This is a genomic window from Leptospira montravelensis (genome assembly GCF_004770045.1).
GTDB lineage: Bacteria > Spirochaetota > Leptospiria > Leptospirales > Leptospiraceae > Leptospira_A > Leptospira_A montravelensis.
The window spans coordinates 230,687-346,029 of record NZ_RQFO01000017.1; the positions used below are offsets into that span (position 1 = coordinate 230,687).

A 115,343-nucleotide genomic window follows, 5' to 3' on the forward strand; every position below is an offset into this window, starting at 1 on the left:
CCCTTCCCATAGGATGTGAGGATTCAGGCGGAGTGACAAAATCAAAACTTAGCTTGTAACTCAGGTTTTCGCCCGGTATTTGACTTCGCATCTTTAACAATTGTTTGTATTTTTGTTTTGCTGATTCTGGGAACTCAATCCCACGATTTTTTTGATATCGATACGTTTCTAATGTTGCATCCAACACTAAGTCCGATCGAATCTTAGGAAAATTTCTTATTAAACTATCTGTATCCAAATGATTATTAGTGAAGTCCGTTAACTTCCAAAACAATTCTTTTTCTTCCCCATTCATTTCTATTAGTTTAGATTTGATTTCTGAATACAGTGAAGGTCGAATTTGTTTATCAAAGATTAATTCATTTTTACTCAATAAGAGTTTAATGGTTTCGACTGGCGAGATGACAACTCCCAAATTTGATTTTAAATCTAAATTTGGTTTTGCGATTTCTAACCAATCCAAAAGCTGATATGAACAATTTTTATTTAAAAAGTAGTAATTGAATTCTGCTCTAGACAATTCCCATAAATGAGAAATCAAAATATTAGTTTCTTCTTCACTCAATCCAATTTTGTATTCCCAGAGGTCGCGATTTTCCAAATCATTGTATTCATTTACCTTTAAAAAATATGGGAAAAGGTAAAACCTACCTTGATAACCACCAGTTAACCCTAAATAGGCGTAACTAATAGGATTATAATTACGTGCGTCGGCTGCATAGTTTACGCCATAATCCAATAACTCTGTTTGTGAATTGGCATTTTTGTTTTGGTTTAGTTTTAATAAAGTATGTCCAAAAAAAGAAGCTGGTGACTGTAAATAATGAGATGCGAAAACAAGAGTCACCGAATTTACGTTTAAAGAGTTTTTCCAATTTTCATATCGTTCGCACCTAACTTTAGATATATCAAAAAATTCAAAATGTAAATGTTTTTTAAGAAACAGATAACGTGCCGGATAAGAACATAGTGGATGTATTAATTCAACAGGAATCTCTTCTGTTACAAAAAAACTCCGAATCGTCGCCTGGAGTTCCGCCCGAGGATTTACTTTTCCTTTGGGATCAAAAAAGAAACGTTCCGATTTGACAGCACTTTTGTATTCTCCCGCTCCTGTTTTTTCATAATGAAGCAACTGTATCCAAGCAAAATCTTCATATAATCGAAGTTCATCTGATAGTAATAAAAGTTCAGTCAATCGATTTAAATTTGTAGAAGAATTCGGTTGGAACTGACCCCATTCCCTCGCCTTTTGGAGATCAAGTGCATAAAGGGTCAGAGGGTCTGCGTTTAGATCGTGTAGTTTTCCCGCAGCTATGGACAGAAGGATACAAACCAAAAATCGATTAAGTTTTGACCCAAACACAAAGACGAGATTCCTTTTGGGCCAAAATGAAAAAATGCTTTTTTCTTAGGTCTCAGTATCTTTCAGTAGGTGAAATGCAGACTTTACTAATTCCGATTCTCTTTTTATTCTTATCCTTTTTTGCCTCATGTTCTTCTGGAAGTTCAGCCCTCTCTCGTTTGCCCGCACTTGGCCAATCCGAACTGTTTGTGTCAGAAGAAATTTTCCTTTTAAAAGAACTTATCCCTGTAACCAACAAAAAAGAAATCTACAAAAAAAACCTGTTTGTGGGTGATATCAATTTTTCAGGTGGGATCAGCAGAGAAAAAACCATCTGGGGAGAACAAGTTGTCACCAAACAAATTGAGTTCCTCAACGAAACAGGGGTTAAGGAAGAATCCCTAAACACTGTCCAAGCTATCGTGACAAAAAGTTTCAAATCCTATCAAAAATTTTCCATTGCCCAACCGACCAAACTCTTCCAAGTCCGATTCCAAAAGGACTTCACAAAAGTGCCCGATGAAGGTGTCGATAATATCAATATCCCTAACGAAATACCCGAATTTAAGTTACAAACAGGTTACGATTTTAAAGGGAAACGTGGTGTTTTATTGATTCCAATAGTGCAATATTCTTATTCGCATAATGCTGGTTGGTTCAACGGTCAAGATTGGGGTTGTATGGCTGGTGTTAGGGCAAAACTGATCCTCGTTTGGATCCAGATGGAAACAAAGACCGTATTACATGTAGAAGGCTTAGAATCAAAACAAAAAGAATTTCAGAATACACGCTATAATTATTTAGATCGGTCAAGAAATTTCCAAAAGATCTGGAAAGAAATTGAATCGCTGATTTAATAATTTGATTTGACTGATTCAAATCAACCTATCTAATTTGGACTTTCGGAGGAACTTAACTTGAAAAAAAGTCTACTTTTTTTAATCGTTGCAGTAGCGTTTGTTGCTAACTGCTCCACAACTACAAAAACAATTCCTGGTCTTTACACAGATAACGTGACACTTGCACCTGCAGATTACACAATCAGTGGCGACACAACTGGAAAATCTTGTGGTGGAAGAATCTTAATTTTCCCTACAGGTATTACTAACAAAAATGGTTTTGTCTCTACTGTTTTCACAACTGATTATCTCGAAGCACAAGCGATCTTTGATGCGCTTTCAAAAGTGGAAGGTGCTAACTATCTAGTGAACCCAAGATTTGAATACGAAACAACAAACTACTTGTTGCTTTCTAACACTTGTATCACCGTTAAGGCAAAAGCAGTCACTTTAAAAACTGGCCCTGTAAAATAAGGGAGAATAACTATGAATAAAATCATCGTTTTATTGCTCTCGGTTGCAATTTTTCTGGTTAACTGTAAAACGGGTAGCTCTGCGATTCATTCGTCAAGAGTAGCTCATCTTCCATTGGCTGAAGCTGCCTATGATATAGGACAAGAGACATCGGCAAAAGCTTGTAACTATGAATTAGGTTTCTTAAGGCTCAACTATGAAGGAACAGAACGAGAAGGAGTAACATTAAATCCCATTGAGTGGTATCTCTCTGGAATAACTCTTGGTATATATTACTATGCTAAAACATCTCCAGATTATTCTGTTACAGGAGCGGCAATCTACCGTGCGTTAAAGAAAACTGACGGTGACATTCTACTCGATGTAAAAACAACAACACAAGTGGATGGATTCTTCTTTCCAGATGTTTGTGTGACTGTTTCTGGTAAAGCTGCAAGTTTAACTGGTCCTTCTGGACATACAGGAAGACTAAAAAAATAACAAATCTTTACGGTTCGTTAGATTCACCTGACGATGAGTCAAATCTTTGTTTGGTGGGAAAAAGCGGAGAATCTTCTCCGCTTTTTTTTTACCTTTTAGAAAGTAAGGGAATATTCCCGAACAAATTCATTCTATGACAGTCTGTTCCCCTAATCTCCCAAAAACTGAATCCCGGAATACACGAGAACTGGTCTCCCATTCACTTTTTTTAGATCCACCCTCTCCCCTAAATTGCGACCAAAACCTAAAATCCTAAGTGTGGATTCTGATTCTAATTGGCAAGGGAATTGGTTAGAATTCTCCATTCCACCTAACGAATAGTAAACAGTGGCGTTCAAAAATCCACGTTTGTCTTCTTTCAGTTCCACTCTGGAAATGAGTGAATACGGATCCTTAGTTTTATAAGTGGTTAAAAAAGATTTTTCTGGCAACCGGTAATCAGGGCGTACCAAAACTCCAAAACCCCAACTTCCTTTGGCAGCATTCAAGGAATACATGGTAAATATGGGAGTTTCTTCCCAAGTTTCAAATTCGATCCGCATCGATTCTAAATTTTTTTGTTTTATTGGAATTAAACCAAAAAACAAACGTAAGTTGGTTCCAAATCGATTGTCTTTTTCTACTAAATCAAAGTCAAAACCCATCATTTCGAGTTTTGGTGGATTTCCTTGTTTCACTTCATGAACACCCAGAGGAGAAACATAGAGGCCATAAAAACCATCTAACTGATTTTGGTTTTTTCGCTCTGATAATGGCGGGTCTTCCCATTTTAATCCCGTTTTGTATTCGTAACATATATCCAAAATATCTTTGTTAGCTGGCCGAATTGAAGCTGTAGAAAAACTCAAAGTGTTTCCCACAAGAAAACTAGCGGTTTCTGATTCTGGATCATAAATCAAATCTGCAAAAAAGGGAGGTAGTGATCCAGAATGCCCCGAAATCCAAATACTTTTATCACCAATCTTCTTTTCTTCCATTAAAACAGGAAGACCCAACTTCATTTGAAAATTGGAACTAGGCCCTTTTTGTTTACTGTGAAATTCTAAAAAACTGGATGGGGAAAGAAGGCCATTCCCTCTTTTACTTTGAAACAATGCCTTCATAAAAAGCCCCATGTCTTCTCCCGTTGTTGATAGAGACCCAGCAGTTAAGTCACGGATCACAGGCCTTACCGTTTTTGTTTTCCAAAACAATCCAGAATATCCAGAAACCAATTCTGATCCTTCACTTAACTCTAACAAGGTGGAATGTTTCATTCCCGCCTTAGAAAATATAAATTTTTGAAAGTATTCTTCAATGCCAATACCAGAAGTTCGTTCTATGACGATTCCAAGTAACCCAAACCCAAAATTGGAATACGAATGGGCCTTGCCTGGTTCGTTTCTTTCCATCTGCGAAAGTGTTTGGGGAAGGGAACGAAAAGCGTCCAAAATCTCAGGATCCTTAGTTTCAGGAGATAGGAAAAAACCAGAGGCCCTGTCGGAAGGAAATCCTGATTGATGGGTTAAAATATCTCGAATGGTAACTTCGCGGTATTTATTTCCTCGAGAAGGCATTACATTTACTTCCGGCAAATATTTGGAAACAGGATCATCTAACTGTAGTTTGCCATTCTCTTGTAATTGCAAAAGGGCAATCCCAGTAAATAGTTTGGTGATACTTCCTATCTTAAATCGTTTGATTTGTTCTTTGTTGTCCACACCAAGTGAACCAGAATGTACAACGCCATCACCTAACAAATACATATATGAAAGTGATTTAATTCCTGAGTCTCTAACTTCTTCAATTTTGGATAAAACCACTTTTTCCGTTTTGGCAATATCCTTATGGTAAACTTCCTTTGGTTTTTCTTGGAAGGAGGAACATTGCAGGAAAATAAAAATGTTTAATATTAGAAAAAAGGATTTTGATTTACGATTTAAGGAAACAGGAAGAGGAAAAAATAATGGAAGTGGATGAAACGGAAGAAGAGATTCTTCTTTTTCCTTGGTTTGCTTTTTAACGGAGGATTTAACCGAAGACTTAGTGTTTTTAGGAGAACTAGGTTTCATTCCCCTAAAAATTGCGAATCACTCTTCTACCGCAAGTCCATAAAAAACAAATCTCCCCAAACCTATGGAATGGGGAGTGATCGCTATGCCAAACGGAAAGAACTACAAAACTTACTTTTGTTTGGACTTTGTTTGTTGGTAAAAGTTTGGTCTTTTCGTAAAATACCTTAGTCTTCGATCACACTCATCGAATATTCAGAAATCGCTTCACGACGTTTTTCTGCATAGTCTTTGTGAAACCATAAGTCTTGGGTATTTTTAGCGGTTTTTTTATTTCCCACAGTGATTGTGGTCATACAATGATCGACAGCATATTTCATTGCTTCTTTTCCTGTTTCCCCAAGTCCCTTATTCCGTTTTTTACGAGTGATTTCGCCACCTTGTTTGTTCACTTTCGCAACTAACTTGTCGTAGTCGGAATCATCGATACAAAATACAGTTTCTTTTTTTGCATCCTTCCACTTCACATCTACCTCATAAAGTGGTGCCGCAGAAATATTGATAAAACCTAAATCAAAAAGTTCAGGCCAATACTCATAGAAAAAAGACAACATTAAAGACCTGATGGCATATCCATCAAAATCCGCATCTGTGATGATACTGATGCGATCGTAATGAAGTTCATCGATAGACTTAACTTTTTGGTCGAGAGGAAGACCGACGATGGCAACTATGTTTTTCATCTCTTCGTTCTGTAAGGCTTTGGCAAGTGACATTCCCTTACAGTTGAGTGGTTTCCCTCGCAAAGGAAAAAGCCCATGCAACTTTGGATTTCTTGCCGGACGTAAACCCGCAATCGCCGAGTCCCCTTCCGCCACAAATAGAATTCGGCCAGGATCGTTCGGTTTGCCTGTCGGAGGCATAAGCTTAGGGATATTGTTCCGAGACGCCTTACGGAGGCCTTTCTGAGCGTCCTCGAGCTGTTTCATCTGGGTTCTGCGTTCCATCACCATCTTAATTTCTTCGATGAGGCCCGTTTTTTTCAAAAGTTTGTCTAGGTGTTTGTCCACAGACTTACGAATGTCTTCATTCAAATCATTAATGAGATAAGATTTGTCTTGTGACTTAAACCGAGGATTGAGGATACGAAGGTTTACATACATATGAAAACAACTTCTTACATCGTTTCTTGTACATTGAGTGTTTAGTTTTTTTTCTAAACTGACAATTTGTGATTTTTTACGAATCTCATCACAAAGCCTATTTTCTAAATACTCTATCGCAGATCCACCTTGAGGGCAGAAAATGGAATTCACCCATGTGAGGGTTTTGTTTTGTCCCACAACTACATAAGTATCCATATGGATTTGTGAGGAGGAAGCTTTATCCGCATAATCTAACTTATAGTAAACCATCTCGGAGTTACTAAAAATCTCATCAAAACCTTTTTTGAATTTATACTTTTCTTTTCCAGTTTTGTGAATGAATACTACTTCTAAACCAGGGTTAGACATAGCAATATCTTGAAGGTATTGTTTCACCAAATTAATGTTAAAAGAAGTATCTAGGTTGTTAAAATAAGCAGGGTTTAATTCAAACTCAACTGTTGTTCCGTGGTCTTCTTTTTTAGCAGTTTCGATCACGGCCGTCATCCCTGTTTTATCACAAGGTGCTTTTAGTTGTTTAATTTGGTCAGCGGATAATAACGGACAATCTACAAAGGTTCCATGTTCATCATAGTATAAATGAACACGCTCAGTATCTTCTTTTGAAAGTTTAAATCCACGAATGGTTTTTTTCACATCATCATGGATGCTAAACATTTTTTTGTAAGCTTTTCCACCATTGATGGTCTTCACTCTAAAAAAGGAAGAGACCATACGTACAAGAGAAATCCCCACACCGTTCTGTCCGGCAACATGGTCTTCTTTGACTTTATCATCAAAGTTTTCTCCATACATTAAGTGGAGGTAAACTCCTTCCGCGTTGTCAGCCGGAATCCCACGTCCATTGTCTTGGATGGTGACTCGTTTGCGGTCCGTTGACAATTGGATGATGAGTTTGTTCATCTTGTCTTTTTCGGGAATGGATTTGTCGTTTAAGTTCTTTCTATACTCATCCACACAGTTCATACATGCTTCGTCCAAACATTTTAGTTTGGCCGGAATGTCTGAAAGTTCTTCGTGAACGATGTCATACTTACCAGCGTTATCTTTGGTAAAAAAATGTTGTTCAAAAGTGGAAAGGGAGTTTTGCCCAAGCCACATTCCTGTCCGCATACGAACGTGTTCTACGTTCGATAATTTCTTAAAATTTCGCGAATTTCCTGAGGTTTTTTCAGTTTTTTGAGCCATAATTATCTATTTCGGATCCCATTTTTTCTTCAGTTCATCAAGTTCATCGGTCATAAAACCGGTGAGTTTTTTATCATCTTTTTGTAATGTTGTATACTCAGTGTATTTAGTTTTAGCTTCTACAATGGCATCTTCACATTTACGAACTTCTTCCAAAGTCATTCGATAGACTGGAATCGAACTCAACCATTCGAAATAAACGAATTTAGCTGCTTTTAATTTGTCTTCAAAGTCTTTTTTGGACTTAATGCCTGTTACTTTTTCGTTCCACTTTTCTTTGATGAATCGAATGAGTTCTGAGTTACGATCGATCTTTTCTTTTTCGAGTCCAGCGAGTCGTTTGAAACGACGGATGAGATGGGTTTTTCTAAAATCACAGAATCGTTTGATGATTTCTTCTGGGTTGAAGTTACGAAGTTTTCCTTCATGAGTGATTACGTTGATTGTAAGCACTTCATTGTTCTCTTTGGAAAAAAGTTCTTTGATTTCTTTTTCTGAAGGTTCTTCGCCTTTTTTAGCAATGAGTTCAATTTTGAAGGTTTGGCTAGAATGATCCACATAGTCCTTCAACCAATTGTCTTTTTTCTCAATCAAATCATCTAGGTGGTTAACTACTTTTTCCCGGTTCCAGTTCATTGGTGCATCAACTAGAAACAATTTCCCATCTTCTTTTTTGAAACCAAACGTAGTGGACATCACTGTGCTACCGTTGTCGTTTTTGGACAACTTCACTTCTCCACCGTACCCTTTGTACCAAGGTGTGATCTTTTTTGGTTTCCCAGTTTTTAAATAAGTCACCTGAGATTCGATGACATCGCTGAGTTTATGTGCAGGAATAAAACAACGGAAACCCGTCGCAATCCCTTGGATGTTATTTAAGAGTACAACCGGAACTTTTCCCACAAAATGAATGGGTTCATCTTCGGTTTCATCATAGTTTTTGACATAATCAATATCAGGTAAACTTTCAAAGAATCCTAAATCTTTCGCAAAGTCGGAAAGTTTGACTTCTGTATAACGGGGGGAAGCAATCGCGTTCGGATCGAGAACGTCACCAAAAGTTCCTTCTCCATGTACTAGCGGATAATTATTGGCAAAAGCAAAGTCTTGGGCCATTTGAGAAAGGGCATCTTGAATGGAACGATCTCCATGTGGATGGTATCCCATCGCAAGGCCTGCCACTTTTACAGTTTTGGTATGGCGGTTACGAGCGTCCGAGTTCCACATCGCCCATAAAATCCGTCGTTGAACAGGCTTTAGACCATCAATTTCTTGCGGAATGGCTCTCGAATCGCATACATAGCGAGAGTATTTCCTTTGGTCATCATTCACTTGGTCTTCAAAGGGGCGTTTCGGATACTGTTCTTCGTTCTTCATGGTTCCAAATGACACAGGGATGGGGTGAATTGACTTGTCAAGCGGTTTTCCCTTTTTAGACTGGCGATACGCACCGGTCTATGTCCCCAGAAACTCAAGAATACTCCCGATTCTATTGGCTTTTATGTACCTTGATTTTTTTTTCTGGATCCAACTGCCAGAACCTGAAATCACTCATCACCAGAGATCCAATTTCAGAAATTCCCGCTTCCGTTTTATACATTAAATCTCCTCGAAAAATGACTCAATCCTTCTTCAAAGAGGGTTCTTCACACTTCCGATTTATCGAATGGGAACCTGGGAAAACTACAGGATATGCAGAGAAAATTGAGCTCAGTTTCCTTGCTTACGACAATGTTTTTTTATCAAAAGTGAAATCAGAATTTGGTAACGATCCTTTTGATTCTTACAAAATCATTTGGAACAAAAAGATAGGAAAATTCAGAAAAGATGAATCCGAAAAACGAATTCTTTTTGTTTATACCGAATCCTATGCTTCGGAAACCAAAGGTTCTACGCTTACTGAGCTTTTAGAAAACAAAACCAATTCTACTGAAATTAAATCTTCCATCGAAGAGTTCGATTTATTTGAATTAGGTGGTGATACGGGATTACTTGTAGAAGAAGGAATTCACTCTGCTGTAAGTGGAGAAAATCGTTGGTCCCATAGTTTGGGAACTATGGAGTTTTTTTCCAACTCCACCGTGTTTACCAAACAAGAAGCAGGAACCATCAAATCGGAACATGTTTCCAATCATTATGACTACCTTCAACTTCGTTATGAATTAAACGAAACAGAAACCGACAAATTATATTCCAAACTTATTTATAAAGAAAATAATACACAACTATACTTTGTTCCGCCGTATACCAATGGACTCACTACTAAAACAAAGGAACCATTTGGTTACAAACGGATCGGAGATTTTTTACTCAAAGAGGAAATCAAATGACAGAAGTTCGCACCCGTTTTGCCCCGTCCCCTTCCGGATTTCTCCACGTAGGAGGAGCAAGAACTGCTTTATTTAATTATTTGTATGCGAAAGCCAAAAAAGGAAAGTTCTTACTACGTATCGAAGACACAGACCAAGATCGTTCCACAGAAGCCTCTTTTAAAATTATTTTAGAATCTTTAAAGTGGCTAGGAATGGAATGGGACGAAGGTCCGGGAGTGGGTGGTCCAAACGGTCCATACACTCAGTCCGAAAGAATTCATATTTATAAAGAATACACAGACAAACTGATCTCTGAAAAAAAAGCTTATCGTTGTTTTTGTTCCGCAGAAGAACTCGAAGGCAAAAAAAAACAAGCGGATGCAATGGGAATACCCTACATCTATGATGGAAAATGTTCTGACCTTTCTGATGCAGAAATCCAATCCCAAATAGAGAAAAAAATCCCTTACACAGTAAGATTCAAAACTCCCCATAAAATTGTGATCGTAGACGATATGATCCAAGGAAAAGTAAAGTTTGAATCCAAACTCATAGGTGACTTTATTATCGTGAAGTCCGATGGATTCCCTTCGTATAACTATGCTGTGGTGATTGATGATGCACTTATGAAAATCACACATGTGATTCGCGGAGTGGGACATCTTTCCAACACACCACGCCAAATTTTAATTTTTGAAGCTTTTGGATTTCCCCTTCCGAGATTTGCTCATGCCAGTGAAATTGTAGGAACCGATGGAAAAAAACTTTCCAAACGTGCGGGAGCTACCTCTGTTCTTGCCTTCCGCGACTTAGGTTACTCGAGTGATACCATGAGAAACTATATGGCTCTCCTTGGTTGGACTTCTCCTGATGGGAAAGAATATATGAGTGACGAAGAGCTCTGTTCTGTCTTCGATGTGGAACGTTGCTCTAAATCACCCGCTACCTTTGATGTATTCAAAAAACTCAAAGAAGAAGAAAAGGAAACTGTTGATTTTAATAAGTTATCACTTCTCGGACTTGCGGAATATTTAAATCCAAAATCAAAACTCAATTGGATGTCGAATAAATACATTCGTGATGTAAAAATTGAAACTTTAGGAAAAGATCTCGAACCATTTCTCAAAGATTGCCAAATTCCAGAAGAGTTTAAAAAAGGAACTAACCCACAATTACTTTCCATTTTGGATTCTGTTCGTGTGTATTTGGATAGGCTCATCCAAGCCCCACCTTACATTGAAGAATTCTTTTTAGAAAATCTCCAATTTGAAAACGAAGAAGCAAAACAACTGATTTTGGATGGAAATGGAAAGGCCGTTGTTTCCGCATTTTACCAATTCGTGAAGTCACAAAGTTTGGTAACTCCAGATGATTACAAAGAAGCGATGGCAAAGACTGGAGAAACCACCGGAGAAAAAGGAAGAACCCTTTTTATGCCAATCCGAGCCATCACAACTGGAAAATCTCACGGATTAGAGCTTCCCATCCTCTTTAGCCTTCTTGGCCAAGAGAAACTGATCAAACGGATGGAACACTTGGCCGAGGCGATTCGCCTCACCATTTAGGAAATTTTTTCCTTCGCCGTTTGCTTTTGAGGGATTTTTGACTTTTTTTATCCTTCTCCTTCGTGTAATATGAGTAGAGAGGGGAGGGAAAAACGGCCGTTGACTGCATCTGAAGTTTTACCTTATTTGTTAACCCCTTCTTTAGGATCATACGCCATGTTCCTACCTCCCGATATGTCTTCTGTCAGACATTTCCGAACAGAACTCAAACGTACCTTGGAAGACAACGGGTTTAGTGCTGACAATATCATGCAAATTGAACTCGCCGCTGACGAAGCTCTTACCAATGCAGTGGCTGCAAACGTATCTTGTCACTGTGATGAAACCATTATCTGCCGTTGGCGCATTGATTCTGCCAAATTCACATTATACATTTTAGATTACGGATCGGGACTTTCCGAAAATGGTTCACTTCCCGATAACGACAAAGAACTCCTTAGATCCAACCAAAACCAATGTTTTAGTACCTTCCTCGATCATATCAAAAATCACCAAAGTAGAAAACCGGATACCCTACCTTATAATGGCTCTGGCCAAAAACATAAGAACATGGGAAAAGGATTGAAAATTATCAATGCCATGATGGACTCCGTTAAAGTAATGTTTCACGGAGAAGGAATGGTAGACGAAGCACCGGCGGGATTCAAAGTAATGGGTTCCATCATCGCTCTCGAATACGACCGTTCCAAACACTTATAATTTGATCCTTCATGTAAATACTTCCCGCGAATGGCGCGGCGGAGAACAGCAGCTTTTTTATTTAGTCCAAGGACTTTCCAATTTCAAAATCCCTCAAATTGTTGTAGGCCAACCTGGTTCTCCTTTAGAAACAAAATGTAAAGAAAACGGTTACGAGTTTATTCCCATCGAAATGCGCGGTGAATGGGATAGAAAAGCATATAAGAATATTCGATCTCTCTGTATTTCTAAAAATGTCAAACTGATTCACACTCATACGGCACATGCCCATACACTCGCATTATTTGCGAAAAGAAAACATTTAAACATTCCATTAATCGTTTCAAGAAGAGTAGACTTTAAACCAAAATCTAGTTTTTTCTCAAAATGGAAATACCAACATCCAGCTAACGATTACTATCTGCCAGTTTCTCAAAAAATCAAAGAAGTGATGATATCAAGTAAAATTGCGCCAGAAAGAATCATCACTGTATACTCTGGGATTGATTTAAAACGATTTTCGAAATCGGCTCCACACGAATATCTAAAGGAAGAATTTCATATTCCCAAAAAATGTATTATCATCGGAAATGTGGCAGCACTTGTCGATCACAAAGACCAAGAAACACTCCTGAATGCAATCTCAAAAATGAGAACGAATACTGACTTTCGCCTAATGATCGTTGGTGATGGAAAATTGGAAAACAAACTAAAATCACAAGCCGAACAATTGGGAATTAAGGACAAAGTGATTTTTACGGGATACAGAAAAGATATCCCCGCCCTCCTTTCTTTATTCGATATTTTTACACTTACATCAAAAGAAGAAGGGCTTGGAACTTCTGTTTTGGATGCAATGGCATCAGCACTTCCCATTGTTGCTACAAACGGTGGTGGAATAGGTGAAATGTTAGATCATAACGAAGGAGCTTACGTCTGTTCGGTGGGAGATTCCGATAGTATTGCCCAAGGTTTAGACAAATTAGTTGGATCTGAAGAATTAAGAACTAAGTTCGGAACTTTCAACAAATCTTCTGTAAAACGATTTTCTGTTTCCAAAACGGTTGAAAAAACAAAACTAATTTATTATTCCTTTTTAGGAGATGCTTTGTACGGAGAAGGAATATGAGTGGAAGACTTTTAATCATTGATGGCCATGCTTTGGCTTTCCGAGCCTATTTTGCTTTTGCAGCTTCCAACCTAACCAATTCTAAAACAGGTCTCCCTAGTGGTGCCGTATTTGGATTTTGGAGGATGTTATTCAAACTCCTTCAAGATGAAAAAGTCACACATATTGCTTTTACTTTTGATCCAGGCACAAGACTCGAAAGAAACGATTTGTATGAGGACTACAAAGCACATAGAAAACCAATGCCAGAGGATTTAAAACCTCAACTTCATACAATATACGAAATGTTAAAGGCTTTGGAATTCCCAATGTATAAAATGGATGGGATCGAAGCTGACGATATCATAGGTTCACTTTGCAAAAAATTTGCAAAAGATTTTGAAGAAATAGTCATTTTATCAAGTGATAAAGATTTATACCAAGTCCTCGACAAAAACATACACATGTTACGTGGGAAACGTGGAGTTTCCGAATTCGAAAAGATCGATCCTAAATGGGTAGAAACCAATATTGGAATTACCAAAGAACAAGTTCCTGATTATATGGGACTACTCGGTGATGCTTCCGATAACATTCCTGGAGTAAAAGGTGTAGGAGAAAAAGGGGCCGCCAAACTCATCCAAGAATTTGGAAACTTAGAAACCATATACAAAAAACTGGACCAGGTAAAAAACAAATCACTGATTGATAAGTTAGCGGCAGACAAAGAAAATGCATTTTTATCTAGAAAATTGGCAACCATTGTCACCAACCTCAAACTCGATATTAAAAAAAATGATCTAAAAATACCGAACTATCATGAACCTGCCAAAGTTCAGTACTTCAAAGACGAAGGATACAATGTTCTCCACCGTGATCTTGCCAAACAAGCAGGAATTCCCATTGCCAGCGACGGAGATACAAAAGAAAAAGTTTCAGAATCAGAACCAAACAAAAAAAACAAAAAATCATCAAAAGAAACTTCAGGTTCGGATTCTGATCAAAAACTTAACAAGAGTTCTGCGGACAATAAAAAGAATTACAAACGAATCCAAACCTTAGAGGAATTGAAAAAAATTGTAACAAAACTTGATCCTAAAAAACCTATTTCCGTAGATACAGAAACTACTTCCCAAGACCCTATGCTTGCAGAGTTACTTGGAGTTTCTTTTTCCCAGGAACCAGGATGCGCCTATTATATTGCCTTCTCTCATCCGGAGTCCATCTATAGCCACCTTCTCCCATCTCCCGAAGAAGGACTCGCCGTCTTAAAACCAATGTTAACCGACCCAAAGTGGAAAAAAATTGGGCAAAACATTAAATATGATCTATTAGTGTTTCGAAATTATGGAGTGGAGCTTTCAGGAATTCATTTTGATACCATGCTTGCTTCTTATCTCTTAAACCCTGGAGAACGCCGCCATAATATGGATGATATGGCCGTTAACTATTTGAATTATAAAACCATCACTTACGAAGAGTTAGTTGGAACAGGAAAGAAAAAACAAAACCTATACGATATTGATCCGGAACGTGTTTCCGAATATGCCTGTGAAGATGCAGACATTACGTTACAACTTTTTAATGTTCTTTCACCCAAAATGGAAGAAGGAATTCACAAAAAACTTTTTTTCGATATTGAAATGCCCGTATTACAAGCGCTTGCTGATATGGAATTTGAAGGGATCGCTGTAGAACCTGGATACTTTGAATCACTTTCTAAAATTTTCGAAACAAAAATCAAAGAACACGAAAAAAATATCCATTTTTTTGCGGGAAGGCCATTCAACATCAATTCAACCAAAGAATTGCAAACCGTTTTATTCGAAGATTTAAGACTTCCTGCAGAGAAAAAAACACAAACTGGTTATTCTACAGATCATTCAGTTTTGGAATCTTTACAAGGCACTCATCCTATCATTGATCATCTGTTAGAAATTCGAAAATTTTCAAAACTCAAATCCACTTATACAGATACATTACCTACACTCATCAATCCCAAAACGGGACGAATACACACAAGTTATAATCAAACCATTGCGGCCACAGGTAGGTTATCTTCAACGAATCCAAACTTACAAAACATCCCCATTAAAGATGAAGAAGGTAGATTATTACGTAAGGGTTTTGTTGCCAAAAAAGGATTCGAAATTCTTTCCCTTGACTATAGCCAAATCGAACTTCGCATTATGGCCCATTTTTCCAATGATCCGCAAATGATAAACGCTTACAAATCAGGAGCGGATATCCACAAACGTACGGCCGCCGGAATTTTTGGAGTTCCCGAAGACCAAGTAACTTCAGATATGCGGAACAAAGCGAAAGTGGTCAACTTTTCTGTAATTTACGGAGTCACATCTTTCGGCCTTTCCAATAACTTACGAATCAGCCGAAAAGAAGCAAAAGAATTTATAGAAAAATATTTTGCCACATATACTGGTGTGGGCACTTATATGGAAGAAATCGTAGAGTTCTGTAAAGAACACGGGTATGTGGAAACATTACTAGGACGCAGACGTTACCTGCCCGACATACATTCCAAACACAAAATGGCAAGCGAAGCTGCAAAACGAGTCGCCATCAATTCTCCTATCCAAGGAACTTCTGCGGACATGATCAAACTTGCAATGATTCAAATTGATAAAAAAATCAAAAAAGAATCTTTTCGTTCCAAACTACTTTTACAAGTACATGACGAACTAGTGTTTGAAGTGGATCCAAAGGAAAAAAAAGAATTTTACCAAATGGCAAAAGAAGAAATGGAATCTGCAATGAAACTCAAAGTCCCCATTGTTGCCCAAGGAAAGTTTGGTGGGAATTGGGATGAAGCTCATTAGGCTGTTATTTTTTCGTTCATAAGTTTATCACCATGTGTAACTTGCTTTCCTGGAGATTGATCTTAGAAGAAGAAAAAAAAGCCGATTGGTTTCACAGGTTACCAAAAGAAACAATCAACCAATTTCTAAAATTCAATTCACCGCTATTTGAAATCAAACATCCCAAAAGTTTGGTGCAATCCTTTCAACTAGATGGTGAATCGGTTGTATCCGAAACGAATGCCTGGGGTACAAAACCTTCCTGGTGTCCCGACTTTTTAACCAATACAAAATCAGAAAAATTAATTTCTTCTCCGTATTGGAGTCAGTATCTACAGAATCGGATTCTTGTTCCTATACATTCTTTTTTTGAATGGCAAATACAAAGGACAGGCAAAAAACATAAATACGAAATCACATTCAAAAATCCTAATTCTTTTTTTGCAGGTTTATGGGGAGAAGAAAATGGAACCAAGTGGATTACGATTCTCACTGGTGAAGCAAATGAAAAAATGAAAACCATCCATAACTGCGGGGAAAATAAACATCGTCAACCAATCGTAATGCCATTACAAAATCAAAATCATTGGCTTAACCCTACTGTCAAAAATCCAAAAGACATTACAGATCTATTGTATCAATTTACTCCGGACGAAACAATAGAAGAAGATTTGAACAAAGAACCAACGCTATTCGACGAATCTTAAACATTAAATTATTTGGTGATTCGGGAAAATTACTTAGTGTCATCAATTTGTAATAATGCAACAATTGATCCCAACAAATGATTTTCACCTTATTGTCACATTGTCGTAACCGATCCATTTTACCTTATCAGTAGATAAACAAGAGGATAAATTCCGATGAAACCAAATACTATTAATAAAACAGAACGAATTTTAGAGGTTCGTTTAGCGGAAAACCAACTAGAAATTGAAAGAGCACTCGCACTACGATATGAAGTGTTCAACTTAGAAATGGGAGAAGGTCTGCCACAATCTTCTGCTACAAGAAAAGACCGTGATGAATACGATTTGTACTGCCACCACCTAATCGTGATCGATAAATCTACTGATGACAAAAAAATTGTAGGAACCTACCGCATATTAACACGCCAAAATGCAAAAAACGGAATTGGTTTTTATAGCGAAAACGAATTTGATATTACATCTATTTACAACCTTCCTGATGAAATTGCAGAAGTAGGACGTTCTTGCGTTCACCCTGATTACCGTGATGGTTCGGTGATCTCTTTACTCTGGCAAGGACTTGCTGAGTTCATGAACAAACATAACGTTCGTTATTTGATGGGTTGCGGATCAATTCACTCTACCGATGCTGGAGTTGCTTCCCAATCTTATGGATTTTTGAAAGCGAAAGATGCGATTGCCCCAGAAGAATTTCGGGTATATCCAAACCCTGACTATGTCCTTCCTGGTTTTGATGCCAATTTTCATGTAGAAGATCCAAAATTAATTTCCAAAAATATCCCTCCACTTTTGAAAGGATACCTCCGAGTGGGTGCTAAAATCTGTGGAATTCCTGCACTGGATTCTGTTTTTGGTACTACAGATGTGTTTATTCTTTTCGACCGCAAGGAAATCACGGAGAGATATGCGAAACACTATATGAATGCATGAGCTCTAACCAGGAAATAGATTACCAGCACCCTACAAAAAAGGACCAAGTTCGATTCTTTGTATTTACCCTTTTTTTAGTTTTTACGATTTGTGCAGGTTATTTCCTGGGGTTTCCTCGGTATTATCTTGGATGGTTTTCTTTTGCGATTGCATCGTTCTCTGTGGCTGGAAACGATGCAGTCCAAACCATCGGAACCTTTATCGAGAGTAAAAAATCAGTTCATTGGCTACAAAAGATTCTCGTTTTCGGTGGTCTTTTATTTTTCGTTCATTTAGGCGCATGGTTTTTACATGGAGGTGAAATTCATTTTCATCGACTTGATTCCATCCCTGAAACCAAAGATTTCAATCTCCTCCAACTTTTAGCTCCAGTAATTCTAGTAGTCATCACAAGACTAAGAGCTCCCGTTTCTACGACTTTTCTCGTCTTAGGATTGTTTGGTGGAAAGAGCATAGACCAAATGTTAACAAAATCCTTTTTTGGATATGGTCTCGCATTCCTTGTTGCGATTGTTGTTTGGGCGATCCTTGTCAAAGTAGACCCACATGAATACCATGAGGTTCACACTCCCGATCCAGTAACGGAGAGAAGATGGTCTCAGTTACAATGGCTTTCCACAATGTATTTATGGGTGGCTTGGTTATTTCAAGACACAGCAAACATTGCCGTATTTTTACCTAGGCAGTTGGGAATCATCGAATTTTTGACCGCTGTATTTATTCTCATCGTCGCTTTACTTGTCATCATTCGCACTAACGGTGGCACCATCCAACGTGTGGTATCCGAAAAATCAGACATCCAATGGGCCAAAGCCGCCACCATTGTCGATTTAGTGTATGGAAGTCTCTTATTCTTTTTCCAATACATTAGTAATGTCCCCATGTCTACCACTTGGGCATTTTTAGGACTCCTTGCGGGCCGCGAAATCATTCTAAATGTCATCACATACAAAGACCTACCTTATTTAGATACTTTCCGGAAAGTGGGTAAGGATGTTGTTCTTGCCACCATCGGGATCCTTGTCTCCATTTTGGTTTTCTTTCTCTCCTACTTCCTCTACCCCGAACAAAGGGCGAACACCCCACTCGAATTTTGGAAATCCCCCACCCAGGAAGATTCCCTATAATTTTCTTTGACACGAACTGCAATTGTCAGGGTAGTGTCATATATGAGATTGATTCTCATAAAAAGAAACGAGGAGTCATTATGTCTATAGCAATGATGTTACGAGAAGGAACCGCAGAAAAACACCAGGAAACCGAAAAGGTCCCGTATCTCCGCGCCATTTTTCGCGGGGGTCTAGATGCCCAAACCTATACTTACCAATTAGAAAGTTTACTCGCAGTTTATACGGTAATGGAAGAACTCTACCGCCAAAACAAAGACAACCCCATTCTTGCCAAACTTTACTTTCCGACTCTCTTTCGCGAAAAAGCACTCAAAGAAGATATTGCCAGTTTCCAAAAGAAATTTGGAACCAAACTTCGTGGATCTATATCGAAAGCGACACAAGGTTACATCGATCATATCAAAAATACGGCAAAAACCAAACCAGAACTTCTAGTAGCACAGGCTTACGTACGTTACTTGGGAGATCTATCAGGGGGCCAAGCAATCAAAAAAGTAGTAGCTAAAACTTTTGAACTAGAAGGAAATGAAGGAACTGCTTTTTATGAATTCCCTGAAATCGAAGACCTTATGGCTTTCAAAGGAATTTATCGTCAAAATTTGGACACTCTCCCATTGGACGAATCACAAAAGGCAGAACTATTAGAAGAAGCGAAGGTTACGTTCGATTTAAACAAGTTTTTGTTTATTGAACTCGATTCCGATCTTAAAGAAAATATCGGAATGGACCGTTACCAAACTCTTTTACCAGCAGGTTAATTTTTGGGATTCCCGTATACATTAGTCACTTTAGTTTTTTTATCTATGTTACCGGTTACGATGATTGTGCCGGTAGTCAAGGATGTAGTAAAAGATCGCTTACTCGGATCGAACTGGGAAGTTGCTTATTTCACAAGTATTCCCATGCTCGGTTCCTTTCTTTTTGCACCAGTTGCGGGAATCATCTCTGACCGTTTTAAAAACAGAAAATACTTCATTAGTTTTTTCTGTTTTTTAGATGCAGGGCTTTTTTATTTACTCACTATTGTCACCGACATGGGACTCTTTCTTTTTTTAAGATTCCTCGAAGGTGCCGCCCATATTTTTATCATCGGACTTTTACTTAGTTCGGCTGCCGATCGTGAAAACGATCCAGAGAACAAACGTTATTATGGCAAAGGCATTCTTATGGGCATCACGGGGATGTTTTTATCTCTTGGTGGTGCCTTTGGTATGCCGCTCGGTATCCTTGGAAGACAAAATCCCCTTTTGCCCTTTTATGTAGGTTCAGGAATTCTTATCTTTGTAGGATTAATGAGTTTACTGATGTTAAAGGACAAAGGGATTCATAAAGTAAAAGATTTTAAGTTAAACGACTTAAAAGTTGCCATTTTTGAAAATCCATTTTTGTTTGTTCCGTTTTTATTCAACTTCATCGACCGCTTTACTGTCGGTTTTATTATATCTTCTTTTAACATTCACTTACGTGAAACACTCGCCTTCCATCCCGGAATGCTCGGTGTGTTTTTAGGACTTGTTCTTTTTCCTATGAGTTTACTTTCCTACCCTTCGGCACTTCTCTCTCGCAAAACAGGCGTTTTGCCCCTAGTGCTTGTAGGTTCTACAATCTACGGAATTTTTCTTGGTCTCTCTGGGACAACTAACGATTATTGGTATCTTTTTACCTTTTTACTGGTCTGTGGTGTTGGAGCCGGAGTGATGTTTGTACCTTCCATGATGCTTGCCAGTAAAATGTCAAAACCTGGCCTGACTGCTACGACAATGTCTGCTTTTACCGGTGTGGGTTCGCTTGGCTTTATGTTAGGTCCGGTTGTTTCTGTACAAATGCAAATGGTTTTCGAATCAGTATTACCTCCTGCTTATAGTTTTTCTGCTCTCTCTTTCTTTTTTGGATTTTTGGAGATTGGACTTGTGTTTTTAACCATTCCCTTTTTCAAAAAGATTTTGGAAAAAATGGGTAGAATCGATGCAGAAAGAGAAAAGATAACACTTGCCAACCCCGATCCAATCCTGTAGAATCTTGGGTAATCCATCTAAAGGTAAGGGATTTATGTTCAAAAAACTTTTGATACTCAGCACGTTTGCCTCCGTTCTTTTCCTTGTTTCTTGTTCCTCTGGAAACAAAGTACAAGCAGGAAGCACTAAAGTTTATCCGCACACGGCACTTCGCAAATTAGAAATCGATATGATCAAAGTGGGGGATGGTTTAGTAAAAACAGAAGCTGTTCTTGGCAAATCGACAGAAAAATCATCTGACCCAAGTGGAACAGTCATGGTATGGTATTTTGCTGAAGACCGCGATGTTCCAGAACAATACTACACTTTGAAAGAAAAACCTGATACAATTGAAAAGTTTTTAAAACTTACTTTTGACGCAAAAAATAAAATTACAGCAAAAGACTTCAAACTATAAAATCATTCTTCCGATGTGGATTCCAATTCCGCATCGGTGGGTGCAGGGAAAGGATATCCGGGGAAACTTGGTTTTACCTTTCCTTCTAAGTCATCATCTAACAAATCGATGGTGGTAAATCCAAGTAAAAAATCAAAGGCTTCTGCAACATTAAATCCAAGTCTGGCCCCGCCATAAACCCCTGCTACAAACTCTACATTCCAAGAATAACCTGGCGGATAACCAAATGGTTTTAAGTCTTCTGCGGGAAGATACACCAAAAATTCTTTTTGTCCAGTGGCAGCCACCAAGTCGTTTGTAAGTTCCCGACGGAAGTGCTCTTTTTTTCTCCTCTTTCGATCCTTTACAGGATCATAAAGATAAGAATAATATCGCATCTTATAACTTTTTACATTGGCTCTTTCTTCTTTGGTAAGAGGGATCCCTTTTTTATCGACAAGCCAATTTCCTTTGGCATCCAAAATGGGAAGACCTGAATGAAAACTCTCACCACCTAATATACCAAAGACGAGTTGTTGGGAATGGTAAGTACCTAATTCTCCACCCCTAAGACCCACACCTCGGCCCAAATCCTTTTTTCCTAACCCGGACTCACCACCTTGGAAAAGAACACCAATAGGAAGTGGACCTACTTTCAGGGCAGCTCCGTACATTGGTGTTTCAGCACCAACGGTTACTATGTCTTGGAAATCATTTTTACGATTTTTCCAATACGTTGCACACTGTAGAAAAAAGGAAAGGCTTAGAATAAGACCAATGATTCGCATTCTTTTCCAGTTTTTTTCATTTTCTACTTTTCGGAATCAAAAAAACAAACAATTTGGGAAGATATGACTTCTTTTGAAGACTTTCCGATGATTGAAGTGAAAAAAATGAATGAGACGGAAGTCCGCCTCTTTGCCTTACTTTTTAATCTGCTCCGCGAACCAAAAGGAATCAGTTTCCAAAAATTTCGTAATATCATGCCTCGGTTCTACAAAAATGAAGATATAGAATCCGATCGCAAAAAGCTCTACAGAGACTTAAACCAACTCAAAAGCCTTGGATTCAATATCAAAGTGGCTCAGTTTGGTTACCAATCAGAAGACTACTTCCCTTATTATTTAGAAAAAGAATCAATCAATAAGTCTCTCCAACTCAACAAAGAAGAGTTAGAATATCTCTCACAAGTATTATATAGCCAAGAACCTTCGGCCGAAGGTTTTAGTCTTTCACAGAAACTTTTTTCAAACCATCTTGATCTCCTTCCGAAATTTGCCAAACAACCAAAACTGGATTCCAAATCAGAAGAAGAACCGGACTCGTCTCATACAGAAAAAATCCTTCAAGCCATCAAAGACAAACGAGCACTCACCATCCAATATGGATATGAATCCAATGAAAGAATCATCGAACCCTATCGATTGGTTCGCAAAAACACCACTGACTTCTATTTGTTAGCTTATGATCGCGGAAAAAAATCCTTACGAAAATTCATTTTACCAAAAATCTCAGTTAAAAAAGAATCCAAAGAAGAATTTTTATCTAATTTAAAAATCACAAAAGAAGATTTGAACTTTCACCCTTTACTGATCGCCAAACACCCAGAGATGGAAATCTCTTTTCAAATAAATCCTGATTATGAAGATCGTTGGAGATTATTTTTAGAAGGTGCCAATTTCGAAAAAACAGGGTCCGAATACAAAGTCAAAACAACAAATCAAAATGCACTTTTTCAATTTTTGATTTTATCTCCAGAGGCTCTTGTTTCGACTTCAGAAGTTTGGAAAGAATCATTCCAAACCTATACACAATATTGGGAAAATTTGTATCAACTTGTTTGATCAAAAAGTTAATATAATCACCAAATCTCAGTATTTACAATACTTGAGGTGTAAGAATGCATTTCATTTAATCAGAGAGGGAGTAGTACAAAAGCCTTCCACATCGTCTTATGGTGGTTATCTGGAATGGGGAGATTTCCTCCAACTTTGTAGAAACCAGTTTCCTGATGGAACCTCATTAGACAAAACGCTAGAAAAAGAGGAAAGTTTCAAAAAAACAGAAACCTTAATCCTAGAAAAGAAATCTATCTTTCACGCCCATCTTCGTTTTAATGAATTTGTTTCCACAGTAGAATATTTAGAATACGATAGCGAACGGGAAGGTTGGATTCTCTGGGATTTTCGGCCAATTGGTTCGATCAAACAAGACATCCTGCGTTCATTTTATTTTTACAAACAAGTGGCAGAAGGTATGTCACTTAAAATTCTTGGATACAAACTCATTCGCATTCAAACAAAATTTGTTTATCCAGGTGGTCCCATCAATCCAGAAGATTACCTACTCGTGGAAGATATCACTTCACGAATGGAATCAGAGATGGGGACTAGAGAAGAAGAATGGAACTCATTCCAAGAAGAACTAAAAAGCACAATAGGACAATCTGTACGGTATTCTTTTTTTGAGGCCAAACCGAGTTGTCGTTCCCTAAAAACCTGTCTATCTCCAAGTCATTGTGCAAAAGGGAAAGAAACTGCCAAAGAGATCTTTGATTTTCGTGACAGTTCCGAATTAGCCAAACAATGGTTTGCCTCTGGGTACAATTCGTACGAATCTGTTCCCGATTCAGAGCTATCTCCCATCCAAAAAATTCAAAAAGAAGCTCATATCACAGGAAATATTTACTTTGATCGAAAACCATTCGAAACTTATTTATCTAATGCGACAAAATCCGTTGCTTTTTTAGATTTTGAATCCATCAACCCTTACATTCCTCTTTATCCACAAACAAGACCCTTCCAACACATTCCATATTTGTATTCCTTACATATTTGGGATTCTGAAAAGAATACTTTAACACATAAAACCTATTTACATGAAGATATAGGCTCTGACCCCCGTATTCCTGTTATGTCCCAATTACAAAAGGATTTACCACCAGGGATCACCATATTTTCGTTTAACGATTTCTTTGAAAAACTCATCATCCAGGAGTCAGCCGAAGCATTTCCAGAGTTTTTAGAGTTTTGGGAGAGAGTCAAATCGATGTTTATCGACTTGGCATTGCCATTTAAAAAACTTTGGATCTACCATCCCGGTCAAAATGGCAAAGCATCTTTAAAGGAAATCCTTCCCTGCTTTAGTACAGAAAGTCACGGAGGCCTCTCCATTCGTGAAGGACAAGATGCTAACTACCAATATTTAAGATTAATAAAAAAGCAGGTGACAGCCGAAGAAAAAAAACGTGTTCTGGAGGATTTGAAAGCTTACTGCAAATTAGACAGTTACGGTTTGTTTTTAATCTATAGAATGTTACAAGAAAGATTATCGGTTATTTAATGTTAGGTATCAAAAAATCAGTCGCGCAACTAGTCTTTTCGTTACCAGAACATTGGATTTCTACCTTGGTTCGAAAGTCAGACCAACCGGAAACAAATGAATTGGATCCGCACTGTGCTTTAGCATGTAACATTGCAAGATTTCTGCCTAAAATGGAACAAATGAGTCCTGAAAAGGCACGCCGGCACTACCGCGATCAAATGCGGATCTTCGAGGAACCGGAATTTCCCATTGCTCATATCGAAGACAAACTGATTCCCACTCCTAGCGCCTCTTTCATTCCCATCCGAGTCTACAACGCCAACCCACAAAAAAGAAATCTTCCTTCTGTACTCTTCTTTCACGGCGGAGGTCTCACCATTGGTAATTTAGAGACACATGATAATTTTTGTCGTAAAATGTCTCATTATACAAAAAGCATAGTCATAGCTGTGGACTATCGTTTGGCACCCGAACATCCCTATCCTGCCGCTCACGATGATGTTTGGCTTGCTTACCAATATGTGCGAAACACAGTGTATCTCTTTGGCGGATCACCCAATGCCATAGCCGTTTGCGGTGACAGTGCGGGAGCGTTACTGGCAACCTCTCTTTGCCTTCGAGCCAAAAAAGACAAGGTTCCTGTTCCTGTTTACCAGGCATTACTATATCCGATGCTTGATACTTCCAAAGAATCAGAAACCTATGAGCTTTTTGCGGAACGTTATGTCCTCACACGTTCTCTGATGCGTTGGTTCATCCAAAACTACCTTCCTAACAAAAAAGATAGGTCACTTCATTATAATTCCCCGGTTTTAGCAGATGCCAAAGAATTGAAAGGGCTTCCTCCCACATATTTAGGAATCGCAGGATATGATCCGTTACGCGAAGAGGGAGAAACTTATGCCAAACTCCTGCAAACAGCTGGTGTCAAAGTCGAAGAAAGGTTATTTTCCTCTCTCATCCACGGTTACATCCAACTCACAGGACTCATTCCCAAGGCCAAAGAAGCGGAAATGGACCTTTTCCAATCCCTCAACCGTTTTTTTTCTACGAGAAAAATCTGACTAAGTCCATTCAAGAATCGACAAGGAAGGATTCGATACTATAAAAGACAGAAATCTCTGAGGTACGTCATGATTCTACGATTCTCCATCACTCTCTTTTTCCTAATTGGGATTTCGGCTATATATGCTGAAAAACCGGCTTCTGCTACTTTGAAGGAACGTGAAACCCAAAAACAAATTGATCTTCAAAGAAAAAACGGGTTTGGTGATAACGAAATTGATACCTTACATGCAAACATCATTGGGAACTTACGCAAAATGAAAAAACTCCAAGATTTAGGAGTGGATAAAACAGCTGCGCAATACCTAGCTCATACACCAGACGAACATAAAGAATTATATAAAAAAGATAAAGATGGTAAACCTTATATGGAAATTAAACTTCCACAAGGGCAGTCTTACATTGATTATCCGACAGTATTCTTATACGATGGTGTTGCTTATATATTTCCAAAAGAGGATTTTAGCGATTTAGACAAAATCATTTTAACATTTCGCAGGGTGAACGCAGATGGAACCATCCATGTAAAAGAAATGAGAAGACTTGTAAATCCATCCCCAAAATCAGAAGGATCCGAAAAAGATGAAAAAGGGGAAGCGAAGTTAGATACAAACTCGGATATCCGTTTGGAATATTATAGATCTCTTACTTCTGATACGATTTGGCCAAATGATCCAGTACAACCAGCAGAACCGGACATTGCTATGGTTTTAAATGATGAAAAAGATCCACTTCCTTACGAAAAACAAAAACATATCATGCGATCTTACAAAAAAATGTTACGAAAAATTTCCAAACAAACTGCATTCAAACTCAGAAACATCGAGTTAGATCAAAAACAAATGATTACTAAAATTTTGGATTATAACACGAACTAAAAAATTTAAAACAACAAACTAAAATTCAAGTTTGATGTTTTTCTCTTCGACTGATTAGGAGTTGTGAAATCGTTTGTTCCTCAGTCACATATTTCCTTTTTAAATAAGAAAGTGCATTGTTGATAAAACGAGGCACTTTTTTTTCTGCATCTAACAAATCCATCTTAGTTAACATTAATTCATCGATGGTTGCGAGAGCCAAATTTCTTTGGCTCTGGTGTAATTCAAAATCATCCTCGTCTTCAACTATCATGTTTTTTCTTGGAAACGGTTGGCCGCCTCGACTCCTCTTTCTTCGTTTACAAACAAGTTAATAAGTAGTGATAAAAAGTAAAAGAAAGCAACAACCAAGAAGGCATTTCTGAGAGTTACAAGTGTTTGGATGTATGCAAAAAGAAATAGTCCAGCAGCACCTGCAATTTTTCCAGAAAGTCCCCACATTCCAAAAAATTCTCCTGACTTGGATTCTGGACTAAAGATACCAACTAGTGCTCTTGACGCTGACTGAGTAGAACCAAGCCCCATTCCTGCAAGGGAAGATATAAAAACAAACACCCACTGCACAGACCAATTTTTCCCAAGAACCATATTGATAAGGTTTGTAACATCATGAACAAAATAAATCAATCCACAGGTTAATAGCCAGAGAACCAGTGTCAGGTTGAATGTTTTCTTTGCGCCAATACTATCCTGAATGACACCAAACGCAAGAGCACCAACAGCAGCAAAAATTTGGATAAAGATAAACATGGCTTGTTTATGTTCTGTTTCGATATGAATTTCATGAGAACCATATATGAAGGCAAAGGAAATGACAATCGCTAAGGCCGCCATTGTAAAAAACAAAGAAACTAGATAAATCATCAAATCCTTAAAGTGACTTGCATCTTTGAGTGTTTGTATCACTCGGTCTTTACCAATTTTAAAGTAATTTACCTTATGAGAAATCCCAAGTGGCAGGTGCGGTTCTTTTAAGAATAGAAAGGTAGGAATCGCAGCGATTAAGAAAAAAATTGCAGTATAAGGACCAACTAATTTTAAATTTTCGAAATTATCTAAAGAAATGGCACCGAGCTTCGTGGCAATGTAGACAGAACCAATTCCTCCGAAGTATCCGATTCCCCAGGCGTAGCCCGATATTTTTCCTAAATCATCTTTGGATCCTAGGAAGGGTAAAAAGCTAGAGGCAAAGTTTTCGCCGGATGCAAAGAAAAAATTAGAAATTGCAACTAAAACAAAACCTAACCAAATCATACCAGGTTCAACATAATATAACAAGAAAGTGGCGACGATACAGCCTATATAACTTAGAAAAAGAAAAAATTTCTTTTTAGAACTGTAATCAGAAATGGCACCAAAGATTGGCCCAGTCAACACGACTAAAACATAAGAGGCTGCCAAAGCCCATGCCCAAACCGACCTACCATATTGAAAGGGATCACTGGAATTGGGATCAGAAGGAACGATTAAATTAGTGAAAATTTCACAATAAACGACACTGATAATGACTGTGGTATAAGATGAGTTCGCAAAATCGAACATACACCATCCGAATATTTCACGGTTTTTTTTCTTTTTGGCTTCCGGGTTTTTGTCTAGGGACATAGAGGGTGATTGAATTTTCCTTGGTTGAAAGTAATTAAAGAGTTTCCCTCCCTTTCGTAAATCTGTCAAATGATTAGTTCAGGTATGGATCCTTTCGATTTAAATTCCCTTATGAGACCCAAACGGGTCTGTTTATGTCGAATGGTGACGGAAGATGATTTAGTCCGTGCCATCCATGCGGGCGCCGTGACAATGGAACAAATCAGAGAAACCACAAGGGCCTCTACCGGCTGCGGCACCTGCTCCATGCAGGTCTACCACATCCTCCAGCGCGAATTGCAGAATCTCTCTCGGAGGAAAATTTCATGAAATTATCGATTAATATGGCGATGACCTTGGATGGAAAGGTAGTTCGCCCGGACGGCCGTTGGTATGGCCTGACTTCTTCGGAAGACAAAACTCAAATGGACGTCTACCGGTCCCAATCCGATGCTGTCCTCATCGGAAAAAACTCCATCATCAATGACAATCCCATTGTAAAAATCCGTGCGGTTCCCAATGCACTGAATCCGAGGCCAGTCATCCTTGTCAGAAAGGGCTCCCTCCCCCCAGACAAACATGTATTTGAAGAGTCTGACCACATTCCCCTCATTATCTGTACAAAATCAAACCTCAAAGAAATCAAAACAAGCCTAGAGAACAAAGCCGAGATTTTTGCTTTAGATTCGGATGATATAGATCCAAAAAAAGTCACAGGGATCCTCAAACGTAAAGGTTACAAAAATGTCCTACTGGAAGGTGGGCCAAAACTCAATTTTTCCTTTTTGGAAGCCGACTTAGTCGATCGGATTTATCTTACGATTGTTCCTTATATTATTGGAAAAACAGGACTGGCAGGGATTGCCGATCGAAATTCGGAACTTCCCAACTTTGATAAGAATGGTTGGACCCTCAAAGACCATTTTACCAAAAGAAACGAAATCTTTCTCGTTTACGAAAAATCTTAAAAAAAATTCTAAATTTTTTCGTTGACCAATTTTCCCAGCATTAAGTAGTTTGATATTAAACTATTTAGCAATAAGAGGTTATATGTTTTACAAACTACTCGCAACCAACAAAGACATCACACTCACGATCCTACGTGTAGTACTTGGTCTCGCCATTTTCCCACACGGAGCACAAAAAGTTCTAGGAGCTTTCGGTGGATACGGATTCGAAGGAACTATGGGTTTTTTCTCTAGTTTAGGAATCCCTTATATCTTTGGAGTTCTCGCAATCATTGCAGAATTTTTTGGAGCGATTGGACTTATCCTAGGACTCTTTACACGCCTTGCCGCATTTGGAATTGCGGTAACTATGGTTGTGGCAGCTGTGCTTGTACACCTACCAAATGGTTTTTTTGTTAACAATAACGGTTATGGTTACGAATACCACATCCTTGCTGTAGGCATTGCACTTCCATTAATCATCAAAGGCGCTGGTTCGTTCTCTTTAGATGATATCATTGCACATAAAATCGAAGGATAATAAAAAATCATGACTAAGACTATCTAATAGTGTTAGCCAAACTTTAACCTCTCTGATTCCTTGTCTTAAATCCATTGATAAGGAATCGGAGATGACTCAAATCAATTTCACTACACTCCAATCATTACTCCCAGAAGCAAAGTTTCAAAATACAGAAAGTATAGTTTCTCTTTCTTTTACTGGACTCACATCCCTTTCTTTGGCGACAGCAAATGACATTGCCTTTGTAGCATCTAAAACCTTTGTGAACGAAGCCAAAACTTCCAAAGCTTCCGTACTCATTGTATCTTCTGATATCGCCGATTCACTCACGGGAAAAGCTCTCATCATTGTACCTAAAGTAGAACTTGCGACAGCAAAAATCATACGCCAATTTTTTCCCGAAAAACAACCCACAGGGAAACATAGCACACAAGTTGTTATCGATCCTTCGGCAAAAATTGGTTCTAATACCGATATAGGACATTTTGTAACTATAGGCAAAAACTCTGTGATTGGAAATGACTGCATCATCGAAGACGGTGTCAAAATTGGCGACAATGTCCATATTGGTGATGGGGCAAGGATTGGAAAAAACTGTGTATTCTTCGACGATACCATCATCGGAAAACGTTTCATCGTATTTGGAAATTCTAGTTTTGGCGGTGACGGATTTGGATTTGTTTTTGCTGGCGGCAAACACAATAAAATTCCACAAGTGGGTAGAGTTATCATTGGAGATGATGTGGAAGTCGGAAGTAACTGTACCATCGATAGAGGTGCATTAGCAGATACCACGATTGGAAACGGATGTAAATTCGATAATATGGTTCATATTGCTCACAACTGTAAGGTGGGTGATCATGTAATTATTGCTGGTCAATCTGGTCTTGCGGGAAGTGTCACATTGGAAAATAATGTGATCATAGGTGGAGCTTGTGCCATTAGTGACCACATAACTCTTGTCGAAGGAACGATCATCGCTGGTGGATCAAGCTTGCGGACTTCACCAAAAACAAAAGATGTTTATGTGGGTTGGGATTTGGGACTCACTTTCCCTGAATTCCAAAAGTATCGAGTAAACATCAAAAACATTGTGAATCTGAACAAATGGTTAAAACGAATTGAAAACATCGAAAAGAAAGTGGGGATCGAATCTAAAGAATCCTAAACCACTCGTTTCAATAGGAAACATGAATATCACAGCTTACATCTGTAGGCTGTGAACTTCAAACTCCTGAATGGTTTTCATTGAGTCCCAAGAGGTTTCTTGTAAAATTTAGCCTTCCCATAATACACCTCTGGTAATTTACTATCAGATAATTTATAAGAGTAACCATCAATGAAAACTTCCGTAATATGTAGGTAACTTTTTGAACTATATAACTTTTTCACGAAATCTGCATTAAAAAATTCGTCTTTAACTTCTAATACTTTATACTCTGCAACACAAGAAGAAATCCACCTTATAGACGACTTGATGAATTTATTAGGATACACTCGATAACTCACCTCTTCCAATTCATTTCTCACAATAATCAATTCGCCTATTTCGACACTGTAAGAGAAAATACCCTTGTGAAAAACATCACATTCTTTTTTACTAATCGATGCGTATATATCACTAGGAATGTCTGATTGCATTATAATCAAAAAGAAAATTATCAATTTTTTTATTTGGCATTTAAACATAAATAACTACACTTGATTTCCTAGATTTACGAGACTGAATCCAAATACAACTGCACACGTGTTTTTACATCGTTTACAATCGTAGGATCAGGGAACGATACAAAATTCCCGTCGGGATCGGCCCAATGGAAATCCACTCTCTCTTTTTTCCTAAGACTTAAATAAAAAATGGGGGCTGGATTCCTTCGGTTACCTTCCAAACCACCTAACCTAAGCGTGATGGATCCCATATCAGAGACAACCCATTCAAAGATCTCACCTTCAATTTTGGTTTTCCACCGAATGGGGAATAAAAGTTCAGAACTTGGATCAAAATTTTCTTGGTGATCCGAATTTGGATATTGCTCAGATAACCACCTATAGGCGATGATCGAAAATTCTTTTAAAATCGGTAAATCGTTTAGACCAATGGAATTCATACTACTCTCATTTTACGAAATTGGCGTTTATATAAAAAATTTCACTTTATTTTAGATAAAGTGATCCCAATTAATTTGGTTCAATGTTTCTCTTTTAACTGCAACTTTGCTTTGTCCCAAAACTGATCTAGTTCTGCAAGGGAATGATCTTTTAAGGTTTTCCCGGTTTGTTCAACAAGACCTTCTACATGACGAAATCGACTTTCAAATTTTTCATTGGCACGACGCAAACAAGTTTCTGGATCAATTGAAAGTTTGCGAGATAAATTGACGAGCAAAAAGAAAAGATCACCTAACTCATCTTCAATGCGTTCGTCATAAGGTAATTTTTTTAAATTTAAGGAACCTTTGGTTTTTAGCTCTTTGTCTAGTTCGCCTATTTCTTCTTGGAACTTTTCAAAAACTCCCGAAACAGTTGGCCAATCAAATCCCTGTTTTGTGACCTTACTTTGGATTTTTTCAGATCGTTGGATGGCGGGTAGGGCTTTTGGAATTCCTGATAAAATACTTTTGTCTGAATCTGTTTTCCCTTTCGATTCTTTTTCTTTTTGTTTTAGTTGGTCCCACTGCGTAAGAACCTGCTCACCCGAATTAATTCCCGATTGATCTCCATAAACATGTGGGTGGCGATAAACCAATTTTTGGAAAACATCGTTTGCCACATCTTGAAATGAGAAGGCTCCCCTCTCTCGTGCCAGCTGGCTATGGAAGGTAATCTGAAAGAGTAAATCACCTAGTTCTTCTTTTAAATGATTATCGTCTCCCCTTTCGATCGTATCTACAACTTCATACGTTTCTTCGAGTAAATGGGGGATGACGGAAAGATGGGTCTGTTCTTTATCCCAAGGACAACCTTCTGGACTTCGCAAGTCGGCCGTAAGAGCCAGCAGATTTTCCAAGGGTGAATCAAAATTAGGAGGGTTCACTGATTGTATTTTTCCCGAACCATGCGGGAAGCAAACGGAAATTTTATCTTGCGAAAGGCCCCCCCCTTTACGAGTCTATCCCTATGTTCCAATCTCGTGTCTCCGTTGCCATCCTTATGGTGATCGCTACTGTCATCAGCCGTATCCTACCACACCCACCGAATTTTACGCCCATTTTGGCCGTTTCTTTGTTTTCGGGTGCTTATTTGACAGACAGACGAATTGCTCTTTTTGTTCCCATTCTAGCAATGTTGGTTTCCGATTATTTCATCGGGTTTCATAACCTAATGCCAGTAGTTTATGGATTTATGATCCTTGCGGTTCTCTTTGGCAAACAAATTGGATCTTCTTTTACAAAATCCTTGGGATTCACAGTGGTCGGATCGGTAGTTTTCTTTATTCTGACAAACCTTGCAGTTTGGGCAACAAGTGGGATGTATACATTAGATGCACCTGGACTTACCGCTTGTTTTACACTCGCTATTCCTTTTTTCCAAAACTCAATTGTTGGTGATTTAGTATATTCTGGAATCCTATTTGGTTCAATGGCTTTCCTCAATCGTACAGTATTTGTTACCGCAAAACAAAACGCTTAAAGTTAAGTATCTATTTACAACTCTTGAAACATTCGGTGGACTCGTGTCTTAGGACCATCCGCCGAATCCTTTACCTTCTCCACTAACTGCAAACGATCTCTTAAACCCATACGGTTCGCAATCTGGATTCCAAGACCTGGTCTTGCATTCATTTCGAGTAACAACGGCCCTCGCGTTTCATCGAGAACAATATCCACACCTAGGTATCCGAGACCGGACATATCGTAACAACGTGAAGCCATTTCTAAAATTGTTTCCCAATGAGGAATCACCCTTCCACTTAATTCCTGTTTTGTGTCCGGATGTTGGTATATATTTTTATCGTTACAAACGGAATGAGTGAGAGTTCCTGTCCTAAGATCTACGCCAACTCCGAGTGCCCCTTGGTGGAGATTGGCCCTACCACCAGATTCTTTTGTTGGCAAACGTAACATAGCCATTACAGGATATCCTAAAAATACAATCACACGAATGTCTGGGATCCCACGATAAGAGATCTCGCGAAAGAAGGAATGGCATTCCAACCTTTCTTGTAATATACAAGAATCAGAGTTGCCATCCAAAGAATAAAGTCCGGATAAAATTCCTGAGACATGATGGTATAATTCCTTTTCGGTAATTTTTTTACCATCTACTTTATGATATAACATAGATCCATTGATTGATTCCGATTCACCAGTTATAACAAGAATTCCATTCCCCATACCACCGTTAGCTGGTTTGACAACAAATCCAGGTTTTCCATGAATCAGTTCTTTGGTTCCTCGAATTCCACCAAAAGTATCGACAACACCATAATGGTAGGGCATAGGAACATGAAACTGCCTGGCAAGTTCTGATGTTTTCCATTTATCATCCACTAAAGGGTAATATTCTCTAGGGTTGTAAGGTAAAATATACTCCCCGATCCTTCGATTGATTCCGAGGATTCCCTCCTCTTCAAATTTTTTGAAAAGAGAGATCATGATTTAAAGATTTCCTTAAACCTAAAAAGTTCTGAAATTCGATAACCTTTGTATTGGCCTAAAAGAATTTGAACGGCAATTACAATGAACAACAGTTCTGGATGAGTGAAAAAAAGAATTTGTAATGATCCAAAAAAGAAAATCATATAACTGATCAGTGCAATGAGTAAAGTTCCTGCAAGTGTCACAAAGGTATGAAAAATCCCTTCTTCGATGATCATAATCGAAAAACGTTCCACAAAAATCGTAGTGATGACAATTGGAAATAAAGTCACACTCATTTGATTGAAAAAAGAAATTTCCTCATTTAGAACAGAAAACAAAATTAAGGTGATAACAGTGATTGTGAGTAAAATAGAGAGTCTTGGGACAGCTAATAAATAATATTTATCCAAAGCATACCTTTCAAAAAAACCAAGTCCGATCATCAATAGGAAAAAACATATTCCAAAAAGAAGATTGGTCTCATAAAAAAACACCGCAAGTAAAATCGGGGTAAATATTCCAAAAGTAGGGATACCGATCATATTCCGTGCTACAGATAAGACCAAGGCACCTATTGGAATCAATATGACCAAACGAAACAAATTCTGTAACGGAGTTGGCAAACTATACAAGGAATAATATCTGAGGAAACTATTACTTGAGGCCACTTCCTCACTATATTCCTTAAAATTATAACGATTTACGTTTGATTTTGTAATATATGCCGTATAACGAAACGTTGCCGGATCTTCCCCGAGAGATCTTTTTTCTTCTACCGATTTCCATAACGGAAGATACCCATTTACGCTTCCGGCAAATATATTTTTATAAGTCGAAACAAAATACCATTTACCATGAATACGAATTTCATTCCAAAAACCAAGTTTTACTTTGTTGTCTTTGGTATTTAGTTTCGATAAATCAAATCCGGCAACAGTTCTGGCTTGTATTCCCTTCATCCGACAAAGCAAAGAAAATAACATAGCTTGTGTATAAGCACTTCCATTATTTAAACGTATCGTATCAGAAAGTGTGATATCTTTGGATGTATTTAAAACCTCTTCTGATATAAAATAATAAATCTGTTTGGCTGCAGCTACGTTATCCTTATCATAAGGATGGATCTGTTCAAACAGTTTTTTCCCTAACCGAATTTCTTCTGGTGAAAAGTTTTTTAGAGAAAGATAATAAGGTTCTTTACCCAATTGTTTTTCATTTGTCTGCTGAATTTCTGGTTCTGGGTTTGCATGTGTATAAGGTAAAATTTTAATCTTTGCATAATACCCGACTGATGAATTCCAATCTTCACCTTCCCAAATTCCTAAGTGGCCATATTGTTTTTTTTGCAGACGAAAATCTAAATCTTCCACCTTGGTATTGGATTTCAGAACTCTGGATTGGATAAATTGTTTGGGTATAGGAAAAGTCACTTCAGAAACAGCGACATTTTCTTTAGGAAGAATCACTACTTGTAAATTAACAGTGTCGTCTACTTCCACTGGAAGTAAGGAAAGTTCCGCAACATTTAGTTTATAGAGTATCGATACAATCGGCAATATGACAAGGATCGAAACTGTAATTAAAGTTTTACGATCCAAACTAATCCCCTAACGCATGTGATAAAGATACATCTACAAGAAACTTACCCATAAGATAATTTCTTCCAATTAGGATAGGATAAGTAAGATTTGTCCTGTCATTTAAGTTGATAATCACTTCTTCTTTATATTTACCCATTTTCATCATTTCGCTAATGATAATCCGATTTTCGGAAACACCAGAAGTACTTGTTACTTTTGCTTCTTTTACAAATTTACTTTTTAATCGTACAGGCTTTTCATCAACAAAGGTATCAAACAAAACAAATACCTCTCCATTTTCTGTGACTTTTTCTATATTGACTGCATGAATCGAACATGACTTCGCACCCGTATCGACTCTTGCTCGAAGTTTTAGTTTCCAATTGGGAAATTCCACCCATTCCACCCTACCAACGATAGGTTTTAAATATTGAGGAGGAATGACAATCGGTTTGATATGTGAGTCAGGTTTTTTCTCAATAACCTGTTTGGATCCAAAACAGTTTATGAATAGCGATATCTGAACCAAAACAAAAAAGTATAAAAAATATCTATAGAAATGTATCATGATAACTTGCTTTTGTTTAATTAATAGACCAAAGAATTTCATGCTGATTTACGCTGCTTATTTTTCACTTCGTTTTGGTAAGCATTGAATAAATCAATGTATCTCAAATAACCCAAACATTTACCATCTTCAACAATTGCAAGTTTGTCGACATCATATTCTAATAGAATTTGAAGTGCCTTACCCATTGTGTCATTTGTGCAAACAGATGGAACATCTTGCACAATTTCTCCGCAAGTGATCAAGTTTTTTAAATCAGCTTCAAATTCTGGAAGGATTCTATTTTTTCTAAGTGAAACAATACCTTTATATTCTTCCCCTGCCCCGACAAGAATGAAATCACTGGCTTGAATTCCTGGAGCATTGGATTGTAGTTCGGTTAAAGAAAGGTTTTCTGAAACCATCGCATACATTCTAAATTCCGAAAAATGATCTCGAATCCGAATTCGGTCCATAATGTCTTGGTTCATATCCCAATGGTGAGAAGGAGATAAAAATCTATTTTTGATTTGGTTTCGATAGATAGAGGTTTTATGGGACAAAACAACTGCAATGACTGAGACAATCATAAGTGGAGGTAAAAGTTCATAACTTCCAATCATATCGCAAACCATAATCATACCTGCTATGGGTGCCCTTGCCACACCTGCGAAAAAAGAACCCATTCCCACTAACAAAAATGGAAAAATGATGATACCAAGTTCTGGGAATAACACTTGTGCCATTGATCCTACAAAGGCACCTAACATACCTCCAATGGCAAAAGATGGTCCAAGTAAACCACCCGAACCTCCAGAACCAACAGTGAGTGAAGTAGAAAACACTTTAAATAGTGCCACTGCCAGAAGGAAAAAGGGCCCAGAAAAAGCAAAACTCGTAGATTCTAAAACTTCACCGTTGATCATTCTTTGAATGAGCCCAAAACCAGAACCCAATACTTCAGGGAAAAGTAAGGCAATACAACCTACTAGAAGTCCGCCAAACGCTGGTTTCAAATAATTTGGCAATGGAAGTTTGGAAAAAACATCCTGAATCTTATGATATACTTTTACAAAAAAGTATCCCACCACATAACAAAGAAGACCAAGTAAAATGTATAATGGAATGTGCCGATAATCATTCAGACTGTATTCTTTTACAGAAAAAAGTGACCCACTTCCCGCAATACTTGTATAAGTTAAATAAGCAGTCACAGAAGAAAGAATACAAGGAACAAGAGAATCACTTTCTATATCTTCTTGGTAAACCATTTCTACAGCAGTAATAGCTCCACCGAGTGGTGCGCGAAAAATGGCACCGAGACCTCCTGCTGTTCCCGCAAGCATCAAGGTCCTTCTTGCTCTCGCACCAGCACCTAAAAATCCAGCCAAACTAGATCCAAACCCAGCTCCTATTTGCGCTGTTGGACCTTCCTTTCCTCCCGATCCGCCGGAACCTAACGTAAGTATTGTGGCAATAACTTTAAAAAACGGAACTTTGGTTTGGATCTTCCCTTCGTTAAAATGAAATGCATAAATTAAAGAATCGGTTCCACCACCTTGGGCTTCTGCACAAAAAAAACTAGTAACGATACCAACGAGAAGTCCACCAAACGCAGGTAAAAACAAAATCCAAAGTGGAGAGATAGGATTGACTGAACCAATGGAATGAAAGTGTAAATCTCCCGTGGGAATACCTGGATCATAACCCATTAAGTTACCAAAGGTAAAGGATTCAGTCCAAGTGAGAGCCCAGTTAAATCCATAAGCACCAAAACCAGAAAGTAGGCCTATGAAAAGAGAATAGACATAAATAGAACGTGGTCCCTGGATCGAAAACACACCTTTTAGACCGAATTTTGACCCCATACGCCAAGGTTGTATTTTCCTCTAAATTTCCCAAGGAAATTCTGAATCCTCTTGACCAGGGAATGAATTCCTGTGACGATTGGATGGTATGTTCCGATTCATCGTTATTCTTTTCGCATTTTCCTCCATTTTTCTCGCTTGTGGCCTAAAAAATGAAAACAAGGCGGAAATCACGATTTTACCAGAAGGGGAACCTTCCCTCTTCTTTTTAGGTGAGGTCGATAATGATGTCACAACCAGTTGCGGTCAAGCGACTCCGGCAACTGCGACAACTACCGGAACAGGTACAACAACGGGAACTACAGGAACCACTACAAGTAACACCAATAACACTCGTTTTACTGTCATTTCTCAGTTAATTTTTAAAACCAAAGAAACGCTCAATCTACGTTTTACCTATGACAGCACTCAGATCCAGGGGAAAATTGATCCGCAACAAGGGTTTGTCCTTGCCGGTGGCCTTTTTGGAAGAACTGTCCAAGGAACACAAGGGACTGTCGAGTGGTTCAACCAAGGGATCAATATTGATACAGCGATCCAAAGTGCACAACAAATCTCCTTTTTTAACCTAGAAATCACCTTAAATGGAACTTACAGCACTACTGCAACATCCACTACCTCAGTATTGAATTCTTGTAATACACTAGACAGTGTAAACTGTACTTCGGGAACTTCGACAACACAATGTTTTACCTCTGATAACAAAACCTGTTTAGTGCAAAATACAAGCACGGATGCAAAGTCCGTGATCATTCGCGGAACATTAAAATGTAACGCCCCAAATATTGTGCCGCAATAAAAATATCCAAATAACGATCGTTACGATTGTATAAATTTCTTTTTTGTCTCTGTATCCTTCCTCTTTCGCTATTAGCGGAAGGGAATGAAGGTCTTTGGCACTTAGGAACCAATCCAAACATTAAACTAACAGAGCTTAGTAACAAAGATTATAATTCACTTTTTTATTTTGGATTCACTAAAGACAGTCACTTCTATTTAATCAACTTAGAAGAAAGTTCCTCCCGATACTTTCATTTCGAAAATGGTATGATTTCCGAATTGGATTGTGAATTATACCAAGAAGGGAAAAAAGTCTCTGAAATCAAAACAGGATTAGTCCGAAAAAAACTTCCTGAAGTTTCTTTCACAGGCGGGTTTGTTTTTCCCGCAAAAGAAAAAGGAACTTACTTAATTCGAATCCGATCGGAAGATACACATAGAATCAATTTCAGAATCCGCGATGAATTTAGTTTACATAAATTTACCAAATCCATTTCGCTTTGGCAAGGTTTCTACTTTGGGTTATGTATTTTGGTTTGTCTACTCTCTGCAACACAGTATATTATTTTAAGAGAGCGAGTTTATCTTTTACTGACTTTCGCAACCATTTCCATTCTCTTTACAAATGTATTGAGATCGGGACTATTTTACGAATACGGGTTTAGTAATTGTGAATGGTTTTATAGATATGTTCCTGGACTCGTTTCTTTAAGTCCCTTTGGGCTTGTACTCTTTTTGCGAGAATTTTTACATTCCAAAAAAAACTATCCCAACGCTGACAAATATATAGTTTTTTATGCTTATTCTTTATTAGTTTCCATTTTCATCGTATTTATTGATCTCCAACTTTATTTTCGATTCATATATGCGAATAGTCTAATATTTTCCACTACTAACTTTAGTTTTGCAATATACTGCATGATTAAAAGAAAAGAAAACGCAAATGTTTTGTTTTACGCATTTCTCGTGAGACAGATAAGCACAACTTTATTAATTTCTGCAAATCTAGGATATTTACCTTCATTTCCTTTTTTAAGTTCCGCAAACGAAATTGGTGCGGCTGTTCAAATGACAATTTTTACAATTGCGATCTCTAAATTCCAAATCCAAAATCGTATCAAAAAAGAACAAACTGTAACTAAAGAAAACGAAGAATTAGAAACTATGGTTTTAGAGAGAACCAAAGAGATACAAACACAAAAAGAAAAATTAGAAAAGGCATTACTACAAATCAGTCATACAGAAAACCAATTGGTATTTTCAGAAAAGATGTCTGAGTTGGGGAAATTAGTTGCGGGAGTTGCCCACGAGATCAACAATCCGCTTAGTGCAATCAAAGCTTCCATTGAATCGTTAATTGAATCTAAAGACAATGAAATTAAGAATCTAGGATCCAAGGAAAATATCTATTCTTCACTCAATCCAACTGAAGTGAAAACCCTTCGCAAAATGCTAACTTATCAATCCGATTTTGGATTAGTTGCAAGTTATACGGAACGAAAGGACAAAAAAGCAAGTCTTAAAAAAAGCTGCAAAGATAATGATTTAGAATTCGAAGATGCTATATTCGAAAGATTTTTAGATGTCGGAATTACTAAGTTGTATGATGAGGAAATGGAACTACTGAAGGCAGATAAGGAAAAACTAACAAACCTAATTCTAGAGGAAAAAAATTTTAAACTCCATTTATCGATCATTCAAATTGCAGTCGATCGATCTTCAAAAATCATCCTTGCCCTTAAAAACTTTTCTCGAGTTACAAAAGCTGAAGAAAGACGAATATTCACTCTACTTGAAAATATCGAAACAGTAATCACCATTTATCAATATAAAATGCGTGGAAAAGTTTCTTTAAAAAAAACCTTTATTACGGACGCTACAATTCTCGGTTGGCCAGAAGATTTAATTCGTGTATGGACAAACTTAATCTTAAACGGATTGGAAGCGATGAATCAAAAAGGAAATCTAATGATTACCACCGAAAAAAAAGGCAATTTGGTCGAAGTGAAAGTAATCGATAATGGTCCAGGTATACCGCTAGAGATTCAAAACAAAATATTTGATCCTTTTTTCACCACCAAAAATCATGGGGATGGAACAGGCATGGGTTTAGGAATCACAAAATCAATTATAGAAAAACACAAAGGAAATATCTATATAGAATCGGAACCTGGCAGGACTTGTTTCTCAATTCAACTACCTGTCATCGAATTCATAGATCCCAACGAACCTTTTGTTGAAGAAACTTAAAACTAAATTACGTTAAACGATCTAATTGTTCTACGAATAAATCTCGTTCGGCACTTTTTGGAAATTGATTTAGGTAACTCAATAGGTAGTTTTTTTCTGAATTTAATTCTTTATGCAAAAGTTCTGAAACTTTTTTAGATTCCATCAAATTAAGAATATATGATTCATCAGAAGAATCTCTTTCTTCTTTTTTAAAAACAGATTCTAACTTTCTTTTTTCTATCAAACCAAGTTGGTTACGCAAAATAAGAACTGGATAAGTAAATAATCCATTTTTAAAATCTTTTAAAAACTCCTTACCGCTCGCACTTGATTCTACAAAATAATCCAAAAAATCATCTTTCTTTTGGAAAAGTTTTCCTAACCTAACACCAAAATCACGAATAGACAATCTTTCTTTTTTGGATTTTCCTGCAAGGATGGCTGCTGATTCTGTACATACACCGAAAAGTGACGCAGTTTTTCCATAAATGATCGAATCGTAAACCTTTAAGGAAATTTTGGGATTTTTTTCCCATTCCATCTGCAAAAGTTCACTCACAGAAAGATCTTTTAAAACTTGGGAAAAAATATCCATTAATTCTGGATTCCCCAATGAGTTCAGTCGACTGATCCCACAAGCTAACAGATAATCGCCGGCGAGGATGGCGGTTTTATTTCCAAACAAGGACCCAATGGTTGGTTTGCCCCGTCGGATAGGTGCATTGTCTACCACGTCATCATGTAGTAAACTTGCAGCATGAATGAGTTCTGCCACACTACCTACATCTAGCCAACTAACATCTTTTACATTCAAAAACTGACAAAATAGGTAATGCGAAAAAGGTCGAATCCGTTTTCCACCAGAAGTGATTACATGTTTTTTGATTTTTTTGAGAACAGGAATATCTTCCTTTATAATTCCATCTAAGTTTTTATCAAACTTGGCTAAGATGGATTGGATACGAAGCTTCGAATTCATTGATTATTCCACATGCGTGGATCTGCTTTCGAGAATCTGAAGGTGATCCTTTATGATATATTCCATTTCTTTTGTCTGGTTATCGCGATAAATATGGATCAGGTTCCTACACATACGTTTGATCATGGATAGAGTGGATGCTTTTGTGAAATATTTTGGTGAATTAGAATATCCATTGGCTTCCAAAAATTTTTCACAAGTAAACTTATCTAACAAAACACCACCATGAAATGGATCAATATAAGTAAAGTATCCTTCCGATTCGTATTGCAAAAGAAAATGAAGTGGTAAATTGGTTCCATAAAGTGGAAGACCCAACCTTTGGCCAACTAACAAGTAAACTACGGAAAGTGTAATTGGAATCCCTAACCTACTTTTGATCACTTGGTAAAGGTAAGAATTTCCTGGATCGTTGTAATTTTGGATATTTCCAACAAATCCTTCTTCTTGGAATAAAACTTGGCAAAGAATTTGCACTTTTAATTCATCTGTCAAATATCCAGAATGATCATCGTATAACTCAGAAACCCGTAGTGCAATTCGATCCAATTCATGTTTGATTTCTGCATAGTTTTGGTCAGGAAAACCAATACTAGAAAGTTGGACTGTCATCTCTTCTAAGTCTTTATAATGATTTGTATTCCCACGTAACGTGAGTTTAAAGAAAGAATGACGTAACCTGTGACGAGTGATTTCTGATTTTAAGTTCCGTGCTTGTACTCGTAGGTATGGATCTTTTACTTCATCTAAGGCAGATTCTAATTGGATCTGCCAAGGAATTCGAGATGCAATGAGTTTTAATAAAAAACGTTTTTTTTCGGGTGGGGCAACTTCCCAATCATACAATAATCGAGTGATATCATCCGGATAAAAGTCAGGAAAGGAAGTTTGTCCCATGCAAAAACTATCTCGATAAAAACAAAAATGTCAATCGAATCTAAAAGTTTAAACCAATTCTGCCAGAGCTTGCGCTTCTTGTTCTTTATTCGGAGGTGTTCCATGCCACTTAGGATTATTTTCCATATAAGAAACACCTTTTCCTAAAATAGTTCTAAAGACTATGAGTGTAGGTCCACCGGTATGTTGTTTAGCTTTTGCAAAGGCTGCAAAAATTTCTTCCATATTATGTCCGTCTGCATTGATCACATTCCAACCGAACATTTCGAACTTTTTATCTAATGGTTCCAACTTCATTACTTCTTCAGTGTTACCATCGATTTGAATATAATTACGATCCATAAATGCAATGAGATTGTCAGTTTTAAAATGAACCGCCGACTGTGCAGCTTCCCAAGTCATTCCTTCACCACATTCACCGTCAGAAATACATGTATAAATTTTATATGTCTCTTTTTTTAATTTTGCACCAAGAGCAAGTCCTACTGATACAGACAGACCTTGTCCAAGGGAACCTGAACTAGATTCGAGTCCTTTCATATAACGAGTGGAAGGATGGCCTTGGAGATAAGAATTTATATTTCGAAACGTAAGGAGATCTTCTACAGGGAAATATCCGGATAGGCCCATTGAAGCATATCGAACCGCACATACGTGACCATTGGAAAGAATGAGTCTGTCTCTTTCGGCCCAATCAGGATTTTTTGGATCATGGTTTAAAACAGAAGTATATAGGGCCGCATAAATATCAGCAAGTCCAAGAGGACCACCTGGGTGACCAGAGTTGGCAGCAGTGACCATTTTAATTACTTGGATTCGGATATCTTTTGCAAACTTCTTTGCGACTTCAATTTTTTCCATGAACATTCCTTAAAGCGGTTTTGATTGAAATAAAAACAGACCGGAGATATAAACAATCGTGTACAACGGCAAAAAGATGTAATGCAATTTTACATGTAAGTTACGTTTTCTTTTCCATCCTAAATAACCCATACACAGCATAAGTATGAGGGCTATGGCTGCAAAAAATCGATGGATATGAATAATGATTTCTGGGGCAGTCGGATAAATCTGGTGAACAGCAATACCACCTAACAAATATTTCATGCCCAAAAGATAAACAGCGGCGGTGAGATTTGCCAAAATACCGATTGTATTGAAGAATCTATGTAGTTTTTGGTCTCTCTTGCGAAAGAAATAACCCAAATAGAATCCAATTATGGAAATCGTCATGAGAGAATTGACCAAAAACAGTGCCATCTCCTGTCATTCTGAAAGAATCCGCCTCCGCTCAAAGAATTTTTATTTGACCTTAACAGCTTTTCACAAAAATTGGATATGCATGCCGCCTTAGCTCAGTGGTAGAGCAGCTGTTTTGTAAACAGCCGGTCGGAGGTTCAAATCCCTCAGGCGGCTCCATGCAACTTCTTCGGGTAGGTACTCAAGTGGCCAACGAGGGCAGACTGTAAATCTGCTGGTTTTACCTTCGAAGGTTCGAATCCTTCCCTGCCCAAACGAAGAAGACTCTTTACCACAATCTAAATCACCCAGTTTAACATCTTAGTTCTATAGAAAAAATAAGCCCCGTCTTTTTTTCTTTGCAATTGCACACCAAATTGTCCGCGTTTCGATCGCACCACTGAAACGAAATTCATAGATTCTTGCCCTTCCCAACTTACAGTAGGAAACAATTGTTTGCCAGATCCATCATAAAAGGCCCATTGTGTTTCTTCTGTTTCTGAAAGTTCCTCAGTAAAGAATTGATCCAAACTCACTTCTGTTTCTGGTAAAAATTGGCAAGTCATGGAAGGAGATATCGGATTTCGACCAAAAACTAACAAAGGTTTTTGTTTGCAAAATCGAATTTGGTCTCGTGATGATCCGACAAGTTCCAATCGTAACGTTTGATCTGGAGTGACCAAAAAATTAGCGAATAGAGAAGAGGTGAAGAGAAAAACCAAACCGATAACAAAACCTATTGTTTGAGATTTTTTTTTCATTAGTTTGTCCCTGGGAAAAGAATGGTTAAAAATTCATTCCCTTCTCTCTCAGCTAAAATACGAATACTAGGTTCATAAGTTTTCCAAGAAATGTTTGGGTTGGGAGAACAATAAAGATTTAAGAGAGTTTCAATTTCATCTGTGGAGGACGTTGCAAATTTAAAAATAGAACACATCTCTTTGGAATTTCCTTTTAAAACAAGTGATTTCGTTGTCTCTAAATCCCCTCTTGGTTTGGATGCAAAACTTCCACTCATTCGAAAGTATCTGGCAGATAAATCATAATCAGCAGATTGACGGTAATAAACACCCATCAAATACAATACATCAGATTTTTCTTGGTCAGTGCGTTCCCTGTCCGTATCACCTAAAATTGTTTTTAAAAATTCTTTACCTGAGTCAGCACTAATTTTAAATTCCGAAATCCCAATAAAAAGAGGGGTTTTTGCCATACTAGGATTTTCTGCATAAATTGATAAAATCGCTTTATATTGTTTACGTTTCAAAAGAACGATGGATGCAAATTCATATAACTTTTGTGAGTTGGCTAGTTTCAGATGTTCCGACAATTCAGAAAATTTTTCGGGAGACGACTTACTAGCCAACACATAGGTTGCAGAAAGTTCAGAAACACCAATGGGTTTATAAATTTCTGCTAAGTTTGTCCAGATCCATCCTCTATCTTTTGTTGGGATGAGAGATGGATACTTACTTCCTAAAAACAAGGCATCTAACAATTTTCCATGTTTTTTGTATAAAAAGAAAAGTCTAGATACGACAGCCTTTTGTAATTTTCCAGAAGGTTTTTGTGTTAATGCTTTTTCATATAGAGGGATTGCAAATAGAGTATTCAATTGTTCCATTTCATACCCAGCTTCATAATAAGAATTTGCAAACAATGATGGAGAGAATCCCCAGAAGGTTATAATTAAAGAAAATCTAACGAACGCTAAAAGATAAATTTTCATTTAATACAACCCCTTCATCAAATCTTTGTTCTCTGTGTGCGTTGCTTTATGATCTTCTGTACAAATTCCTTCAGGAGGATAATCGGAAAGATAGAACTCATTGGCTGCAGGACAATTGGGACCTGCTTGTTTCCCCGTTAAAGCACATATTTTATATGGTTTTGCATACACAGGTTGGCTAAATTGAATTTTAGGAATAATATTTTTTTTATCTATAGATGAAACAATCTCTCCCCAAAGCGGAGCAGCCACTGCCCCACCCAGTCCACTTGGGCCCATTCCAAATTTTGGATTGTCGTATCCAATCCATACAGCCAAAGCTAAATCAGGTCTTGCTCCCACAAACCAGGCATCTTTATAATCATTAGTAGTTCCTGTTTTTCCAATCAAATCTCCCGCATAACCGCCGTTTCTCACACCACTGGCCTTACCACTATCTCTGAGGAGAGAGATCATCACTTCTGCCGTATCAGGGCGGATAACTTGACGTTCTGGTGGTAATTTTAACTTAAATTCGTCAGAACCACCGGCTTCATATAGTACAACACCCTTGGCATTTTTAATCCTTTGGATAAGATAAGGACGTTTTACCGTACCTTGGTTCACAAAACCTGTAAAGGCAGATGCCATCTCCAAAGGAGAAATTTCTAAAGTGCCAAGTGCCAAAGATAAATCGCCTCGATAACGTGCTTTTTTTTCGTTATCGTTAGGGAAAAAATACTTTGTAAAATAACGTTCAATGCCAGCACTTCCCAATCGTTCTGCGACTTGTACAGCTGCTGTGTTTTTTGATTTCACAAGGGCTGTACGAAGAGAAATTTCTCCATCAAAATTTCCTCCCAAGTTTTCAGGTGCCCATTCCTTTCCACCACCGCCACGGTAATACAAAGGTGCATCCAAAATCCTTGTCCCCGATTGAATCACTCCTGCATCAATGGCTGAGGCGTATAACACAGCTTTGATGGAACTTCCGGTTTGTCTACGCATTTGAGTGGCACGGTTAAATTGGTTCTGCGAATTAAATTCTTCTCCACCATGTATAAACAGAACCTGTCCTGTGTTTGGTTGTATTCCGACAATTGCTGCCTGCACTACACTTGTATCTTTTTCAGAATCCAAACTGTCTGTATTCCAAACTAGTTCATTTAAGATACTCACTTCTTCCATTTTTTGGCGAAATGCTAAATCGAGTGGAGATTCTGGTTTTAAGCGAATTCTCTTTTTTTGGATTTTCCCAGACTTTCTTGTTTTGGCCAAATATTCACGCACTATAGGACCAATCAGTTCTTGTGCACCCCGATCCAAAGTAGTTTCTACAGTGTAACCACCACTTTCGTAAATATTCTTATCGCCTTCCAAGGAAGAAAGAATTCCACGAACATGTTCTGTTACATAAGGTGCCATATCTTGTCTCGAACCAAAAACAGTTTCATTGGGAGAACGAGTAGAGAGATTATGATAAAAACTAACAAACTTTTCACGATCTAAATTCGGATAAATACCTCGATTCCGAAACATTTGTAATATGGCACGAACACGAGTGTATGAATCTTCTGGATTTTTAAGTGGTGAATATTTGTTAGGTGCAGAAGGTAGAGATGCAAGTAACACCATTTCTTCTTTACTTAACTCCATTGGATTCTTTTGAAAATAAAACTTTATCCCTTCACCAAATCCAAATGCTCCATGACCTAAATAAACATGGTTCATATAGGTTTCTAAAATCTGTTCTTTGGTAAGTACAGATTCCAAAGCGAATGCCAGTTGTGCTTCTCTCCATTTACGGTTCAAACTTTTACGTCGATCATCCAGAATGATTCTTGCTAATTGTTGTGTAATGGTCGAAGCACCTTGTTTATAACTTAGATTAATAATGTTTTTAAAAAATGCTCTGAGAATTGCCGAGTAATCGATCCCACCATGAAAGAAAAACTTTTGGTCTTCAATATTCAAAAGGATCGAAATCATATCCTCTGGATAATCTTGCAAACGTAAGGTGGAAGTTCTTTTTTGAAAAATTTCACTTACCATCTGCCCGTTACGATCTAAAATTTTTGTCGGAATATTTTTGGAAAGGGACTCCAGATACAAAGGAACTTCTTTTTTAGTCGCAAGCACTCCCGCTACAAAGTAGGAAAAACCAAGTATAAATAAAAAGAGACATACAGAAGTGACTGTAAATAGCAATTTCCAATAAGAAAAGGAAGGGGATTTTCTACTTCCACTTACCAGTCTTTGTTTGAGAGGTTTTGGTTTAAACCTACGTTCTTCTGGTTCACGTTCGAAAACAACTTTACGTTCCCAAATTGGTTTTGATTTGGATTGGGTTTGGTCCTTAATGGAACTTGGCTTTGGTAAAGGTGTTGTCGGAATTTTAAAGGTTTGGAAGGACTGCGATTCATCCAAAACTTCTGGTTCTTTGGGTACTACTTGCAAAATTTCGAAACGATAGTCTATGAAATTTAAAATTACCTTTTCTTTACAGTGAGCGCAAGTTAGCTGAAACTTTCCTTCTTTTGGGATTGGTTCCGGTAAACGAGATGCCTTTTGGCAGTGAGGACAGAGATATTTTGGAGAAAGTGCCGACATAGGTTCTCCCTATTCTTATCGGCCGTTTGTTAAAATTACAAAATCAGCGATTTTCGCAAAATCCCGACTCTCTTCCCTATCTTTGACAAATCCAGAGAGAACTAAGACCGATAACCCCATTTCTTGTAGTCTGTGGACGACACCACCCAACCTGTCCGAATGAAACCTACCATTTAAGTGGACCACCTTTTTCCCAGTTTTATAGAATTCGCGTGAAATAACCTCGGCCATACCTTGGTCCCAAGTAGCTTGCGCCAAAACCAGGTATTGACTTCCCCCATGACCGGTTCCATGTCCTTGTCCAAATAGTGCAGATAACCTTTGTTTGTATTCCTCAGTCAGATACTTTTCTAAACTATAAGCAGGTGGTAAATATTGGATAGCCCTGTCATTGAATTCCCGGTATGCAGACAATCCTTTTCTGGAAATCAAATTTACGTATCGCCTAGGAGGATTGGCTGCGAGAACATTACATTTTTTTTCTTTGGCTATGGAAACCAAAGGAAGGTAATCAGATTTAAAATTTTTCCATTGGGTTGTGGAAGAAAGAAAATTTGACTCAGATATAGTGCCTTCCAAAAATTCGTTAACTATGTATTGCCCGTCTTGTTCTAACATTTCTAATGACAAGGATACCGGCTCTAATTCAGAAATCCGTCCAAACAAAGTTTCGTAAAACCGATGTAAGTCTTCATTGTCATGTTCTTCTCCAAGAACAATAACATTGTATTTGGATGATTCTTTAATGATTTCCGAAATAGAAACAATTTCTGCAGTGGATGTTCTTATAATTTGAACCGGTAATGGTAATTCCTCAGCAGAAATTCCCAAAACTACAAATAAAAAAACACAATATCGAAACAAATTAAAGAAGGCTTTCAATCGCTTGTTTTAACTCGGCACTTTCTGGTTTCGTTCCGGAAGGAAACCTAAATACAACATTTCCATTTTTATCGATGAGGAATTTTTCAAAGTTCCACTTCACATCGCCTTTTTCTTTTGCATTCTCTGTCAAAAATTGATAAACAGGATCTTTATCATTTCCAAGAACTTTTGTTTTTTTCATCAGATCAAAACTGACTCCAAAGTTAAGTTTGCAAAACTCGGCAATTTGAGTTTCCGTTCCTGGTTCTTGACCGCCAAAATCATTGGAAGGAAAACCTATCACTTTTAAACCTTTGGCTTTATAAGTTTGATGGATTTTTTCAAGACCTTCATATTGCGGCGTATAACCACATTTAGATGCAACGTTGACAACAAGGACAGGATTACCTTTATAATCGGAAAGTGAAACTTCCTTTCCTTGGATGGATACAGACTTAAAATCAAAAAATGACATCTTTTTTCCTCCGGCATAGATATAAGAACTGATTAAGAGAAAAATGGCAAACAAAACTTTTCTTTGCATGGAACCCCCCTGTTCCAAGTTTAGACTATGTCTGCATTGTTTTTCGCTGTACTTTCTGAGGCCAAATCTTGGTTGGAACGATCGCAGGCGAAACCCTTTTCTCACTCAGGAAAATTTCGAATTTTTAAAAATGAATCTCATTTTATCATAATCTCTGGAACGGGAAAACTTTCTATGGCACTGGCAGTCTCTGAATTTGCACATACATTGTCCAAAGAGGAAAGAAACCAAATGAAAATTTGGAACTTGGGAATAGCGGGCTCAAATAATCAGGAAATTCCATTAGGTGATTTTTTTTGGATTCATAAAATCACTGATGCTGCATCAGGGAGAGATTTTTATCCAGATCGAATCATGGGCTCCCAATTCAAAAAAGAAACCAACCTCAAAACCTTTGATAAACCCATTACTAAAGAAAAAAAAGTAGATAGGTTTTTATCTCTCACTGAAGAAGAGTTAGATGGTGTGAGTTTAATTGATATGGAAGGTTCTGGTTTTTTTGAAGCAGCTTCACTTTACTTTCCTTTAGAAAACATAGCGGTTGGAAAAGTGGTATCCGACCACCTAGAAGGAAAATTTTGCCAATCAGAAAATATAGAAATGATGATGGAAAAAATCTTAAATCCTTTATATGAAGAATGGATTTCGCCATTGCCTTGGGACCGTGTGGATCCATTCGAAACCAATGACTGGCCCATTGTAGAGACTTTTATTCAAGACATTCGCCTAACAGAAACCATGAAACATGACCTAAAAAAATCGGTTCGTTTTTTTCGCCTTCGAAACCCCGATTCTTTATTACCTTTACCCGAGACTATGTTGAAAAATAATTTAAAATCAAAAACAGATCTCAAACAGTTTTTTGATGACTGGAGAAAATCCCTCCATGTTTAAAACCTTTTCTCATATTTATATCGAAGAAAATATCAAAGACCATTTCCGTACAAAAGAAATTTTAGCTAGGTTCCCGAATTCAATTCCTATTTTGATTCGACATTATAAAGATAGTTTCAATCGAAATTCTCAAAACTTCCGAATCCAAAAAGAAAGTCCGAAATTGATCTTGGCCGAAAAAAAGGAAAATTTTCTTTATCCTGGAAGCGATTTTTCTCCTAACTTCTCACATCCACATTTCTATTACAATACATTAGCACTTAACTGTATTTACGATTGCGAATACTGTTATTTGCAAGGGATGTTTCCGTCCGCAAATCTAGTGTTATTTGTGAATTGGGAAGATTTTTTTTCTGCCACAGAGGAATTTATAGAAAAAAATAAATCTCTCTATCTGGCCTTATCCTATGACACAGATCTTTTAGCACTAGAATCCTTTTTTCCAGCAACAAAAGAATGGCTAAAGTTTGCAGAATTACATCCAAATTTAAGTTTGGAGATCCGCACAAAGTCAACTAACTACGGTCAAATTGCCAAAATGAAACCAAATCCCAATGTCATTTTAGCATGGACTGTCAGTCCCCAAGCCATCATAGAAAAGGTGGAACACGGAACTCCTTCATTACAAGCACGTTTAAAATCAATCAACCAAGCAATCTCAGACGGCTGGAAGGTCCGGATTTGTATTGATCCTATCCTACGAGTTCCTGATTGGAATACCCATTACCAATCGTTAGCTGACATACTAGGGAAAGAACTAAAAATGGATGGCCTTACAGACATTAGTTTTGGTGGATTTAGAATGAATATTGATTTTCTGAAACGAATCACAGAAGTGAGAAAGGACTCATCCATTTTATTTCATGCTTTTGAAAAAAAAGATAAAATAGTTTCTTATTCAAAATTAGAAACAGAAGAAATTTTAGAACTCATGTCCACCTCGCTAAATAAGAACTTTTCTCCTTCTCAAATAAAAGTAAGTTATTTTTGAATTTTTCCTTTTCTTTTCTGTAACTACTTCCTAACCTTAGTGCCTACCTATGAAGAAAAGAGTCATTTTACTATCCCTATTGGGAATATTTTTTGCGATATTCGGCTGTGCAGAAGTCAATCGCAACAAACCGATTGCCAAAGAAGGGAAATTAGATTTATCCTCATGGGACTTTATAAAAGACGGAAACATCACTCTTGACGGAGAATGGGAATTCTATTGGAATCAAACGGCCAAAGGAATCCAAATTGATGAAGAACTAGGAAGAGAATCTAAGTACATCTACCAAACCATCCCATCCAATTGGAAAGGAGTCGATTGGTTTGGAGAAACTCTTGGTGGATTTGGTTATGCGACATATAAACTAAAAGTAAGATTTCCGAAAGACACACCAAACCTTGCCTTCCATAACCTGGATCTTTCTTCTGCATACCGATTGTACATCAACGGAAAATTAGTATTAGAGCGCGGTAGTTTCGGAATTAACCCAAATTACTTTGAACCATCTTATAAATCTGTCCTAATGGACCTTGAACCAGTTTCTGGTGAAACAGAAATCGTTTATGAAATTTCCAATTTCCATTATTCAAAAGGTGGTTTTTGGGAAAGTATGGAACTTGGCGAAAGACGAACGTTATACGACAAAGTCAATCGCAGTTACCAAGTAACCTCATTTCTTGCTGGAAGTATTTTCCTGTGGGCACTTTACCATTTAGGTCTTTTTGTCATGCGAAGACAGGACAAGGCCAGCCTTTTCATATCCTTATTTAGTTTACTAATTGTTATGCGCCTTCTTACCATAGGGGAAAGAAATATTCTTAATATCTTCCCCAATATGCCAATGGATTTTCTCATTCGATTGGAATTTTCAACTATCTATATCGCAACCATTGTATTTGCCTATTTTTATCGATTGGTATTTCCAAACACTGTTGGGCAAAAAACCATTTGGGTATTAAATATTCTCATAGCTCCATTCCTAATTTCTATATTTTTGCCTGTCGCAGTTTTTAGTGCACAAATTCACTATTTTCAAATTTTTCTGATTTTAGTATGTGTAAGAATTACAATTGCGATCATCATGGCTTACCGCTCCGACACGGTAGGAGCTGGTTTATCTCTGATCGGATTTAGTTTTGTATTTGGGACTGTTGTCCATGATATCCTTTATCAAAACAATGTAATCAATACAATGAACCTAACTCCGTTTGGATTTTTGGGTTTTATTCTGTTTCAAGGATATATTCTTTCTTACGGGTTTACAAGAGCTTACCTTTCCATCGAAAAACTTAAAGAAAGATTAGAAGTTTCCAATAAAGAATTAAACATTCTCAAAGAAGGTTTAGAAGATATCGTAGTAGAAAGAACACAAGAACTTGAAAATTCTAAAGCAAATATCGAAAGGCTGAATGAATTTGCAAAAACACTAAATACCTCTCTCGAATTAGATAGTATTCTCGCAAAAGCTTTTGATTACTTAAATGAAGAAGTTTATTGTGATTCCATGATACTACTTTTAGTAGATGTAGAAAACTCTAAGATTATTTACCATAAATCAGTTATTTCTCCTAACTCTGCATTGGCGCTTGCATCAAAATTAAATGGAATGAGTTTTCCATTGGATCCCAGTGCAGGAATTTTTTACCAAGTATACAAAAGAAATCGTCCTTTCCGATTTGCAAAAGTTTGGGAGTCGCGACTTACTGAATCAAATCAAAAGTTTGTACAATTAATTGGAAAACATCCTGGAATGATTATACCTCTTAGTTCACAAGGAAAAGTCATCGCTATGTTGGCTTTATTTACTGAACAAAAAGGAACAAATTTTTCTAGGTCACAACTCCAGTTAGTCGAAAACACTGCAGAAAACATCGCCACAGCTGTAACCAATTCGATCCTTGTAGAAGAAATGAATCGAGAGAAGTTCATTGCAGAAAATGCAAGAATGCAAATGGAAAACGCAAAAAATGAAGTGGTCAAACTAAACGAATTTACAAAAAAAATCAATTCGGAATCTAGCCTTTCACAAATCATCGAAGAGATGTTTAAATACATTCTCAAAACATTTGAAATAGAAGCAACTCTCCTTCAGCTGATTGATCCAAAGAAAAAAGAATTATATACATACAATACAACTATTCCGACTTATGCAACAGAGGATCAGTTAATATTTGCTAAATCAATACGTGTTCCTCTAAACGAAAGAGGAGGAATTATTTACAAAACCTTTCTTAGAAAAAAAGCTCTTTTTGTTTCCAAACCACCCAAACGATATGAATCAGAATTAGATAAAGAAATTTTTTCTCGTTTGAGTCTGTCTTCCTTTGTCGCGGTGCCCCTGGTGGTTCAAAATGAAGTCATAGGTATGGCATATTTCACTTCCTATCAAAAGCCAATGGAAGTCACAAGAGAAGTACTCCAAAGAATTTCTGGTTTTTGTGATCAAATTGCAGGAGCAATCCAAAACTCTTTGTTATTACAAATCACCGAAGAAGAACGAAAAAAATCAGAAAGAGCGAAAGCCGAAATTCAGAAGATGAACGAGTTTGCAAAAAATGTAAACTCTCAAGACAATTTAGAAAATATTTTAGCTGAAATTTTTGGATTCATTCGCAAAAACTACAAAATCGAACATTGTGTCTTATATTTTTTGGACAAAGAATATAATGAATTTCGTTACCTAAACCACTCCGGTTTCGATCTGTTAGTTGATGAAAACATCAATTACTTTAAATCACTTCGATTCCCATTGCGAGAGGAAAGTGGATTTGTATACAAATGTTACAAACGAAAACGACATTTTTATATGAAACACGTTCCCAAAACAATGCCATTTGAAATAGACAAACAAATTACTGAAAAATCAGGTATGACGGGATTTCTCATCTCTCCTCTTGTCAACAATGATGAAGTTGTGGCAATGGCTGTTTATGGGATCAGTGATGAAAACATCCAACTAACAACAGATGAAGTAAACTCAATAGTGGGTGTATCAGAACATATTGCAAGTGCCATAAACAATCATTTTTTACTTAAAAAAATTGCGGAAGAAAAACAAAGATCCGATTCTCTTCTACTCAATATTCTTCCTAAAAACGTCGCAGAAGAATTACAGAAAAAAGGAAGAGTGAATCCCGTTGAATTCGAAAACGTAACTCTTCTAATGACTAGTTTCCCAGGTTTTTCACAGATTACCGGGCAACTCACTCCTGAGGAACTCATTGAAGGACTCGATTTATATTTTTCACGTTTTGATGAAATCATCAAGGCACAGGGGATGGAAAAACTTCGTATGACAGGTGATATGTATTTAGCTGCGGGAGGTTTACCTGTTGGAAACTTTACTCATGCTGTGGATGCTTGCCTTGCCGCTCTTCAAATTAAAAATGAAGTTTTAAGAATGATAGAAGACTTTAAGGATATTCCATTTCGTCCGAATGGAGTTACCATTGCTATCCATTCTGGACCAGTGGTTGCAGGAGTTATCGGTAAATCAAAGTTCAATTATGATGTTTGGGGAAAAACGGTGACTCAAACACAGGCTATACGACGCGGTGGCGTAGGTGTTCCTATCAATATTTCACAAGAAACAATGGAAAAAGTAAAACGACTTTTTCAAATCGATAATCAAAGACAAATCGATACATACGAAGGAGACCAGTTTCCAATTTACGAATTGTTATCTTTAAAATCGGATTTATCTGATGATTCAGGATTTGTTCCAAATGAGAAGTTTGGGAGATTGTATACCCAACAAAAACGCGGAGCTAAAATTCTAATCAAATGATATACGGACTTTTCGGAATCTCCATTTTATTTATAAGCATCCTATATGGGATTTTTTATTTATATAAACAAAACGAAGACAAAGATAATATTATTTTAGCATACAATGCAGAACTCAGTTTGTTAAAAGAAAGTTTAGCGAATCGGGAAAAAGAACTAATTGATACAAAGTCTGTTTCAGAAGAATTTTCAGACAAACTCGTTGATTCGTATACACAACTTTCTGATTTAGATGGCCTACTCAGGGAAATAAATTCAGCTTCCGATTTAAAAGATATTCTTAACATCCTTGGACACTATATTCGAGAAAAATTCAAAGTTCCACACTATCTATTGTATGTATACAAAGAAGAACTGGAAGTTTTAGAATTTTTCCATAGTAACTTTCCAGAGGATCTTTCTGAACAAGTAAAAGAAGAAATCATGGGAAGACAAATTCCTGTTTCCGAATCCTATACAACTATGTACGCTCATGCATATGTAAGGAAACGCAAACGAAGTTTTTATATTAAAGATTTTGAATCGTATAAAACCGAAGGAGTCGAACTAGCAAACAAACATTCGGCAAATTTAAAATCTTTATTAATTGTACCTTTACATTTAAGAAACAAATTTATTGGAACCTTAGATTTACTAGATTATTCAGGGATTTTTGAGGTAACCGAACAACAATTAAATCAAATCAAAATTATTGCAGATTACATTGCCGGAACGATTGAAACAGGATATTTATTAAACGAACTCAAACAAGGAAATATAACAATTCAAAAAGAGAAGGAAAATATTGAAACAAATCGATTAAAGTTGGAAAACCTACATAAATTTAATCGAAAGATCAATTCGTTTTCGCAAATCGAAGATATCACAAGAGAGGTATTCACTTATCTAAAGAATAACCATCGAGTAGAACTTGGATTTATCCTTCTTGTAGACCCAAAAACAAATTCTCTAGTTCCACTTATGGAAGGAGCAGAAGTTTTTAATAAAGGGCTTTTAGTTACCAATTTTCTTAGGACATTTCGTCCCGTCATTTCACCTAACATAGGATCTCTTTTTAGAACCTATTTAAAACAAAAACCAATCTACTTAAAAAAATCTATCAAATGGAAACAACTTTCTAATATTGATACTTCCATAGTAGAAAGTTTTAAATTGGAATTATTCGGACAAATTCCGCTTGTGGTCCAAGGACAAACTATAGGGATCATCTGTGTCACACGTCTCACAAGAGAACAAGATTGGACCAAGGATGAATTTGCTGAAATTATTTCTTTCTGCGAGCAAGTGGCCGGTGCCATTCACAATGCGAACCTTAGGCGGGACTTAGAAAAAGAAAGAGAAAAAACTCTACATTTTATCCGAAACATTTTACCTGGAGACCTTGCAGATGAATTGATTGAACGTGGCGAAGTTGCTCCAATGGAATACGAGTCGGTAAGTATCTTATTCACTGACTTCAAAAATTTTACTGCAGCCGCAGAATCTCTTTCCCCAGAAGATCTTATCGAACAATTAGATGGATGTTTCTCACAGTTTGATGACATTGCTGTTCGTTACAATTTTGAAAAACTAAAAACCATTGGTGATTCCTATATGGCGGCTGGTGGGATTCCACAAGGAAATTTTACTCATCCCGTAGATGCATGTCTTTTTGCAATGGAAATCAAAGCTTTTATGACACAAATCAAATCCGTAAAACAAATGTTAGGACAAGATTTTTGGGAAATACGTATTGGAATCCATACAGGGCCTGTAGTAGCAGGCGTTGTTGGTAAAACAAAGTTTGCCTATGATGTTTGGGGTGACACGGTAAATACAGCAAGCAGAATGGAAAGTTCTGGTGATGCGGGTGAAATCAATCTTTCAGAAACCACTTATGATAAAGTAAAACGATTTTTTGAATGCGAATATAGAGGAAAAATAAAAGCAAAAAACAAAGGAGAATTGGGGATGTATTTTTTAAAACGACTCCGTCCGGAATTTTCCAGAGATTTGGAAGGTATGGTTCCTAACCAGATTTTCCTAGATTTATATAAAAACTTACAAATAGGTGCCAAAATCATTTATAGACAAACCGGATCTTAAATTAGGTTCCACCTCCCGATGATCCTGATCCACTTCCAGATCCTGAACTCGAGTTTGAACTACTTCCTCCCTTGTTGCCAGAACCAGAACGAGAAGTGCTACTCGATCTTGAAGACGTAGTTGATCTACTTGTAGAGACGGCAGGGCATTTGTCATAACAAATCACATATAAACTAACACAGGTCATCGTGGCGGAGGTTGCATTGTCTAGTTGAGGGGCTAGTGCCAATGCACAAACATATTGTTCACGAATGCATCGGTCCATACATTGAGATCTGGTCTCATAGTTTTTTGAATTGGTACAACTGGTAAAAACCAATACCAATCCAAAACAAAGCAACAAAAATGGAAAAGCCATTCGGTTCATGCAGATAAGATCTCACATTTGTTTCGTTCTTACAATGGAGGAAACCCGCAAATGTGGTTACTACCTAAGAAACTGACTTGCGTATACTGGGACTAGTTACAAAGATTAGAAAGAATTATGGAGACTCGCACGGTTAGAATTTTATTTTTAGGATTTTATGTTTTATCTCTCCTTGTTTGGATTGCAGAAGAAATTTTCACTCTGACAAATCCACCTGAGTATTTTGACCGGTTTCGAATTATCATTGCCACCGTTGAATCCTTCATTGCCCTCTCTTCGTTTCTTGTTGTTTTTATCCTTTATAAAGAACTGAAAGCGGAAGCTGTCGAAAACGTACATGCAAAGTCACAGATTCATGACTTAAAACGTACGAACCGAATCTTAAAAAATCCAGAACTTGGATTTTGGGCAGAGGCCAAAGCCCAAATGGAAGAATGGAATCTTTCGGAAGCAGAAACGGAAATCGCCATTCTTTTGCTCCGTGGATTTTCCCAAAAACAAATTGCTGCGGTTCGTAAAAAAAGCCTAAGAACCATAGAAAACCAAACCGCCTCCATATATGAAAAATCGTCTATGAGGGGAAAACTGGAATTTATTTCTTACTTTTTAACGCCCCTGCTCCCTGAGGAGGACTAAACAAAAAACCTTGACCGTTCCCATTTTCTTTGGTTTTTATAGATTGTTTTATGAAAAATAAGAGAATCTTAATTACGCCGATTTTTCTTTTGATCTGCACTTTCCCTATTCTTTCTCAAACCACTTTAGAGGAGAGGGACAAACAACGACAATCTGGTCTCATCTCTACAAACCAAAAGAAACAGGAAGAAATTTTACAAAAATACAATGACTTCGTAAATCGGGTGCAATCTAAATTTCCTGGATTCAAAATTTCATCATCACCTATTGATTTAAAACAAGCAGACGGGATCGCCGATCATAATGCCGCACCCGGTTCCAAAGATAAAAAATCTAAATCTCTCACTGCAATTGCTTCCGAAAGTTTTTTTCTCCAACTCGAACCATCGAATACAATCGCTAATCGTTCCAATGTAAAAGTCAAAAAGGGTGAATCATTAGAAGTCGTTATGGTTTTAAAACAAGATGTAACCGAAAAAAAAGAAGGTCCCCATTGGGTTTTGGTAAGAACCAAATCCAAACAAGAAGGTTATGTAACTCAAGATTTACTGTCCCAAACAAAACCTGCCGTTAAATCAAGAAACACGGACGGACTTTCCTTAGATTTGTCTTCGCTTTCTGGACGAATCTCTGAACCAACTAACAACAGTTATTCTGAAAGTAAAAAAGGAAAAGAAATGTGGGTCGAGGCAAGTTCTCTGAATATGAGAGGAGAACCGGATGTCAATGCCTATGTAGTTGCAAGGCTCCCCAAAGGCCTAAAAGTCAAAATCGAATCTTCTACAAACTCAGAAGATACCATCGATGGTATCACTTCGTATTGGTTTCAAATTTCGTCTGCATACGGAAATGGATGGGTGTTCGGTGGGTATCTTAGTTCATCCGAAGTTGTATCTTATGATGTCCAACCTGGAGATACTAACTTTCCCCAAGAAAATCCAGATGAATTAAAAAATGGGGAAAAACGATATGTTCGCTCCACGAGTTTAAGAATGCGAGATGAACCAAACGACTATGGTTCCGTTGTGACAACAATTCCAGGTGATGAAAAAATCAAAATCATCGATACAAAAAAAGAAATAGAAACCATCGGCGGTGTCAGGTCCAAGTGGTTATACGTTTCTTGGAATGATGAATGGGAAGGTTGGATCTTTGGAGGATTTGTATCTAAAGAACGAGGTCCACTTGTTGATAGTGACGATATTTCCAAATACTTTCAAATTCCAGTTGATAACGACCGTTATGTGTCATCCAACTTTGGAACACGAGTGGATCCAGTGACAGGTAAAGTCGGGGCGTTTCACTCAGGTATAGATTTACCAGCATCCATTGGTACTCCGATAAAAGCCGTGAGTGATGGAAAAGTTTGGAGAACCATAACAACTAGCGGTGGTTATGGGATGTTGACCATTCTAAGTCACAAAAATAATATTTTCACATACTATGCTCACCAAAATGAACGCCAAGTAAAAGAAGGTGACAGTGTCCGATCGGGCGACATCATTGGTCAGGTTGGAAATACCGGTAAATCCACCGGGCCACACTTACATTTTGAAGTTAGGAAAGGCCCTGACCAACAAGCATTGGATCCTGACGCCTATTTACCCAAATGAAACATAATCTGATTACTTTTAGTTTAATTCTACAATTTATATCTTTCGGAACCAGTTTTGCACAAGATATCCCGCAAGAAACGACATCGATCTCAGAAACTGCCCCCGATATGGTGCAGATTCTCCTCAAAGGGAATTTAAAAGAATTTGAAACAGCCATTGCCAACGGTGGTGACATCAACGCCAGTGACGAATCAGGAAAATCGCTTTTAGTACTTGCGGTCGAAAAAAACAAACAAAAACAATTTGAAATCCTACTTAACCACGGTGCTGACCTCAACAAAAGGGACCTTTCCGGCAAAACATTGTTACATTATGTAGTTACAACTCGATTTACAAACCAAATCAAAACGATTGTGGAAAAAGGAGCAGACCTCAATGCCTATGATGCAGACGGTAATACGGCTCTTCACGTTGCTGTATTGAAGTCCAATCTCGCCGTACAAAAGTTACTTGTTGAAAGTAAAGCCGATGTAAATTTAAGAAACAATCCACGTAAGTCCCCGCTGTATTTAGCATTCGAAAAGACTAAGACAGATTCAATCAACTACCTGCTCCAAAACGGTGCTGATATAAACCTTCCTGACTTAACGGGTCGAACACCAGTGTTTGTCTCAATTGATCAAAAAAATTTAAAACTATTAACTCTAAGTTTAGATTCCAATGGTAACCCAAATTCAGAAGATACAAAATCCATTCGACCAGTAGTTTTTGCTATTGAAAAAGGATTTACTCAAGGATTGGAAGTTCTTTTGAACCGAGGTGCGGATGTAAATGCCAAAACTCCTGAAGGAGAATCATTATTATTTTTTGCACTAGAGAAGAAAAACTTAACAGCGATAAACCTATTATTAAAAAAAGGACTAAATGTAGACTCTAAAAATCTTAGTGGAAAAACTTTATTTGAACTCGCATTACAAAAAAACGATTTAAACTTATTCAAACTTGTTTTGGATGCAGGAGCGAATCCCAACCAAACACTTTCCACAAATAAAAATCCACTAGAGGAATCTATCGAATCTTCTAAGTGGACAATTGCCGATATTTTAATTCAGAAAAAAGCCGATCTAATGACACCGAATCCCTCTGGATATCTTCCCATTCATTTGGCATCCAGGAAATCTGGCCTTAAAATTGTCGAAGCATTGGTAAAACAGAATGTGCCAGTAGATATATTAAATGCTAAAACCAATGAAACTTCTCTTTCCTTGGCACTAGAAAATAAACAACTATCGATAGCAAAGTTTCTTTTATCAAAAAAAGCCGATCCGAACCAGAAATCAAAAGACGGAGTAAGTTTGATTTTTTCAACTATCGAAAGAAAAGATGCAGAAGCTTTTAAACTTTTGGTTTCTTCTGGGGCAGACCTTCAATCATTAAATGAAGAAGGAGAGAATTTAATCACAGTTGTTTGTAAATTGGATATTGAAAAAAAGGAACAGAAGTTTGCAGACGAAACCATCAAATTACTTGTTACAAAAGGTTTAAACCCAAATACAAAAAACAAACGTGGGTTAAGTGCACTTCATATTGCTCTCAATAGAAATCGTATTGATACGATGTCCCAACTCATCACTTTAGGTGCAGATCCTAACCTAACAGACAATAACGGTCTTACCGTTTTACACAAAGCAATCCAAAAGTTTTTATCTTCCCGTGACACCACTCAGTTGGAAAATTACAAGAAGTTAGTACTATTCCTAGTGGAGAGAAGAGCGAATCTAAACCAACAGGATAAATTAGGGAAAACTATACTTTCCGAACTAGCAATCCAGTTTGATCCTGGTAAAAGCGATTCTATTTTGGAATTAGCTAGGGTATTCGTTTTAAACGGCGGAGATACTAAAGTTGAAGACAAAATAGGAAAGTCTCCTCTGGAATATGCTGAGGAAAAAAGAATTCCTGAACTAATTGAGATTTACCGCGGCCTTTAATGTCCATTCCTAAAAAAGAAAATCGAATCAACATTTTCGACTTCGTTAATACTGTCCCTACAAAGACATTTAAACGAGGCGAAATCATCGTAAGAGAAGGAGAACCGTCTAACGAAAGAATGTATTTCATATTAAGTGGAACTCTTTCTGTAGGTATGGGTGCTCCTGACCAAGGAAATTTTCATGAAGTGCGAAAACTATCCACTGGTGAATTCTTTGGTGAAATTGCATTAATCTCAAGCCATCCTCGAGCGATGACGGTTTTTATAGAATCAGACCGCGCACAACTTGGAATTCTGGACAAACAAAATTTGATACGAATCGCAAACTCCAATCCTATGTTTGTCTACGCATTGTTACAAACTTATGTAGAACGTTTGATAGAAGCCGAACAAAAACTAAAAGATCTAACGGAGACTAGTGATGGGACTTAAAGAATCACTCGCAAAACTTAGTATGATCAATATCAAACGAGGCGAAGTACTCTTTAAGGAAGGAGTACCTTCTAACGGGGCGATGTTTTTTTTGTTTGAAGGACAATTGGATATTTATAAACAAATCGAAAACAAACACGTTAAACTCAGAAGTATTTTACCTGGCGAATTTTTTGGGGAAATGGCAATTATCAATAATAGCCCTAGAGCCGCATCCATAGTTGTCGTTTCTGAAACCGCAAAATTAGGAATCATCAACCGAACCACTTTTGTTCAGATGAGCCAAGAAAGTCCCGAGTTTTTATTTTTATTACTAAAAAAGGTAATCGAAAGACTTTATGAAACGGATGGAAAAATTCGAGCCATCAAACGAAAACAAGACGAAGATTCCGTAATTGCAAAAATGATTCCTGCTCAAAATGCAGACACAATTGAAAGTGGTGAATCAACAGCAGCCCAAGATCCATTTTCTGAAAATACGACACCGGTTGGTGAATGATTCATTAAGTTTGTTTTTTACGTTTTAATTTAAAAAATTCTGGGGAAATTTGTATCTCAGGTATCACCCATCCCCGATCTTCCACAACTAAATCTCTAATAATATCGGCAATCTGCTCCGGTAATAAAAAAGATTTTGGATCTTCATCAGGTTCAAAATTTAAATCATTATAAAAATCCGTTTTAGTGATATCGGGTATTATTAAATGTACTTTTACGCCAAACTTTCGTAATTCGGAAAATAATTCCCTTGCAAAATGATGGATTCCTGCTTTGAGAGAAGCATATACATTTCCCCAGGGAGAAATTTCCTTTCCAGAAACAGAGCCAATAAATATAATTCGACCTTTGTTTTGTTTTAAATACCTAGTTACTTTAGCCGTTAACAACATTGGTGCAGTTATGTGTAGACTTACCATCTCGCGAATTTTATCAGAAGATAATTCTTCAATTGGCGAAAAATAAGCAAGACCAGCATTATGTACCACTAAACTTAAATCTTTCCGATCAGGGATAGAATCTAACAACGAATCAATCTGTTTTGCATTAGTAAGGTCGCATTCTATTAAATGAAACATTTGATCTGCATAATTGCAATTTTGTGGTCTTCTAGAAACTCCATAAACCTTGTAGCCTAAACCAATTAACATCTTAGAAATGGAAAGACCTATCCCTCTAGATGCCCCCGTAACGAATGCAACTTTCGGTTCTGTCACAGTGCCTCCATAAAATCCCATACAAGTTTTGAACCATCAATTACTTTCGTGGTTTTTCCCTGATTGATAAAAGGAATCATCGGCGTCTCACCCGGCCAACTATGTCCAAGGCCATTTAATTGGATCAATCCAACTTGTGTATTTTCGGAACAGGATTCATAACGGAAAAAATCTATCTTTATTTCTGAATTGTCTTCATTATAATTTTCATATTTTTTTGTCACAACATCACTACAAGAATTCCACTCTTTCCAACGATTTATAGAATCTTCAACAGATAGAATCTCACCACCATCTCTCACATAACCACCACTATATGGAACTAAAGGGTCACCAGTTCCGGCGATGATGCCAATGGAAACAGGTTTAGTTTTTAAATTTAACTTCTTTTTTAAAGTAGATACAGAAAGTTGAGCAGCTACACTCACAACACCTTTCCATAATTCAGGTTTTTCAACGGCCAATCTTTGAGCCATAAAACCACCATTAGAATGTCCAACCAAAAAAACCTCTTTGGAATTTACTGATCCTTCTGCAATTAATCGTTTTACAATAGATTCAATGAAAACAACATCATTGATTTGGTTTTCATCTGCAGGAGTATTCCCCCTTCCATCGGCCCAACTTCTTTTGAAACCATCTGGAAATACTACTATAAAACCTTTGGTATCCGATAAAACATCAAATTTAGTTTGTTTGATCATCGAAGAACCGGAACCAAACCTTCCATGTAGTGCAACTAACAAAGCAATTGGTGATCCATCCCATTTCTTAGGATAATGGACTATATAAGTTCGTTTGTGGTTTTGAATTTCGATAAAATCCAACTTTTCGTTTGAGCTTATTTTTTTAGTAAATCCCATACATGACAATGCAAAACAAAAAACAAGAATCACTGAGAATGTTTTCATATTTCTTTTAGCTCCAATCTAGTAGCATCCATTAATTGTTCTTTATAAATTCTATTTGGCCAATGAGTCACCATAAAAACAAAAACTGGAATTCCACGCCACTGATCCATTCCAATATCGTAAACATATTCTTTTTCCACCTGTCCTAGATTGGAATATCGAAATGTAAGCGTAGATTCTGTTCTAATATGAGATGGAACGATACCACCCGACAAAAATGTCAGAACAAAATTTAACCGATGGATCCATAAAAAACGGTAATGCGGCTCTTTCTTTTGAAGGATCACTTCTAATGCATAGTTGGAATGTGGATCAAAAGTCATACCTTCTCTTTGTAAAATTTCTGTAATGACATTTTTTTCCTCATCATAACGATAAAACCCAGTAAAAACAATTTTTACCTTTTCTTTTTTTATTGCTAAGGTTTTACGTTCCTTGGAAGTAACGACATCAGGAAAGGCAGCACAATTCAATACGAAGGATATAAAAACAAAATGAAATAAAAACATTTCCTTAAAACTAAAGTTCATTGGTTGTATCTCCTAAAAATTCGGATACTTTTTCTGTTAAGATCGGCTTCCATTCTTTGCTATCGTCGGCCCACATCAGCAGAAGCGAAACCCAACCAAACACACGATAGGATTCCATTGCATATCTATATTCTTTCTCAAACTTACCTTTTTTTGTTAATCTAAAAACCAAATAATCATCATCTCGATCAATATCCGGTATGACAAAAAAAGTAGAAACAGCAAGAAATCGGTTAATCAAATAAATTCCAAATCTAATTGGATCTCTCTCAGGCAAATAGGAAACAGGTTCGGATGCTTCTCCTAAAAAGAATTTGAATCTTGGACTTGATTCCAATATAATTTGGACATGTGCGTCTGTATTTGAAGGGTCATAGTAACGAACAGATTTAAACTTTCCAGAAGATTGCAAAGCAGCAAGTATATAAGATATCCTTCTACGATCAGCTTCGTCATCCCAACCAATTAATTCATAACTCAATGATATGTTTTTAATATTTTTAGAAAAATCGACATTAGGCCTTTCTGAGGAATAGAATACTGAGCAAGATAATAGTGGAACCACCAACAGAAATCCTAATAAACTCTTTAAGTAACTTTTTTGCATTATTTCCTATCCCTAATTAATTCAAATTTTTGCGTTTTGTATTCATTGCCATTTAACAAAATTGATATCGTATGTATTCCGGGATAGTAAACCCGTGTGGTGATTGGCGCCATCGAATGTTTTTTAGAAATCTTGATTTTTTCATTTGGAAATAAATTTCTTTCACCTAACTGAAACACCTTATAACCATAGGAACCATTTGATAACAAAAACCCTATTTTATATTCCATCCTAACCTTAGTTTCATCTTTTAGTGTTTGGCTGATTGAAACGGTAAACTCAATTGAATCTCCAATTTTGACTTTTTTGTTTATTACACCAAATTTGATTTTCGCTGGTTTCCATTGTGTGTCATAAGAAAAGAAAGAAAGGGCTTTGGTATTTCCTTTTTTTAAAAGTGTGCGTAAAGAATGTTTTAGATTTTTATCTAATTCTTTAGATTTACCAATCCTTGTTTTACAAAACTCCAATACTAAATCAGGTTTTAGTTTGGAAATATCATTCAAATGGTTTGCTGCACTCCTACGAACAATTTCATCTTTATCATCCCAAAGAGATTCAATGATTGGCAAATGGATTTCTGGATTTGTTTTTATTTCGGGAATACCGATTCCCCAAGGTAACATTGGACGGCTACCTTCACTTGCCAATCGCCTTACCATTGGCTCCTTATGTTTTGACCAATCGTACATTTGTTTTAGAGTTTGATCAAAATGGTGTTTGTAAAAGAACCTAATAGCAAATTCTGCACTAGAAAAAACCGTAAGTTTTTCTAATACTTTCATTGATGTATCAAAATCATTTAACCCTGACTTGGTGACAATATCGTTCAAAAATATATAGGGAAAATTAAAGTCAGAAACTCCGTGACTGCGCAAATTTTCGATAAGCTTAAATAATTTAGGATAAATTTTGGAAAGTGGGCCAGGCCAATGTTCCACCAATACTTCGGACAGCCGGTTGATCCTTTCCTTTAATTCCATTTCTTTCCAAGGTGAGGCAAATACCTGTTTTTGAAACGTTAGAGGATTGATTTTGGAGTCAACCTTAGCTAATTGGTTTCCTAACCCGAGGACCCACTCGCGAGAATACATTTCTTTCAAAGGTTCCATACAAACTAAAACGAATCTACATTTCCCTTCGTTATTTGGAACCGAAAAAGTAAACCTGCTATAATATACGAATTACAAATAATTCCTCATTTTGTCGGCTTCTCGAAGCCATAATAGATTTTTCAATTAAAATTGAATGTGAAACGAATTTACAAACCACAATCTAATCCAATACAAATGGGTTAGATTTGGCTGAACTGCAAGAATTATGTATTTCGTATATAAAATTGTGATCGGTAATTTATTTACTGCCCCAACATGTTCTGGATGAATCGGTGTTTAAAAAACTAGGTTTACGCCTCTGGCAACCAAACAGCAAAACATGCACCATTTGAAACATCTTCTAACTCAATTTTACCACCCATTTGTAAAATTATTTTTTTACAAATATCGAGACCTAGGCCCATACCTTCTCCATCAGGTTTTGTAGTAAAAAATGGATCAAAAATTTTGTTTTTAATTGAATCAGGAATTCCTATACCAGAATCAGTGATTGAAACTTTGATCCAAGATTCAATTGTTTCAATTTTGATTTCCAATGTTCCAACATAACTCATAGCTTGTAATGCATTATTCAAAAGGTTAATCCAAACCTGATTAAGTTTATCTCTACTTCCCTTACATTTTTTATCAGTTAAGTATTTTTTTATGACATTAACTTTTGTTAAATTATACTGATAGAGAGAAAGAATCGTTTCAATTTCAAAAATTAAATCGATATTTTTATCCAAACTCAAAGTATCCTTTTCTGAAACCAAATAACTCCTTAAAGCTTTGATTACATGGGTAGCTTTTTCAGAAGCAACCGAAATGATTTGATTAGATCGAAATGCAGAGGAAATATTGGCAACCGTCTCCAATAATTGAAGAGAATTTTCGCTTTCTAAAATCTGATTTAATTCATCACCTAAACGAAAAGCCCCTGTTTCAATAACTAACTGCATATGTTTTCCATACAAATCCATCTTATTAGAAAATGAATATTGGATCGCTAATTCTTTTTTTAAAGATCTTTCTACCTTTCCTTCAAGAAACGTTCTGTGTCCCAAACTTTGGTTTAACAACTTATGGAATCGTAATGAATCTTCTTGATTGAAACTAATGATTGTCTCGATTATATTTTTAATTTTACTTAGGAAATCTGCAATGGATTGGTTGGACGAAACAATCGCACCTAAAGGTGTATTCAATTCATGTGCCATTCCAGCAGATAGTTGACCAAGAACCGCCAGCTTTTCTGATGCTAAGAGCCTATCTTGGGCTTCAGTAAGTTCTTTTAAGGTGTTTAATAAACTTTGATTTAAAACTTGTAAATATTCATTTGAATGTTTTAACTCCTCGGTTCGCACCTCAACCTGTTTCTTTAAATTCTCGGAATATTGTTTATTCAATCTGCGCCATTGCAACAACCATACAATTGCAAAAGAGAAAATAATAAATCCAAATGAATAGTAAATCCAATCATAGTTAACTTTTGGATTGGGATCGTAAATAAAACCATTTAAATCAATATTTTTAGGAAGCATTCCTAACTCAGAATATACTTCGTTAATATGTTTCCATCGACCAGGATTCATATATCCCATCTCAACAAGAACCGGCTGAATGAGTGGAGTCATTTGTTCTGCTTCAAAAAGTAACCTTTCTTTAGGATTACGTTTTGAGTATTTTTCATAAATCAAATCAACAATTTCTGACTGGTGGGACATAGCATATTGCCAACCGCGAAGACTCGCCTCTCTAAATGCTTTAACCCGATCAGGGTGTTTTTTAACCTCGTCTTCACTGGTAAACAAATTATCACCATAAAAATCAATACCTGCTACTCTTGGTGAATAGGCAACATAAGGGAATCCAAGCTTTTTAAAATCGTAAGCCTGTGTAGTCGCATAACCAGAATAAGCATCTACTTTCCCTTCGATTAAATCTTTAGGATTAAAACGATGTTCTAATAATTGTAAATCGCTTAATTCGATACCTTCCTTTTTCAAATAGGCAACAATTTCATCCATCCGCGGAGTTAACATCACACGTTTTCCAACGAGGTCATGAATACTTTGAATATTTGAAGTTTTTTTAAAATATAAAACGGAAGGAGAATGTTGAAAAATAACGGCAAGAACTACTACAGGTTTTCCCGCATATCGTTCTTGGATTAACTCATTACTTCCGACTCCATATTGGCCAGCAGACTGAATTACTTTTTCATGAATTCCTTTGATTCCAATCGTACTTTCAAGAATTTCAACATCCAATCCAACTTCTCGATAAAAGCCTTTTTCGAAGGCCGCATAATATCCTGCAAATTGGAATTGATGAAACCATTTTAAATGAAGGGTAACTTTTTCGGATGCAAGGATAGGAGAATGATATAAAAACAGAAGACAAACAAAAATGTTAAAAATCTTTCTATATACTCTCCCAACCATAGTTTTTTTATAACGATTACATTTTGCAAATCAATGAAATTAATCAAAATGAAGCCATTTTATTTTGGTAGGTTACCAATAAAGCGATTCGTGTCTTTTGCTATAACTAAAAAAAGTTCAAAACTTATGGGTTAATTTTATTCTTCACTTTTTCAATCCAATCAAGATTCAGTTTTGTTTGTTTTTCTGCATATTCTAACGTTAAAGACCAGTATTCCTGATCTGGATGTTTCTCCCAATCACTGTCCAATTCTTTTTGGAAATTTTTAAGTGATTTTAAATCTTCTTTTTGTTTTTTTATTTCATCTTCCAATTGTTGAGTTAATAATTTAGAATTCATATGCCTTCCAAAAAATACCTTAAACAATAATTCATTTCTTTTATTGGATTGAATTGGAGATTCATCCATCCAACGTCGGAATGTTTCTAATCCAGGCCTAGTGACTTTATAAACTTTTTTCTTTTTGCCACTACTTTCCGTTTTTTCCCATTCTCGGATTAAACCTTCTTCTTCTAATTTTGCAAGTGTGGGATAAATTTGACCAAAACTTTCGCTCCAGAAAAAACTAATCGTCGACTCAATGTATTTACGGATTTCATATCCATTCATTTCACATTGAGACAAAATTCCTAAGAGTGCATAAGGTGTTTTACTTTCTCGTTTCATTTAAAGCTTTAATATGGTTTTGAAATTGATCATACATTGAAATCACTTCATGTGGCGACTCTAATTGTGGCCAATGACCTATCATTTCGGATAAAAAATAAACAGGTTTTGTGGGAAAAGTTTGTAGAAACCGATTTGCCATATGCCTTCCAGAATTTGGATCAGCAGGTCCACAAATATAACAAAAAGGTATCCGTGTATTCAACATAGCATCAATCCATCGTTTTTGGTATTGAACTTTTTCAAATACCATTCTTCCTATCAGATAAGCTACCGATTTCCCATTTTTAAAATTCAATACTTCCCAAAAAATATTTAGTAAACTTAAGTTTGCTTGTGTATTTGCTCCAAATAAACGGAGTAAGGATTTCTCTACTGACTTTCGACTCATCTTTTCACTAAGAAATCTACCAATAAAATTAGGAGTTTGAGATAATAACCTTTGAATCAATCTAGGTTTATAAACATCTGAAAATAAACCACCATTCATAAATGCAATCGAACGAATTTTAAACTTATTTTTTTCTGGTGAAGCTAACATTTCTTGTACCACACTCACCGCTAAATCATGAGCCAAAATATCGGCTTCCACTATACCTAAGTTTTTAGCAACTTCATTAACTATTTCTGCAAATTCTACAAACGTATAACGGTAATTTTGTGGTTTATCAGAAAAACCCATTCCCAAAAAATCCAAAATAATTACCCTTTTTTCTTTGCATAATGTCGGAATGACTAAACTCCAATCATAACAATTGAATGGATATCCATGTAAAAGAAAGATATTTTCTCCAGTCCCAATCACTCTATAAAAAATCGAATAACCTCGAAATTTTAAATATTGTCCCTTACTTTCAAATTCATTTAATTCGGAATTGAAAAACACCATTTCATTTGCCTTGATTCCCAATGGATTCAACTTGTTTGGTCCATTTCAAAAAATCACTTTGATTACGAGTTCTTACCTGACCAAAGGTAGTTACTTTGACCGGTGATACTCCGCAAAATTCCAAAGTACCAAACTTCAACAACTGAACACCTGGTGATTTATTAAACCATTTGTAATACCAAATAGGAGCATCCATTGTTACTATGATACGAGCAGTTTTGCCTAACAAAAGTTTTTCGGGGAGAGGAGAGTTTTTCTTATATTTGAAAGTAACACCGGGCAAAAAAACTCTGTCAATCCATGCCTTTAATACAGCAGGCATACTAGCCCACCAACTCGGAAATACAAACACCAAATGATTTGCTTCCATTATCAGTTTTTGACTTTTGACCACATCAGGTTCAAGAACTTGATGTGAATCTTTTTTATGGCCTAGATGTAAATTATAATCAAATTTCAAATCGATTAGTTTGAGAAAATTTACTGTATGGCCTGCTTTGATTGCTTCATTCACGTATGTTTGTGCAAAATGAGCACAAAGAGAATTCGGATTTGGATGACCAAGGACTACAAGAATATTTCGAGGTTTTGTTTTCATAAGATACCATATCTATTAGATATATCAACAAGATATATCTAATAGATATATTTGGTAAATACAATTTTTCCCCGCGTTACTGTTCAGCGCAGTAAAATTTTAAATCACTTGTACACGCTACATTTAAATTATTGATTAAACCGACATTATTGCTACTTGAATTCCCTACAATTGCGTTGCCAGAGATTGAATTTGACCAATTTGTACAATTGTTTGGATCTGATTGCCAGGAAGTACCTAATCCAGTCCAGGTGGTCACTCCCGGAGATTCAATTCCATTCAAAACCGGAAGGGTAAACAGAGAAACTCCATTCGTTGTACCAATGGGTGTTAAATTATCGCTTTGGAAATATGACGCGTAGGGTTTTAGAACCCAATCCACTTGACCATCACCAACACCTCCCGTGATAGTTGCGACTCGAATTCCAGAATCAGCCCCAAGTATAGCCTTACATTGAGATCCAGCGGGGCATTTAGGATCGGAAGAACATGTGGCATCTGCACCAGCGATCCCACCTAAATTTCCTTTGGTGAGTGTAGAATTCACAAATAATCTTTTATCATTATCTTGAATCTGCATTCTGATAAATCTTTCTTGAAGACGCAAATTATTATCTGCAGAGGTCGGAATCAAACGAATTATAAATTCTCTAGTCCCATTTAATAAGGTATCATTTACAGCTGTTACCGAAATTACCTTTTCCGATTTCCAATCATCGGGTGTCCAAACAATGGAAGTTGGACTGACCGTTGCATAACTAGGATTCGAAACGACTATGTTGACATTCACATTTTCTTTTGGCTCAGACCCAAAATTTAGTTTAAAAGTAAATGAGGAACCGTATGCGGCATTCCCACCATGTTCAGAAACTCGACCTGTTGTTGCACTCAGTAAGAGGCCGAAATTTTCTTTAATTGTGAGACCGGGAAAACAGGCGTTTTTCTCTTCCCCAGAAACTGCCATTATCAAAAAAGTCATGACAAATGATTTTGACTCGGGGTCACAAGGATTATTATAAGAATTTTTGCTACAAGATAGGAAAAGAACACCGATTAAAAGAGTTCTAAAAAACATGCAATATTATCTCTTATTTCTACTAAATCTTGAAACAATTAATTTCAAGCAATGAAAAATAATAGTTTTAATCACCAAACAAAAATTAAATGTTAACTTAGAATTTTAATCCAATGAATTCGTTTTTAATGAATCGATAAAATCGATTATTAAATTTCTTACAAATTGTTTCGTTACTTCATCAGTAATTTCACCATCGACTGAAACCTTTCCTTTTACTCCAGATACCAATAAATTGGTTTTTTCAGATAACTTTGCTCCAATTGTTTTTAAGACCAAAAGTAATGATTCATGTGCCTTTTCACCAACAGAGGCAGCTGTAATTAAAGCAACTGGTTTATCAGTAAACACAACTGAGGAAACTACCCATTCTAATGCATTTTTTAATACACCAGGAATACTAAATACATATTCAGGAGAACATATTAAAATTCCATCGGCCCTTTCGATTTCCCTTAAAAAACTTTTAATAATCTCAGGAGTTTCTTCATCAGAGACTCCTGAAACAAAAAAAGGAAACTCGGCAATCTGATCATACATAATCATATCACATTCTTGTGAAAAATTTTGTTTCAAAGTATGTAGGATTTTTTTGTTATACGAGGTGGAGCTAATTCCACCTGAAATCGCTAGAATTTTTGGTTTTGATTGTAACATTATTGATTATATAGAGATTCCCATAATTTTTTTCGTTCCGTCAGTTTCCTTAGAATAAGAAAATAGTTTTAATATGGAAAATTTTTCATAACCGTTTTCTTCTGTTTGGTACTCCCAAAGCCATCCCCATAAACTTCCCCTTTTTACATATCCACGTTCAATTTCTGTTTTTTCCTGATAAAAAGCACCTAATAATACATAGGTAGAATATTGGTTATCAGATTTGGTTCGATTATGATAATACCCAATACCCGCAAACATAAGTTCTGTTTTTTCATCTAGCGAATCAAAAGAATAGTAAATTAAAGGGCCATATAATCTCGACTTTTCATTTTCTGCATCCGTAGTCCTTATAATCGGAAAAAAATTATAAATAGTTTTATATGACTTTTTATCATAACCCAACCAAAGAAATGTTAAGCGATTTATCTGCGCAGGTTCTATATTGAAATTTCCAAGTAAGCCACCCAAACTTTGAATTTGGTAATCTGATTCCGTATTTTCCGATTCAATTAAATATAAAAAATTATAATAGTGCCCTGTCCGATTCCACTTAAAATAATTTAATAAAGTAAATGTTTTATAACCATCGTTGTCCCAATCATTAAAAGATATAGGGATTATGGAAAAGCTAGAAGTGGTTTTATAAAAAGGAAAAATCAAAAGATGAGATAACTTCTCTTGCGGGTAATATTGAATCCTTTTTTGGGTTTTTGAATATTCTGAAAGATCCTGATCCTTATACCATTCCCAATCTATAAACCATAAAAGGTTTGTTCTCGCACCACCTTCTCGCATATTTCTATAAAAAAATGGAGTAATCCAAACCGTTTTTTCTTCGCCTGAATATTGAGATTTTTTTTCATCATATGAAATCCACAAAGGCCAGAATAAAAATTCTGTTTCAGAATAGGATGGTATCATTGTTTTTCGATAGGAAGATAAAAGTGTAAATGTATTATGATAATGTTTTTTGTCTTTTTCAAAGTTTCGATGAATATAAAAAGGCAAAATTCTATGCCCAGAATCAATATCAGATTTATAAATATTGACAAAAGGCCAAAAATAGGACTGCTCATTACGATTATTTTCTTTTTTCTCTTCAGTTAAATAGAAATTTAAAAGATAAACACGAAATTCGGAATCCTTATCTTTTTGTTTACCGTATAACGGAAACAATACTTTGTATTCTAAATCATCCGATTGATAGCTAAACCAAATGGGGAAAAAAGGCGGCAAAAGCACCACATTATCTGTTGAGGCCTCATCCCAAGTAAACCAAGCAAGTGGTAATAGTCGGATATGCCTTTTCGTATCGGCTCTTTCGTAAGAAAAAATTCCGAATAATAAATTGTAGCCTATAAAACTATTACTATTTTCTCTATTGAATTCCCTTTTTTTTACCAGCTTAGGTTCGCTTGAATCCTTAGATTTAGGTTCCAAACTTCCTTTCAGTATTTTGGTCCTTTGCGAATAACCAAATAAATTATATAGTATTCCAAAATCAAAATCTACATACACATTTCCATCATTCGTTGCAACATTTACATTTGCAGAATTTGTTTTCGTATACCATAATAAATTGATATGATAGTCTTCTTCATCATTAGCGTAATTAAGATAAATGGGAAAAATAAAATCCAATTCGATTCCTGGTTTCCTATACCTTCCAAAAACAGGAAAAGCTACCAACAAACTCTCTGCCTTGGCCTTATTATTAGAATAATAAAATGGGCCCATCCAATATTCGTTTTCGTTTGAGTTTTGATTTTGAAAATACAATAGGGGCGGTAAAAATAAATAATTGTTTTTAGAATAATATACCAAAGGAAAGAATGAAAACTTATGCAAACCTTGATTACCATCAAGTTCAAAGTGCATCAAAGTCAAAAAACGTAAATAGTAGTTCCTATTCTCTCCAAAAGTTTCACGATTATGATAATATAACAAAGGAATTACGGGAAATCCCAATTTACTATTTGTATCATTAGAACTAGAAAAGAAAAAAGGGATGGTTGTTACATAGGATTCATTTTTATCCATACCCCAAAAAACGAATGGATAAAAAGAGTGGTATACAGCTTCCTTTTCCTTCGTTACATTTACGTTTAGAATACGTTTGTATTCGCGGTTATCAGATTTACTTTGTATATGGTAGTAAAAGGGGAATATCGATTTGGTTTTTGCTTTTGGATAATCGTAATACCGATAAAAACCCAATGCTCGAACTGAATAATGGTTTGTCCAATTTTCTATGTCATATAGAATATTACTAGAAGTGAATTTTGCGCTACGTTCACTCCCATAAACTTTGATTTCTTTCTCCGCTTCAAGGTCGGGCCAAGTTTTAGGGAAAATTCCAATTGGAATTGAAAAAAATAGAAATATTAAACTATACCGAAAGAATTTAATAAACATTCCAAAAAGAATATCCTTAGCAATCGTACCATTGTAAACATTCTTATTTGTATGCAAGAAATTACTTGATAACTTTAGATGATTCTTTGATTGGTAAATCAATCCACTTTTTTGTTTTCTTTGGAATATGTTCTATAATCTCAGCTGCTTTAGGGGTTTTAGAAAGGGATTTATATTTAAAATTTATTTCTGATAACAAAATAGGTTTAGAAGAAGGATACATTTGCCCAATTTGTTTTTTCCCTTCCCGATCATACAAAGGAATTACTGACTTTGAAATGGAACGATAAGGGAGATAAGTAGAAACATTGATCAAACGTCCTTCGTTATCATACTGATAATCATTATATCCCAAAACAATTTCTTCGTTGGAAACTATGATGCCTTCCATCACGTCCTCTGTAAATTCATAGGTGCCTTTTCCCATTCCTAAGATAAAGGCAGTTCCAGTAAAAGCAACGAACACAATTCCCAATGCAGCTAAAGCAACTACACTGGATGTAGCATAAACAGGCATATAAACAGGAGATTTTTCATTGGCTCTTCGGATATCGTATTCGCTCCTCAAAGTCTGCTTAATGGATAGATGTTTAGATACATTAATAGCATAATATACCGGATAGTAAAAATATTCTTCAGGTTGTAAATTCATATCTTTTGAATCGATAAGGATAGCGATGCTCCTCACGATCCGATTATTTTCTTTGTTTCGAAGTATCCCATAATAAATTTTGCCATTTGTATTTGGTCTTTCTAGAGATTCCGAAACCAAAGGAAAAAGAAAATCGGAAAATTCCAATTTTTCGACAAACTCTGCCGGCTTCAAAGTCGCATTTAAATTTTCTTTTGGAATATAAACTTTTTGCGTAGAACAAGAAATAAATGAAAGAAACAATACGAATGTAAAACTTTTTGAAAAAATAAATTTCATGGATTGGTTTAATCTATACAAAGAATTTTCCTGCGGTCTAAAACAATCAAATTTTTATTTCTAATACTTATAAGTTTCAACCACAGTTTGCAAATGTTCACCTGTCACTTCTATATCCTTGGCTGTTTCCAAAAGAACCAATGAATTATCAGCTATGACTTGAGTTCCTGTCGCAATCGTTTCAATTGACTTGGAAATTTCCTCAACGGCTATTTTTTCTTGAGCGGCCGCGTTTAAAATCTGGAGGGAGTTTTCATTGATTTTATGAACTGATTCTACTATACGATTTGTATCTGCGGTTTGTTTGTCTTGAGCTGAACTAACAAGCTTAGCTGTTTCTTGAATTTTAGAAATATTTGTAAGTAACTCCCGAAAACTTTCTTCTGTATTCATCATAAGTCCAACACTTGTTTTGATCGCATTTTTGGTATCTGTGGTTAAAGACTGAATGTTTCTCGTATTATGTGCGGTTTGTTCAGCAAGTTTTCCAATTTCTTGGGCTACAACCGCAAAACCTCTTCCGAGATCACCCGCACGTGCAGCTTCTATAGCAGCATTTAGCGCTAGTAAGTTGGTTCGATCAGAAATTTCATTAATAATATTTACAACTTCATCAATCAATTCGGCCTTTTGATTTACGATATGAATGGAGTCGGCTGTCGTTTTCGTTGTTAGCATTCCATCTGTAGCTTGTTTATAAAATTCTTCTGTTAATTTTGTCATTCCAAACATAGCATTGGCAACATCTGCCATTGCCATTTTGAAATCGGAAGTTACTTTCTCAATTTCCTTCAAATGTTCGGCTTGTGTAGATATACTAGAAAAAACATTTTCAACAGATGCTGCAAGTTCCTCCGTGGCTGCCGAAGTTTCTTCTGTTGAAGCAGCCTGGTCTTGCGTGGTTGCGGAATAATTACGAACTAAATTAGCGGCTTCTTTTGATTTATCAGATAACTCGCCAGAAACTTGCCTGAGAATAAAAACGATTTCAGTAATGTTTAATATAAAAACACCCATCCATTTCAAAAGACCTCCTATTTCATCGTGGATTCCATAATCTAAGTTTTCTTTGAGTTCACCGGATCCACGTACAATTTGTGAAATGATATTGGTACTATTTCGTATTACAGACATTATACTATGAATAATAAAATATTGTAATACAATAAAAAATACAAGTGACAAGGAGGTTACAATTAAGATCAAAATTGCATAGATCTTTGCGAGATTGGCCCTTTTCGTAAATTTTTCAGATAGTTGATTGGAAATGAGTTCATTTACAGTAAAAATCTGATCAATCAAATTGGTTGTGGCATTGTAATATTCTAATGGTTTTACCGTAGGAATTTTTTCGTTGATAACTCTATTTTGTATCAGCTCACGTAAAGATGGAAAATCAGCTTCTGCTTTTTGGTAACCATCGACAATTGTCTTACCGTCAGGATTGAATTTTCGAATTGAAGACATACTTGAAGTGATAGATTCAAATTGACTCGACACAGAACCTATAATTTCTTGGAGCATTTTTTTTTCAGAAGGATCACCATTTTTTCCTTTGACTAAATGTGCCAGTCCTGTCCCACGAAGTTGTCCAATTTTTTCTGCTAAATAAGGTAACTTTGTTAATGATACATCAATCATAAAGTAAGTATCTTTATCTGGGTCTAAGAATAATCCTGAAGATTCGCCAACTGTATTGTTTATAAATAGCATTTTTTTTATTAAACTTACATGTTCTAAATAACTTTCATTAGCTGTTAATTTTCCGTTTATTTCCTTCAATTCATTCCATTTTTTATGAATCTCCATCGAATCTTCATAAACCTGAAACCGGACTCCCTCTTCTTCATTTAAAGCTATAAAAATTAGATAGGAATCTTCTAACTCTTTTTCTATACTTAGAGCTTCCATTTTGGCACTTGGATCTCCATTTAAAACACGTGCCATAAATCCTCGGTGTTTCGCAGTAAGTCGCATAAGTTTTGCAAGACTTAGATTATATTCGGCTCCCTTATGGCGATTAAATGCATTGCCATATTCTTCTTTTTTAATATAAATAAGATTGATTCCCAAAGCCAACATTTGTGCAGCCATAAGACCAAACACAAACAAAAGTTTGGTTTTAATTTTAAATTTATAGAATATCTTTTTGGGATTTAAACTAAAACCTGACTGCAGATTTCTGGGTTTCAAATAAAATTGTTCCCCAATATTAATTTGATTGTTTGAAGCAGTCCGTTCAACAAACATATGTCCAATCGTTTTTCCATTTTTATCATAAAAGGGAGTAACTGTTGTGTTGGCCCAAAAATAATTTCCTGAATTAGTTTGGTTTTATAATATTCCGTTCCAAGGTTCATTTTCCTCCAGAGTTTTTTGTAAACTCTTGTATAGCAACGCAGGAGTTTTCGAATCTAAGATTCTTTTGAAAGATTGCCCTAATAATTCTTTCCTAGTGTATTCACTTAATTTGACAAAATCGTCATTAACGGAAATGATCACACCCTCTAGGTCTGTTTTAATGGATAAAGTTGTATTTTGTGGGATTTGAACCTGAAAACTCATACCGATGCTCCGAACTAAATATAGAATCTAAAAAGAAAGGAAGGAATAGAGAACTTACGAATATGAAAATATGTTAATGCAACCGAATACTTACTCTTAATGCGATGAAGTTGGAAATTCTTTTTTTTATAAATGGATTAAAAAAGAGTTTTTTTGACATAATTCAATCCCGACTAACAAGGATTTTCATTTTTATTTACTTCATTTTTTGTGATTTTTTATGCCAAAAGTGCAATAAAAGAAAAACCAACTAGATTGGTTTTGGCCGACTAATGCGAATCATGTTCTTTTCTATGGGTGAATCAAATTCCAGCTTTGAAATTGATTTCAAACTCAAACCACAACAAATAGAATTTCCCTTTTATTAGAAAAACAGAATGAAATCCCAATCCTATGGAACTTAGGCCCACGCTCGACCCACAAAGGCTTCTAACACTTCCCCTGCTTACACATGTGTCGTGACAAGTACCCGCCGGAACTCACTACCGACATACTTATGTTAGTCTATTTTTTAAACATTATATCCATAAATGAAACTATTTTTATAATTATTCTAGTAATAATTATAAAAATCATTATTCCTTGTTAGCTGCCTTTCTATTCCAATATTTGAATTTCTTTGTTTTTATAAAATTTGAGTCGCATTGGTTTATTTTAAAATAATATTATGTACATTGTGTTATCGATGTGTCACTAAAATTAAAACCCAAAGGTAACCGCTGACAATCATATCTCAAATGATTTACTACAAGAAGAAGGAGGATCTATAGTGGCAGTAAAAAACGATGTCATTATTATCGGAGCAGGAATCGCGGGGCTTGTAGCTGCCTATGAATGTTTAAACCAAGGAAAATCTGTTTTAATTTTAGAAAGAAACACCGAAGAACAATTAGGTGGTCTCGCTAAACTCTCATTTGGTGGAATGGCCTTAGTTGGAACCCCAATACAAAAACGTTTAGGTATCAAAGATACACCTGAGATTGCATTGGATGATTGGTTCTCCTTTGCTGATTTCGGTCCCAATGATATTTTCCCAAAACAATGGGCAGAACAATATGTAAACGAAAGTCTTGGACAAGTTTATCACTGGCTTGGAAGCCTTGGATTAAATTTTTTTCCTGTAGTCAATTGGGTAGAAAGAGGTCAATACAAAAGAGGAAATTCTGTTCCACGTTATCATGTTCTTTGGGGAACTGGTTATCGTTTGGTGGAACGATTTGTTGAGCTTTTAAAAAAACACGAACATAGTGCAAAACTTAAAATTATTTTTGAACATAAGGTTACTGATTTAATTAAAGAAAATGGAAAGATTGTTGGTTGTATCGCCGAACAAGAAAATACGAATAAGTTAGATTTAACTTTTTATGCAGATCATGTGATGGTTGCAACAGGTGGCATTACAGGCTGTTTGGATAAAGTACGGGAACACTGGCACAAACCTTGGGGGGAAGCACCAAAAGAGATGTTAAATGGATCTCATCCTTTTGCGGATGGTTTGGTTCATGATGCTGTGAAGAAACATGGCGGAAATCTCACCCACTTAGATAAAATGTGGAATTATGCTGCAGGAATTCCCAATCCTAATCCAGAATTTGAGGCTCACGGACTCAGTTTGATTCCTTGTAAATCGGCACTTTGGCTAGACCATTCTGGAAGGCGCATTGGACCTGAACCAATGATGACTGGTTTTGATACCAATGAACTTTGCCGAAGAATTTCTGGTTTAGAAAAACCCTATACATGGCAACTTTTGAATTGGCGGATTGCCGCAAAAGAATTAGCTGTTTCCGGTTCTGAACACAATCCGATGATCCGCGATCGTAAACTATTTATGTTTCTAAAGGAAATATTACTCGGAAACCACCGTTTAGTCAGACAGCTACAAAAAGAAAGTGATCATTTTATTGTAGCCAACAACTTACGAGAATTAGCCGATAAGATGAACCAGTTAAATGGCGACAAAACCATTGATTATGAAGTATTAAAAAAAGAAGTCGCAATGTATGATGATGTCATACGCCGAGGAAAAGGGTTATGGAACGATGACCAATTAAGACGGATCCAACATGCCAGATCATGGAGGTCTGATCGTGTGCGCACTTGTTCCCCAAAACCCATTCTTCATCCAGGTGCGGGTCCACTTATTGCTATCAAACTACGATTGATTACACGAAAGAGCCTCGGTGGCATTCAGACAGATTTAGAAAGTCGCGTATTAGATCCGTTAGGTTCAGTAATCCCTGGATTGTATGCGATTGGAGAAGCTGCTGGATTTGGCGGCGGCGGTGCTAGTGGATTTAAATCTTTAGAAGGAACTTTTTTATCTGGTTGTATACTGACAGCAAGGGCCGCGGCAAAATCAATCATAGGGAACAATTCAAAGTAAGGATAGGAAAATAAGGGAGAATCATCAGATGAAAAAAACAGGTGCATGGTTAGTCAGATATGCTTTAGAACAAATCGGAGTTCGTTATACTTTTGGAATTCCAGGTGTACATAATACAGAAATTTATGATGAACTCAATAGTTCTGAATCGATCCATCCAATGCTTGTGACCCACGAAGGTTGTGGTGCATTTATGGCCGATGCCATCAGTCGAACCAGTAATTCTATCGGTACTATATTAATTGTTCCGGCTGCGGGAGTGACTCATGCAGCTAGTGGCATTGGGGAGGCTTTTTTAGATGGAATTCCCATGTTAGTCATTGCAGGTGGTGTTCGGAGTGATTCCCAATTTAAATACCAATTACATGATATGGACCAACATGCATTATTAAAACCAATTACCAAACAAACTTTTAAGGTCAATACACAAGCCGAAATCATAGAAACAATTTATAAAGCATACCAAATTGCAACAACGGGAGAACCAGGGCCGGTATTTGTAGAAATTCCAGTAAATATACAACTTTACACAGGTTTGGTGGAGGATCTTCCCACCTATAAACAATATTGTAAATTACAAACGGTTACACATTCACCATTCCCATTTGCCAGTTTAGATGAGGCTGTGGAATTATTAGTACAAGCAAAATCGCCAGGTTTATTTTTAGGATGGGGTGCGGTTGATGTTACTACATCCACAATTCAAATTGCAGAATTACTAGGTGCACCCGTTTCTACAACCTTACAAGGATTAAGTGCATTTCCGGGGAATCATCCATTACATTGCGGAATGAGTTTCGGTGCGGCAGCTGTCCCTGTGGCAACGAATGCTTTTTCTGAATGTGATTGTTTACTCGCAGTAGGAACACGTTTTGCAGAAATAGCCACTGCCAGTTTTGGAGTCACAGTTCCAAAAAACCTAATCCATATTGATATCAACCCTGACGTACTTAGTGCTAATTATCCTGCTAAGGTTGGAATTACTGGTGATGCAAAATTAATTCTTCCTGAATTAGTAAAAAAATTAAAACTAAAGTTAGAAAAAACAAAACAAAATAGGGAAAACCGATTACAAAAAATCAAATCAGAAATTGCTAAAAATAAACAAACCTATACAGAAGAATGGTTCCAACATGATAGTAAAGCTCGAGTGAACCCAGCTAAGTTTTTTAGTGCCTTACGTAGCACTTTACCTGATGACGGCTTTGTTGTGGTAGATGATGGCAACCATACTTTTTTAACTGCAGAACTTATGCCCATCCACAAACCAAGACATATGATTTCACCTACAGATTTTAATTGTATGGGTTATGCCGTTCCTGCAACCATCGCAACGAAAATGGCAAATCCCGATAAAGCAGTTGTGGGAATCATCGGTGATGGAGCCTTTCTAATGACTTGTATGGAGATAAATACAGCAAGCAGAAACCAGATAGGTGCGATATTTGCAGTTTTTAATGATGGTGAGTTATCTCAAATTGCACAAGCACAACAAGTCCCTTACAATCGTAAAACCTGTACCGTACTTGGAGTCACTCGTTTCGAAGGGATCGCATTAGCCACTGGTGCTGAATACTTGCGGATAGAAACCAATGAAGATATTTTTGAAAATTTGAAAACTGCATGGACTCTCACCCAGGAAGGCCGTCCCGTCATTTTGGATGTAAATATTGACTACAGTAAAAAAACTCGATTTACCCAAGGAATTGTTGGTACGAACTTAAAACGATTACCTTTTGCTGCCAAATTAAGAATGATTAGTCGAGCCCTCGTGAGAAAAGTGACGGGATAAGGTTATTTTTTTCTTTTGCGAATCTTACTTGCACCTATGGAAGGACTTCTCGATTTTCGCCTGCGCGACCTACTAACGCGCGTAGGCGGGTATGACGAATGTGTGAGTGAATTCATTCGAGTCAACGACACACTGCTTCCTTCTCATAGGTTTTATCGATATGTTCCAGAACTTTATGAAAATTGTAGAACCAAATCTGGGGTTCCAGTCAAAGTACAATTATTAGGTTCTGATATTAACTGTATGGCAGAAAACGCAAGTAAGGTGGCTTCCCTTGGCGCTTATGGAATTGATATTAATTTTGGATGTCCTGCCCCCACCGTAAACAGAAACCGAGGGGGAGCTGCCTTACTCAAAGAACCCGACTTAATGTTTGCCATTGTAAAGGCAGTTCGTAGTGCTGTTCCTTCCTCTATTCCAGTTACGGCAAAAATGAGATTAGGTTACGATTCCACCGAACAAGCGCTTGTTTGTGCAAAAGCATTGGAAGAAGGTGGGGCCAAAGAAATTGTGGTCCATGCTCGAACAAAAACGGATGGTTACAAACCTCCTGCCTATTGGGATTGGATTTATAAAATCGGATCCACAGTCAGAGTTCCCGTAGTGGCCAATGGAGAAATTTGGACCGCTGAAGATGCAAAACGATGTCAGGAAGTTTCAGGTTGTCGAGACATTATGATTGGTCGTGGTGCTGTTGCCAACCCAAGCCTTGCTTTGATGATCCGAGGAGAAAAAAAAGAGAATCTTTCTTGGGATGAAGTCAAAATAATTTTACATCGGTATTGGCAAAGTTTAGAAGCAGATTTGGAAGTTAAAAGTCGGGCAGGAAGAATCAAACAATGGTTACACTATTTATCCCGACAGTATCCGGAAGCGGAAAGAGACTTTGAAATTGTAAAACGACTAACAAAGATAGAGGATTTTACAAAGTATTTGGAATCGACAGTGACATTTGTTTAAACAATTCAACTTGTTCTTTCCTTTTTTTTATCTTTCCCATTCTGGAATAAACCGAAAAAACTAGTTTCAAAACGAACAAACCTCCCTAAGTTATTTCTTATGTTTGAATCATTTTCCAACTCTGAAATCCTATCAGGTATGATTACCCCCGCGGTCCTTGTATCTGCTTCTGCCAGTTTGATATTTTCCACTGCCAATCGACTCGGGCGTATTTTTGATCGAGTGAATCTTTTGAAATCGGAAGTAGAAATTCTATTAGAGGGCAAAAAGAGTTTTCATACTGAACGAATGGTTTATATGCGCAACCAACTTTCTGTTCAGAAAAAACGGGCAGTTCTCATCCAACGTTCAATGGCATTTTTATATTTGGCGACATCCTTATTTATCATTTCAAGTTTAACTTTGGCCTTTACCCTTGCCTTTGCTAAAAATTTAACTTGGATTCCTACTGTGGTTGCCTTATCAGGTGGGATCTGTCTGTTTCTTGCCAGTGCCCTTCTATTTTATGAAAGCAGATACAATCTAACATTCATTAACAGGCAAATTGAATTTACGGAATTTTTGGAGAGTGAAGTCCAAAGGAAATAATATTCTAATATTCAGTTTCATAAAAGCCCAAACGGAATTGTTGATTTTCCTTTTGGGCGCCTCGAATCCATTCGATCATAAAGAAACTATCGATTAACGACCGCGTTATCCGCTCCAATCTTTCGCACCTGCGAAAGGATTTCCGCTACTACCGCTGGCGCTTGGATCTTATTTTGAATCACCAGCATTGATTCAGAGGTAAAGTTCAAGTGTGAATTCTGGTATTCACTTGGTATATGCGCCAGGGACCAGAAGGGCTTGGTCCGAGAAGGCGTTAGCTTTCGAGGACGGAAGCGTAAGCGGACCCCGCATGAGGCCCGCCCGGGCGCCCAAAGCGCCAACTATGAACTTATCGGAATTAAAAACGGGGATTTTCGGAAAGGAAATGCCAAATGCGGTGGGTTGTGATAGAAGGAAACCATTGGGTGGCGGGTCTAGTTCCCCACCCTCAGATCAGGGCGGGGAGATTGTACCCACACCACCCCCCTTCGACCCTCTTTTGTAACAAATCTGACAAAAAAAAACGATTTTCCTGTCACCTTGGCTTTCTAGAACGGTAAGTAAAAATTAGATTCGGAAATTCCTTCATGAGAGAAATCAAAACTGTCACGATTTTAGGTGCCAACGGAGCCATGGGTTCTGGAAGTGCAGGCGTCATTGCTGCCTTCGGTGGTGCTAAAGTCCATATGCTCGCTAGAGATGTTGAAAAAGCAAAACAGGGTATCGAAGCCGCTGTCGCATCCGTAAAAACGGATACAATTCGCGCACGAATGATCCCTGGTTCCTACGATGCGGATCTGGAAAAAGCTGTCGCAGAGTCAGATTGGGTATTCGAACTCGTGGCGGAAAGTTACGAAGTCAAAGAACCGATCAACACTCGCATCGCGAAAGCTCGTCGTCCTGGAACCATTGTTTCCACTGTGTCCTCTGGACTTTCTATCGGTCGTTTGGCAAAAGCTTACGATGAAGATGGTCAAAAACACTATTACGGAACGCATTTTTTTAACCCTCCTTATAAAATGATCCTTTGTGAACTCGTCACTCATTCGGGTAACGATAAAAAAGTCACACAAGCGTTAGGTGAATACTTAGATAAAGTTTTAGGCCGTGCTGTAGTTTATACAAACGACACTCCTGCATTTGCTGGAAACCGCATTGGATTTCAGTTGATGAACGAAGTGGCTCACTTTGCAGAAAAGTATGCTGACAAAGGTGGAATTGCCCTTATGGACGAAATCATGTCTGGTTACACTGGACGTGCGATGGGCCCACTGGCTACTGCTGACTTCGTAGGACTAGATGTTCACAAGGCCATCGTAGACAATATCTACGACAATACAAAAGATGAAGCTCACGAAACATTCAAACTTCCTGGTTACTTCCAAAAGTTAATCGATGCTGGCAAACTTGGTATGAAATCTGGTGGTGGTCTCACTAAAGTTGTGAAACACGCTGACGGAAAACGTGAGAAGTTTGTTTACAATATCAAAACTGGTGAGTACGATCCGTACCCAAAATTTGATATTACTTTTATCAAAGAAGCTCGCCAAAAAATCAAAGACTCCGATTACAAAGGTGCGATGGATGTAGTAAAAAAAGCCAGTGGCTTCGAAGCAGACATTGCTCGTTACTTTATTTCACGTTACATCAGTTATTCGCTCTCTCTCGTGGGAGAGGTGGTTGATACAAAAGAAAACACTGACGGTGCTATGGGTTTCGGATTTAACTGGGTTCCCGCTTCCGCCTTCGTTGATTTCCTTGGTGGACCAAAAGAAACAATTAAGATGATGGATGAGTCTAAAATACCAGTTCCAAAACTTTTAAAAGATGCAAAAGAAGGCAAAAAGTTCTACGAACTTGGCGACAAACTCGATGCAAGGTCTCTCTTCAAAGGTTAATTAGGAGTATCATATGAGTGAAAAAGTATTCGTATTAGGCGGAGAACAAACCGACTTCCAAAGAAACTGGACAAAAGAAGGAAAAACCTTCATGTCCATGATGCGTGAAGTATTAGATGATGCTCTTGAAAAAGTGGGCATTAGTTATGATGAAATCAAACGATTGAACAAAGAAAACCGTGTGGCTGTGTTTGTTGGAAACTTTGATGCAGAACAGTATGCCAACCAAGGACACTTGGGTGCATTTTTAACAGAAGTAAACCCTGCTCTTTTTGGAGTTCCTGGTGCACGTTACGAAGCAGCATGTGCTTCCGGATCTGTTGCTCTTGATGCAGCGATCACACACATCCGTGCAGAAGATTACGATCTAGCGATTGTTCTTGGTGTGGAAGTGATGAAAACTGTATCTTCATCTGTGGGTGGTGACTTCCTTGGAACTGCTGCTTATTACGATAAAGAAGCGAAGGGAGTTCAATTTCCTTTCCCTAAACTTTTCGGAAAATTAGCAGATGTAATCCTCGAACGTTACGAACTGAAAGAAGAACGTTTTATGGATGCTCTTGCTGAAATTTCACGTATCAACTATGCAAACGCAAAACGTAACCCGAAAGCACAAACTCGCACATGGTTCATGAACAAAGAACATGCGATGGCTCGTGGTGGTGATAATAATATGGCTGTGGGTGGTAGACTTTGTATCACTGACTGTTCCCAAGTAACAGACGGTGCTGCGGTAACTATCCTTGCATCCAAAGATTACACAAAAGAATACGCTAAAAAAACTGGCCGCAAAGTAGACGACATCCCTCGTGTGAAGGGTTGGGGTCACCGAGTGGCACCAATTACATTTGAAGCAAAAAAACAAGAATCCGTTGGGGACAAATACATCCTTCCTTGGACTCGCCAAACTGTAAAAGATGCTTACAAACGTGCTGACATGGATGTAAAAAACATTGATGTGTTTGAAACACATGACTGTTTTACTTCTTCTGAGTATGCTGCGATTTCTGCTTTTGGAATCTCAGAACCAGGAAAAGAACACATCGCGATCGAAGAAGGAACCATTGACTTTGGTGGTAAAAAACCAATCAATCCTTCCGGTGGACTCATCGGTGTGGGTCACCCAGTAGGTGCATCCGGCGTTCGTATGATGCTCGACCTCTACAAACAAGTCACAAACACCGCAGGGGACTACCAAGTAAAAGGTGCTAAAAATGGCCTTATGCTCAACATCGGTGGATCTGCGACTACGAACTTCGTGTTCATCTTAGGTAAGTAGATTTTGAGTTCGCTGAATACAGAAAAATGGAATCGGATTTTAGTCCGGTTCCTCCTTGCCTTTTCGTTTTGGGAAGCGGTTTCCATTCCAGTTAGAATGTTGTTTTTTTCAAAGTTCTACTTTGATCCAACTTTCAAAACTATGTTTGTTCCTATCACAGATGTTTTTTGGCTTGGACCTGTATTCAGCGATTTATTATTCACACTTTCCTTTGGTTTTCTTTATTCGTTAATGAAAGAATCCCTTCCGCAAGGACTTGTAGGTGGATTTCTCGTGGGAATCTTAGTATCGATCATCGGGTTTGTATCGCCAATGCTTTGGACATTGTCCCTCACAAACTTTGCCCCAACAGTTCTTGTTTGGGTTTGGGTGGCTTACTACGCAATATTTACCATTTCTACTGCTGTCATTTATTCTGTGGGTTGGAATTCAGAAGATTAATTTTATCATTTCGATTTTTCCAAAAAAATAAGGACGACCGGATTCTATTCCGATGGAATGCAAACCCAATTTTGATCAGCAAACCCAAAGTAAACTTTGGGTTTTTTATTTTCTACGAATCTCTCCCACCAAATCAGTGCCAGGTGCAATGGTATTAAAAACCGTTCCATATTTTTTGATATTTTCGTGTAACAGATGCAAACGGTCGTCTGGTTCCTCCGTATCCACTATTACTACATAACGAATGGATTCCATTTTGGGAGGAACATCTTGCCTGATTCCATCTACGATGACTTGAATTCCTTTCATTTGAAAATGCAGGATAGGAGCCACTCTTTCCACTCCTTTAATGATGCAGGCCGAAAGAGCCGAAAGTAACAGCTCCGCAGGATTGAAGGCATTTAGGTTTCCTGCCATATCTGTATCTAATACGATTTCTGCCGATTTACACCGAGATAAACTCGAATGGGAATCCACTCTGGCTGTTTCCACATGGAAATTCATTTTTGGTTTTGCATTTGGGTCTGGATTTGTCATTGCCTTACCTGATAAAGAGTTTACTACGAGTCCTTAAAACTGAAATCGGAAAGCAACGGAATCCAACCGGTCAGCAACCAAACCCAAGTTTGTGATAGACTCTTCGATTGCTCCGATGGTATGTTTTTGTTCGTTTGCTGCGGCAGACAACTCTTCCACAATTGCTGATGTATTGATCAGCTGTGTTTGAATCTTTTCCATATTTCCTAAAACATTTACTGACATAGATTCTGTGCCGACTGTTGATCCATTGATCTTTTCTGCACTTAGCTTTGTTTCCTCAGCATTCTTTAAAATTTTATTCATTTCCAATTGGACCGTTTCAAACTCTAATGAACCCACCTCTACTTCAGTAAGTCCTTCTTGAATATCAGTGACTGTTTGTAAAATTTTGGATGTTAATTCATTGATGAAGGAAGATATTTCTTTGGCTGATCGATTGGATTGGTCTGCCAATTTTCCCACTTCCCCAGCAACGACTGCAAAACCCTTCCCTGCATCTCCGGCTCTTGCCGATTCAATAGAAGCATTTAATGAAAGTAAGTTTGTTTTTTCGGAAATAGCAGTGATCGTCTCTGTAATCTTTCGTATCGCCTTAGTTTTTTCACCAAGTTCTTTTATGACTTCAGAAGTTTTTAAAATCTGTTTCTTCGCTTTTTGGAATTGAGTCATTGCTTTGTCAGAACAATCTTTTCCTGCCAGTGAAAAATGATATGATTCTGTGGATTCCGATTGAACCACATTTGACTCAGTTCGTATATTTCCAATTAGGTGATTTAAAGAATCCATTTCTTGAAAGATACTATCCGAACTTTCTCGGGTCACAATACTTGAATCTGCCAAAGAAAACATAGCCTTAGATAATTCTTGAAAAGCCACATGAATATGTTCCACAGCAAAAGTCAGTGATCTTATTTGAGTTTTTACAATTTCCGCATTTCCAATTAATTGAGAAATCATTCCTCTAAACTCATACTGCGTTTTTTTGATCATTGGGAAAATCTGAGCATATTCACCCCCATTCTCAAAAGTTACATCAAACTTTAGCTTTCCATTATATAAATTACCAAGGTATTCTTTCACTTTTAAAAATGATTTTTTATGATTATGAATAGATAAAAATCCAAAAGCTGCAATCGACAGAAATAAAACAAAACCAACAATAGATACTACAGGGCTAGTAAGAAAAGCAAAACTAGAATTTGATTTTAACGAAAACAAAATCAATAATACTCCACTAACAATCGTATGTATTGTAAAAATTTTTGCCATCGATAAACTAAAACCATTTTGGCCACTGGTTTCAAATTTCCCATGTCCGACATTCAGTTTTGTATAAAGAATTTCCGCATTATGAATTTGTTCTTTAGTTGCCTTCGTTCGCACAGACATATAACCTATATGTTGTCCATCTTGGTAGATCGGGGAAACGTTTGCATCAACCCAATAATAATCACCGTTTTTACAGCGGTTCTTAACAATCCCCACCCAAGAATGTTGTGTTTTGATGGTTTCCCACATATCTTGGAAAGCTGCCTTTGGCATTTCAGGGTGACGTATTAAATTGTGAGGTTGGCCAATCACTTCATCTTCTTTATATCCACTAATGCGCAAAAAATCCTCATTCACATAAGTAATGATTCCTTTTAAATCTGTTTTGGAAGTGATCTTAGTTCCTTCTTGAAACTCCACTTCATTTTTTGTTACGGGAAAATTCTGACGCATTTATTCTTTAAATCCAACTTCTTATCGTTCAATAATAAGCTTTTATGTTTACCCTGTAAGAATCAAGCAAATTAGGTCTTATCGATTTTAGAAGAGTATTACAATCAATTGACAACTTTATATTAGAACTATTCATCTTATAAAAACGACTACATCCTATGTTCAGATCAATCTTTCAACTATAACTCTTAAAGTAGATTCTTTCATGAATCATTCACATATTCTCTTCAGTTTTTACATAACGTCTATATCATAAGAGTATTATTATTCTGAATGGTTATTGTTACTGAGTCTATGTATCACCTATGGAACATGAGGTGTATTTTAAGAGATTATCAATAGAAGTTGATGTCCCAAACGTAATAGGAAAGGAATACTCACAAGCATGGGGAACATGCTCAAGTTTACGGAGAAAGCCATACCTTAGGCTTGACTTTTATGGAACGATCCTCCATTCTTTGAAAGACGAACGTATAAAGGTAGAAACTACCTTTTATAATAATTCATACTAACAACGAGAAAAAATTTACTTTTTGCCGATATTGAACGAATCAGGTGGCTACGTGAAACGAGAAACACTTTTCTGGGATCTTACCTTAAAACTAGAAGCATTCACTCACACGGTTCCTGTTCCCTTTGCGGTTTATTATGCCATTATCACTCAAAAAATGGAGCCAGAACACTGGAAAATCTTCATTGCTCTTTGTGTGGTATTTGCCACGGGAATCGGCCTCCTAGGCACCTTCGTTCGCCACCTCCTCCTCAAATTTGTCTACGCAAAAATTGAAAGGATTTCTATCCCAACCTTAGGTGTTTCCACATTATCCAAAGAAGAATTGGATTATGCTAAATCAGTAAAAATATTATTATTTCGATATCCATTAGTCGAAGCAATCATCATCGTTATACGCTGGTTATCTGGCGTAATCCCAATTAGCTTTTTATTTTTTTACCTAGTGGCTTATATGCCCTCTGTACTTCGCTCTGCTATTTTTACTTTTGTAATGATTGCACCCATATCATTTGTAACTTATTATTTTATCACAGAAAACTCAATTCGTGTTCTCTTTGACCTTCCACAAATCAAAAACATTGAACTCCAAGAAAAGGATATCCCCAAGTTCAATTACTTTGCAAGGATCCTTGTTGCTTTTTTTAGTTTGTCAACTCTTCCCTTTGTCATTTTTTCCTATATTCTCTATTCATTAGCAATGGGCGAGATTGCAGTCCAAGATCCTATGATTCCCATTGTTACCGTTTCCTTTATTTTTATCATTCCACTAATTGTTTGCGCTTACGTGGTAGCAAAGTCTGTTAACGAAGGCCTAAATGAAACGAGTGGGTCTTTAGGGGAACTTGCAAAAGGAAATTTTGACGTGGTTGTCACACCAAAATCTAGTGACGACTTCGCCAAACAAGCATTTTACCTAAACTCAGTTATTAGCAAACTAAAAGGTATGTATGCAGAAATTATAAATTTAAACGAAGGATTGGAAGAAAAAGTCACACTAAGAACGAATGAACTCAAACAATCTTTACAAGACATCAGTAATCTGAAAATCCAACAAGATGGAGATTATTTTCTCACCTATCAACTGCTAAATCCACTTGCTATCAAAGATGTAGACAGTAACCGACTAGAAGTAGATCATTTGGTCCGACAGAAAAAAGAATTCGAATACAAAAACCAAAGGTATGATATTGGAGGAGACATCAACATTTCTCATTCCATTACCTTACAAAAAAGAAAATTTTTGTTATTTGCAAATGCCGATGCAATGGGTAAGTCCATGCAAGGTGCCGGTGGGGCCTTGGTATTTGGTGCTGTTTTTCAATCCATCGTCCAAAGAACAAAAACAGATCCAGGATACCAAGCCTTTGGCCCAGAAGATTGGCTCAAATTCAATCTCCAAGAAATGCATATGATCTTTGAAGCCTTTGATGGAACCATGCTCGTTTCATTGACAATGGGTCTATTGGAAGAGGATACGGGGAAACTATATTTTCTAAATGCAGAACATCCTTCTATTGTTTTATACAGAAATGGAAAAGCAGAGTATTTACAAGCTGATGTTTCCTACAGAAAACTTGGTACATTAGGTGCTATGCCCATTCATAATACGAAAGAAGTCCAATTGCAATCCGGAGATATACTGATCATTGGCTCTGACGGAAAGGACGATATTTTATGTATAGACTCTACCGGAAAATGGGAAGTCAATTCGGACGAACAGGTTTTCCTAAGAATTGTTGAATCAACCCAAGGGAATCTACAAGCAATGACAAAACAGATCGAATCCTTAGGTCAAATTATTGACGATATTTCCTTAATCCGAATCACCTATCTTCCCAAAACCACTCCTTAACTAAAACCGATTTCACAAAAGATACGAATTTCTGACCCCAGACTCCGAATTCCCATAGTCCAATACATGATTCTAAAATGAACCAAACAAAATTAAAACTCCCCATAAAAATGGGATATGGGCTCGCGGAAACTGGTATAACAGCCGTTCAACTATTTACGCAAATTTATCTCTTAAAATATTATACTGAAATCGTAGGTCTAAACTCCAGTTTAGCGGGAATTGCCCTTTCTATTTCTGTACTTTGGGATGCGGTGAGTGACCCATTAATGGGAAGGATTTCTGACCAAACCCATTCCAAATGGGGACGCCGAAGACCTTTTATTCTTTTAGGTGGAATCTTACTTTCTTTGGCAGTTCTTTTGCTCTTTTCGCCACCCCACCTAACTACACAAATTGGAAAGTTTTCCTATCTTTTAACAGTTTACCTTTTTGTAAACACTGCCATGACCATTATTTCAGTTCCCCATATTGCCTTAGGAGGTGAACTGAGTTTTGAAAGAAACGAAAGAACTTCTGTTTTTGGATGGAGATTGTTTTTTAGTAATATAGGAATGCTTGTTGGGATGATCGTTCCCGCTGCCATTTTACAATCTTTAGGTGATGAATCCTCCAAAGAAAATATTATCCTTTCTCGCACTACTGCCGGAGAAATTGTATCTCTGGTCATTTTGGTTTCTTCCATCATTACCTTTCTCGTAACAAAAGGTAAAGACCAAACAGAAAAAAAACCAAAACAAACGATTCCATTTTTTAAGGCCTTTCTTTCTGTTTTAAAAAACAAAATGTTTCTCATTTTACTTTTTGCCTTTATCATTGCAACGATAGGAAGGACATTTAATTCAGCCATCGCACTGTATTACTATGAATATAGGTTAGGGCTCAAAGAATCACTTGTGGTCATCAATATCCTCTTGCCATTTTTTTTAGTCCTTCTCTTCTCCATTGGATTTTGGGTTTGGATCGCAAAAAAAATCGGCAAAAAAATCCCGGCCTTCCTTGGTGTTTTTGGACTTGGCCTACTTACAGTAATCGTATACCCATTGTTTCCTTATGGGGAACTACGCCCTCCATTGATTGCCGCTTTTGTAGGGGGAATTTGTGCGGGATCAATACTCATTATGGATTCTATCCTCACTGATGTTGTGGATTATGATGAATTCAAAACCGGTGAAAAAAGGGAAGGTTTGTATTTTGGGATTTGGAAGATGGGTGTTAAATTTTCACAAGCTTTTGGCATTGCTATCACTGGATTTTTACTCGATATCATTGGATTTCAAAATGGCGTTAGCACTCAATCGCCAGAAGTCGGATTTCGCCTTGCCATGATTTTTGGTCCTGGGGTTGGATTCTTTTTTATTTTAGGATCCCTACTTTTTTTATTTTTTCCATTAAGTGATACAAAACACATCCAAGTGCAAAGAATCTTATTGAAACGTAATCAAAAAGGGGCCAAGGTTTAAAGAAAGATATCTATATGAAACCTGGTCGCACCCTTCAATTCATTGCCTTTTTGTTAATTTACTTTATCGTCCCCTTTTGTGCCTGTTTGTTTACTTTGTTATTTGCCAATTATACAGCTTCAGCTTTTTTACCTGACAAGTTCTTAGCATTGTTTGAAGCCACACAAATTAAAAACGATTTTACATTATCCTTAGTTACTTGGACTCCCTTCCCGATCATTACCCTCATTTTGTTTTTTTATAGTTTGCCGATTGGTAAATTTCTATTTTCTACCAAAGGTTGTAACTTTATATCAGAAGAAAGAGCACGTCACAGGATTGTTCATTCGCCGCTTACCATTAGTATCTTAGGTTTTATCGGTTGGGAACTTTCTAATATTCTAAGTATTTGTAGGATAGACACACTCTTTCCAGATGCGCCCCAACAAAGTATCATTACTGTTTCGATTTTATTTGGATTTTGGGGCCTATTTGCTTTTGCTTTTTCTTATGCCACCACTACTTATTTAAACAAACTCCTCATCATACCTTGTGTATTCCCAGAAGGAGGCCTTGGAAAATATGCTCATGGAAAACAATTTTCCATAGTAACCAAACAGTTTATTTTTTGGGCAGCTTCTACACTATTTCCAATCGTTCTTCTTATCTTTGGATTATTACTTAGAACCAACCAAAACATTCTCAATCTTCACGAACTTGTTAATAATGACGTTCTCTTTAAAGTAATTGCCATCATGCTTGTTTTTTCTTTTGCCTTTGCGATGTCTTTTGCATCAAGTTTACAACATCCCCTCAACCAAATCGAAAGAGCAGCAGAACTCATTAAAGAACAAAAATTTGATACTCGCGTAAAAATTTTTAGCTCTGATGAATTAGGACTTCTTGGAGATGCCGTAAACGAAATGGCAGAAGGTCTTGCAGAAAGAGAAAGGATCAAAGATACATTTGGTAGGATCGTAGATCCAAGAGTAAGAGATTACCTTCTTTCTAATGAACACAGCTTAGGTGGAAAAGTCGTAGAAGCTTCGATTCTATTTTCTGACCTCCGAGACTTTACTAAACTTTCGGAAAAACGAAAACCAGAAGAAGTATTGTACATCCTCAATCGTTACTTTCAAGAAATGAGTAACGCCATCGAAATCCACGGCGGATTTATCAATAAGTTCATAGGGGATGCCATTCTCGCGGTTTTTGGAACTCCTATGCCAATGTCGGACCACGCAGAACGTGCGTTTGCAACGGCTCTGCAAATGCAAAAAAATCTAGATGCACTCAATTCACAGTTTTTAAACGAAGGACTTACCGAATTAAAGATGGGAATAGGAATCCATACAGGTAGCCTTCTTGTAGGAAATATTGGTTCTGCCAATCGTATGGAATTTACAGTCATCGGCGATACTGTCAATACTGCTTCTCGTGTGGAAGGTCTATGTAAAGGTTTAAAGAAAAACCTTCTCCTCACAGAAAACACAACCTCACTTTTGCCGGAAAGTATTCGCTCAAAACTCCAATCGGAAGGGGAATACGAACTCAAAGGAAGAGAATCCAAAGAAAGGATTTATTCTTATTCAAGCGTAGAATAAAATGATTGAACTCCCTTCTAAAAACTCCCAAAATGGAGAAGAAATGAAAGTGGCTCTAAGTATTTTTTTGATTGGTCTTTTATTTGTTTCGTGTAACGAAATTAAGTTGGTGAACAGGCAAGATATTTTAGACCTTCTTGAGGGAGACGGAACACAAAATGGATATTCATCCTCCGGCCAAGCCAATTCATCTTCCAGATCATCCACTAACAATGGCAATTCGAATGGCTTAGACCATTATGGTCTCACAGACTCACCCACAGGAACCAATACCTATGGATCAACGGGTTCCACTGTAGGAAACCCGCTAGGATATTAAACAAGAGTTAATTCTCTATTTGATAAATTCAAAAAAATCATCCATGAGTGGTCTAAAACAAGACCGGATTGTGATTTTTGCCACCTTTTCATTTTTTGGTCCATAGTTTAAAATGATATCATTCGGATCCCGTATGAAGGAAAAGATTTTATTCACCTGAAAATCTGCGTGTCCTTCCTGCACTTTAATCACATACTCAAATTCATGTTCATTGGCATCCACTTCCCCAATTCCATAGGGAACGTAACATTTAATGAGGCCTATCCCTCTTAGCTCTCCCGTCTCTTGGTTTTCCGATTCAATTTTGGAAAGTTCAGGATCTAATTTGTATTCCAACCATTGTTTGGCCTTGAGGAAACTACGGGTTTTCTGATAGGTTTTGTGGTCTCTACCATCTTCTGTGGTTCGGTATTTGGAAGATACGATCCAAAGTTTCAAACACATAGAATTCTGGAAAATCAGGAAAAAGAAAACAAATGGTAGGAGTCTTTTTGGCATCATTTCTATGCTTCCTTTTCGTCACCCGGCTCGCAAAACAAATCTTCACAAAGATGAAAAATTTTCTCCTTATTGGGAAGTATGGGAAAGGGAACTACATTGGGAGGCAAAAGGGATGTGTTCTGGTTTGTTTTTTTGATCTTATGTCTCTTGGACTCGATTCTATCTCTCACCTTATTATTTTCGGAACTGCCCTCCCCCATTCTGGAGTGCCCAAATAAAAATTGGATTGAATTTGTCGGGGCATCACTTTCAATCTTGAACATGCCCGATTTTGATCGTATTGATCTTATGAATTATGCCATGTACGGAAATGATTTTGATCCCCAATGGGATGAAATCCGTGCATTTTTAAAATCCAATACTGCCGCTCAGAAAGAGTTGGAAGAAATTAAAAGAACCGTTCCAAGCCCTCACTTGGGAAAAAAACGTAGAGAGAACTTACCTACCACCGACCCTAGAGAGTCCAATGGTGATGGTGGAATTGGCCAGGAACCGCGTAGTCCTGGTGCCAACACCTCTACCAAATCCTGGTGGCAAAAGATTTTAGGAGAATGAAATGGAAAACACCGTAGACCAAGTCAAAAAGAATGTTGAGAACATTAAAAAATTTGTAACTCCGTTCTTTAATTTGGCAGTAAACACAACAGTCTACGGTTACCATAACATTGTACCAACTGGTAAACTCATTCTCACTTGTAATCATAGAAGCGATATGGATCCCTTTGTCATCGGTTCTGTGTTTCCCAGGTTCATTTCTTGGATTGCAGCCGAGTATACGACAAGGATTCCTCTTTTCAAAGATCTCGTAGAAAAAACAGGAACCATTCCTATGGCCATTGATGGTAATATCTCTATGGCCAGTATCAAAAAGGTTCAACAAGTCTTTAAGAATGGGGATGTTCTGGGGATTTTTCCAGAAGGTCATGATTATATGGTGCAAAATGATTTTTCAGCGCCACTTGCTAATTTCCATTCTGGATTTGCTGCCTTTAGCCTTCGTAACAAAGTGGACATCCTTCCCACTGTCATCATACCCGATGAAGAAACCGTTACCGATTATCCTATTCCTCCGCTAGTACGTGCCTTTATGGGAATGCCCAAAGAAGTTTGCGATATCAAACGCCGTGTGGTTTATAAAAAAATCAATGTTGTCTTTGGCGAAGTGATTAAATATGAAAACTACGCCCATCTAACACTTGATAAAGGTATGGTGGAAGTTTCGAACGAAACTAAACGTAGGATGGGTGAATTACAAAAAGTAGATTATTTGAAAAAGTAATCGAACCCGGTTGGTACGCAAAGAGTTTTGTTACGCGATTGCGCAGAAATTAGGCTACCCAAATATCGAGTAGCCTAATTTTGATTTATCTAAACTTCTACCTCTCCAGAAAACACTTCCTTTGCCGGTCCTGTCATCATTACCGATCCGTTTTCTTTCCATTCGATATTGAGAGTTCCACCACGAAGATCTATTTGTACAGATCGTCCTGTTTTTCCATTTAGAATCGAAGCAACGGTCACAGCACAGGCACCGGTCCCACAAGCCAAGGTTTCCCCTGCCCCTCTTTCCCAAGTCCTTTGGTAAAGATGGTCTTTGCCCCTGACCGATACAAATTCCACATTCACCCTTCTTGGAAAAAGTGGGTGGTTTTCGATGAGTGGTCCAATTTCCCGCACAGGAAAGGCATCGGCATCATCTACATAAATCACACAATGAGGATTACCCATACTAACAGCCGTAAAATGATAATGTTTTCCTTGGACTTCCAAGACTTGGTTGATGACCGGTTCGTCCCCTGTCCAAAGAATCGGAACTAGGGATGGTTTGAGGATGGGTTCCCCCATATCCACAGTCACCATTTCTACTTTGCCATTGTTTCCTGTTTTTAAGTCGAGGGTGAGGACTCCCTTTCCCGTTTCAATGGTTGGTTTTTGGTTTTTAGTTAGGCCGTGGTCAAAAACAAATTTTCCCACACAACGAACTCCATTCCCACACATCTCAGAAGAACTTCCGTCCGAGTTGTACATATCCATTTGGAACTCGCCAGAGTTTGAGTTACGTATAAAAATGACCCCATCTCCTCCAATACCAAAATTACGGTCGGATAGTTTTTGGATTTGTTCGGGACTCAGACGAATATCGTTTTTCGTGGCATCGATATACACATAGTCATTTCCAATTCCTTCCATTTTGGTGAAGTTGATTTTCATTTGATCCTCTCTTATCTCACCCCCATGTTTTTTTCACCATGAATGTTGGCAAGTCAGATCAAGGTTTTTTAGTTTGACCCTTGTTCTCAGTAGTTAGACTGACTCTATAGACCATGAAATCTTGTATCCTTTGCCAATCTTCCGAGTCCAAAACCGTATTTAATGAAAATGGAACCCCAATTTTAGAATGTAAAAATTGTGGTCATGTGTATTCTTCTTATGAACAAGAAGAACATTACGAAGGTTATTGGGACGGAGCAGAACAAACCTATGATTTAAAATGGTGGGATGATGCACACCGAGCTGTTTATTCCGATTTTATTTCTACTTACTTAAAACAAGAGAACGGTAACCTACTCGATGTAGGTTGCGGGCTTGGATTTTTTGTGAAGGCAGTGCTCACCAAAAAACCAGGTTGGTCTGCTGTTGGGTATGAGATTTCCAAACAAGCTGTGAAATTTGCCAACGAACAAAATGGAATGAAAACGGTTTATGCAGGTCTTGTCCAGGATTCCAAACTACCGAATGAAAGTTTTGATATCATTACTTTGTGGGACGTGATCGAACACATTCCTAAACCTCATTCTTTACTGACTTACCTACACGGACTTCTGAAACCAGGTGGGATTCTTTTTTTACAAACGCCGAATTTTCCGATCCAACTAGCCAAAGCAAATCTAAAGGTAAAACTAAAAGGGATGCAGGAAGGTGTTCACTACTTAGAAGCCAAAGACCACGTAAACAATTACAAAATGCACACCTTAGCAGAACTTGGAAAACAATGCGGATTTATCGAACCAAAATACAAAGTGCTCATGCCTATCCTTTCTGTATCAGGAAGCAAAAGTAAACTTGCCGTTTATTTAAAGTTAGCTTATTATTATTTTACGAAACTAATCTTTGCTTTCAGTTTTAAAACCATCAACTGGAACAATACTTTATTTTTGACTCTGAAAAAGCCATAACCGAGCAAAGTCTAAAGCAGTCACCGTATTTGATGCAGTCCAAATGGGGATCTTTGATGTTGATGGGTATTTTATAAGATCAGCATCCTCTCCCCACATTTTTGGAATATGAATGCTTGCGATCCCGTGGCGGTTGGCACCTTGAACATCATCCTCCCAGTTATCACCTAGCATAATACAATCCTCTGGATTTTGTTTAGAAGATTCCAAAACATAGGAAAAAAATTCTGTAGATGGTTTTTCAAAACCCACTTCTTCCGAAGTGATGAGTGTAAACCGGAAAAACTCCGGTAAAAAAGAAGATACTTTTAATAGTTGAGTTCTTAAAGTTTCATTGGTAGTTAAAAAAACTGGAAACTGATTGGATATTTCCACGAGTTTAGGAAATAATCTAGTTTGATAGATTTCCTTTTTAGATTCCGATTTTAAATAAGACAAAAAATGTAAATGGTATCTTTCCTCCATCCATAAAACATCTGATATATCTTTTGTTTGGAATCCGCTTTGGACCGATTGATGCTTTAAATCTGATTCTTGTTTGAAGTTGGTTTGGTTTTTAACTTCATCCATCATCAATTTAAAGCATAACAGACGCAAACGATTGGAACTATGACCAACAAGTCGATTTTTTACTTTTTTTCTAGCCGACTCATATAAAGAAAAAAAACCATCACCTAACCCTCGCTCCATCCAATCTTTTGCACATTCCCCAATGGCAAAATCGTATGCCGGTTTCGAAGGCAAAAGTGTATTGTCCAAGTCCAAAAACAAAGCCATATCCGAAAAGAAAACTACAGACAAACATTCTGTCAACGGTTTGGTTTTTAATATTTACTTGTATCTCTTTCCAACTTCCACTAGAATTTCTCCATGATTTCTTTATCTTCCATTTTGGCGGTTCTGTTTCTGATCTTAGGACTCATTTTATCTCTCTATGGAGTTTGGACTTGGTCCGATCCTATGTATGAAAAATCTCTAGGTTGGAACTTAAATTTGGTTTGGGGAGGAGTGGTATTTTTTGTAGGAGTTTTATTTGGAATTGGGAACCGGATTTTTGCCCGATTCCCAAAAGAACCAAACCTTTAAATGGAAATTCTTTCTAATACAAGAGACAAAAAAGGAATGAATTCACTGAGCAATTCAGGTAGTTCGTATTCCAAAATATCACCTGCATAAACTATATCATTTTTCTCCATGGCTGATGCAATGTTGGAAAGTGTTTCATTTAAATTTGTGATTACTTCCGAAAGTTTTTTATCCTCAATTGCAAGAGATTGCCAATCTAATTCCGAATGACGAGTTTGTACTGAAACAAGTGCTGACATAAGTCCCGTTAACCGACCGACAGCATCATTCAAAATCTCAGAAGCCAAATGATCTTTTCCAGATTGGAAGTTTTCATTTACCAACATAAAGTCTTTGATGACCTTTTCTTTGTCTTCGACAAAACGAGAAATAATTTCCACTAGCTCACTTTCGTCCATACGCATCACAGCAAGACGAGTGCTTAGATCCATAAGGAAAAGTTTTACGTCCCTAAGGTCTTCTAAAAAAGTTTCGATAGTTTTTGTGGAATCTAAAACTTCTGATCCGTTTAGTAAAGACTCTAAAATTTCTTCTACGTTTTTACCTTTCCCCATTGGTTGGATCTGGTTTAAATTTAAGTTCAAAAGTTTTGTGGTCGTACGAATCATAGAAATGATCCAAGGAATTCCTTCCTTTAAATCCTCTGTTTCTTTTTCCGTCAAAGAATCACGGCCCACAAGAGTACTACCTACTTTATCAACGTAGTTATCTACTTCCCAAAGACTGTCTTCAATCACATCCAATTCTTCACCTACAAACAAATCTAGGCGTTCTGTTTCATCCACACCCACAGCATTTAGATCGGAACGATTCAGTTCTTTCCCATTGACGGTAAAATGGCGTAGATACTTTCCATTGGATTCAATCCACTTTTGAATTTCATCCAACACTTGGCCAAGGTTTGTTTCGCCATCTAGTTTAGTATCTAATTGTTGTTCGTTGATATAAATATTCATCATTCCCCACCGTTCCCTCTAAACATATTATTCTGTAAATAGTTCCCAACTGATTTGTTTTTCCCCACACCTTGTTCCATGTAGAGGAATCTTTGTTTCAGTTTGGCCTCAAAACTTATGAGATGTGACTCATGTTCTTTGATTTTTTTATTATTTCCGGCAACACTTTCTTCCAGAAGTTTCACTTTGCTTGTGACAATTCCTGAAGCGTATTGGTTATAAGGTTTTAGAATTTCGAGCAATCGAATTCCCACTCCCTCTTCCATCTTTGCATCGTTATTTGGATCAGAGGCAAATAAATCACGAACTCCATCCGGATTTTCAGAAAGGACAGCAATGAGTTTTTCCTGGTCAATTTGCAAAAGACCATCTTGGATTTTTTCCCAGTTGGATCCAACGGCACCAGTAGAAATTCCTATGTCTGTTAAAACTCTAAATCCATTTTCTTTTGTTGCAGGATAATACGAGTTAGCCGTTGTTTTCAAAGAGGCAATCAGTCTTAAAATTGCGTTTTCGCCAGCAAGAATCCCTGATTTGGATTTGTTATCCCAAAAATCTTTTGAGATATCCGCTGATTTGGAATCATCACTTTCTTTTTTATCAGAAATTTTTCCATTTTTTTCAACAGAAGTAACTTCCTTCGAAAACTTCATGAGTTCGTTGTAAGCATCCACCCATTCTTTGATGAGGGCAGAACCTTTGGCATGGTCCACGTGAATTTTTAGAGTCACCGGTTTTTCTGTAACTTTGTGAACATTAAAAGAAATCCCTTCCAAAACATCAGCGATGGAATCGTTGGTTTCACGAGTGATTTCCACACCATCAATTTTAATTTTAAGATCTTTTCCTTCTTGTAATACTTTTACAGGCTCAGCTGTACCTGGAGCCGGGGGAGTTACAAGAGTCACTGATTTAACTAGAACAGGAGTAGTTGCTGCATTTGATAATATAATATTAGTTAAATTTTTATCCGAAGCATAATCACCAGCAAGAAAAATATATTTGGATTCTGTTTTGGTGATAGGAAGGAATTTGTTACGAACACTTCCCTCCTTTTCAAATCCAATTCCCATCTCCAAAACAGCTGGAGCTTCTCCTACAACTTCTACTTCTATAAAAGCTCTTTCTTTGACTTCTGTTACTGCAACAGGTATCGAAAAGGCAGTGTCTGGTTTGATACTGATTCCTTCTTCAGTTTGGACCAATTTTTCTGTTTCTAATTCTGATTTTTTAAATTTGGTTTGGTCCCAGACTTTGGATTTGATTAAATCTAAAGATAATATTTGGTTTGTGTTTTCTAAACTCGCTTTGTTTTCACCAACAAGACCTGCTAATTTTAAAATTCCATTGGGATCAGAAAACTGGAGTTCATTTTTTTTTCCGGTTTTTACCGAAGTGGCAGTAAGAATCGAGGAATCTTTATCAATTTTAATGACAGAAGTCTCAACAAGTCCTCCGGCCATATTTTTAATCACATTTGTAAGTTCACTGAGTGACCCACCAGGAAAGGTAACCGTTTCTTTGGATTTTCCAGAATAAATAGTAAAACTACCTTCGGGCAAACGAATGTCGGTATCAATAGCAACACCAGATAACTGATGTTTGCTTGCCATTTCGATGATTTCTAAGGCTCTATCGCCAGATTTTGCGGCCCGAGAAGCCTCACCAGTGATGACACCTTCTTCCGATGAAGAAACCGATTTGGTTGCAAAGGGGGCCGTAAAGGAGACAAGAGCTCGGGTTTTGGTTTGTAGGTTTGCCGAAAGATTTTTCACTTCCCCCCAGATTTGCATCTGAGCCTTGGCATACTCGTTTTCGGTTTCCCATCGTTTGATGGGTCTACGTTCGAGTTCGACCAGTTTTTTAACGATATCGTTTGTATTTTGCCCAGTCATCAGACCTGGCATGGTGTATGCTGGCATATCGTCCCCAATTCCTCTGAATCTAATGTCGTCGAATTCTACAAAAGGATTAGGAATTTACAGAATTTTTTCCTTCCCAAATCCTAGAATTATGACTGCTAGCCCTACAGAAAAAATAGAACTGGGGAACCAAAATATCTTCTTCGACCGTGAACTTTCTTGGGTCGACTTCAACCACCGAGTCCTAGAAGAGTCTTTTGACAAAGAAAACCCTCTTCTCGAACGCCTTAAATTTCTATGTATTACAGAATCCAATTTGGATGAGTTTTTTATGGTTCGTGTGGCGGGCCTTCTCAACTTAAAAAATGCAGGAATCGAAGAACGAAGCCTAAACGGTAAAAGAACTTCTGAAACCGTCGCTGAACTTTATTCCAAAGTAGGACAATTTGTCAAAAAACAATACGAGTCCTTAGATGAAATCCTGATTGAACTAAAAACAAACAAAATCGTAGTTGTGCAGGACCCAAGTGATCTTGCAGGTGATGACATTCAATTTGTAAAAAACTATTACAAAAGAGAAGTATCATCTATTCTCACTCCTCTCGCCATCGATCCTTCCCATCCTTTTCCTCATATCCTCAATAGGACATTGAATTTAGGGATCACTTTGTATTCCGATGATGATAAAAACAAAGCAAAAGAACTTTTTGCCATTGTTCAAGTACCAAGTGTACTTCCACGTTTTTTACAATTACCTCCAAATAAAGAATCTGATGTAAGAAGGTATTTCCCACTAGAAGAGATCATAAAACTTCATTTAGGTGACCTTTTCTACGGCATGAATGTAAAACAAATTCATACCTTTAAAATTGTTCGGGATGCTGATATTTCCATCAACGAAGAACAAAACATTGGTGATCTTCTGACAACAATGAAAAACGAACTAAAAAACAGGATGTGGGGAGATGCCGTTCGTTTGGATGTTCATTCAGGAGCAGGCCATATCAAAGAATTGTTACGTGGGCTTTTAGAATTGGAAGAATACCAGGTTATGGAAATCCCCACCTTACTTAGCTTAAATGACATGATGTTTTTTCAAAGTTTAGAAAAAACAAGTCACTTAAAATATTCATACCCAGTCCCCAAATCTGGATTTGCAGCAAAAAAAAGCGAATCCATCTTTTCTGAAATTCGTAAAAACGATCACTTGCTCCACCACCCTTACGAAAGTTTTAAATCAATCGAAGACATGTTAAAAATTGCAAGCCAAGACCCGAAGGTTCTTGCAATCAAAATGACCTTGTATAGAACTTCTGGAGATTCCCCCATCATTCAATTTTTAGGAGAAGCAGCTGAAAACGGAAAACAGGTAACCGTTCTTGTGGAACTTAAAGCCAGGTTTGATGAAGAAAGAAACATTCGTTGGGCCAAAAAATTAGAAGATAGCGGTGTTCATGTGGTTTATGGTGTGGTTGGACTTAAAATCCACTGTAAGATGTTACTGATTGTACGCAGGGAAGAAGACAAACTCAATCGGTATGTCCACTTAGGAACTGGAAACTATAACTCGACTACTGCGAGATTTTATACAGATTTAAGTTTATTCACAGCAAATCCAGAAATTACAGAGGATGTTGCGATACTTTTTAATACCATTACCAGTTCAGGCAAAATGCCTAGACTTTCCAAAATCTATGCAGCTCCTACTTTTCTCAAAGAGGAATTCCTTCACCTCATCCAAAGAGAAACAGACAATGCAAAGAACGGGAAACAAGCTCGTGTGATTTTTAAAATGAACTCTCTTGTGGATCCCGATGTAATTTTAAAACTCTACGAAGCCTCACAAGCTGGAGTTAAAATAGATTTAATCATTCGTGGGATCTGCTGTTTAAGGCCCGGAATTCCAGGTGTTTCTGACCGAATCAACGTACGTTCCATTGTGGGAAGGTACTTAGAACATTCGCGAATTTATAGTTTCGAAAATGGTGGAAAACCGGATGTTTATTTGGCATCTGCCGATTGTATGCCAAGAAACTTCCTTCGCCGAATCGAAGTTATGTTTCCAATCTTACAAGATAAACACAAAAAAAGAATCGCAAAAATTCTAGAACTTCTACTGCGCGATAACACACAAGCTAGAGTTTTAGAATCCGATGGTACATACACACGTTTGACACCTGGCGATGATGATCCAGCGGTTAACTCTCAAATTGATATGGTTGATATCTAAAGGATAAAAAATGGATTTTACGAAAACAAAAACTGATTTGAGCCAACTCATTGGCGATAAAAAAGTAATTCAAAAAAATGATGGAACAATGGACGAAGCTTTATTCAATTCCTACGGAACAGATAGAACCAAAGTTTATCCACCCAACTACCAAGTTCTCGTTTTTCCTGAAACTACTGAAGATGTAGCAGCCATAGTGACTTATGCATACAATAACAATATTGCCGTCGTTCCATCTGGTGGACGAACCGGTTATGCTGGCGGTGCTGTTGCCAAAAATGGCGAAATTGTCATCTCTTTATCCAAAATGAACCAAGTAGTTGATTTCGATCCTTTCCTTGGCACCTTACACGTACAAGCTGGTATGATTACAAAAAATCTACACAAAGAAGCGGAAGAACGTGGATTTTATTTTCCTGTCGATTTTGCAGCCACTGGATCCAGTCACATTGGTGGAAATATTGCTACCAATGCCGGAGGAGTGCGTGTCGTACACTACGGTTTGATTCGAGATTGGATTCTTGGTCTTACTGTTGTCACTGGAAAAGGCGAAGTTTACCGATTTAACGGAGAGATTTTAAAGAACAATACAGGATATGACCTCAAACACTTGTTTATTGGTTCGGAAGGGACACTAGGAATCATCACTGAGGCGGTAGTCAAACTCACCAAACCACCTAAAGACATTCGAGTGATTTTTCTTGCAGTTCCAGAATACAAAAACATTTTAGAAATCTTTCGGGAAACACATAACTTCGATTTACCACTTCTTGCTTTTGAGTTTTTAACTGACTATTGTTTGGACAAAGTGAAAGAACATTTAGGTGTTCCTGATCCTTTTCAAGCACCTAGCAAGTATTATGTGCTAATGGAGTTCGAAGTAAGTGGCGAATCAGACGAAGAAAAACTATATTCCATTTTAGAATCCATTACTGAAAAAGAATTAATTACCGATGGTTCAATTGCTCAGAACTCACGCCAGAACGAAACTTTTTGGAAATATAGGGAAGGAATTTCAGAATCTTTGTCCCTAGCTTATACGGTTCATAAAAATGATATCTCGCTGCCTCTTCGTAATATGGAAGCATTCCTGGATGAGATGACGGCTCTACTCACAAACAAATACCAAGGTTTTCATATTGCCCTTTTTGGACATATAGGGGATGGGAATCTCCACCTAAACATTGTTAAACCAAAAGATCTTTCTGATGCTGATTTTTTTGCCCAATGCAAACAAGTGGATCCAGAAATGTTCACTCTTATCCAAAAATTCAAAGGTTCCATTTCTGCCGAACACGGAATTGGGTTACTAAAAAAGGATTATTTGAATTTTTCTAGGTCCGAGTCGGAAATTGAGACCATGCGGGCCATCAAATTGGCATTTGACCCAAAAGGGATCTTAAACCCGGGAAAAGTGCTGTAATTGCGAACAAAGGCAGGTCTTCCAGAAAATTCTGGTCGATCTGCTTATTTTGTAGGCAGACTCCAAAAAAAAGCTAGATTTTAATCAGACTCGGTCTATACTGTAACTATGTTCAGGAACGTGATTAAAATATTTGGGATCTCCCTACTCACAGTCTCCCTGGGCAGCGCTTTTCTTTCAGAAGAGAATGTTCTCGTTCGCACTCGTGGAGCCAAATCCAGCCGGGTGAGTGGAAAAAGCCAACTTTCTGGCTCTCTTTCCATAGCGGTTCAAAAATCCTCTTCAGAAGAAACTTCAGGTACAAAAGATTTAGAAGATGTACTCACATGGAGTGGGAAAGCTCAGTCTACATTGACTGTCTCTCTGCTAACACATAACAAAAACCTCCATACTTCTTTTATTTCAGGGCTATTAGCTTCTCGTTACCTGAATCTACCTCCACCCGTTTAACTCCTCTCTACCGCTTAACCTGTGTCCCGTGAGGGACACAGGATGTTTTTATATATTCAACGTTTCCTAAAATTTGTTTCTCATTTGCCAAAGATTCTTGTGACTGTTCCAGGGAATTCCTGACTCTGGACAGTCTTTTTTTTGAAATCTCCTCCGTCCAATTTCCTGTATCCTGTTCAATTTGTTCAATGTTTAGGATTTGTCTGAAACATTAGAAATATTTTAGAATTGAGTACCAAGATTAAAAAGAATGTGTGGATAATATGACGGCAAACTGGTCGGCAAAACTGATAGCTTTACTTTTAACGGTGACCGTAGGTTTCCCGTTAGACGGCACGTCAGACACAGTTTCCGAATATCTGGAAGCCAATCTTCATCAGATTAAAAAGTCTTACTCCGCTTCTCTTGAAACACCTGAAGATACCGCAATTGATAATCAAAAGATTTCTTCCATTGATGATTCAGCTACGCTTAGTCGTTCCAGAGCGGACTTTTTAGATTTTTTTAACGAAAGCAAATCCGATTTATTTTCTGAATCGCTTTTGGTTAGTTATGTTGATTTGATTTCAGAGGGAACTTATGTTCCCAGTTTACTTTCCTCACTTCTCTTAAATATTCCTCCTCCTACTTCTTTCGTTTAATCCACTTCGGCATTTGCTGAGGAAAGGTATGTCCCTCGTTCGTTACAATAGAGCCATACCCATGTGTTCATTTTCTTAATTTTTTAATGTTTGGTAATTTATGAGTTTTTCTAAAAGAATCGGTATCTACCTCTTTCTTGTGTTTTCTACCTCCTACTTATGGGGGGAGGCTAGAATCGCACAGGCAAGTGAAGCGCTTAAAAGGCAACTTTCAGATGAAAATCCTAGGTCCTCCCTAGGATCTAGCCTCTATCCTGATGACCAAAAAATAATTCGGGATATTGATTTAGAATCTGCAGAAACTTTGCTTTGGAAAAACAATCTTTTGCTCATTGCATCTCGCTTTCAAATCGATGTAAAAAAAGCAGGGATTTTACAAGCAGGACTTTATGCAAATCCAAACATTGCAATTGACCAAAGTATTTTTGCCGAACCTACACAAAGATATTTTGATACAACAAGATCCGGACAGTCAGTAATTCAAATACAACAAGTGTTTTTGCTCGGTGGTAAAATTGACAAACGGGTAAAAGTAGCAGAACTCAATGCAAAGATATCCGAACAAGATTTTTATGATTTAGCACGTGCAGTCATTACGAAACTAAGAAGAACATTTTACACAATATACTTTTACAAAAAAGCAGTTGTTTTTTACGACCAAAGTATTGCTTCCATAGAAAAAACGGTAGATTCTTCAGAGCTCGCATATAAAAGAAGAGCCCTCCTCCAAGCAGAACATTTACGTTTGAAAGCACTTTTGTTTTTCTTAAAAAAAGAAAGAGAAGATCTCGCGATTAAAGTTTATGAAAAAGAAGCGGATTTAAAAGTTCTTTTGAACGATGATTTGTATCGTGATGTTAGAGTAGAATTTAATCCGAACGTCAATGAATCAAATTTAGATGCCATTGTTCCCAACCAAGTTCGATTAGAAGATTTAGTTGAAATTGCCCGTGAGAATCGCCCCGATTTAAAAAAGGCATTACAAACTTTACGATTTGAAGAGGCCAATTTGGAACTTCAATATGCGAATGCCATTCCCGATTTATCATTTGGTCCTGTTTACAACCGTGGTGGTACTGCTTTCCAAAACTATTGGGGAGTTACCGCACAGTTAAGTGTTCCACTTTTTGACAGAAACCAAGGAAATATCCAAGCCGCCGAAAAAGCAATTCTTGTCCGCAAACAAGAGTTAAAGAACAACATCCTTGAAGTTGAAAACGAAGTTGCAGTGGCTTACCAATCTGCGAGGATCAAAGACGCACTTTACAAACGTTTTAGTAACGCATATATCAAAGATTACGGAAGTTTATCTTTAGATATGATTATGAGTTATGAAAAAAAATACATAACCATTTTAGAATTCGCCGATTTCTTTGAAACCTATCGTTCCAGTATTGTTGAGATGTTAAAACTTCAAACCGATCGAATGGAAGCTATTGAAAATGTAAACTATGCTGTGGGTAAAGGAATCTTTATCCCAAAAACTGAAAACCAAACCAATCCTAAATCTGAGGAATAAAATGTTAATCACTATAAAATCTTTGAACCAAAAGGCTAAAATCCTCCTAATTTCAGGGGTGGCTCTTGTAGTCATAGCTGTCCTTTTTATGATTTTTTCCAAACCAGCGAAACCTGCTCACAAACATCCAGAGAAAGCGGAAGTTTTTGATGATGGCCGCAGAATTGTTTTTAAACCAGGAAGCCCAGGTCTCGAAATTGTAAAATCAACTGCCATCGGTGGCGGTGGTGAATTTGTTAGTTTAGAAGCTCCTGCAAGGCTCATTGCATCGACTTCTCCTTCCGTGAGTAATGGAGCTCGCATCATTCTTTTTGAATCAGCAGAACTGAATGATCTTTATGTAGGTTATGTACATGCAAAAAACAAACTTCATAGATCCAATAAGAACTTAAGCCGGATCAAAGATATGTTTGTTCATCGTGTTGCAACAGAAAAAGATTTGGTCGAATCCGAAACAGATGCTGGTAACGATGCAGCAGAACTTGCTGAATTTGAAGGTAAACTTCGTGCACAAGGTTTAAACCCAAGTGAATTAGGAACAGCAGGAAGTTTAAAAGCATGGATCATTACCGATGTTCCTGAATCTCAGATTTCCACATTACGCAAAGGAAAAAAGGTAAAGGTTGTGTTTGCTTCCTTTCCCGATGAAGAGTTTATCGGAACAGCGGAAGCAATTGGTGATAACGTAGATCCTCTTACAAGAACTGCAAAAATGAGGATCATTGTTGTGAATGATAAATACAGATTAAAACCAGGTATGTTTGGAGTTGTAAAATTTCCAGAACAAACCGGAGGGGATAGTGTAGTATTACCTTACACAGCAATTGTTACTGTAGAAGGAAAAAACTATGTTTTTGTTGAAGAACAACCACTAACATTCAAAAGACGAGAGGTGGTATTAGGAATTTCAACAAAAGAAAGAGTTAACATTATCGAAGGTCTTTCTCCCGGTGAAAAAGTAGCCATTCAAGGATCAATTCTTTTGAAAGGATTAAGTTTTGGATTTTAATATGAAAAAACTTGTCCTTTTATACATTACCATTTTTTTATTTGGCGCTTCTTTGTTTTCGCAATCGACTCCTTATCCTAAAGACAAAGAAGGAAATGAAATTAAACCTGAGTGGACACCAACAAAGTCGGATCAGTCTGCATTTGGCGAAGATGAAAAACTAAAAGCCGATAGTTTGGATGCAAAAAGACTTCCAAAATCTACCAATTATTGGGTTTACGGTGCGTCTATTGGATCACCTGCAAGTTTAAATTTCAACTTAGGATACTACTTCAAAGATGTCGTATTACGAGGGTCAGGTGGCGCCTGGGGACCCCATTGGTATGGTGGTCAAGTAGATTTAGGTTATACTTTCTGGAAAACACCTGTGATAGCACATAGTATCTCCATAGTTGGTGGATATTTTGAAGTAAACCCATTTGCTCCTGAAGTTGGGCGCGGTGGCCAGTCTTCTTACCCGACAGGTGTTAATGTACCCGGGTATAATAGAAGAGATCCTTCACAAGAAGACCTGCTGATCCGATCTTACGTAAATTCCATTGATAGTAACATAGGAACTTTTTTAGAATATGAAAGCCGAGAAAGACAAAGAGTTCACCTTTCACAAAGATATATCGGTCTGACTTACGACTTCCTACTTGGAAACTTCTTTTTGCAAGTAGGTGGCGGAATTGGACAAGGCGACTACAAAAACCCACAGTTATTACTACAAATGGGTTACCTCTTCAATACGAGGGAATATCATGATTAAAGATTTTATAGAAACAGCATTAAAAAATCGCATTACTACACTCATCGCAGCAGCAGTTGCTGTTTTGTTTGGACTTTGGGCGTGGATTGATATACGAAAAGAAGCTTATTCGGATATTGCAGATACACAAGTTCGACTCATAGCAAAATTTCCTGGAAAAGCCGCAGTGGAAGTTGAAGAACGTGTCACTCTTCCCATTGAACGGGTATTAAATGCAATTCCCAAAGTTGCTGTAAGGCGATCAAGAACCATCAATGGATTAGTTGTATTTCAATTTGTCTTTGAAGATGGGACCGATGATTATTTTGCACGTATGCGACTTATGGAACGTGTGGCCGATGCAGACATCCCAGAAGATGTGCACCCTGCCCTTGGACCAATGAGTTCACCTGTTGGTGAAATCTATCGATATGTTGTAGAATCATCAGAAAATCACACACCAATGGAACTTCGAACCATCCAAGACTGGATTGTAATGCCAAAAATGTTACAGATACCAGGAATTGCCGATGTAGTTACATTTGGTGGTCTTCCCAAACAATACCATGTTGTAACTTCGCCCGATAAGTTAATTCGATATAAATTAACCATTGGCGATGTTATCAAAGCAATTCAAGAGAACAACTTAAACACAGGTGGTAACTTACTCCTTCAAGGGGAACAAGGTTTTCCCATTCGTTCCCTTGGTGCCATCCGAGATCCAAAACACATCGAAAACATTGTTGTCAAAACTGTAAATGGAGTACCTGTCTTTATTCGTGATTTAGGTTCCGTTGAAATTTCACATCCTATTCCCAGTGGTGTCTTAGGTTATACTGTTCAGAATGATGAAGAAGGTCTTATTGATGTCGATTCGTCTGTTCAAGGTTTGGTGGCAATGCGTCGTTGGGGAGATCCTAACGAAATGGGAGAAAGAATTCGCGAAAAAGTAAAAGAAATTAACGAAAATTATCTCCCAAAAGGTGTTCAGCTTAGAAATACTTACGACAGAACTGACTTAGTAAACTATACTCTTCGCACAATTGGCAAAACATTAGTCGAAGGTGTAGTCGTTGTTAGTTTAGTATTGATATTTTTTATTGGAAGTGTAAGGGCTTCTCTCGTTGTCGTTGCCACCATTCCATTTGCTATGTTATTTGCATTTCTCTTAATGAATATGACCGGCATTCCAGCCAGTTTACTATCATTAGGTGCAATTGACTTTGGAATTATTGTAGATGGAGCTGTGATCATGGTGGAAAACATCATGAGGAGATATAGAGATGCAACTCCAGAAGAGAAATCACATGGAATTTTAGCATTTACACGAGATGCTGCTTCGGAAGTGGGAACTGAAATCCTATTTTCAATTTTAATCATCATTTTAGCTTATCTTCCAATTTTTTCTTTTGAAAGAATTGAAGGTCGTTTGTTTAAACCAATGGCATTTACGATCTCCTTTGCCATATTAGGTGCGTTAGTTTTTTCGATGGCAGTGATTCCTGTACTCATGTCCATCATTTACAAAACCTATTTTGAATCAAAAAATCCAGGACCCATTGAATGGCATAACCCGGTTTACGATTGGATAGAAGTTCGTTACAAACGTATCATTGAGTTTATTGTAAATAGATCCAAAAAAGCAGTGAAGTATACCTTTAGTGTTGTGACAATATTCCTTGCTATCGGGATGTTTTCTCTCGGAACAGAATTTCTACCCGAAATGGATGAAGGTGGATTTAACATTCGTATCTTTTTTCCAGTAGGTATCTCCTTACCGGAAGCAAGAAAGTTTATGCCTAAAATCAGGCAAACAGTTTATAAGAATGAACAAGTAAGTGTGGTCATATCTCAGTTAGGAAGAAACGATGATGGAACAGACCCTCTTCCACCTAACCGATTAGAAGTTCTAATTGGTTTAAAAGATTACAGCAAATGGAACGAAAAAATCACCAAACAAGAGTTACTTCTTAGGATGAGAAATGATTTGGAAGCCACACTTCCAGGTGCAAGGGTAAGTTTCTCGCAACCAATTATGGACAACCTTTCAGAAGCGATTATGGGAACCATTGCCGATCTCGCTGTTTTCGTTTCAGGAAATGATTTAAAAATCATGCGTGGAATTGGAAATGAAGTTCTGAAAGAAATCAAGGAAATGAAAGGAGCGAGTGAATATGGGATTGAGCAAGAAGCAGAAAGTCCACAGCTAACCATTAATATCAATCGTGAAGCGGCCGCACGATTTGGGATTAACGTCATTGATATCCAACAAATGATAGAAGCTGCGATTGGAATGCAACGAGTGAGTACTTTGTATGAAGGGCCTTCTGATATTCCTCCGAAAACACCCGCTCGATTTGGGATCGTAGTTCGATTTTCCAAGGACTACCGCGCCTCTAAACAAGCGATTGAAAATATGCCAATCATTTCGCCAAAAGGAGAAAGGATTCCTTTATCACAATTGGCTGATATCGAAGTGATTGATGGACCAACCATGATTTTTCGACAAGAGGGACGTCGGGTGGTAACGGTTCGAACTAATATTCGTGGTCGTGACCAGGGAGGTTTTGTTTCTGAACTTCAAAAACGAGTAAAGAAAAAAATCAAACTTCCAGATGGATACGAAATCAGGTTTGGAGGACAATACGAAAACTTATCGCGTGTTGGTAAAAAGTTATCACTAGTGATACCAATCACAATTCTCATTATTTTCGGTGTTCTTTATATGTTATATAGGAACCTCAAATATGTTTATGTTGCCTTAGCATGTATTCCACTATCCTTATTAGGTGGAATATACGCCCTTTTGATGAGAGGTTATTACTTCAACGTATCTGGAGGTGTGGGATTTATCTCACTTTTCGGAATTGCAACAATGGCCGGAGTATTGTTTGTATCAAGAACTAACCATCTCCTCATTGAAGAACCGGATATAACAACCAAAGCCGCGGTAAAAAAAGCTGCTGTGATCCAGTTAAGACCAATGCTTATGACCATGTTACTGGCATTACTTGGACTTATACCAGCGACATTAGGAACAGGGGTTGGATCCGATGTCCAAAGACCACTGGCAACCGTGATTGTGGGAGGATTATTCTCTGCCATGTGCCTTGTGTTAACCATCCTGCCTTCCTTATATTTAGTGGTTGTAGGCGAAAGGAAACCAAATGCAAAAGAACTGGAAGAGATGAGTCACAAAAAACATATC

At 37.2% G+C, this 115,343-nt stretch carries 102 protein-coding genes and 2 tRNA genes (2 of these 104 running past the window's edge); 59 read left to right on the forward strand and 45 right to left on the reverse strand.

The window, feature by feature from the left end; translation table 11 throughout:
* Window positions 1-1,366 carry the 5' portion of an Lnb N-terminal periplasmic domain-containing protein gene (locus EHQ31_RS14990; RefSeq protein WP_244247416.1) on the reverse strand. 692 nt of this gene lie to the left of the window's left edge, so 1,366 of the gene's 2,058 nt are visible here — the first part of the coding sequence; it begins with the start codon at window positions 1,364-1,366; its stop codon lies beyond the left edge, outside the window.
* A gap of 26 nt (window positions 1,367-1,392) precedes the next feature.
* On the opposite strand from EHQ31_RS14990, the gene EHQ31_RS14995 reads away from it, so the two are divergent.
* The 3 genes from EHQ31_RS14995 to EHQ31_RS15005 are packed head-to-tail and all read left to right on the forward strand — an operon-like array spanning window position 1,393 to window position 3,138.
* The gene (locus EHQ31_RS14995) at window positions 1,393-2,202 is read left to right on the forward strand and encodes a hypothetical protein (protein ID WP_244247417.1); all 810 of its coding nucleotides are present in this window, start codon (window positions 1,393-1,395) and stop codon (window positions 2,200-2,202) included.
* A gap of 60 nt (window positions 2,203-2,262) precedes the next feature.
* The gene (locus EHQ31_RS15000; RefSeq protein WP_135571560.1) at window positions 2,263-2,658 is read left to right on the forward strand and encodes a hypothetical protein; all 396 of its coding nucleotides are present in this window, start codon (window positions 2,263-2,265) and stop codon (window positions 2,656-2,658) included.
* 12 nt (window positions 2,659-2,670) lie between these two features.
* Window positions 2,671-3,138, forward strand: coding sequence for an LEPBI_I0682 family protein (locus EHQ31_RS15005; protein ID WP_135571562.1), 468 nt, complete (start codon window positions 2,671-2,673; stop codon window positions 3,136-3,138).
* A gap of 149 nt (window positions 3,139-3,287) precedes the next feature.
* Here EHQ31_RS15005 and EHQ31_RS15010 read toward each other — a convergent pair whose 3' ends face one another.
* The 3 genes from EHQ31_RS15010 to EHQ31_RS15020 all read right to left on the reverse strand — a co-directional run bounded on the left by EHQ31_RS15010 (window position 3,288) and on the right by EHQ31_RS15020 (window position 8,860).
* Window positions 3,288-5,189, reverse strand: coding sequence for a serine hydrolase domain-containing protein (locus EHQ31_RS15010; protein ID WP_135571564.1), 1,902 nt, complete (start codon window positions 5,187-5,189; stop codon window positions 3,288-3,290).
* A 167-nt stretch (window positions 5,190-5,356) separates the two neighbouring features.
* Window positions 5,357-7,483 (reverse strand): toprim domain-containing protein, encoded by a 2,127-nt coding sequence (locus EHQ31_RS15015; RefSeq protein WP_135571566.1) that lies wholly within the window; start codon window positions 7,481-7,483, stop codon window positions 5,357-5,359.
* A gap of 6 nt (window positions 7,484-7,489) precedes the next feature.
* The gene (locus tag EHQ31_RS15020; protein WP_135571568.1) at window positions 7,490-8,860 is read right to left on the reverse strand and encodes a DNA gyrase subunit A; all 1,371 of its coding nucleotides are present in this window, start codon (window positions 8,858-8,860) and stop codon (window positions 7,490-7,492) included.
* 239 nt (window positions 8,861-9,099) lie between these two features.
* On the opposite strand from EHQ31_RS15020, the gene EHQ31_RS18830 reads away from it, so the two are divergent.
* The 11 genes from EHQ31_RS18830 (at window position 9,100) to EHQ31_RS15070 (ending at window position 21,144) form a co-directional block, all read left to right on the forward strand.
* Window positions 9,100-9,813 (forward strand): hypothetical protein, encoded by a 714-nt coding sequence (locus tag EHQ31_RS18830; protein ID WP_167882032.1) that lies wholly within the window; start codon window positions 9,100-9,102, stop codon window positions 9,811-9,813.
* Complete coding sequence (gene gltX, locus EHQ31_RS15025; RefSeq protein ID WP_135571570.1) at window positions 9,810-11,360, forward strand: glutamate--tRNA ligase; 1,551 nt, start codon at window positions 9,810-9,812, stop codon at window positions 11,358-11,360. Before EHQ31_RS18830 ends, gltX begins: the two co-directional genes overlap by 4 nt.
* Before the next feature lie 99 nt (window positions 11,361-11,459).
* On the forward strand, window positions 11,460-12,059 hold the full coding sequence (locus EHQ31_RS15030) for an ATP-binding protein (protein WP_244247418.1): 600 nt from the start codon (window positions 11,460-11,462) through the stop codon (window positions 12,057-12,059).
* Window position 12,060: 1 nt separating this feature from the next.
* On the forward strand, window positions 12,061-13,167 hold the full coding sequence (locus EHQ31_RS15035) for a glycosyltransferase (protein WP_135571572.1): 1,107 nt from the start codon (window positions 12,061-12,063) through the stop codon (window positions 13,165-13,167).
* Window positions 13,164-15,983: a DNA polymerase I gene (polA, locus tag EHQ31_RS15040; protein ID WP_135571574.1), complete on the forward strand. Its 2,820-nt coding sequence runs from the start codon at window positions 13,164-13,166 to the stop codon at window positions 15,981-15,983. Before EHQ31_RS15035 ends, polA begins: the two co-directional genes overlap by 4 nt.
* A 56-nt stretch (window positions 15,984-16,039) precedes the next feature.
* Window positions 16,040-16,669, forward strand: coding sequence for an SOS response-associated peptidase family protein (locus EHQ31_RS15045; protein WP_244247419.1), 630 nt, complete (start codon window positions 16,040-16,042; stop codon window positions 16,667-16,669).
* Between the two features lie 156 nt (window positions 16,670-16,825).
* Window positions 16,826-17,602, forward strand: coding sequence for a GNAT family N-acetyltransferase (locus EHQ31_RS15050; RefSeq protein ID WP_135571578.1), 777 nt, complete (start codon window positions 16,826-16,828; stop codon window positions 17,600-17,602).
* Window positions 17,599-18,729, forward strand: coding sequence for a hypothetical protein (locus EHQ31_RS15055; protein ID WP_135571580.1), 1,131 nt, complete (start codon window positions 17,599-17,601; stop codon window positions 18,727-18,729). Before EHQ31_RS15050 ends, EHQ31_RS15055 begins: the two co-directional genes overlap by 4 nt.
* Window positions 18,730-18,809: 80 nt before the next feature.
* On the forward strand, window positions 18,810-19,490 hold the full coding sequence (locus EHQ31_RS15060; protein ID WP_135571582.1) for a biliverdin-producing heme oxygenase: 681 nt from the start codon (window positions 18,810-18,812) through the stop codon (window positions 19,488-19,490).
* 3 nt (window positions 19,491-19,493) lie between these two features.
* A complete protein-coding gene (locus tag EHQ31_RS15065; RefSeq protein ID WP_135571584.1) occupies window positions 19,494-20,747 on the forward strand; it encodes an MFS transporter in 1,254 nt (417 codons plus the stop codon).
* 34 nt (window positions 20,748-20,781) lie between these two features.
* Window positions 20,782-21,144, forward strand: coding sequence for an LIC13410 family lipoprotein (locus EHQ31_RS15070; protein ID WP_135571586.1), 363 nt, complete (start codon window positions 20,782-20,784; stop codon window positions 21,142-21,144).
* Between the two features lie 2 nt (window positions 21,145-21,146).
* Here EHQ31_RS15070 and EHQ31_RS15075 read toward each other — a convergent pair whose 3' ends face one another.
* The gene (locus EHQ31_RS15075) at window positions 21,147-21,911 is read right to left on the reverse strand and encodes an LIC13411 family adhesin (protein ID WP_135571589.1); all 765 of its coding nucleotides are present in this window, start codon (window positions 21,909-21,911) and stop codon (window positions 21,147-21,149) included.
* A gap of 63 nt (window positions 21,912-21,974) precedes the next feature.
* Here EHQ31_RS15075 and EHQ31_RS15080 point away from each other — a divergent pair, with 63 nt between their 5' ends.
* The 4 genes from EHQ31_RS15080 (at window position 21,975) to EHQ31_RS15095 (ending at window position 26,390) form a co-directional block, all read left to right on the forward strand.
* Complete coding sequence (locus EHQ31_RS15080) at window positions 21,975-22,967, forward strand: helix-turn-helix transcriptional regulator (protein ID WP_135571591.1); 993 nt, start codon at window positions 21,975-21,977, stop codon at window positions 22,965-22,967.
* The gene (locus EHQ31_RS15085; RefSeq protein ID WP_135571593.1) at window positions 22,960-24,465 is read left to right on the forward strand and encodes a DUF2779 domain-containing protein; all 1,506 of its coding nucleotides are present in this window, start codon (window positions 22,960-22,962) and stop codon (window positions 24,463-24,465) included. The genes EHQ31_RS15080 and EHQ31_RS15085 overlap by 8 nt, the downstream gene beginning before the upstream one ends.
* Entirely contained in the window at window positions 24,465-25,511 is a 1,047-nt protein-coding gene (locus EHQ31_RS15090; protein WP_135571595.1) for an alpha/beta hydrolase, read from the forward strand. Before EHQ31_RS15085 ends, EHQ31_RS15090 begins: the two co-directional genes overlap by 1 nt.
* 69 nt (window positions 25,512-25,580) lie before the next feature.
* Complete coding sequence (locus tag EHQ31_RS15095; protein ID WP_135571597.1) at window positions 25,581-26,390, forward strand: LIC13212 family protein; 810 nt, start codon at window positions 25,581-25,583, stop codon at window positions 26,388-26,390.
* A 25-nt stretch (window positions 26,391-26,415) separates the two neighbouring features.
* Here the strand turns inward: EHQ31_RS15095 and EHQ31_RS15100 are convergent, their stop codons facing one another.
* Together EHQ31_RS15100 and EHQ31_RS15105 are read right to left on the reverse strand one after the other, a co-directional pair.
* Window positions 26,416-26,643 (reverse strand): hypothetical protein, encoded by a 228-nt coding sequence (locus EHQ31_RS15100; protein ID WP_135571599.1) that lies wholly within the window; start codon window positions 26,641-26,643, stop codon window positions 26,416-26,418.
* Window positions 26,640-27,995 (reverse strand): MFS transporter, encoded by a 1,356-nt coding sequence (locus EHQ31_RS15105; protein WP_135571601.1) that lies wholly within the window; start codon window positions 27,993-27,995, stop codon window positions 26,640-26,642. Before EHQ31_RS15105 ends, EHQ31_RS15100 begins: the two co-directional genes overlap by 4 nt.
* Before the next feature lie 111 nt (window positions 27,996-28,106).
* Between EHQ31_RS15105 and EHQ31_RS15110 the strand changes: the two genes are divergently transcribed.
* From EHQ31_RS15110 to lpxD, 4 genes are all read left to right on the forward strand, one after another.
* Window positions 28,107-28,304, forward strand: a complete 198-nt coding sequence (locus EHQ31_RS15110; protein ID WP_261637326.1) for a (2Fe-2S)-binding protein — start codon at window positions 28,107-28,109, stop codon at window positions 28,302-28,304.
* On the forward strand, window positions 28,301-28,942 hold the full coding sequence (locus EHQ31_RS15115; protein ID WP_135571605.1) for a RibD family protein: 642 nt from the start codon (window positions 28,301-28,303) through the stop codon (window positions 28,940-28,942). Before EHQ31_RS15110 ends, EHQ31_RS15115 begins: the two co-directional genes overlap by 4 nt.
* 82 nt (window positions 28,943-29,024) lie before the next feature.
* Window positions 29,025-29,462 carry a DoxX family protein gene (locus EHQ31_RS15120; RefSeq protein WP_135571607.1) on the forward strand — a complete coding sequence of 146 codons (438 nt, stop codon included), beginning with the start codon at window positions 29,025-29,027 and terminating at the stop codon, window positions 29,460-29,462.
* A gap of 91 nt (window positions 29,463-29,553) precedes the next feature.
* Window positions 29,554-30,612: a UDP-3-O-(3-hydroxymyristoyl)glucosamine N-acyltransferase gene (lpxD, locus tag EHQ31_RS15125; RefSeq protein ID WP_135571609.1), complete on the forward strand. Its 1,059-nt coding sequence runs from the start codon at window positions 29,554-29,556 to the stop codon at window positions 30,610-30,612.
* A 547-nt stretch (window positions 30,613-31,159) separates the two neighbouring features.
* Here the strand turns inward: lpxD and EHQ31_RS15130 are convergent.
* On the reverse strand, window positions 31,160-31,552 hold the full coding sequence (locus tag EHQ31_RS15130; RefSeq protein ID WP_135571613.1) for an LIC_13241 domain-containing protein: 393 nt from the start codon (window positions 31,550-31,552) through the stop codon (window positions 31,160-31,162).
* An 80-nt stretch (window positions 31,553-31,632) separates the two neighbouring features.
* Window positions 31,633-32,478 (reverse strand): nucleoside triphosphate pyrophosphohydrolase, encoded by an 846-nt coding sequence (mazG, locus tag EHQ31_RS15135; protein ID WP_135571615.1) that lies wholly within the window; start codon window positions 32,476-32,478, stop codon window positions 31,633-31,635.
* Between the two features lie 83 nt (window positions 32,479-32,561).
* Between mazG and EHQ31_RS15140 the strand changes: the two genes are divergently transcribed.
* A complete protein-coding gene (locus EHQ31_RS15140) occupies window positions 32,562-33,074 on the forward strand; it encodes a DUF6580 family putative transport protein (protein WP_135571617.1) in 513 nt (170 codons plus the stop codon).
* Window positions 33,075-33,088: 14 nt separating this feature from the next.
* Here EHQ31_RS15140 and EHQ31_RS15145 read toward each other — a convergent pair whose 3' ends face one another.
* Genes EHQ31_RS15145 through EHQ31_RS15160 form a run of 4 tightly spaced genes read right to left on the reverse strand, consistent with a single transcriptional unit; the run spans window position 33,089 to window position 38,019 of the window.
* Window positions 33,089-34,039 carry an alpha-L-glutamate ligase-like protein gene (locus EHQ31_RS15145; protein ID WP_135571619.1) on the reverse strand — a complete coding sequence of 317 codons (951 nt, stop codon included), beginning with the start codon at window positions 34,037-34,039 and terminating at the stop codon, window positions 33,089-33,091.
* Window positions 34,036-35,622 (reverse strand): 7TM domain-containing protein, encoded by a 1,587-nt coding sequence (locus EHQ31_RS15150; protein WP_135571620.1) that lies wholly within the window; start codon window positions 35,620-35,622, stop codon window positions 34,036-34,038. Before EHQ31_RS15150 ends, EHQ31_RS15145 begins: the two co-directional genes overlap by 4 nt.
* Window position 35,623: 1 nt before the next feature.
* On the reverse strand, window positions 35,624-36,172 hold the full coding sequence (locus tag EHQ31_RS15155; protein WP_135571623.1) for an ATP-dependent zinc protease family protein: 549 nt from the start codon (window positions 36,170-36,172) through the stop codon (window positions 35,624-35,626).
* A 38-nt stretch (window positions 36,173-36,210) separates the two neighbouring features.
* Complete coding sequence (locus EHQ31_RS15160; protein WP_135571625.1) at window positions 36,211-38,019, reverse strand: chloride channel protein; 1,809 nt, start codon at window positions 38,017-38,019, stop codon at window positions 36,211-36,213.
* Between the two features lie 88 nt (window positions 38,020-38,107).
* Between EHQ31_RS15160 and EHQ31_RS15165 the strand changes: the two genes are divergently transcribed.
* Window positions 38,108-38,818 carry an LIC10920 family plasminogen-binding lipoprotein gene (locus tag EHQ31_RS15165; protein ID WP_135571627.1) on the forward strand — a complete coding sequence of 237 codons (711 nt, stop codon included), beginning with the start codon at window positions 38,108-38,110 and terminating at the stop codon, window positions 38,816-38,818.
* Window positions 38,819-38,844: 26 nt separating this feature from the next.
* Window positions 38,845-41,049 (forward strand): ATP-binding protein, encoded by a 2,205-nt coding sequence (locus tag EHQ31_RS15170; protein WP_135571629.1) that lies wholly within the window; start codon window positions 38,845-38,847, stop codon window positions 41,047-41,049.
* Window positions 41,050-41,056: 7 nt separating this feature from the next.
* Here the strand turns inward: EHQ31_RS15170 and EHQ31_RS15175 are convergent, their stop codons facing one another.
* The 4 genes from EHQ31_RS15175 to EHQ31_RS15190 are packed head-to-tail and all read right to left on the reverse strand — an operon-like array spanning window position 41,057 to window position 44,167.
* Entirely contained in the window at window positions 41,057-42,010 is a 954-nt protein-coding gene (locus EHQ31_RS15175; RefSeq protein ID WP_135571631.1) for a polyprenyl synthetase family protein, read from the reverse strand.
* A gap of 3 nt (window positions 42,011-42,013) precedes the next feature.
* The gene (locus tag EHQ31_RS15180; protein WP_135571633.1) at window positions 42,014-42,907 is read right to left on the reverse strand and encodes a transglutaminase-like domain-containing protein; all 894 of its coding nucleotides are present in this window, start codon (window positions 42,905-42,907) and stop codon (window positions 42,014-42,016) included.
* A 48-nt stretch (window positions 42,908-42,955) separates the two neighbouring features.
* On the reverse strand, window positions 42,956-43,768 hold the full coding sequence (locus EHQ31_RS15185; RefSeq protein WP_135571635.1) for a transketolase: 813 nt from the start codon (window positions 43,766-43,768) through the stop codon (window positions 42,956-42,958).
* A gap of 9 nt (window positions 43,769-43,777) precedes the next feature.
* On the reverse strand, window positions 43,778-44,167 hold the full coding sequence (locus EHQ31_RS15190) for a hypothetical protein (RefSeq protein ID WP_135571637.1): 390 nt from the start codon (window positions 44,165-44,167) through the stop codon (window positions 43,778-43,780).
* Between the two features lie 84 nt (window positions 44,168-44,251).
* Between EHQ31_RS15190 and EHQ31_RS15195 the strand changes: the two genes are divergently transcribed.
* A tRNA-Thr gene (locus EHQ31_RS15195) sits at window positions 44,252-44,326 on the forward strand.
* A gap of 12 nt (window positions 44,327-44,338) precedes the next feature.
* Window positions 44,339-44,420: transfer RNA gene (locus EHQ31_RS15200), tRNA-Tyr, on the forward strand.
* 25 nt (window positions 44,421-44,445) lie between these two features.
* Here EHQ31_RS15200 and EHQ31_RS15205 read toward each other — a convergent pair.
* From EHQ31_RS15205 to EHQ31_RS15225, 5 genes are read right to left on the reverse strand one after another with little or no spacing between them, the layout of a single operon-like run.
* A complete protein-coding gene (locus EHQ31_RS15205; protein ID WP_135571639.1) occupies window positions 44,446-44,907 on the reverse strand; it encodes a hypothetical protein in 462 nt (153 codons plus the stop codon).
* Window positions 44,907-45,875 carry a hypothetical protein gene (locus EHQ31_RS15210; RefSeq protein ID WP_135571641.1) on the reverse strand — a complete coding sequence of 323 codons (969 nt, stop codon included), beginning with the start codon at window positions 45,873-45,875 and terminating at the stop codon, window positions 44,907-44,909. Before EHQ31_RS15210 ends, EHQ31_RS15205 begins: the two co-directional genes overlap by 1 nt.
* Entirely contained in the window at window positions 45,876-48,464 is a 2,589-nt protein-coding gene (locus EHQ31_RS15215) for a transglycosylase domain-containing protein (RefSeq protein ID WP_135571643.1), read from the reverse strand.
* Between the two features lie 15 nt (window positions 48,465-48,479).
* Window positions 48,480-49,328, reverse strand: a complete 849-nt coding sequence (locus tag EHQ31_RS15220; protein ID WP_244247420.1) for a ChaN family lipoprotein — start codon at window positions 49,326-49,328, stop codon at window positions 48,480-48,482.
* Between the two features lies 1 nt (window position 49,329).
* Window positions 49,330-49,872 (reverse strand): glutathione peroxidase, encoded by a 543-nt coding sequence (locus EHQ31_RS15225; protein WP_135571646.1) that lies wholly within the window; start codon window positions 49,870-49,872, stop codon window positions 49,330-49,332.
* Window positions 49,873-49,899: 27 nt separating this feature from the next.
* On the opposite strand from EHQ31_RS15225, the gene EHQ31_RS15230 reads away from it, so the two are divergent.
* The 4 genes from EHQ31_RS15230 to EHQ31_RS15245 are packed head-to-tail and all read left to right on the forward strand — an operon-like array spanning window position 49,900 to window position 57,628.
* Window positions 49,900-50,766 carry a phosphorylase gene (locus EHQ31_RS15230; RefSeq protein WP_135571649.1) on the forward strand — a complete coding sequence of 289 codons (867 nt, stop codon included), beginning with the start codon at window positions 49,900-49,902 and terminating at the stop codon, window positions 50,764-50,766.
* On the forward strand, window positions 50,759-51,757 hold the full coding sequence (locus tag EHQ31_RS15235; RefSeq protein WP_135571651.1) for an SPL family radical SAM protein: 999 nt from the start codon (window positions 50,759-50,761) through the stop codon (window positions 51,755-51,757). The genes EHQ31_RS15230 and EHQ31_RS15235 overlap by 8 nt, the downstream gene beginning before the upstream one ends.
* A 49-nt stretch (window positions 51,758-51,806) precedes the next feature.
* Entirely contained in the window at window positions 51,807-55,544 is a 3,738-nt protein-coding gene (locus EHQ31_RS15240; protein WP_135571653.1) for an adenylate/guanylate cyclase domain-containing protein, read from the forward strand.
* Window positions 55,541-57,628 carry an adenylate/guanylate cyclase domain-containing protein gene (locus EHQ31_RS15245; protein ID WP_135571654.1) on the forward strand — a complete coding sequence of 696 codons (2,088 nt, stop codon included), beginning with the start codon at window positions 55,541-55,543 and terminating at the stop codon, window positions 57,626-57,628. The genes EHQ31_RS15240 and EHQ31_RS15245 overlap by 4 nt, the downstream gene beginning before the upstream one ends.
* Before the next feature lies 1 nt (window position 57,629).
* On the opposite strand, the gene EHQ31_RS18895 is transcribed toward EHQ31_RS15245, so the two are convergent.
* Window positions 57,630-57,893 carry a hypothetical protein gene (locus tag EHQ31_RS18895; RefSeq protein WP_244247421.1) on the reverse strand — a complete coding sequence of 88 codons (264 nt, stop codon included), beginning with the start codon at window positions 57,891-57,893 and terminating at the stop codon, window positions 57,630-57,632.
* Window positions 57,894-58,112: 219 nt separating this feature from the next.
* Here EHQ31_RS18895 and EHQ31_RS15255 point away from each other — a divergent pair, with 219 nt between their 5' ends.
* The 5 genes from EHQ31_RS15255 to EHQ31_RS15275 are packed head-to-tail and all read left to right on the forward strand — an operon-like array spanning window position 58,113 to window position 63,111.
* Entirely contained in the window at window positions 58,113-58,631 is a 519-nt protein-coding gene (locus EHQ31_RS15255; RefSeq protein WP_135571658.1) for a helix-turn-helix transcriptional regulator, read from the forward strand.
* 50 nt (window positions 58,632-58,681) lie between these two features.
* Window positions 58,682-60,244: a peptidoglycan DD-metalloendopeptidase family protein gene (locus tag EHQ31_RS15260; protein WP_135571660.1), complete on the forward strand. Its 1,563-nt coding sequence runs from the start codon at window positions 58,682-58,684 to the stop codon at window positions 60,242-60,244.
* On the forward strand, window positions 60,241-62,178 hold the full coding sequence (locus tag EHQ31_RS15265; RefSeq protein ID WP_135571662.1) for an ankyrin repeat domain-containing protein: 1,938 nt from the start codon (window positions 60,241-60,243) through the stop codon (window positions 62,176-62,178). The genes EHQ31_RS15260 and EHQ31_RS15265 overlap by 4 nt, the downstream gene beginning before the upstream one ends.
* On the forward strand, window positions 62,178-62,612 hold the full coding sequence (locus tag EHQ31_RS15270; protein WP_135571664.1) for a Crp/Fnr family transcriptional regulator: 435 nt from the start codon (window positions 62,178-62,180) through the stop codon (window positions 62,610-62,612). Before EHQ31_RS15265 ends, EHQ31_RS15270 begins: the two co-directional genes overlap by 1 nt.
* Window positions 62,602-63,111 (forward strand): Crp/Fnr family transcriptional regulator, encoded by a 510-nt coding sequence (locus EHQ31_RS15275; protein WP_135571666.1) that lies wholly within the window; start codon window positions 62,602-62,604, stop codon window positions 63,109-63,111. The genes EHQ31_RS15270 and EHQ31_RS15275 overlap by 11 nt, the downstream gene beginning before the upstream one ends.
* Window positions 63,112-63,115: 4 nt before the next feature.
* Here EHQ31_RS15275 and EHQ31_RS15280 read toward each other — a convergent pair whose 3' ends face one another.
* The 15 genes from EHQ31_RS15280 to EHQ31_RS18975 all read right to left on the reverse strand — a co-directional run bounded on the left by EHQ31_RS15280 (window position 63,116) and on the right by EHQ31_RS18975 (window position 79,215).
* Entirely contained in the window at window positions 63,116-63,826 is a 711-nt protein-coding gene (locus tag EHQ31_RS15280; protein WP_135573976.1) for an SDR family oxidoreductase, read from the reverse strand.
* Window positions 63,823-64,737, reverse strand: a complete 915-nt coding sequence (locus tag EHQ31_RS15285; RefSeq protein WP_135571669.1) for a CE1 family esterase — start codon at window positions 64,735-64,737, stop codon at window positions 63,823-63,825. Before EHQ31_RS15285 ends, EHQ31_RS15280 begins: the two co-directional genes overlap by 4 nt.
* Entirely contained in the window at window positions 64,734-65,267 is a 534-nt protein-coding gene (locus EHQ31_RS15290; protein ID WP_208652786.1) for a hypothetical protein, read from the reverse strand. Before EHQ31_RS15290 ends, EHQ31_RS15285 begins: the two co-directional genes overlap by 4 nt.
* A complete protein-coding gene (locus EHQ31_RS15295; RefSeq protein WP_135571671.1) occupies window positions 65,257-65,874 on the reverse strand; it encodes a hypothetical protein in 618 nt (205 codons plus the stop codon). The genes EHQ31_RS15290 and EHQ31_RS15295 overlap by 11 nt, the downstream gene beginning before the upstream one ends.
* A complete protein-coding gene (locus EHQ31_RS15300; RefSeq protein WP_135571673.1) occupies window positions 65,874-66,986 on the reverse strand; it encodes a DNA alkylation repair protein in 1,113 nt (370 codons plus the stop codon). Before EHQ31_RS15300 ends, EHQ31_RS15295 begins: the two co-directional genes overlap by 1 nt.
* Before the next feature lie 293 nt (window positions 66,987-67,279).
* Window positions 67,280-69,415 carry an ABC transporter substrate-binding protein gene (locus EHQ31_RS15305; RefSeq protein WP_135571675.1) on the reverse strand — a complete coding sequence of 712 codons (2,136 nt, stop codon included), beginning with the start codon at window positions 69,413-69,415 and terminating at the stop codon, window positions 67,280-67,282.
* 124 nt (window positions 69,416-69,539) lie between these two features.
* Window positions 69,540-70,082 carry a PadR family transcriptional regulator gene (locus tag EHQ31_RS15310; RefSeq protein ID WP_135571677.1) on the reverse strand — a complete coding sequence of 181 codons (543 nt, stop codon included), beginning with the start codon at window positions 70,080-70,082 and terminating at the stop codon, window positions 69,540-69,542.
* On the reverse strand, window positions 70,066-70,971 hold the full coding sequence (locus EHQ31_RS15315) for an alpha/beta fold hydrolase (RefSeq protein WP_135571679.1): 906 nt from the start codon (window positions 70,969-70,971) through the stop codon (window positions 70,066-70,068). The genes EHQ31_RS15310 and EHQ31_RS15315 overlap by 17 nt, the downstream gene beginning before the upstream one ends.
* A gap of 1 nt (window position 70,972) precedes the next feature.
* Window positions 70,973-71,569: an NAD(P)H-dependent oxidoreductase gene (locus tag EHQ31_RS15320; RefSeq protein ID WP_135571680.1), complete on the reverse strand. Its 597-nt coding sequence runs from the start codon at window positions 71,567-71,569 to the stop codon at window positions 70,973-70,975.
* A 76-nt stretch (window positions 71,570-71,645) separates the two neighbouring features.
* The gene (locus tag EHQ31_RS15325) at window positions 71,646-72,548 is read right to left on the reverse strand and encodes a DUF1554 domain-containing protein (protein WP_244247422.1); all 903 of its coding nucleotides are present in this window, start codon (window positions 72,546-72,548) and stop codon (window positions 71,646-71,648) included.
* A 201-nt stretch (window positions 72,549-72,749) separates the two neighbouring features.
* Window positions 72,750-73,301 carry an NADPH-dependent FMN reductase gene (locus tag EHQ31_RS15330; RefSeq protein WP_135571684.1) on the reverse strand — a complete coding sequence of 184 codons (552 nt, stop codon included), beginning with the start codon at window positions 73,299-73,301 and terminating at the stop codon, window positions 72,750-72,752.
* Window positions 73,302-73,307: 6 nt separating this feature from the next.
* Window positions 73,308-75,719 carry an LA_1737 family protein gene (locus tag EHQ31_RS15335; protein ID WP_135573980.1) on the reverse strand — a complete coding sequence of 804 codons (2,412 nt, stop codon included), beginning with the start codon at window positions 75,717-75,719 and terminating at the stop codon, window positions 73,308-73,310.
* Between the two features lie 61 nt (window positions 75,720-75,780).
* Window positions 75,781-76,650, reverse strand: a complete 870-nt coding sequence (locus EHQ31_RS15340) for a hypothetical protein (RefSeq protein WP_135571686.1) — start codon at window positions 76,648-76,650, stop codon at window positions 75,781-75,783.
* Window positions 76,651-76,710: 60 nt separating this feature from the next.
* The gene (locus tag EHQ31_RS15345) at window positions 76,711-78,900 is read right to left on the reverse strand and encodes a methyl-accepting chemotaxis protein (protein WP_244247423.1); all 2,190 of its coding nucleotides are present in this window, start codon (window positions 78,898-78,900) and stop codon (window positions 76,711-76,713) included.
* 84 nt (window positions 78,901-78,984) lie between these two features.
* Window positions 78,985-79,215 carry a PAS domain-containing protein gene (locus EHQ31_RS18975; RefSeq protein ID WP_244247424.1) on the reverse strand — a complete coding sequence of 77 codons (231 nt, stop codon included), beginning with the start codon at window positions 79,213-79,215 and terminating at the stop codon, window positions 78,985-78,987.
* A gap of 769 nt (window positions 79,216-79,984) precedes the next feature.
* Between EHQ31_RS18975 and EHQ31_RS15350 the strand changes: the two genes are divergently transcribed.
* The 7 genes from EHQ31_RS15350 (at window position 79,985) to EHQ31_RS15380 (ending at window position 88,559) form a co-directional block, all read left to right on the forward strand.
* Complete coding sequence (locus EHQ31_RS15350) at window positions 79,985-81,601, forward strand: FAD-binding dehydrogenase (RefSeq protein ID WP_135571688.1); 1,617 nt, start codon at window positions 79,985-79,987, stop codon at window positions 81,599-81,601.
* A 28-nt stretch (window positions 81,602-81,629) separates the two neighbouring features.
* Window positions 81,630-83,393: a thiamine pyrophosphate-binding protein gene (locus tag EHQ31_RS15355; protein WP_135571690.1), complete on the forward strand. Its 1,764-nt coding sequence runs from the start codon at window positions 81,630-81,632 to the stop codon at window positions 83,391-83,393.
* Between the two features lie 15 nt (window positions 83,394-83,408).
* Complete coding sequence (locus tag EHQ31_RS15360) at window positions 83,409-84,353, forward strand: tRNA dihydrouridine synthase (RefSeq protein ID WP_135571692.1); 945 nt, start codon at window positions 83,409-83,411, stop codon at window positions 84,351-84,353.
* 99 nt (window positions 84,354-84,452) lie between these two features.
* On the forward strand, window positions 84,453-84,941 hold the full coding sequence (locus EHQ31_RS15365) for a DUF2721 domain-containing protein (protein WP_135571693.1): 489 nt from the start codon (window positions 84,453-84,455) through the stop codon (window positions 84,939-84,941).
* A gap of 587 nt (window positions 84,942-85,528) precedes the next feature.
* Entirely contained in the window at window positions 85,529-86,839 is a 1,311-nt protein-coding gene (locus EHQ31_RS15370) for a 3-hydroxyacyl-CoA dehydrogenase NAD-binding domain-containing protein (protein ID WP_135571695.1), read from the forward strand.
* A gap of 13 nt (window positions 86,840-86,852) precedes the next feature.
* The gene (locus tag EHQ31_RS15375; protein WP_135571697.1) at window positions 86,853-88,118 is read left to right on the forward strand and encodes an acetyl-CoA acetyltransferase; all 1,266 of its coding nucleotides are present in this window, start codon (window positions 86,853-86,855) and stop codon (window positions 88,116-88,118) included.
* 3 nt (window positions 88,119-88,121) lie between these two features.
* On the forward strand, window positions 88,122-88,559 hold the full coding sequence (locus EHQ31_RS15380; RefSeq protein WP_135571699.1) for a hypothetical protein: 438 nt from the start codon (window positions 88,122-88,124) through the stop codon (window positions 88,557-88,559).
* Between the two features lie 105 nt (window positions 88,560-88,664).
* Here EHQ31_RS15380 and EHQ31_RS15385 read toward each other — a convergent pair whose 3' ends face one another.
* Window positions 88,665-89,096 carry an OsmC family protein gene (locus tag EHQ31_RS15385; RefSeq protein ID WP_135571701.1) on the reverse strand — a complete coding sequence of 144 codons (432 nt, stop codon included), beginning with the start codon at window positions 89,094-89,096 and terminating at the stop codon, window positions 88,665-88,667.
* Window positions 89,097-89,129: 33 nt separating this feature from the next.
* Window positions 89,130-90,821: a methyl-accepting chemotaxis protein gene (locus EHQ31_RS15390; protein WP_135571703.1), complete on the reverse strand. Its 1,692-nt coding sequence runs from the start codon at window positions 90,819-90,821 to the stop codon at window positions 89,130-89,132.
* Window positions 90,822-91,384: 563 nt separating this feature from the next.
* Between EHQ31_RS15390 and EHQ31_RS15395 the strand changes: the two genes are divergently transcribed.
* From EHQ31_RS15395 to EHQ31_RS15410, 4 genes are all read left to right on the forward strand, one after another.
* A complete protein-coding gene (locus EHQ31_RS15395; RefSeq protein ID WP_135571705.1) occupies window positions 91,385-93,187 on the forward strand; it encodes a SpoIIE family protein phosphatase in 1,803 nt (600 codons plus the stop codon).
* A 77-nt stretch (window positions 93,188-93,264) separates the two neighbouring features.
* Window positions 93,265-94,650 carry an MFS transporter gene (locus tag EHQ31_RS15400; RefSeq protein WP_135571707.1) on the forward strand — a complete coding sequence of 462 codons (1,386 nt, stop codon included), beginning with the start codon at window positions 93,265-93,267 and terminating at the stop codon, window positions 94,648-94,650.
* 14 nt (window positions 94,651-94,664) lie between these two features.
* Complete coding sequence (locus tag EHQ31_RS15405; RefSeq protein WP_135571709.1) at window positions 94,665-96,233, forward strand: adenylate/guanylate cyclase domain-containing protein; 1,569 nt, start codon at window positions 94,665-94,667, stop codon at window positions 96,231-96,233.
* Window position 96,234: 1 nt separating this feature from the next.
* The gene (locus EHQ31_RS15410; protein ID WP_135571711.1) at window positions 96,235-96,552 is read left to right on the forward strand and encodes a hypothetical protein; all 318 of its coding nucleotides are present in this window, start codon (window positions 96,235-96,237) and stop codon (window positions 96,550-96,552) included.
* 15 nt (window positions 96,553-96,567) lie between these two features.
* Here the strand turns inward: EHQ31_RS15410 and EHQ31_RS15415 are convergent, their stop codons facing one another.
* On the reverse strand, window positions 96,568-97,053 hold the full coding sequence (locus EHQ31_RS15415) for a DUF4468 domain-containing protein (RefSeq protein ID WP_135571713.1): 486 nt from the start codon (window positions 97,051-97,053) through the stop codon (window positions 96,568-96,570).
* 261 nt (window positions 97,054-97,314) lie between these two features.
* On the opposite strand from EHQ31_RS15415, the gene EHQ31_RS15420 reads away from it, so the two are divergent.
* Both EHQ31_RS15420 and EHQ31_RS15425 read left to right on the forward strand, forming a co-directional pair.
* Window positions 97,315-97,608: a hypothetical protein gene (locus EHQ31_RS15420; protein ID WP_135571715.1), complete on the forward strand. Its 294-nt coding sequence runs from the start codon at window positions 97,315-97,317 to the stop codon at window positions 97,606-97,608.
* Between the two features lies 1 nt (window position 97,609).
* Complete coding sequence (locus EHQ31_RS15425; protein WP_135571717.1) at window positions 97,610-98,332, forward strand: lysophospholipid acyltransferase family protein; 723 nt, start codon at window positions 97,610-97,612, stop codon at window positions 98,330-98,332.
* A gap of 89 nt (window positions 98,333-98,421) precedes the next feature.
* Here the strand turns inward: EHQ31_RS15425 and dapF are convergent, their stop codons facing one another.
* Window positions 98,422-99,264, reverse strand: coding sequence for a diaminopimelate epimerase (gene dapF / locus EHQ31_RS15430; RefSeq protein ID WP_135571719.1), 843 nt, complete (start codon window positions 99,262-99,264; stop codon window positions 98,422-98,424).
* 113 nt (window positions 99,265-99,377) lie between these two features.
* Between dapF and EHQ31_RS15435 the strand changes: the two genes are divergently transcribed.
* Window positions 99,378-100,229, forward strand: a complete 852-nt coding sequence (locus EHQ31_RS15435) for a class I SAM-dependent methyltransferase (RefSeq protein ID WP_135571721.1) — start codon at window positions 99,378-99,380, stop codon at window positions 100,227-100,229.
* On the opposite strand, the gene EHQ31_RS15440 is transcribed toward EHQ31_RS15435, so the two are convergent.
* Window positions 100,203-101,006 carry an HAD family hydrolase gene (locus EHQ31_RS15440; protein ID WP_135573982.1) on the reverse strand — a complete coding sequence of 268 codons (804 nt, stop codon included), beginning with the start codon at window positions 101,004-101,006 and terminating at the stop codon, window positions 100,203-100,205. The genes EHQ31_RS15435 and EHQ31_RS15440 overlap by 27 nt on opposite strands.
* Window positions 101,007-101,099: 93 nt before the next feature.
* Here EHQ31_RS15440 and EHQ31_RS15445 point away from each other — a divergent pair, with 93 nt between their 5' ends.
* A complete protein-coding gene (locus tag EHQ31_RS15445; protein ID WP_135571723.1) occupies window positions 101,100-101,315 on the forward strand; it encodes a hypothetical protein in 216 nt (71 codons plus the stop codon).
* On the opposite strand, the gene EHQ31_RS15450 is transcribed toward EHQ31_RS15445, so the two are convergent.
* Together EHQ31_RS15450 and fliD are read right to left on the reverse strand one after the other, a co-directional pair.
* Window positions 101,312-102,274, reverse strand: a complete 963-nt coding sequence (locus EHQ31_RS15450; protein WP_135571725.1) for a hypothetical protein — start codon at window positions 102,272-102,274, stop codon at window positions 101,312-101,314. The genes EHQ31_RS15445 and EHQ31_RS15450 overlap by 4 nt on opposite strands.
* Entirely contained in the window at window positions 102,271-104,193 is a 1,923-nt protein-coding gene (gene fliD / locus EHQ31_RS15455) for a flagellar filament capping protein FliD (RefSeq protein ID WP_135571727.1), read from the reverse strand. The genes EHQ31_RS15450 and fliD overlap by 4 nt, the downstream gene beginning before the upstream one ends.
* A 25-nt stretch (window positions 104,194-104,218) precedes the next feature.
* Between fliD and ppk1 the strand changes: the two genes are divergently transcribed.
* The 8 genes from ppk1 to EHQ31_RS15495 form a co-directional block, all read left to right on the forward strand.
* A complete protein-coding gene (gene ppk1 / locus EHQ31_RS15460; protein ID WP_135571729.1) occupies window positions 104,219-106,363 on the forward strand; it encodes a polyphosphate kinase 1 in 2,145 nt (714 codons plus the stop codon).
* A 10-nt stretch (window positions 106,364-106,373) separates the two neighbouring features.
* Window positions 106,374-107,786 carry an FAD-binding oxidoreductase gene (locus tag EHQ31_RS15465; protein ID WP_135571731.1) on the forward strand — a complete coding sequence of 471 codons (1,413 nt, stop codon included), beginning with the start codon at window positions 106,374-106,376 and terminating at the stop codon, window positions 107,784-107,786.
* 120 nt (window positions 107,787-107,906) lie between these two features.
* Window positions 107,907-108,236 (forward strand): hypothetical protein, encoded by a 330-nt coding sequence (locus tag EHQ31_RS15470; protein ID WP_135571733.1) that lies wholly within the window; start codon window positions 107,907-107,909, stop codon window positions 108,234-108,236.
* A gap of 263 nt (window positions 108,237-108,499) precedes the next feature.
* A complete protein-coding gene (locus EHQ31_RS15475) occupies window positions 108,500-108,877 on the forward strand; it encodes a hypothetical protein (protein ID WP_135571735.1) in 378 nt (125 codons plus the stop codon).
* Window positions 108,878-108,977: 100 nt separating this feature from the next.
* On the forward strand, window positions 108,978-110,396 hold the full coding sequence (locus tag EHQ31_RS15480) for a TolC family protein (RefSeq protein WP_135571737.1): 1,419 nt from the start codon (window positions 108,978-108,980) through the stop codon (window positions 110,394-110,396).
* 1 nt (window position 110,397) lies between these two features.
* Window positions 110,398-111,405: an efflux RND transporter periplasmic adaptor subunit gene (locus EHQ31_RS15485; RefSeq protein WP_135571739.1), complete on the forward strand. Its 1,008-nt coding sequence runs from the start codon at window positions 110,398-110,400 to the stop codon at window positions 111,403-111,405.
* Between the two features lies 1 nt (window position 111,406).
* On the forward strand, window positions 111,407-112,156 hold the full coding sequence (locus tag EHQ31_RS15490) for a hypothetical protein (RefSeq protein ID WP_135571741.1): 750 nt from the start codon (window positions 111,407-111,409) through the stop codon (window positions 112,154-112,156).
* Window positions 112,149-115,343: the 5' portion of an efflux RND transporter permease subunit gene (locus EHQ31_RS15495; RefSeq protein WP_135571743.1), read on the forward strand. Its footprint extends 114 nt past the window's final position; 3,195 of the gene's 3,309 nt are visible here — the first part of the coding sequence; its start codon is at window positions 112,149-112,151; its stop codon lies beyond the right edge, outside the window. Before EHQ31_RS15490 ends, EHQ31_RS15495 begins: the two co-directional genes overlap by 8 nt.

Coding starts and splice junctions, on each gene's coding strand:
- EHQ31_RS15435 (WP_135571721.1), top strand. CDS start 99,378: ATGAAATCTTGTATCCTTTGCCAATCTTCCGAGTCCAAAACCGTATTT.
- EHQ31_RS15245 (WP_135571654.1), top strand. CDS start 55,541: ATGATATACGGACTTTTCGGAATCTCCATTTTATTTATAAGCATCCTA.
- EHQ31_RS15115 (WP_135571605.1), top strand. CDS start 28,301: ATGAAATTATCGATTAATATGGCGATGACCTTGGATGGAAAGGTAGTT.
- EHQ31_RS15230 (WP_135571649.1), top strand. CDS start 49,900: ATGTCTGCATTGTTTTTCGCTGTACTTTCTGAGGCCAAATCTTGGTTG.
- gltX (WP_135571570.1), top strand. CDS start 9,810: ATGACAGAAGTTCGCACCCGTTTTGCCCCGTCCCCTTCCGGATTTCTC.
- EHQ31_RS18830 (WP_167882032.1), top strand. CDS start 9,100: ATGACTCAATCCTTCTTCAAAGAGGGTTCTTCACACTTCCGATTTATC.
- EHQ31_RS15445 (WP_135571723.1), top strand. CDS start 101,100: ATGATTTCTTTATCTTCCATTTTGGCGGTTCTGTTTCTGATCTTAGGA.
- EHQ31_RS15070 (WP_135571586.1), top strand. CDS start 20,782: ATGTTCAAAAAACTTTTGATACTCAGCACGTTTGCCTCCGTTCTTTTC.
- EHQ31_RS15050 (WP_135571578.1), top strand. CDS start 16,826: ATGAAACCAAATACTATTAATAAAACAGAACGAATTTTAGAGGTTCGT.
- EHQ31_RS15330 (WP_135571684.1), bottom strand. CDS start 73,301: ATGTTACAATCAAAACCAAAAATTCTAGCGATTTCAGGTGGAATTAGC.
- EHQ31_RS15345 (WP_244247423.1), bottom strand. CDS start 78,900: ATGTTTGTTGAACGGACTGCTTCAAACAATCAAATTAATATTGGGGAA.
- EHQ31_RS15185 (WP_135571635.1), bottom strand. CDS start 43,768: ATGGAAAAAATTGAAGTCGCAAAGAAGTTTGCAAAAGATATCCGAATC.
- EHQ31_RS15130 (WP_135571613.1), bottom strand. CDS start 31,552: ATGAATTCCATTGGTCTAAACGATTTACCGATTTTAAAAGAATTTTCG.
- EHQ31_RS15465 (WP_135571731.1), top strand. CDS start 106,374: ATGGATTTTACGAAAACAAAAACTGATTTGAGCCAACTCATTGGCGAT.
- EHQ31_RS18975 (WP_244247424.1), bottom strand. CDS start 79,215: ATGAGTTTTCAGGTTCAAATCCCACAAAATACAACTTTATCCATTAAA.
- EHQ31_RS15375 (WP_135571697.1), top strand. CDS start 86,853: ATGAGTGAAAAAGTATTCGTATTAGGCGGAGAACAAACCGACTTCCAA.
- EHQ31_RS15475 (WP_135571735.1), top strand. CDS start 108,500: ATGACGGCAAACTGGTCGGCAAAACTGATAGCTTTACTTTTAACGGTG.
- lpxD (WP_135571609.1), top strand. CDS start 29,554: ATGACTCAAATCAATTTCACTACACTCCAATCATTACTCCCAGAAGCA.
- EHQ31_RS15315 (WP_135571679.1), bottom strand. CDS start 70,971: ATGGTGTTTTTCAATTCCGAATTAAATGAATTTGAAAGTAAGGGACAA.
- EHQ31_RS15310 (WP_135571677.1), bottom strand. CDS start 70,082: ATGAAACGAGAAAGTAAAACACCTTATGCACTCTTAGGAATTTTGTCT.
- EHQ31_RS15480 (WP_135571737.1), top strand. CDS start 108,978: ATGAGTTTTTCTAAAAGAATCGGTATCTACCTCTTTCTTGTGTTTTCT.
- EHQ31_RS15425 (WP_135571717.1), top strand. CDS start 97,610: ATGGAAAACACCGTAGACCAAGTCAAAAAGAATGTTGAGAACATTAAA.
- polA (WP_135571574.1), top strand. CDS start 13,164: ATGAGTGGAAGACTTTTAATCATTGATGGCCATGCTTTGGCTTTCCGA.
- EHQ31_RS15415 (WP_135571713.1), bottom strand. CDS start 97,053: ATGATGCCAAAAAGACTCCTACCATTTGTTTTCTTTTTCCTGATTTTC.
- EHQ31_RS15010 (WP_135571564.1), bottom strand. CDS start 5,189: ATGAAACCTAGTTCTCCTAAAAACACTAAGTCTTCGGTTAAATCCTCC.
- EHQ31_RS15165 (WP_135571627.1), top strand. CDS start 38,108: ATGTTCCGATTCATCGTTATTCTTTTCGCATTTTCCTCCATTTTTCTC.
- EHQ31_RS15295 (WP_135571671.1), bottom strand. CDS start 65,874: ATGCAAAAAAGTTACTTAAAGAGTTTATTAGGATTTCTGTTGGTGGTT.
- EHQ31_RS15080 (WP_135571591.1), top strand. CDS start 21,975: ATGACTTCTTTTGAAGACTTTCCGATGATTGAAGTGAAAAAAATGAAT.
- EHQ31_RS15235 (WP_135571651.1), top strand. CDS start 50,759: ATGTTTAAAACCTTTTCTCATATTTATATCGAAGAAAATATCAAAGAC.
- EHQ31_RS15420 (WP_135571715.1), top strand. CDS start 97,315: ATGCCCGATTTTGATCGTATTGATCTTATGAATTATGCCATGTACGGA.
- EHQ31_RS15440 (WP_135573982.1), bottom strand. CDS start 101,006: ATGGCTTTGTTTTTGGACTTGGACAATACACTTTTGCCTTCGAAACCG.
- EHQ31_RS15385 (WP_135571701.1), bottom strand. CDS start 89,096: ATGACAAATCCAGACCCAAATGCAAAACCAAAAATGAATTTCCATGTG.
- EHQ31_RS15335 (WP_135573980.1), bottom strand. CDS start 75,719: ATGTTTATTAAATTCTTTCGGTATAGTTTAATATTTCTATTTTTTTCA.
- EHQ31_RS15485 (WP_135571739.1), top strand. CDS start 110,398: ATGTTAATCACTATAAAATCTTTGAACCAAAAGGCTAAAATCCTCCTA.
- EHQ31_RS15365 (WP_135571693.1), top strand. CDS start 84,453: ATGTTTGAATCATTTTCCAACTCTGAAATCCTATCAGGTATGATTACC.
- EHQ31_RS15155 (WP_135571623.1), bottom strand. CDS start 36,172: ATGATACATTTCTATAGATATTTTTTATACTTTTTTGTTTTGGTTCAG.
- EHQ31_RS15090 (WP_135571595.1), top strand. CDS start 24,465: ATGTTAGGTATCAAAAAATCAGTCGCGCAACTAGTCTTTTCGTTACCA.
- EHQ31_RS15015 (WP_135571566.1), bottom strand. CDS start 7,483: ATGGCTCAAAAAACTGAAAAAACCTCAGGAAATTCGCGAAATTTTAAG.
- EHQ31_RS15005 (WP_135571562.1), top strand. CDS start 2,671: ATGAATAAAATCATCGTTTTATTGCTCTCGGTTGCAATTTTTCTGGTT.
- EHQ31_RS15275 (WP_135571666.1), top strand. CDS start 62,602: ATGGGACTTAAAGAATCACTCGCAAAACTTAGTATGATCAATATCAAA.
- EHQ31_RS15305 (WP_135571675.1), bottom strand. CDS start 69,415: ATGGTTGGGAGAGTATATAGAAAGATTTTTAACATTTTTGTTTGTCTT.
- EHQ31_RS15160 (WP_135571625.1), bottom strand. CDS start 38,019: ATGGGGTCAAAATTCGGTCTAAAAGGTGTGTTTTCGATCCAGGGACCA.
- EHQ31_RS15355 (WP_135571690.1), top strand. CDS start 81,630: ATGAAAAAAACAGGTGCATGGTTAGTCAGATATGCTTTAGAACAAATC.
- EHQ31_RS15190 (WP_135571637.1), bottom strand. CDS start 44,167: ATGGCACTGTTTTTGGTCAATTCTCTCATGACGATTTCCATAATTGGA.
- EHQ31_RS15215 (WP_135571643.1), bottom strand. CDS start 48,464: ATGTCGGCACTTTCTCCAAAATATCTCTGTCCTCACTGCCAAAAGGCA.
- EHQ31_RS15095 (WP_135571597.1), top strand. CDS start 25,581: ATGATTCTACGATTCTCCATCACTCTCTTTTTCCTAATTGGGATTTCG.
- EHQ31_RS15055 (WP_135571580.1), top strand. CDS start 17,599: ATGAGCTCTAACCAGGAAATAGATTACCAGCACCCTACAAAAAAGGAC.
- EHQ31_RS15300 (WP_135571673.1), bottom strand. CDS start 66,986: ATGGAACCTTTGAAAGAAATGTATTCTCGCGAGTGGGTCCTCGGGTTA.
- EHQ31_RS15370 (WP_135571695.1), top strand. CDS start 85,529: ATGAGAGAAATCAAAACTGTCACGATTTTAGGTGCCAACGGAGCCATG.
- EHQ31_RS15320 (WP_135571680.1), bottom strand. CDS start 71,569: ATGAAAACAAAACCTCGAAATATTCTTGTAGTCCTTGGTCATCCAAAT.
- EHQ31_RS15105 (WP_135571601.1), bottom strand. CDS start 27,995: ATGTCCCTAGACAAAAACCCGGAAGCCAAAAAGAAAAAAAACCGTGAA.
- EHQ31_RS15490 (WP_135571741.1), top strand. CDS start 111,407: ATGAAAAAACTTGTCCTTTTATACATTACCATTTTTTTATTTGGCGCT.
- EHQ31_RS14995 (WP_244247417.1), top strand. CDS start 1,393: ATGAAAAAATGCTTTTTTCTTAGGTCTCAGTATCTTTCAGTAGGTGAA.
- EHQ31_RS15400 (WP_135571707.1), top strand. CDS start 93,265: ATGAACCAAACAAAATTAAAACTCCCCATAAAAATGGGATATGGGCTC.
- EHQ31_RS15205 (WP_135571639.1), bottom strand. CDS start 44,907: ATGAAAAAAAAATCTCAAACAATAGGTTTTGTTATCGGTTTGGTTTTT.
- EHQ31_RS15225 (WP_135571646.1), bottom strand. CDS start 49,872: ATGCAAAGAAAAGTTTTGTTTGCCATTTTTCTCTTAATCAGTTCTTAT.
- EHQ31_RS15180 (WP_135571633.1), bottom strand. CDS start 42,907: ATGGGACAAACTTCCTTTCCTGACTTTTATCCGGATGATATCACTCGA.
- EHQ31_RS15240 (WP_135571653.1), top strand. CDS start 51,807: ATGAAGAAAAGAGTCATTTTACTATCCCTATTGGGAATATTTTTTGCG.
- EHQ31_RS15020 (WP_135571568.1), bottom strand. CDS start 8,860: ATGAAGAACGAAGAACAGTATCCGAAACGCCCCTTTGAAGACCAAGTG.
- EHQ31_RS15145 (WP_135571619.1), bottom strand. CDS start 34,039: ATGATCTCTCTTTTCAAAAAATTTGAAGAGGAGGGAATCCTCGGAATC.
- EHQ31_RS15450 (WP_135571725.1), bottom strand. CDS start 102,274: ATGATGAATATTTATATCAACGAACAACAATTAGATACTAAACTAGAT.
- EHQ31_RS15290 (WP_208652786.1), bottom strand. CDS start 65,267: ATGAACTTTAGTTTTAAGGAAATGTTTTTATTTCATTTTGTTTTTATA.
- EHQ31_RS15060 (WP_135571582.1), top strand. CDS start 18,810: ATGTCTATAGCAATGATGTTACGAGAAGGAACCGCAGAAAAACACCAG.
- EHQ31_RS15110 (WP_261637326.1), top strand. CDS start 28,107: ATGAGACCCAAACGGGTCTGTTTATGTCGAATGGTGACGGAAGATGAT.
- EHQ31_RS15285 (WP_135571669.1), bottom strand. CDS start 64,737: ATGAAAACATTCTCAGTGATTCTTGTTTTTTGTTTTGCATTGTCATGT.
- EHQ31_RS15120 (WP_135571607.1), top strand. CDS start 29,025: ATGTTTTACAAACTACTCGCAACCAACAAAGACATCACACTCACGATC.
- EHQ31_RS15265 (WP_135571662.1), top strand. CDS start 60,241: ATGAAACATAATCTGATTACTTTTAGTTTAATTCTACAATTTATATCT.
- EHQ31_RS15260 (WP_135571660.1), top strand. CDS start 58,682: ATGAAAAATAAGAGAATCTTAATTACGCCGATTTTTCTTTTGATCTGC.
- EHQ31_RS15255 (WP_135571658.1), top strand. CDS start 58,113: ATGGAGACTCGCACGGTTAGAATTTTATTTTTAGGATTTTATGTTTTA.
- EHQ31_RS15405 (WP_135571709.1), top strand. CDS start 94,665: ATGAAACCTGGTCGCACCCTTCAATTCATTGCCTTTTTGTTAATTTAC.
- EHQ31_RS15325 (WP_244247422.1), bottom strand. CDS start 72,548: ATGACTTTTTTGATAATGGCAGTTTCTGGGGAAGAGAAAAACGCCTGT.
- ppk1 (WP_135571729.1), top strand. CDS start 104,219: ATGTCGTCGAATTCTACAAAAGGATTAGGAATTTACAGAATTTTTTCC.
- EHQ31_RS15390 (WP_135571703.1), bottom strand. CDS start 90,821: ATGCGTCAGAATTTTCCCGTAACAAAAAATGAAGTGGAGTTTCAAGAA.
- fliD (WP_135571727.1), bottom strand. CDS start 104,193: ATGCCAGCATACACCATGCCAGGTCTGATGACTGGGCAAAATACAAAC.
- EHQ31_RS18895 (WP_244247421.1), bottom strand. CDS start 57,893: ATGGACCGATGCATTCGTGAACAATATGTTTGTGCATTGGCACTAGCC.
- EHQ31_RS15210 (WP_135571641.1), bottom strand. CDS start 45,875: ATGAAAATTTATCTTTTAGCGTTCGTTAGATTTTCTTTAATTATAACC.
- EHQ31_RS15140 (WP_135571617.1), top strand. CDS start 32,562: ATGTTCCAATCTCGTGTCTCCGTTGCCATCCTTATGGTGATCGCTACT.
- EHQ31_RS15410 (WP_135571711.1), top strand. CDS start 96,235: ATGATTGAACTCCCTTCTAAAAACTCCCAAAATGGAGAAGAAATGAAA.
- EHQ31_RS15075 (WP_135571589.1), bottom strand. CDS start 21,911: ATGCGAATCATTGGTCTTATTCTAAGCCTTTCCTTTTTTCTACAGTGT.
- dapF (WP_135571719.1), bottom strand. CDS start 99,264: ATGAAAATCAACTTCACCAAAATGGAAGGAATTGGAAATGACTATGTG.
- EHQ31_RS15340 (WP_135571686.1), bottom strand. CDS start 76,650: ATGAAATTTATTTTTTCAAAAAGTTTTACATTCGTATTGTTTCTTTCA.
- EHQ31_RS15100 (WP_135571599.1), bottom strand. CDS start 26,643: ATGATAGTTGAAGACGAGGATGATTTTGAATTACACCAGAGCCAAAGA.
- EHQ31_RS15270 (WP_135571664.1), top strand. CDS start 62,178: ATGTCCATTCCTAAAAAAGAAAATCGAATCAACATTTTCGACTTCGTT.
- EHQ31_RS15175 (WP_135571631.1), bottom strand. CDS start 42,010: ATGAATTCGAAGCTTCGTATCCAATCCATCTTAGCCAAGTTTGATAAA.